The organism is Sanguibacter sp. Z41_6, from assembly GCF_059621145.1.
Genome location: NZ_JCAQIF010000001.1, coordinates 789,811 through 900,980 on the forward strand (window position 1 = coordinate 789,811; position 111,170 = coordinate 900,980).

A 111,170-nucleotide genomic window follows, 5' to 3' on the forward strand; every position below is an offset into this window, starting at 1 on the left:
TTCGTGGCTGAGCTCGTCGAGTCCGGGCGGATGCGTCCCCGCGGGCTCGCGGAGGTCGACCGGGCGAAGGCCGACGGGCGCTGGGACCGGGCGTACCCCGGGCCGGCATCGGCCGAGGCGCCGGAGGACCTCCAGCGGGCGCTCGACACGTCTGCTGTTGCGGTCGCGCGGTTTGCCAGCCTCTCCCGGTCAGACAGGTACGCGATCATCCACCGGGTCCTCACCGCTCCGAGTGCCACCGCACGCGCCGAGCGTGTGCGGGCGGCCCTCGCCCGGATGGAGGCTGACGGGGGTCCGGAACCGGCGATGCCGGGCGAACCCGGGGAGCCGTAGGGTCACGAGAACCAGAGCGCGACCGCACAGGACGGAGCGAGACATGACCGCAGAGCAAGACGCGTTGGCCGAGCGCGTGCGAGCGGTCCTGCCAGCCGCCCGCACGCTGCGTGAGGTGAAGATGTTCGGCGGGTTGTCGTTCATGGTCGACGACGCGATGGTCGTCGCGGCCGGTCCGTCCGGCGACCTGCTCGTGCGGTGCGACCCGTCCCGGTACGACGAGCTCGTCGTCGTCCCCGGTGCCAGGGCGGCCGTCATGGGGGCCGAGCGACCGATGGGCCGGGGGTGGATCACCGTCTCCCCGGAGGGGGTCGCCGCCGACGACCAGCTGGGCTTCTGGGTGGCGGTCGGCGCGGAGGGCGCTCGACGGCACACCCGCTGACCGTCCCGGAGCCCACGCGGTAGTTCGAGTCGAAAATTGGTCCCTCATCCTTGCCGCAGGTCTGGCTGTAGTGGGAACGTTCGTTGTCCGGGATGCCCGCTGGAGCGTCTTTTCCCCGATTGGCACCGGCGATGCTCCTCGCCGACGTGTAGCTGCATGAAGGGTTCGCCATGTCTTTGACCACGTGTGCTGAACGAGGACGCCGACCGGCGGCCCTCGCCGCGATCGCGCTGAGTTCGACGAGTGGCGCCCGGGCGTATGCGGGCGATGGAACACTGGACGAGCGGTTTGCGCCGGTGCATATGGGTGGTCTCGGTCTTTCCGTGCTGGCGTTGGCTGTGGTCGCGATGGTGCCCCGGGTCTCGGTGCTGGTGATGTCGTGGCTCTTCGGGGTCGCTGGTCTGAGCATCATCGCGGCGATGGGAAGCGGCGTGGGTGACGCGGGACCTCGGGTGCTCGGCTGGATGTCCGCTGTCATCGCCATGGCGATGGTCGCCGTGGCAGCCACTGCGGCTGCTGACGCGGCCCAGAACCGGCCGGTTTCCCGGCTGTGAGCACAAGAGCGGATGCTCTGGACAACGTCCTTAGCCTCTGGGCAGTGCAACGCCTCGCCGCGGTCGCGATGCAGGCGCAGGGCCTGCGACGGCCGAGCGTCGCGCGTCTCGACCGTGCCTGATCCCGAGCGCCCGTGCCACCTCGCTGCACCTCACTGCACTGCGCTCACCCGACGATCGGCGCGCTCTCCGGCAACCGGATGAGCCGCTGCTTGTCCCGCAGGGCGAGGGAGGTGCCGAGTGCCACGGGACCGAGCCGTCCGATGAACATCAGTGCGCAGAGCACCAGCTGCTGCCAGCCGTCCAGGCTGGCGGTGATCCCGGTCGACAGCCCGACGGTGGCGAACGCCGAGACGACCTCGTAGAGCACCTCGTCCGAGGTGAACGGCGACGTCATCGTGAGGAGGATCGTCGGGAGCGCTACGGCCGCCACCCCCAGGAGCGCCACGGCGAGGGCTTGCCGCTGGGCGGTGGGCGCGATGCGGCGGTCGAAGACCACGGCGTCCGGGTCGCCCCGCAGCTCCGCCCAGATGACGACGAGCAGCACCGTGAAGGTCGTGATCTTGATGCCTCCGGCCGTGCCACCGCTCCCCCCGCCGACGAACATGAGGATGTCCGACCCCAGCCACGTGCCGTTGTTCATGGCGGCGATGTCCACGCTGTTGAAGCCCGCCGTGCGCGGCATCGCCCCCTGGAAGAACCCGGCGAGCAGCTTCCCGGGCACGCTCATCGGGCCCAGCGTCCCGGGGTTCGCCCATTCCGCGACGGTGACGAACGCGCCGCCCCCGACGAGGAACACCGCCGTCATCGTCAGGGTGATCTTCGTGTGCAGGCTCCACCGGCGGGGCCGCCGGGGTGTGCGCCAGACCTCGAGCAGGACGGGGAACCCGATTCCGCCGATGACGACGGCGGCGATGATCGGCAGGCTGATCCACGCATCGGTCGCGAAGCCCACGAGGTTGTCCGGGTAGAGGGCGAACCCGGCGTTGTTGAACGCGGAGACGGAGTGGAAGACGCCGAGCCAGACGGCCCTGCCGAGCGGTTCCCCGTACTCGCCGGCGAACCGACCGGTGAGCACGAGGGCCGTCCCCGCCTCGACGACGACGGTCACTGCGCCGATGCCCAGGAGCGCGAACCGGACGTCGCCGAGGCCGACGGTGCGCGTCGCGGAGGCGCTGACGAGCCGGGTGCTGATCCCGAGCCGCCGGGAGATCAGGAGCCCGAGCAGGGACGCGAGCGTCATGATGCCGAACCCGCCCACCTGGATGAGCACGAGGACGACGACCTGCCCGAACGCGCTCCAGTGCGTCGCCGTGTCGACGACGATCAGCCCGGTGACGCACACGGCCGACGTCGCGGTGAACAGGGCCTCGAGCACGGTCGCGCCCCGCTCCGCGCTCGCGACCGGCAGGAGCAGGAAGGCCGTGCCGACGCCGATGGCGGCGAGGAACCCGGCCGCGACGAGCTGCCCGGGCCGACGGCGGCGGCCCGGGTGCGAGCTGCGCGGCGAGGCGACGCGGGCGCTGCCTCTCGGGATCGGCCGGGTGGGCCGCCGCAGCAGCGTGAGTGGTGGCACGAGACCGTGCATGGTGAGCAGGCTCCAGAGGACGTGCCCGCTCCGGCGGAGAGGCGCGAGTCACGCTAGCGCTCGGACGGGGCGCAGGACGGGGATCCGTGGCTCCCCACGCAAACTTTGACGCAACCTTGACGGCGAACCGGCGGCAGCCCCACAGCTCCTCTCCTGGGCGGGCCAGTGCCGCGGCGTCAGAGGTGCGTCAAGGCTGCGGTGCCGGCGTCAAGGTCGCGTCAAGAGAGGTCGGCAGGGGCGTGGAGCGGGCATAGAACAGGTCTGCGCCCCGCCCGTGGTGCGCCGGCGTCCAGTGACGTCCGACCGACGTTCGAAGGCATCACTCCTATGGCCGACGCGGCCTTCATCGTGTGTACCGTGGCGAGCTTCGCCGCCCTCGCAGCCAGCATGCGGGTCCTCGCCCGCACCGACCGCCGACAGGACCGGTCGTGAGCGGCGAGGACTGGGTGGGCCTCGTCCTCGCCGCCGTCCTGCTCGGCTACCTCGTCCGGGCGCTGCTGCGCCCCGACCGCGGGGGTGACCGATGAGCCCGGTCGCTGCGGCGGTCGCGCAGATCGCCCTGCTCCTCGTCCTGCTCGCCCTCGTCCACCGGCCCCTGGGCGCCTACCTGGCCCACGTCTACACGTCCGGAACGCACCTGCGCGTGGAACGTCTCGGCTACCGCCTCATGCGGGTGGACCCCGACGCCGAGCAGCGGTCCACCTCCTACGCGTTCTCGCTGCTGGGTTTCTCGCTCGCGTCCCTGCTCGTCCTCTACGGGCTGGGCCGGCTGCAGCACCTGCTGCCCCTCGACCTCGGGATGGCGCCGTTCGACCCCGCCGGGGCCTGGAACACGGCCGTCTCGTTCGTGACGAACACCAACTGGCAGTGGTACTCCGGTGAGAGCGCCGCAGGGCACCTGCTGCAGATGGCCGGCCTCGCCGTGCAGAACTTCGTGTCCGCCGCCGTCGGCATCGCGGTGGCGATCGCGCTCGTGCGCGGCTTCCAGCGTGCTGGCACGGACGCCCGGATCGGGAACTTCTGGTCGGACCTCACACGGACCTGCGTCCGGGTGCTCCTGCCGCTGGCCTTCCTCGCCGCGCTCGCGCTCGTCGCGACCGGCGTCATCCAGAACCTCGACGGCCACACCGCCGCACAGACCCTCACCGGGGGCACCCAGAGCGTCCTCGGCGGACCGGTCGCCTCCCAGGAGGCCATCAAGGAGCTCGGCACCAACGGCGGCGGGTTCTTCAACGCCAACTCCGCGCACCCCCTGGAGAACCCGAGCCCGCTGAGCAACCTCCTGGAGATCTTCCTCATCCTCCTCATCCCCTCCGCGCTGCCGAGGGCCTTCGGCCTCATGGTCCGCGACACCCGCCAGGGCTGGGCCGTCCTCGCCGTGATGTCGACGCTGTGGATCGGCTCCCTCGCGCTCCTCACGTGGGCCGAGATGAGCGGACCGGGGCTCGCCGCACAGGCGGCGGGCGCCGCGATGGAGGGCAAGGAGGTCCGCTTCGGCACCGCGGGCTCCGCGCTGTTCGGTGCGGCCACGACCGGGACGTCCACGGGTGCGGTCAACGCGATGCACGACTCCTTCACCGCACCCGGTGGCGGGCTCGTCCTGTTCAACATGCTCCTCGGGGAGGTCGCCCCCGGCGGCGTGGGCAGCGGTCTCTACGGGATGCTCGTCCTCGCCATCGTCGCGGTGTTCGTCGCCGGGCTCATGGTCGGACGGACGCCCGAGTACCTCGGCAAGAAGATCGGGCGCCAGGAGATGACGCTCGTCGCGCTGTACATCCTCACGATGCCGGCGCTCGTCCTCGCCGGGACGGCCCTCGCCGTCGCGCTCCCCGCGGGCCAGGCGGGCATCCAGGAGGCCGGGCCCCACGGGCTGTCCGAGGTGCTCTACGCGCTGGCGTCCGCGAGCAACAACAACGGGTCGGCGTTCGCCGGGCTGACCACGGCCACCCCGTTCTACAACACCCTGCTCGGGGTCGCGATGCTCGCGGGACGCTTCATCCCCATCGTCCTCGTCCTCGCTCTCGCCGGACGCCTGGCCTCCCAGACGAGCGTGCCGCCGACCGCCGGCACGCTCGCGACCCACCAGCCCGTGTTCGTCGGGCTCCTCGCGAGCGTCACGCTCGTCGTCGTGGGTCTCACCTTCATCCCCGTCCTGTCCCTCGGCCCGATCGTGGAGTCCCTGTCATGACCGCATCGACGCTCAACCCTCCCGACGCACCACCGCTGCCGCTGCCGCGGCAGTCCACGAGCACCCTCACGTGGACGAGCCTGCGGGCCGCGCTGCCCGGCGCCGTCCGCAAGCTCGACCCACGGGCGCTCGCTGCCTCCCCCGTCATGCTCGTCGTCGAGGTGGGGGCGGTGCTCACCACGGTGCTCGCCGTCCTCGACCCGTCCGTGTTCGCCGTGTCGATCGTCGTGTGGCTGTGGGCGACCCTGCTGTTCGCGACGCTCGCCGAGTCCGTCGCCGAGAGCAGGGGCCGGGCCCAGGCGTCGAGCCTGCGCGCCACCCAGCAGCAGACCACCGCTCGTCGCGTCTCCGCCGACCAGGCGCACGGGGCGCGGGGTCAGCGGCTCGCTGACCTGCCCTCGGAGGCCGTGCCGTCGTCCGAGCTGCGGGTCGGTGACCTCGTCGTCGTCCGAGCCGGGGAGACCATCCCCGGCGACGGGGACGTCGTCGAGGGAGCGGCCTCCGTGGACGAGTCGGCCATCACGGGCGAGTCCGCGCCGGTCATCCGGGAGTCCGGCGGTGACCGGTGCGCGGTGACCGGTGGCACCACGGTGCTGTCCGACACGATCGTCGTCCGGATCACGGCGCCCGCCGGGTCGACGTTCGTCGACACGATGATCGCGCTCGTCGAGGGGTCCTCCCGCCAGCGCACGCCCAACGAGATCGCGCTGAACATCCTGCTCACGTCCCTGACGGTCGTGTTCCTCCTCGCCGTCGTCACGCTCCAGCCGTTCGCCGTGTACTCCGGCTCGCGCCAGTCGCTCATCGTCCTCACGGCGCTCCTCGTGTGCCTCATCCCGACGACCATCGGGGCCCTGCTCTCCGCCATCGGGATCGCCGGCATGGACCGGCTCGTGCAGCGCAACGTGCTGGCGATGTCCGGTCGTGCGGTCGAGGCGGCGGGCGACGTGGACGTGCTGCTGCTCGACAAGACGGGGACCATCACCTACGGCAACCGGCAGGCCACCGACCTCGCCGCCGCGCCCGGAGCCACCACGGACGAGCTCGCCGGGGCGGCCCGTCTGGCGTCGCTCGCCGACGACACCCCCGAGGGACGCAGCATCGTCCTGCTCGTCGACTCCCGTTCGCCCGGGTCGCTCGCCGACGACGGGGCCGTCCCCCGTGGTGAGCTCGTCGCCTTCAGCGCCTCCACCCGGATGAGCGGCATCGACCTCGCGGCCGACGCGGCGGAGCCGAGGACGGTCCGCATCCGCAAGGGCGCCGCGTCCGCGGTGCGCGCCTGGGTCTCCTCCACCGGGGGCACCACGCCGGACGAGGTGCAGGCGCTCGTCGACGCCGTGAGCGCGAGCGGTGGCACCCCGCTCGTCGTCGCCCGCCAGGTCGGCGACGACCCGGCACGCGTCCTCGGGGTGGTCCACCTCAAGGACGTCGTCAAGGAGGGGCTGCGGGAGAGGTTCGACGAGCTGCGTGCCATGGGCATCCGCACGGTCATGGTCACCGGCGACAACGCGATCACGGCCCGCGCGATCGCCGCGGAGGCCGGGATCGACGACGTCCTCGCGGAGGCCACCCCGGAGGACAAGCTCGCGTACATCCGGCGTGAGCAGTCCGGTGGCCGTCTCGTCGCGATGGCCGGGGACGGCACCAACGACGCCCCCGCGCTGGCCCAGGCGGACGTCGGCGTCGCGATGAACACGGGGACCTCGGCCGCCAAGGAGGCCGGGAACATGGTCGACCTCGACTCGGACCCCACGAAGCTCATCGACATCGTCCGGGTGGGCAAGCAGCTGCTCATCACCCGTGGCTCGCTCACGACGTTCTCGATCGCCAACGACGTCGCCAAGTACTTCGCCATCCTCCCGGCGATGTTCATGGTGGTCTTCCCCCAGCTCGGGGTGCTCAACGTCATGGGGCTGGAGAGCCCGGAGTCGGCGATCCTCTCCGCGGTCATCTTCAACGCCCTCATCATCGTCGTGCTCATCCCGCTCGCCCTGCGGGGGGTCGCGTACCGGCCTGTCGCGGCGTCCGTGATGCTCCGACGCAACCTGCTCGTCTACGGGCTCGGGGGCCTCGTCGCCCCGTTCCTCGGCATCAAGATCATCGACCTGTTCGTCTCACTCATCCCCGGGATCGGCTGACATGACCACCACCTCGACCCGCCCCGACGTCCGCGGGCGCCTCACGGGACTCTCGCTCGTCCGGCAGACCCTCGCCGGCCTGCGCGTGCTGGGCGTCCTCACGGTGCTGCTCGGCCTGGCCTACCCGCTGACGGTCACGGCCGTCGCCCAGCTCGCCCTGCCCTGGCAGGCGAACGGCTCGCTCCTGCGGGCCGACGGTTCGCGGGCCACCTCGCCCGACGAGACCGGCGGCGCCGTGATCGGCTCCGCGCTCGTCGGCCAGTCCTTCACGGGCGACGAGTGGTTCCACCCCCGGCCCTCGATGGCCGGCGACGGGTACGACACCCTCGCCTCGGCAGGCTCGAACCTCGGCCCGCTCTCCCCGGACCTCGTCGCCATGATCGACGAGCGCCGCGAGGCCGTCGTCGACACCGGCGTCCCGGCGCAGGACGTGCCCCCGGACGCGCTCACCGCCTCCGCCTCCGGTCTCGACCCGCACATCTCGCCCGCGAACGCCGCGACCCAGGTGGCGCGGGTGGCCCGGGCCCGCGACCTGCCGGAGGCCGACGTCCGCGAGCTCGTCGCGGCCCACACGAGCGGCCGCGACCTCGGGATCCTCGGGGAGCCGCGTGTCAACGTGCTCGAGCTCAACGTCGCTGTGGGCATGATGGCGCCGTGACGCTGATGCTGCCGTGAGCCGGGACGCTGCTGTGACCATGGGTCCGCTGCGGGGGGTGAACCATGCCTGAGGGGCGCCGGGGACGGTTGACCGTGTACCTGGGCGCCGCACCCGGCGTCGGCAAGACGTTCGCGATGCTCGACGAGGCGCACCGGCGCCGGGCGCGCGGGACGGACGTCGTCGTCGCCCTCGTCGAGACCCACGGGCGTCCGGCGACCGCCGCGCAGCTGCGGGACCTCGAGGTGGTGCCCCGGGCGAGCGTGGCGTACCGGGGCACCGTCCTGGAGGAGATGGACCTCGCCGCCGTCCTCGCGCGGGCGCCCGAGGTCGCGCTCGTCGACGAGCTGGCGCACACCAACGCGCCGGGTGGCGCGCACCCCAAGCGGTGGCAGGACGTCCAGGAGCTGCTCGCGGCCGGCATCGACGTCGTCACCACGGTGAACATCCAGCACCTGGAGTCGCTCAGCGCCGACGTCGAGACCATCACGGGGGTGCGCCAGCGGGAGACCGTCCCGGACCACGTCGTGCGGTCGGCCGCGCAGGTCCAGCTCGTGGACCTCTCCCCGGACGCCCTGCGCCGCCGCCTGGCCCACGGGAACGTCTACCGCGCCGAGCAGATCGACGCGTCGCTGTCCTCGTACTTCCGGGTCGGCAACCTCACCGCGCTGCGGGAGCTCGCCCTGCTGTGGGTCGCGGACAGCGTCGACGACGCCCTCACCCGGTACCGCACGGACCACGAGATCGGCGCGACGTGGCCCGCCCGGGAACGGATCGTCGTCGCAGTGACCGGCGGTCCGGAGGGCCAGACCCTCCTGCGGCGCGGTGCCCGCATCGCCCGTCGCGCGGCGGGCTCGGAGCTGCTCGCCGTGCACGTGCTCGCGACGGACGGGCTCCCCAGCGCCGCACCGGCGGCCATCGCGGCGGACCGGGAGCTCGTCGAGGCCCTCGGTGGGACGCTGCACACCGTCGTGGGGGAGGACGTGCCGTCAGCGGTCGTCGACTTCGCGCACGGGGTCAACGCGACCATGATCGTCGTCGGCGTCTCGCGGCACTCCCGGCTCCGGGAGGCCGTCCTCGGGTCCACGGGCGCGCAGATCGCCCAGCTCGCCGGCTCGATCGACGTCCACCTCGTCACCCACGAGCGGGCCCGCGCCGGGGTCCGGCTCCGCGGGCGGTGGTCGCCGCTGTCCCGCACGCGCCACGTCGGTGGATGGCTCCTCGCGCTCCTCGTCCCCCTGGCGCTGACCGCCGCGCTCCGCGTCGCGGACGAGGTCTCGTTCGCGACAGGGCTCATGCTCTTCCTCGTCGGCGCGGTGTCCGTCGCGCTCGTCGGCGGCCTGTGGCCCGCGATGCTCGCCGCGCTCGCGTCCTTCCTCTGCCTCAACTGGTTCTTCACGGCCCCGACCGGGCGGCTCACCGTCGCCGACCCGGAGAACGTCCTCGCGCTCGTCGTGTTCGTCCTCGTCGCCGGAGCGGTCGCGTCCGTCGTCGACCTCGCGGCCCGCCGCACCGCCCAGGCGTACCGCGCCCGGGCGGAGGCGACGACGCTCGCGGGGCTCTCCCGCTCGGTGCTCTCGGGCGAGGACACGGCCGAGGCCGTGGTCTCCCGGCTCGCCAAGACGTTCGCGATCCCCGAGGTGCGCCTGGAGGAGCGGGACGACCAGGACGCCAACGACGCCCCGTGGCGGCTCGTCGCGCGCAGCGCCCGGGACGTGCGGGCAGGTGCGGGGACTCCCACGACGACGGTGCTCGCCATCAGCGACACCCGCCGCGTCGTGCTGCTCGGCCGTGTGCTGCCGGCGAGCGACCGGCAGGTGCTCGAGGCGTTCGCCGCGCAGGCCGGGGTGGTGCTGGAGTACCGGCGGTTGCGTGACAAGGCCGCCCAGGCCGCGGTGCTCGAGCAGGCGGAAGCGACCCAGACCGCGCTGCTCGCGGCCGTCTCGCACGACCTGCGCACCCCGCTGGCCTCCATCCGTGCGTCGATCGACGGGCTCGGCTCCCCGCACGCGCGCCTGTCCGACGACGACCGGGCGGCGCTGCAGCAGACCATCGCCGAGTCGACGACCCGGCTCGAGCGCCTCATCGACAACCTCCTCGACCTCTCCCGGATCCAGACGGGCAGCGTGCGGCCGGTCCTCGCGCCGCGGTCGATCGACGAGATCGTGCCCCTCGCCGTCGAGCAGCTCGCCCCGGACGAGGTGGTCCTCGACGTCCCGGACAACCTCCCGCTCGTCCTCACCGACGCCGGCCTGCTGGAGCGGGTCCTCGCGAACCTCACGTCGAACGCGGTGCGCTTCTCGCCGGCCGGGTCGCCCGTGCGGATCACGGCCTCGCACCGCGCCGGGGAGGTCGAGCTGCGTGTCGTCGACCGCGGGCCGGGGCTCGCCGCGGGGGACCGCGACCGGGCGTTCGAGCCGTTCCAGCGGCTCGGGGACACCTCCGCGGGCGGTCTGGGGCTGGGTCTCGCCGTCGCCCACGGACTCGCCCGGGCCGTCGGGGCTACTGTGACAGCCGACGACACGCCGGGAGGAGGGCTCACCATGGTGGTCACCATCCCGACCGTCCCGACCGTCCCTGCCGTCCCGAGCGCCGCGCCGGTGCCCGGTGCCGAGGAGGCCCGATGACGAGCGGCCACGGACAGGGCGCCACGTCGCCGGGCAGCCTGGGCAACCGGGTGCTCGTCGTCGACGACGACGCGGGGCTCGTGCGGGCCCTGACGATCAACCTGCGCGCGCACGGCTGGGACGTGTCGACCGCGTCGGACGGGGTGGCCGCGCTCGACGCCGCTGCCCGGTTGCGCCCCGACGTCGTCGTCCTCGACCTCGGCCTGCCGGACCTCGGCGGACTCGAGGTGATCGCGGGAATCCGGGGGTGGAGCGCCGTGCCGATCGTCGTGCTCTCGGCGCGGCAGCTGGGCGACGACAAGGTGGACGCGCTCGACGCGGGCGCGGACGACTACGTGACGAAGCCGTTCGCGATGAACGAGCTCCTCGCCCGGTTGCGCGCTGCCGTGCGCCGCGCCGCGCCCGTCGACGGCACGACGCCCGCGGAGCCGGTGGTCGAGGCGGGTGACCTGCGCATCGACCTCGCGCGGCGCCGGGTGCAGCGCGAGGGCGGTGACGTGCGCCTGAGCCCCACGGAGTGGGGGCTGCTCGAGGTCCTCGTGCGCAACCGGGGCAGGATGGTCGGGCACGCCCAGCTCCTGCGGGAGGTGTGGGGGCCGGGGTACTCCTCGGAGACGAACTACCTGCGGGTGTACACCGCGCAGCTGCGCCGCAAGCTCGAGCGCGACCCGTCCGCGCCGCGGCACATCATCACGCACCCCGGGATGGGTTACCTCTTCGAGGCGTAGGAGCGGGGTGGCCGCCCCGGCATCAGGTGCGGCTCGTGCGGCGGACCGCGAGGAACCACACGAGGCCGGTCACCACGTGCATCGTCGCGAGCGTCACCCGTGTCGTCGTCCCGGCCTCCATGGCGAACGGCGCCGGGGCGGTGGCGAGGCCGACGACGAGGCCCACGACGGCGAGGGCCGACCACGTGCGCGGGCCGCGGGCGCGCACCGTGAGCAGGACGAGGGTGCCGACGAGCACGCCGACGAGCGTGGCGCCGACGACGGGCAGCACACCGACGGTGGCCGGGTCCGGTGGCCCGACGACCATGTCGGCCCCGGCGAACCTCCCGCCGAGCAGCACGAGGAGGTTGGCGACGGTCGCGGTCACGGCGGTGGCGGCGCCGAGGCTGAGGACCTCGGCGCGGGCGATGGGTGTGGGGGACGTGGTGCGGGTGGACGGTGACGCGGTCATCGTGGACCTCCTGGATGGTTGAGCACCTCAAGTTTCCCCAGCGTCCTCCTGATGCTTGATGTGGTCAAGCATCCCGGTAGGCTGGATGCATGACCTCCCGGCCTGCTGCCCCGACGCTCGCCGAGGCGCAGGCGCTGACCATGCGGCTCTACGACGTCGCCGACCTCGCTCGGGCGGACTTCCGCGCCGTCGTGGGGGAGCTCGGGCTCACGCACCTCCAGGCGCGCGTGCTCCTGCAGCTCGAGGTACCCCTGTCCATGAGCGGCCTCGCCGAGCGCCTCGCCTGCGACGCGTCCAACGTCACGGGCATCGCCGACCGGCTCGGGGCCGCAGGGCTCGTGGAGCGGGTGGAGGGCGAGGACCGACGGGTCAAGCTCCTGCGCCTCACCGACGAGGGCGTGCGCCTGCGGTCCCAGGTCGCCGGGCGCGTCGCGTCCGGCGCGACCGTGACGGCGAAGCTCGACGCGACGGAACGTGCACAGCTCACCGCGTTGCTGGACAAGCTCCTCGGGGCACGGCCAGACTCGGGCGCATGACCTCACGGCTCGTGGACCTCTGGCCAGCATCGGGCGTCCGGGTGCGCTCCGGTGACCTCGAGATGCGGTGGATCGACGACGACCTGCTCGTCGCGCTCGCGGACCTCGCCGGTCGCGGGGTGCACGCCGACGACGCGATGCCGTTCACCTTCCCGTGGACCCGGGGCTCGGCGCGGGAGGTCGCGCAGCGCGTCCTGGACTACCAGTGGGCAGCGCGACCGCGCATCGGCCCGCAGGACGTGGTGCTGGAGCTCGCGGTGCTGTCCGCTGGCGTCCCCGTCGGCATCCAGAGCGCGTCCGGCCGGCAGTGGCAGGTGCTGCGCGAGGTCGAGACGGGCTCCTGGCTCGGCCGGGAGCACCAGGGTCGGGGCATCGGGACCCGGATGCGGGCGCTCATGCTCCACCTGTGGTTCGAGGGTCTCGGGGCCGATCATGTGACGTCGGTGGCGTTCGACGACAACGCGGCGTCGAACGCCGTCTCACGCCGGGTGGGATACGAGCCCGACGGCCTCGCGCGGGTCGTGAGCGAGGGACGAGCGAGCACCCAGGTCCGGTACCGGATGACCCGCGACCGCTGGTCGCAGGTGCGTGAGGCGAACGCCCGGCTGCTCGGCGCCCCGGTCGAGATGCACGGTATCGATGCCCTCCGCGAGCAGCTCGACGCCCCGGAGTAGCAGTCGCCCGAGGGACGAGCGGCGGCGCGACGGGGACGTCGCGCCAGCCCTCGCCCGCACCGGCACGACAGCCGTAAAGTGGGACAAAAGACACCTCGTTCAGGAGATGCCATGTCCCTCGTCCGCGTGCACAACTTCTCTGTCTCCCTCGACGGCTACGGCACGGGCGAGGGGCAGCGGCTCGACGCCCCGTTCGGCCATGCGGGCTCCCGGCTGATGGAGTGGGCCCTGGAGACGCAGACGTTCCGCGAGATGGGATTCCACGGGGACTCACCGGGATCCACGGGCGTCGACGACGCGTTCGCCAGCAGGTGGTCGCCCGGCATCGGCGCGGAGATCATGGGGCGCAACAAGTTCGGTCCCCAGCGCGGCCCGTGGGAGGACGAGGAGTGGAAGGGGTGGTGGGGTGGCACCCCCGTGTTCCACACCCCCGTCGTCGTCCTCACCCACCACCCCCGGCCGACCCTCGAGATGGACGGCGGGACGACCTTCCACTTCGTCGATGCCGACCCCGACGCAGCGCTCGAGCGGGCCCGGGAGCTCGCCGACGGCCTCGACGTGCGGATCGGTGGCGGCGTGAGCACGGTCCGGCAGTTCCTCGAGGCCGACCTCGTCGACGCGATGCACGTCGTCGTCGTGCCCGTCCTCCTCGGCGGGGGCGAGCGCCTCTGGGACGGGCTCGAAGGACTCGAGCAGCGCTTCGACATCGAGGCGACGCCGTCCCCGTCCGGCGTCGTCCATCTGGTCTTCACCCGGCGCGGGGCCACCTAGCCGGACACGGGCACCAGGCGCCGGTGTCAGCCCAGGCCCTCGGTGCGGTGGAAGACGGTCCCGTCCTTCTCCCACCATCGCGCGTGGTGGGCGAGCGCTGCGACGAACCGCTCCCAGTCCGGCGCGGACCCCCAGGCGACCTCGGCCACCGCGGGCAACCGTGGCAGGAGCATCGTCGTGAGCTCGTCCTCGGTGCGCAGGGTCTCGGTCCACAGGCACGCCTCGACGCCGACGATCGACGTCTCGGGGATGCCCGGCAGCTCGGCCACGGGGTCCCAGCCGTAGGCGTCGCGCAGCCCGATCGTCGCGGCCCACGTGAGGCCGAGCGGGAAGTCCTCGTCGTACTTCTGGTCGAGGTAGGCGCGTGTCGCGGGGGAGGCGATGAAGTTCACGTCGTGGTCGCGCGCCACGCCCGTGAGGTGCTCGGTGTCGATGTGCGAGGTCCAGTACTGCAGCTGGGTGCCGGCCGGGAGATCGGCGCCGGCCGCCTCCTGCCAGAGCACGAGCGACTTGCCGAGCCGCTCGACGAGCGCACCGACGCGCTCGACGAACGCGACGTACTCCGGCCGCGCGAGGGTGAGTGCCTCGTCGCCGCCGAGGTGCACGTGCTCGCCGCGCGTGTGCCGGGCGAGCTGGGTGAGCATGTCCTCGACGAACTCCCACGCGGCGTCCGACTCGAGGTGCACGGAGCTGAAGCCCACGTCGATGCCCCGGTAGTGCTCCCGCTCCTGGCCGTCGGGGCTGATCTGCGGGTAGGCGACCTGGGCGGCGTGCGTGTGGCCGGGCAGGTCGATCTCGGGGACGACGACCACGTGCCGCTGCGCTGCGTACTCCTGCAGGTGCGCGTAGTCGGCAAGGGTGAGGAACCCGCCGGGACCGCCGTCGACGTCGTTCGCGGCGCCGACGTCCGTGAGGCGCGGCCACCCCTCGATCTCCAGCCGCCACCCCTGGTCGTCGGACAGGTGCAGGTGGAACCGGTTGAACCGGTACGCGGACGCGAGGTCGATGAGCCGCTCGAGGGCCGCGACGTCGAAGAAGTGCCGGGCGACGTCGACCATGACGCCGCGTACCGGGAAGCGGGGGCTGTCCGTGCACGTGAGCTCTGGCACGACGCCGTCGCGCACGGCCTGACCGAGCGTCTGGACGGCCCAGTACGCGCCGGCCTCGTCACCCGCGTGCAGCGTCCATCGGTCACCGAGGGTGAGCGTGTAGCCCTCCGCGGGGAGGGTGGGTTCGAGCCCGGCACTCACGGGCACGAGGGTGGCTGCGTCGCTCTCGTGGGTCTCGCGTGCCCCGGGTCCCGTCCCTGCTGCGGCCCGCACGGCCAGGCGCTCGGCGAGGTCTGCCGCACGCGGCGCCCACCCACGCAGGGCGTCGGCGAGCGCGTCGAGCTGCCCGGGGACGAGCGCGGCACCCGGCCTCCCGGACGTGTGGACCTCGCGCGGCGCGGGCAGCAGCGGGGCGTGCGGGAGCGGCCCGGGCAGGTCGGTCGGAGCGGCTGGCCGTGGAGTCGTCATCGGTCTCCTCGAGGTGGGTGCCCGCAGTCTATTGACCCCAACTTAGTACGTAAGGTGTACTTACTTTATGCCCACCCGGACAACGCCGTCGGACCCACGCCGGGCGACCTCGCGCAACCGCTCCGCAGCGACGACCATGCGCCCGGCCGACGCCCGCGTGCACCACCGCGCGCTCGTGCTGCAGCACCTGTTCGACGACGGCGCCGTGAGTCGCGCCGACCTCGCCCGCGCGACCGGCCTGGCCCGGGTGACCGTCTCCGACGTCGTCACCGACCTCATCGCCGACGACCTCGTGCACGAGCTCGGCGTCCGGCCCGGCACCCACATGGGCAAGCCCGCCACCCTCGTCGGCGTCAACGCCGCAGGCGCGAACGTCGTGTGCCTCGACCTCTCCGACGACACCCTCCTGCGCGGCGCGCTCGTCGACCTCGCGGGCACCACCGTGAAGACCTCCCAGGTCGCGCTCGACGGCGCGACGGGGGAGGACGCCGTCGCCAAGGTCGTCACGCTCGCCCGGCGCCTGGTGAAGACCTCCACGAGCCGCGTCCTCGGCGTCGGCGTCGGCACACCCGGGGTGGTGAGCCCCGACGGCGTCGTGCGCCGTGCCCCCAACCTCGGCTGGACCGACCTCGACCTGCAGACCCGCCTCGAGGAGGACCTCGGTTACCCCGTCTACGTCGCCAACGACGCCGACACCGCCGCGCTTGCCGAGGACACCTTCGGTCACGGCAGCGGGTCGGGCCTGCTCCTCGTCGAGGTCGGGCACGGCGTCGGTGCCGGCATCCTCCTCGACGGCGCTCTCCTGCGGGGCCCTTCGGGCGCAGCGGGGGAGATCGGGCACGTCGCGGTCGAGCCGGACGGGTTCGAGTGCTCGTGCGGCCGGACCGGCTGCCTCGAGACGATCCTCGCCGTCCCGCGACTGCGCGCACGCGTCGACGGGCTCGGCGCGGCCGAGGCGGCCGACGCGCTCGCCGCCGTCGGGCAGCGCCTCGGGCAGATCCTCGCGCCGATCACCCAGGCGCTGGGCCTGCGCGACGTCGTGCTCTCCGGGCCGGAGGAGCTCCTCGACGGCCCCCTGCGTCAGGCCGCCGAGGCGGCCGTCCTGTCTCTCACCCGACCGTTCGGGGACGAGCGTGTGCAGCTGCGCATGTCCGCCCTCGGTCACGACGGCGTCCTCGTCGGCGCCGCCGCTCACGTGCTCGACGGCGAGCTCGGCCTGTCATGACCTCCCGGCCCCAGGGCCACCTCGGAAGGACAGATCAATGGCGACCCACACCCGGTACGCGGCGCTCACCCTCGCGGCAGCGCTCGCCCTCACCGCCTGCAGCAACGGCGGCTCCACCACCACCGACGACACCAGCACCGACGACTCCGCCCCGGGGACCGAGATCACCCTGTGGCTCGCGGGCGAGGACACCCCCGTCGAGGCCACGGACTGGCTCACCACCGCCTTCGAGGACGCCACCGACGCGACGCTCACGGTCGAGCGGATCGACTGGGGCGAGCTCCTGCCCCGCCTGCAGACGTCGCTCGGCAACCCCGACGAGACGCCGGACGTCGTCGAGATCGGCAACACGCAGTCCCCGACCTTCACGACCGTCGGCGCGTTCACCGACCTCACCGAGCACCTCGACGAGCTCGGCGGGGACGCCCTCGGACCCGAGGGGTTCATCGAGGCCGGCAGCGTCGGCGACCAGGTGTTCGCCGTGCCCTACTACTGGGGCTCCCGGTACGTCTTCTACCGCACAGACCTCCTCGAGGAGGCCGGCATCGCCGTCCCCACGACGCTCGCGGAGTTCAACGACGCCGCCGCTGCCCTGACGACCGGCACGACGTCGGGGTTCTGGCTCCCCGGTCAGGACTGGCGCAACGGCATCAGCTGGGTGTTCGCCAACGGCGGGGACATCGCCGTCAAGGAGGGCGACGAGTGGGTGGGGCAGCTGTCGAGCCCCGAGAGCATCGAGGGCCTCACCCAGGTCCAGGAGCTCTACACCGCCGCGTCGAAGGCCCCGAAGGACGGCGAGGACGCCGAGCCGTGGACGGCCTTCAACAACGGCGACGCCGCGATGTTCATGGCACCTGGCTGGGCCCGCGGGTCGATCACGGACGAGCTCGCCGAGAACGTCGGCGCCCTCGCGCTGCCCGGCGTCGACGGCGGTGCGGCCCCCGTGTTCGCGGGCGGCTCCAACCTCGCGATCTCACAGGCGTCGCCCGACCAGGACCTCGCCCTCGAGCTCATGACCCTCATCTACTCCGACGAGTACCAGACGATGCTCGCCGAGGCGGGCCTCGGCCCCGCGAACTCGACGTTCAACGACCTCATGGGCGACGACGAGTTCGCCGTCGCAGCGCTCGCGGCGGCCGAGAACGCGAAGCTCACGCCCGCGGCGGAGCAGTGGGCAGCGGTCGAGACGGACCGGATCATGGAGGAGTTCTTCGCCCAGATCGCCCAGGGCGAGGACGTCGCGACGGCGGCCGAGGCCGCCGACGCCCGGCTCGAGGAGGCGCTCAACTGAGCGTGACCACGGGTACCCGCACGACGGTGGCGCGCAGCCCGGTGCCGTCGGCGGGAGCCCGGCGACGGCACCGGTTCGGGCGGCGCGCCACGCCCTACCTCCTGCTGGCGCCCGTCGCCGTCGTGCTGCTGCTCGCCCTCGGGTACCCGCTCGTCCGCCAGGTCGGGATGTCCTTCCAGGAGTTCGGCCTCGCGCAGCAGCTCGGCACCGCCGAACCCCGGTGGGTGGGCCTCGCCAACTACCGCGAGCTCCTCACGGACGCCACCCTCTGGGGCGTCGTCGGCCGGTCGATCGCCTTCTGCGCCGTCAACGCGGCACTGACCATGGCGATCGGGACGGCGGTCGCGACCCTCATGACCCGCCTCGCCGGACCCGTTCGGCTCGCCCTGCAGACGAGCCTCCTGCTCGCCTGGGCGATGCCCGTCATCGCCGCCATGACCGTGTGGCAGTGGCTGTTCGACACCCAGTACGGGGTCATCAACTGGGTGCTGGTCCAGGTCGGGTTCGAGGGGTTCGCCGGGCACTCCTGGCTCCTCGAGCCCTTGTCCTTCTACCTCGTCGCGACGGTCATCGTCGTGTGGATGAGCGTGCCGTTCGTCGCCTTCTCGGTCTACGCCGCCCTCACCCAGGTCCCGGACGAGGTCATCGAGGCGGCCCAGCTCGACGGTGCCGGTGCGTGGCAGCGGTTCCGGAGCATCGTCGTCCCCACGATCGCCCCGGTCCTGTGGGTCGTGGGACTGCTGCAGATCATCTGGGACCTTCGCGTCTTCACGCAGATCTACTACCTCCAGGGCGCGGGCGGCCTCAAGAGCGAGACGGACCTCCTCGGCACCTACATCTACGGACTGGGCATCGGGCAGTCCAGCTACGGCATGGCCTCGGCCGTCGCGATGTTCATGCTCCTGCTCACGCTCGTCCTCACGGCCGGGTACGTGCGCAGGCTCGCCGCGGAGGAGGACTGATGGCCACCGCGCGACGCCCCACCCGCAGGCGCTCGGCGCCACTGCTCAACACCCTCGGGGTGCTGCTCGCCCTCGTGTGGGTGTTCCCCGTCTACTGGATGTTCACGTCGGCGTTCGGCACGCCCGAGCAGGTGCGGGCGGCCACCCCGACGTTCGTGCCGTTCGGCGGTGACCTCTCCGCGTTCGGCCGCGTGCTCGACGCGAGCTTCTTCGCGTCCATGCGGCTGAGCATCGTCGTGACGCTCCTCGTCGTGGCCGTCGCCCTCGTCGTCGCGTTCCTCGCCGCGCTCGCGGTGAGCCGGTTCCGGTTCGGCGGCCGCAAGGGCTTCGTCCTCACCGTGCTCGTCGTCCAGATGATCCCGGCGGAGGCCATGTTCATCAGCCAGTTCCGGATGCTCGAGGGCTGGTCCCTGCTCAACTCGGTCGCCGGCCTCTCGTTGCTCTACGTCGCGGCGGTCCTGCCGTTCACGGTGTGGATGCTCCGCGGGTTCGTCCAGGGCATCCCCGTGGAGCTCGAGCAGGCCGCGATGATCGACGGGTGCAGCCGCACGCGTGCGTTCTTCGCGGTGACCTTCCCCCTGCTCGCTCCCGGCCTCGTCGCCTCGGGCGTGTACGCGTTCCTCCAGGCGTGGAACGAGTTCACGCTCGCCACGGTCGTCATGAGCCCGTCCAACCGGACGGTGCCCCTGTGGCTGCGGGGCCTGACGACGCAGTCGAACGCCGCGATCGACTGGCCGGGCGTCATGGCCGGGGCCGTGCTCGTCGCCGCGCCGGTCATCATCTTCTTCGTCCTCGTCCAGAACCGGATGACCTCCGGGCTCGTGGCGGGTGCCGTCAAAGGATGATGGAGGTGCACGCTCTGCGCACCGCACCACCGAGGAGGTCCCACCCATGGAGGTCGTCATCCGGCCGGTCGACGAGCTGGCCGTGCTCGCCGCCGACATCGTCGAGCGCGCGCTCTCCGTGCTCGCCCGGCCCGTCCTGGGGCTCGCGACCGGCTCCTCGCCGCTGCCGGTCTACGCGGAGCTCGTGCGTCGGCACGAGGAGGAGGGGCTGACGTTCCGGCACGCCCGGGCGTTCCTGCTCGACGAGTACGTCGGCCTGCCCGCCGGCCATCCCCAGTCCTACCGGGAGGTCATCCAGCGTGACCTGACCGGCCGGATCGACCTCCCCGTCGTGCTCGGGCCGGACGGCTCCGGCCCCGACGTCGCGACGGCCGGCGTCCGCTACGAGGCCGAGATCCGCGCGGCCGGTGGCGTCGACGTCCAGCTCCTCGGGATCGGTGCCGACGGGCATGTCGCGTTCAACGAGCCCGGGTCGTCGCTCGCGTCGCGGACCCGGGTGAAGAGCCTCACCGACCGCACCCGCGAGGACAACGCCCGGTTCTTCCCGTCCGTCGACGACGTCCCGCAGCACGCCCTCACCCAGGGCCTGGCGACCATCGGCGAGGCCCGGCACCTCGTGCTCGTCGCGACGGGCAGCGCGAAGACCACAGCCGTGACAGGGATGGTCGAGGGCCCGGTGAGCGCGTCCTGCCCCGCCTCCGTGCTCCAGCTCCACCCGCACGTCACCGTGCTGCTCGACGAGGAGGCCGCCGCCGGGCTGCGCCACAGCGCGTACTACCGGCGCGCCTACGCGCACAAGCCAGCCTGGCAGGAGCTGTGAGCGCTGGTCTGTCGTCCAGCGCCGGCGGGTCGTCGAGCGTTGGCGGGTCGTCGGGCGCCGGCCTGTCGGCGGCGAGGATCGTCCCCTCGTCGGGTCCGCTCGTCCTGGCGCTCGACGTCGGCGGGACGAACACGCGGGGCGAGGTGCTCGACGAGCACCTCGGGGCGCCCCTCGCACGGCACCACGCACCCACACCCGAGCACGACGGACCTGCGACCCTGCGCGTCATCGAGCAGACGTGCCGTGCGCTCCTCGCCGAGCTGCCGGCCGCCGACCGGGCACGGGTGACGGCCGTGGGTCTCGGCGTGCCGGGGATCGTCGACCCGGCCCGCGGGGTGGTGCGGCTCGCGGGGAACCTCGGGTGGGCGGACGAGCCCGTCGGCGAGCTGCTCGGCGCCCGCCTGGGACTGCCCGTGCTCGTGCACCACGACGCCTCTGTCGCGGGCCTCGCCGAGCACGCGCTCGGGGCGGGGCGGGGAGTTGACGACCTTCTCGCGGTCTTCATCGGCACGGGCATCGCTGCGACGATCGTCGTCGGCGGTCGTCCGGTCCGCGGTGGCATGCACCAGGCGGGGGAGATCGGTCACGTGCCGCTCGACCCCGCGGGGCCGCTGTGCGCGTGCGGACAGCGGGGCTGCCTCGAGGTGTACGCGTCGGCGCGGGCGATCGGCCGCGCCTACGCCGCAGCGACCGGACGCCCGGGCGCGACGTCTCTCGACGTGGTCGCGGCCCTCGGGACGGACCCCCGCGCGGACGCGGTGTGGTCGGACGCGCTCGACGCCCTCGCGCACGGACTGCTCGGGGCCGTCACGCTGCTCTCGCCGTCGCGCATCGTGCTCGGCGGGGGTCTCGCGGCCGCGGGTGCGGTCCTCGTCGACCCGGTGCGCGCGCGGCTCCTCGAGACCGCCCGCGTCGCGACCGTCCCGCCCATCGTCACGGCTGGCCTCGGCGCGCGTGCCGGGGTGCTCGGGGCCGCGCTCGCGACCTTCCAGGACGAGCGGGGCGCACGCGCTCTCAGCCGGTGGCGCTCCAGCAACCGGACCGCCTGAACGTCGCCCAGATGTGCTTGTGCGTGCCGTCCGAGAACCAGCCGACCGCCGTCGCGAGACGCTGGGCGAGGACAAGACCGAACCCACCCTCGCCGAGGCCGCGTCCGCAGGCGACGACGGGATCGGCCTCGAGGCAGGAGTCCGTCACCTCGAGGAGGTACTCGGTCTCGGTGGCGCGCAGGGTCACGCGCGCTGGCGGGATCGCGTGACGCAGCGCGTTCGTGGCCAGCTCGCTGGCGACGAGGATGATGTGCTGGACGGCCTCAGTGTCCGAGGCAGGGCCGTCGCGCTCGGTGATGAGGCGGGTGATCTCGCGCCGCACGGGGGAGAGGTCAGCGGCGCTGTGGAGGGGCCAGGACCCGAGGTCGTCGCCCTGGAAAGGGGGACGAGCGACGGAGATCGAACCCACGATCCTCTCCTCCTGTGTGCGGCTGGACCCCCATCGTGACATGGCACTCGCGGCCCCGCCCGACGGCGTCACCTGATGGCCTCGCCGCGCCCCCGGCTCGGGTGTTCTCACGGACGTACGACCGCGCAGCAGGCATGCATGGCGCGAGAGCGTGCTCCACTACTGTGACGCCATGGATTCCGAGTGGTTCGCCCCGACAGCGACGAGCAGCGACATGGGTGCTTCCGTCCTGGCGTTCCCCTGGGAGACGACCCCGCTCGGGCCCCTCTCCGAGTGGGACGAGTCGTTGCGGCAGGCCGTCCGCCTGTGCCTGAGCACCCGGTTCCCCATGCTCGTCACCTGGGGTCCGGACCTGACGATGATCTACAACGACGCCTACCGCGAGATGCTCGGCACCACCAAGCGGGACAGGGCCCTCGGCATGCCCGTCCGGGACGTGTGGTCGGAGGTGTGGGACATCGTCGGACCGCTCTTCGAGCAGGTGATGACCACCGGGACGGCGACATGGACCGTCGACGAGATGCTCGTCCTCAACCGCTCTGGCTACGACGAGGAGACGTACTTCACCTTCTCCTACAGCCCGCTCGCGGACAGCACGGGACGCATCGCCGGGGTCCTCGACATCGCGACCGAGACGACCGACCAGGTGGTCGCCCGGCGTCGCCTCGAGACGGTCGACGCCCTGCACGCCGTGATGAACGGCCACCACGACGTGGAGGAGCTGCTCACGGCGGTCGCGGACTTCCTCGCCGGGTCCCCGGACATCACCGGGTGCGCCGCATACCTGTTCGACGGCGACGTCTGCGCGCCGGTCGCCTCGAACCCGCCGGGCCTGGCCTCCCGCCTCGACGTGCGGCTCGTCGAGCAGGCGTGCCGGGAGGGGAGGGTGAGCATCAGCGGCCAGGTCTGCCTCGCGCCGCTGGCGAGCGCCGACGACGACGTCCCGGCGGGGAGCCTCGTCGTGGAGGCCGCGCCGGGACGCCCGCTCGACGAGTCCAGCCGGACGTTCGTGCTGCTCATCTCCTCAGCCGTCAGCGGAGCTGTCCGGTCGCTCGTAGCCCGACGCGCGGAGCTCGACTACCACCGCGCGCAGGCCGAGATCAACGGGCTCGGGGCCCAGCGGGCGCGTGAGGCGTCCCTCACGCTGCAGCAGGCCGTCATGACCCCACCGCCCGAGGCCGACCACCTGCAGGTCGTCGTGCGGTACCGCCCCGCCGGCAAGGACCTCCAGATCGGTGGCGACTGGTACGACGCCTTTCTCACCAAGGACGGCGCGACGACCATCGTCGTCGGGGACGTCACCGGCCACGATCACCGCGCGGCCGCCATGATGGGGCAGCTCCGCGGACTCGTGCGTGCCGGCGCGTACATCACCGGCGGCACGCCCGCGCAGGTCCTCACCGAGGTCGACGACGCGATCACCGGGCTCGCCCTCGGGGACGGCGCGACAGCGACCGTCATCCTCGCCCGCGTCGAGCAGGTTCCGGCCCAGGAGGCGAGCGGCGCACGGACCCTGCGGTGGTCCAACGCCGGGCACCCCTACCCCGTGCTCATCCGGGCGTCCGGCGACATCGAGATGCTCGACCCGGTCAACGACCTGCTCCTCGGTGTCGTGCGCGACGCGGTCCGCCACGACCACGTCGTGGAGCTCGAGGGCAACGACACCCTGTTCCTCTACACCGACGGGCTGCTCGAGCGACGCGGGATCCCCATGTCGGAGAGCATCGCCAACCTCGTCGAGGCGCTGCGCGGCGGGCACGAGCGCACCCTCGACGAGCTGAGCGACCACGTCCTGCTGACGATGTCCCCGACGGCCGGGGCGGACGACGTCGCGCTCCTGCTCCTGCGGGCCTTCCCCGAGGACGAGCCACGGCCCCCCGAGGCGGGCCCGACCTCGGGCGTGCCGTCGCACCTCGCGTAGCTCGGCGACGACCCCGTGCCCGGACGGCGCGTGGGAACTGACCGGGCGGGGCGCGCGTTGAGACACTGATCGACCACACGACCTGAGAGAGATGATGGACGCAGACAGTACGAACCCCCGAGTGCCGTTCACCGACACGAGGGGGTGGAAACGTCCATGTGGATCCTGACACTGCTCCTCGGAGTCATCGTCATCGTCCTCATCACTGCGCTCACCGGGTACTTCGTCGCCCAGGAGTTCGCCTACATGGCGGTCGACCGGTCACGGCTGGGGGCGCGCGCCGCATCGGGTGACCCGGCGGCGCAGCGTGCGCTCGCTGTGACGAAGCGGACGTCGTTCATGCTGTCCGGCGCCCAGCTCGGCATCACCGTCACCGGGCTGCTCGTCGGGTACGTCGCGGAGCCCCTTGTCGGCGAGTCGCTCGGCGAGGGACTCGGCGGGGTCGGCGTACCGACCGGCGTCGGGATCGCCGTGGGGACCGTCCTGGCGCTCGTCCTGTCGACGTTCGTCCAGATGCTCTTCGGCGAGCTGTTCCCCAAGAACCTCGCCATCGCCCGCCCGGAGCCGGTGGCAGTGTGGCTCGCCCGCTCCACGACGATCTACCTCGCCGTGTTCGGGTGGCTCATCCGCGTGTTCGACCAGGCGTCGAACCTCCTGCTGCGCGTCCTGAAGATCGAGCCGGTGCATGACGTCGAGCACTCCGCGACGGCCCGCGACCTCGAGCACATCGTCGCCGAGTCCCGCGTCAGCGGGGACCTCCCGGAGGAGCTGTCCGTCCTCCTCGACCGGATCCTCGACTTCCCCGAGCAGGACGCCGAGCACGCGATGATCCCGCGCGCACGGGTCGACGTGCTGCACGCGGAGACGACGCTCGCGAACGTCCGCGAGCGGATGGTCACCGGCCACTCCCGCTACCCGGTGCTCAGCGCCGACGACCAGGTGCTCGGCGTCGTGCACCTCGACGACGTGCTCCGCGGGGACTGGGACGACGACGCCGCGGCGGTGACGTTCATGCGTCCCGCCCTCATCCTCCCGACGTCGATGACGCTGCCCGTCGCGCTGCGCGAGCTCACCTCGACGCGCAACCAGCTCGCGTGCGTCATCGACGAGTACGGCGGGTTCGCCGGCGTGCTCACGGCGGAGGACCTCGCTGAGGAGCTCGTCGGGGAGATCACGGACGAGCACGACCCCGAGGAGCCGGCGATCGTCCCGCGGGACGACGACGGCACCTGGGTCATGGCGGGGGACGTGCACATCGACGAGGTGGAGCGCGCCGTCGACCACGACCTGCCGCGGGGGGACTACGAGACGATCGCCGGGCTCGCGATCGCCATCCACGGGTCCTTGCCGCCCGCCGGCACGACCGTGCGCGTCGAGCTGCCGCTGGACCTCGCGGAGCTCGCACGGTCCGGTGAGCCGGAGGTCGTCTGGATGGCGGTCGACGTGCTCGAGCTCGACAGGCACGTGCCGTCGCTCGTGCGCGTGCGTGTCCCCGCGGAGCCGCCCGGCCCGGACGGTCCGCCGGAGGTCGACAGCACGTCAGGCACGGCGCCGGTCGCAGCACGCCGGACGACGGAGGTCGACCGATGAGCAACCCCTGGGTCATCGTCCTCATCACGACTGCCCTCATCGCGCTGAGCGCCTTCTTCGTCGCGATCGAGTTCGCTCTCCTCGCCGCCAAGCGGCACCGCCTCGAGGATGCCGCGGCGACGAGCCGCTCCGCACGCGCCGCGCTGCGCAGCTCCACCGAGCTCACCGTGCTGCTCGCCGGGTCCCAGCTCGGCATCACCGCCTGCACCCTCGCGCTCGGGGCGATCACCAAGCCGGCCGTGCACCACTGGCTGACCCCGGTCTTCGAGAGCTGGGGAGCGCCGTTGTGGATCGCGGACGTCGCGGGGTTCGTCCTCGCGCTCGTCATCGTCACCTTCCTCCACCTCGTCGTCGGGGAGATGGCGCCGAAGTCGTGGGCGATCGCTCACCCGGAGACGTCCGCGACGCTCCTGGCGATCCCCATGCGGGGGTTCATGTTCCTCACCCGGCCGCTGCTCGTCGCCCTCAACGAGATGGCGAACTGGTGCCTGACGAAGGTGGGCGTCGAGCCGGCCGAGCAGGTGGCCACGGGTCAGACGCCCGACGACCTGCGCCACCTCGTCGAGCACTCGGCCAACGTCGGGGCCCTCGAGGCGAGCTACTCGGCGCAGCTCGCCGGGGCGCTCGAGCTCCAGCGGCTCACGGTTGTGGACCTTGTCACGGACGGTGGCAGCGCCACCACCGTGGGGCCCCGCGCGTCGGTGGCCGACCTCCAGGAGGCCGCCCGCAGCTCGGGGCACCTGCGGATCCTCGTCGGGACGCCCGAGACCATCGAGGGCGTCGTGCACGTGCGGGACACCCTCGGCCAGGGCGACGACCGCTCGGCGGCCGAGTTCATGCGGCCGGTGATCTCGTTCGCGCCCCAGACGCCCGTGTACACGGCGTTGGCGTCGATGCGCGAGACGCGCAACCACCTCGCGATCGTGTCGACCGGATCGGCGTTCGTCGGGGTCATCACGCTCTCCGACGTGCTCTCGCGCCTGTTCCCCCGGTACGAGGACGAGGCGCCGGCCGTTGTGTGACGCGCGTTCGATCGACTGCGTCTGACGTCTGGGTCGCCCTCAGCGGACGAGGGTGACCCAGACGACCGCCCCGGCCACGAGCACGGGGACGGTGCCGTAGAGGAGCAGCCGCCCGGGGCGGGAGGAGGACCCGTGCGCCAGGGGGCCACGACCGGGCGTCACCGGGTTGGTGTTGTGACCAGGTGTCATCCCCAGGGGCAGACCCTCGGGCCCCTTCGGGTTGGCCGCGTCGTCGGGGCGCCTGTCGTTGTGGGTCGACTGATCCATGAGGACGCCCTTTCGATCGTAACGATGCAGGTCATCTCTCACCGTAGCGCCGTGCGCACACCTGCGCTCTGGTGATCCACCGCGTGGTCCGATTCCCGCCAGACGCCCCCTCGGACGTCGCGCATGATGAGGGTGTGCCCATCGCTGACCTTCTCGACGCCGACGCCTGCTACCGCGCTGCCGCGGGCCGGGACGAGCGCTGGGACGGACGGATGTACCTCGGGGTCGTCACGACGGGGATCTACTGCCGCCCGTCGTGCCCGGCGCGCACGCCGTTGCGGCGCAACTGCGTGTTCTTCCCGACGGCCGCGGCCGCCGTCGCCAGCGGGTTCCGGGCGTGCAAGCGGTGCCGGCCGGACACGCTGCCGGGGTCGCGCGACTGGGACGCCCGCGTCGACCTCACCGCGCGGGCGGTGCTGCTCATCCGCGACGGGGTGGTCGACCAGGTCGGGGTGGCGGGCCTCGCGAGGCGCCTCGCGGTGAGCGAGCGGCACCTGCACCGGGTGCTCGTCGCGGAGGTCGGCGCGACTCCCCAGCAGCTCAACCGGACCCGCCGCGCCCAGACCGCCCGGCTGCTCGTCGAGCAGACACCCCTGCCGCTCGCTGACGTCGCGTTCGCCGCAGGATTCGGCAGCGTCCGGCAGTTCAACGACGTCATGCTCGCCGAGTACGGGACCCCGCCGTCCGCGTTCCGGCGGTCTGCTGGGGAGGCCGGGCCCGCCGTCGTGCTCCAGCTGCGCTACCGGCCGCCGTTGGCTGCCGCCCCTCTGCGACGCTACCTCGCGGCGCACGCGGTCGACGGTGTGGACCGGATCGACGGGGCCACCGGGACGCACACGCGCGTCGTCCCCGGCGAGCACGGACCAGCGGTCGTCACCATCGAGTGGGGGGACGGGCACCACGTCGTCGCGCGGCTGAGGCTCGCGGACCTCGCGGACCTCATGGGCGTCGTCGCCCGCGTACGGCGCTGGCTCGACCTCGACGCCGACCCGCGCCTCGTCGACGAGGCGCTGGCTGCGGACCCGCTCCTCGCGCCCCTCGTCGCGGCGCGGCCGGGGCTGCGCCTGCCGGGTGCGATCAGCGGCACCGAGACGGCGCTGTGCGCGGTGCTCGGCCAGCAGGTGTCCCTCCGGGCGGCGCGGACGTTCGCCGGGCGGCTCGTGGCGCACCTCGGGCTGCCCGCGCCGGACGGGCTCACGCAGTTCCCGACCGCGGACGCCGTGGCCGACGCCCACCCCGAGGAGCTGCGGTCCGCGGTGGGCATCACGGCCGCACGTGGGCGGGCGTTGCAGGCACTCGCCCGCGCGATCGTCGACGGTCTCACCCTCGAACCGGGGTCCGATCGCGCCGCCGTCCGACGTGACCTGCTCGACCTGCCGGGCATCGGCCCGTGGACCGCGGACTACGTCGCGCTGCGGTGCCTGGGCGACCCCGACGCGTTCCTCCCCGGGGACCTCGTCCTCAAGCGTGCCCTCGGGGTCACGTCGAGCAACGGTGCACTCGAGCGATCGAAAGGCTGGGAGCCATGGCGGGGATACGCACTCATGCACCTGTGGACGCAGGAGGTGTTCGCATGACCGGTGACTCGGTGGCCGGGCGAGGGGCTGCGCTGCCAGAGACGACGACGAAGCCCCTCGAGACGTTCGACGCGCACCTGCCCGGGGGCGTCGTGCACGTCGTCCTGACGCCTGAGGACCAGACGGTGCGCGCCGCGGGGTACGGGGACCTCGAATCCCTGTTCGCGCGGCTCGCGCCAGGGTTGCGCGAGCGCGGTCTGGCCCCTGTCGCGCCCCGGGGTCCCGTGGCCGACGCCCTCGCCGCGTACGCCGACGGCGACGCCGACGCGCTGCTGACGATCCCCGTCGGGCAGCCCGGCGGGCCCTTCCGCACCGACGCGTGGGACGCGCTCCGGCACATCCCCGCAGGGACGACCGTGACGTACACCGAGCTCGCCGCCCTTGCCGGGCGACCGGCCGCCGTCCGGGCCGCGGCGTCGGCGTGCGCGATGAACCTCGTCGCGCCGATCGTGCCCTGCCACCGGGTCGTCCGACGCGACGGGACGCTCGGCGGCTACCTCTACGGGCTGCCGGTGAAGGAGCAGCTCCTCGCGCACGAGCAGCGGGCGGCCACAGCGTGATAGACATGGCCACTTTGGCGTGCTGATCGAGGAGCCTCATGAGCGACACGGAGTGGTACGGAGTCCGCTGGCAGTACGACTTCACACCGGAGGGAGTCGAGCGCGCGGCAGTGCTGGACGCCACCACCACCGAAGAAGGTGGCCGGTGGGCGCGCGAGATCGAGGCGCGGCTGTCGCGTGCGGGGCACGTGGTGAAGCTCGACCAGGACGAGGGTGAGGACAGCGAGGGTGACGTGGTGCTGCACGACCGGCTGACCATCGCGGTCGGCCTGGGCCACATGTCCCTGTCCTTCTTCACCGACCAGGTGTTCTGGTCGGTGGAGGTCTTCCGCGACCACGCGGACCGGGAGACGGTCGCCCGGGTCACGCGAGACGTTCTCGCGACCGTCGAGGACGTGACCGGCTACGTCCTCGAGCCTGGTGCCCTGCCACACCTCGAGGCGGAGGTCCTCGGTCGGGCGTAGCGAACGGCGACGAACCGGCTCCGGCCGTGGACGAAGGGTCAGGCGTCGGGACGCGGTCCTCCGGAGGTCAGGCGTGGGGCGATGCAGCCCGCAGATCCCGCCAGAGCGCGTGCCCGACGACGCCGGTGACGAGCGACGACGACGAGCGTCGCGCCGAGCGCGACGAGGAAGACGAGCATCAGCGCGAGCTCCAGGGGCCCGGGAGTCCCGCTCGTCTGCTCACGGTCTGCCGCGAACCCGTGCTCGATGAGCACCCCTGCGAGCAGGAGGCCCGAAGCCAGCGTCACCGCGACCATCGTCCGAGCGGGATTCATGGCGTCGACCTTCCGGAGGGTGCGGGCTCGCAGTGGCAGCGGCCGGTCCGAGGGTACTGCCTGGCGAACCGGATCAAAGACATATACATCATGACCAAGTGCGCAGGCGACCAGGAGGTTGTCAGAGGTGCCCCGCGAGGCCGTCGAGCCGCTCGTGCTCATGACCGCTCCGATCGCACCGCACATCGCCGAGGCTGGTGAACATCGTCCCCGCGTGAGCGGGAGGTCACGGCGCGTTCTACGACGCGTCAGCGGGTGGCTGGAGCGGACTGGCGGTCGCGCAGGGGCCATGGCTCCCAGCCGTCGCGGACCGGCGCGAGGCGCCGACGCAGCGCCTTCCGGTCGCGGCGGGGCATCCCGCGGAGGAAGTGCTCCCCGCTCTCCCCGCTCCCGTCGGGCTGCTCGAACGAGGAGCGGACGGCCGAGAGGAGCCCAGGCAACGTCGAGCCCCGGAACCGTTCGGTGAACCGACCCTCGACGGCGGCGAGCACGAACGACTCCATGTCTCCGACAACGTCTTCGAGCGAGTCGTCGCACGCATCGCACCCGCACCCCGGGAAGCCGGACATCCGCGTGAGGCCAGCCCGGATGTGCACGGCGGGGTGGGTGTTGACGACGAACTCCAGCGGTGCTGCCCGGGGACTCGAGGGCGTGAGCCGGGTCCGGCGCACCACGTCGAGGCCAGCCGTGGTGCTGACCGGCACGTCGTCGGGAGGCCCGTCGATCATGACGACGACGTCGTACTCCTCGACGAGGTACGCGACGAGCGCGTCCGCGACCGTGACGACGGGCGCCCATCGGTCGGGATGTTCCGCGGCGGTGTACGTGTCCTCGGGCGGGGACCCGGCCCAGCGGTGGCCGTAGTCGATCACCGCGCCGGTCGCGTCGCGGAACACGAGCGACGGAAGGGCGGGGCGGACGTAGGCGGACATGGGCCACCTCACCACGCCGAACGGCGAGCCTGGAAGACCATCAGGGGTGCGTCGTCCGAGAACGGCGTCCGGTCCCAGTCGGACCAGATGCCGTCGAGCGCGAACCCGGAAGCGTTGAGCTGCTGCTCGATGAGGTCGCGGTCGCGGAACGCGAGGGTGAGCTCCTCGACGACCTCGTCGCCGGTGTCCTCGAAGCGGTTGTAGAAGATGAGGTCGACGAGCCCGGGCTCGGACTCGGTGGCTTCCGTCCACTCGCGCAGCGGACCGCGAGCCGTCGGTCTGGTCGTCGGCTCTGCCGCGGCCCACGACTCCCACGCCCGCACCCGGGGGTTGCGGCTCTCGAACGCGAAGACTCCTCCGTCCCGGAGTGCGGCGCGGACGTCGCGCAGCGTGCGCTCCCAGGCGTCGTCGGAGGAGATGTGCTGGGCGACGTTGCCCGTCATGACGGCGTAGTCGAACGGCCCCGGGGGTGCATCGCGGCTGTCCCCGAGGATCCACTGCACGTCCGAGCCGCCCGGGCGGCCGGTGGCACGAGCGAGCATGCTGGGCGACGGATCGATGCCCACGACCGTGCGGCCGGGGCGAGCGAAGGTCACCGTGAGGATGCCGGTCCCGCAGCCGATGTCGAGGATCGAGCGCGCATCGATCTCGTCCGCGAGAGCACGGAAGTAGTCGTGATCGGGTCCGTCCGGGTTGTCCTCGTCGTAGAGCTCGACGAGGCGCGCGTCGTAGTCAGTCATCACCTGCAGCGTAGGACCCGCCCGCCTCTGTCGAACGGGCCTGACAGCTACGCGAGGACCGTGAAGGTCCACCCGTCGGCGCGCAGGCGGGGGATGAGCTGCGCGACGGCCGCGACGGTCTGGCTGCGGTCACCTCCGCCGTCGTGCAGGAGGATGACGCCGCCGGGCTCGACCGTGAGCAGGCGGCGGAGCAGCTCGTCGACGCCCGGTGGCTCCCAGTCCTCCACAGCGAGCTGCCACCCCACCGACCGCATGCCCATCTCGGCGGCCACGCCGATGGTGCGGCCCCAGTGGCCGAACGGTGCGCGGAAGAACGGGACCTGCGCGTCGGGGACGGCCGCGCGGATCGCGGCGTGCGTCCGCGCGAGGTCGGCGCGCACCGCGTCCGGTTCCCAGTCCTCGAGGTCGTCGTGCTGCCATGAGTGGTTCCCCAGGGTGTGCCCGTCGGCCACGATGCGCCGCACGATCTCGGGGTGCGCCTCGGCCTGCTGGCCGACGAGGAAGAAGACGGCGGGCACCTTCTCGCGAGCAAGGAGGTCGAGGAGCTCGACGGTGTGCGGGGGGTTGGGGCCGTCGTCGAACGTGAGGACCACGGAGCGGGCGGCGCCGTTGCCGGGGAGGGTCTCGATGACGTCGTGGGGGGAGACGGTGCTGGTCACGAGGTGGATCCTGCCCCACCGGCGAGCCGGGGTCCACCGCGGGACCACAGCACGACCGGGATGAGCAGGAGCGAGAGGACCCCACCGGCGAGGGACAGGGCCGCGTAGCTCGTGCCGGCCATGACGACACCGGACATGACACCGCCGCCTGCTCCGGCCAGGGCGACGAGGACGTCGAGGTTTCCCTGGGTGCGGGCGCGGGTGCTCAGCGGGGTGGCGTCGACGACGAGCGCCGTGCCGCTGATGAGCCCGACGTTCCATCCGAGCCCGAGCAGCGCCAGGGCGATCATGAGCTGGACCATCGAGTGCTCGGGGGCGGTCGCCGCGACGATCCCGGCGGCCAGCAGCGTGACACCCGAGGCCACCGACATGACCGTCCGGCCGAGCCGGTCCACGAGCATGCCGGTCACGAGCGAGGGGAGGAACATCGCGCCCACGTGCACGGAGATCACGACGCCGACCTCGCTCAGCCCGTGGCCGTGCGCCCGCATGTGGACCGGGGTCATGGTCATGATCGCCACCATCGCGATCTGGGTGAGGACCATGACCGTCGCGCCGACGACGACGCCCCGGTCGACGCCGACGGGCCGGTCGTCCACGGGAGCCGATGGCTCCGAGGACGAGTCGTGCTCCGACGTGGGCGCCGGCGACGAGTCCTGCGCGGCGATCGCCCGCGCCAGCAGGAAGGGGTCCGGGCGCAGCAGGACGAGCAGGACGGCCCCGGCCGCCAGGTAGGCGACGGCGGCGAGGAGGAACGGCCCCGCGAGGGCGGGGATGCCGATCGCCGCGGCGGCGTCGCCCATCGGGGTGACGAGGTTGGGCCCCGCGACGGCGCCGAGCGTCGTGGACACCATCGCCAGGCTCACGGACGTCGCGCGTCGCTCCGGTGTCGCGAGGTCGGTCCCCGCGTAGCGGGCCTGGAGGTTCGTCGCCGTCCCGGCGCCGTAGACGAGCAGGGACGCGAACAGCAGCACGAGGTTCCCGGTCACCGCAGCCGCGACGACGCCGAGCGCCCCCACACCACCGGCGACAAACCCACCGGTGAGCCCCGCCCGGCGACCGCGGCGCTGCGACGTGCGGCCCACGAGGAATGCGGTCGCGGCCGATCCGAGCGTGAACAGGGCGGTGGGCAGCCCGGCGAGCCCGTCGCTGTCGAGCATGTCCTGGGCGAGCAGCGCCCCGACCGTCACCCCGGCGGCGAGGCCGGCCCCGCCGAAGACCTGCGAGAGGATGACGACGCGCAGCGTGCGCCGGTAGAGGGCCAGCTGGCGCTCGGCTGAGGCGGCGTAGGTCGCGACGACGTCGGGCCGGATCTGCTGGGGTTCGGGCCAGCGCATGCGACCTCCGGGCGTCATGGGAGGGGGATGACCCGGTTGTCCCCGGTGATGAAGGCGTCCCCGGCGAGGTACCCGTCGCCCTCGTCGCTCCACACCTCGAGGAACGTTGTGGTGTCACCGTCCACGACGACGGAGACGGAACGGGAATGTCCCACGGCATCCGGGACGCGGCCGGTGACCGCGGTCCGATCACCGGCAGCGCTCACGCGCCAGTAGTTGAAGTCGTGGTCGGGGACGTCGATCACGACCCCGGTGATCGTGTCGAACATCGCGATGTCCCCCGTGTTCTCGATGAGCACGTGACGAGAGCCGGCCACGCTCGCCTCCGACTCGGCGTACCCGAAGTACGAGAAGTCGTCGGGGAGGGGGACGTCACGCATCTCGCCGGTGGAGGCGTCCAGGTGGACGACGCGGTCGTCCGCGAAGACCCGGATGACGCCGAACGCGTACTCAGGAGCCGAGAAGCTGACCGGGCCCCGGACGGTGGTCTGCCAGACGTCTCCGTCCGTGATCGGGTACCCGAGGAACGTCCCTCGGCTACCGTGCGGTACGACGACGTGCGTGTCCGCGACGATCGAGCTGACGCCGAGGCGGTCTGACGTGCGCGCCACCCCCGTCGTGATGTCGAGGATGCCGTCGATCTCCCAGCACTGATCCTTGGGCGCCTGGAGCACGGCCCCAGGGGTCCGGATCCACCGGTCGCGCTTGTCCCGTTCGGCCTCCGGGTAGGCGCACACCGGCGGACCGGTCCAGAGCAGCTCACCCGTCCGGATGTCCCATGCTTCGACCTGCTCGAGGCTGAGGAACGCCACCGCATCGCCGGCCACGACGAGCTGGTCGTTCCTCCCGCCCTTCGTCTCGACGAGTGTCTGACCCGTGGCGACGTCGAGGACCGACGCGCGCGCTCCGGGGTCGTCCCCGGCCCCGCGGATGTAGATGGCGTCTCCGACGACCAGCGTCGGGCCGCCGGGGTTCGGCACGGTCCAGAGGACGGCGCCGGTATCGACGTCGCGCCCGACCAGGGCGCCGTCCTCCCTGACGACGAGGACAGTCCCGAACCCGCCAGCGACCCTGCTGTCCTCGGGCGGCTCCCAGCCGCCCGTCGACCGCAACGGTCCCTCGTGGACGCTCGCGATGCCGGTGATGAGCACGGCCCCTGACACGGCGAGGAAGGTGAGCTGCTGCCGACGCGACCTCAGCCCGACCGCGGTGGCCACCGATGCGCCGACGAGCAGCAGCGCGATGAGCCAGAGCGACCACCCACGGTCCGTACGGATCGCTGTGACGCCGAGCGTGATGCCCAGCGTGAGGAGGACGACCGTGGAGCGCACACGATGCCGGATCGGCACGGGGGCGCGCAGGTCCGGATCCACCGACGGGCGTGGCGGCAGTGCTGGGAAACCCAGGAGGTATCTCGGTGTCGAGGCTGGCATCACCGGTGACAGTACCGCCACTCACGGGCGTTTTGCCCGGGCCGAACCGCAGACCATGCCTCCCGGAGCAGCAGGGCCCTCAGGCAGCGGCCCGCTGCTCTCTCGGGCCGGTCACACCGTGCGGCGCTTCTGCGACATGTGCATCGCCAGCGTCCCCACCTCGGCGCGCAACGCCCAGTTGAGGTCCTTCTCGCGGATGACGTCCCGCGCGGCGAGGTCGCGTAGCGCGCCGTGGAGGTCTCGCTGCACCGCGTCGCGGTCGGCCGGGGTGAGCCGGGCGACCTCGTCCCGCACCCGCGCGAGAGGGGCGTTGCGCGCCCGCCCGTCCTGGCCCGGCGCGCGCTTCCGGGGCCTCATGACCAGGCGCCACAGGACCCCTCCGGCGATCGAGGCGGCGACCATCACCCCGATCCAGACCGACCAGCCCGGAGGCGTCACGTCCACCCCCCGGCGCAGGGCGGCCACAGCGCTCATGCCGCCGAGCACGAAGGCCACGATGCCGACGGTCTCGGCCACGGTGTCCCGGGGCCGCCCTCGGCGGTGCCAGCTCACCATGTGCCCGACGACGACCAGGAGCGTGACCGCGAAGCACACCCCGGCGACGGGGATCGTCACGGCGGGGTCGGGGTCGGCCCGTCCGTACCGGTCCCCGATGAGTGTGGTGAACCCCCAGACCGGTGCACCGTAGACGACGGCGGCGACGAGCAGGACCGGGATCATCCACACGAGGCTGCGCCGCCGGTGGGCCCGGGCATGCGGACCCTTGGGGTCGAGGTGCACGAGCACCGACGGGTGCGGCTCGAGCGCCGCCACCTCGAGCGCCCGCCACATCTTCGGCTGTGCCTCGTGGATGCTGCTCGCCAGTCGTTGCGCGCTCACCTCCGGACCCCTAGACGCCGCTTCGCGGCGCGAGCCACGCGAGCTGTGCGAGGACCTGCTGCGCCTCGCCTCCCTCGTGGTGGTTGTACTTGTAGACGTTGATCTCCCGGTCCGGCGTGCCGCCCGTGGCGCTCGCGTAGTGGTTGTACGCCGCGAAGACGGTCGACGGCGGGCAGATGGTGTCCTGCAGACCGGTGGAGAACAGGGCGGCAGCCTGCGCACGCTTCGCGAGGTTGACGCCGTCGACGTAGGACAGGGTGCGGAAGACCTGCTCCTCCGCGTCGCGGTGGACGGCGAGGTAGCGCAGCACCTCGTTGTACGGGTCCTGGCCCGTGAGCCCCACGGCCCGTTCGAGGTGGCACATGAACGGGACGTTCGGCATGACGGCGAGCAGGTCGGGGACGAGTCCGGCGACGGCGAGCGCCAGCCCCCCGCCCTGGCTGTTGCCGGTCACGGTGACCCGCGCCGGGTCGACCCCGGGGAGTGCCCGGACGGCGTCGACCGCGCGCACGGCATCGGTGATGAGGCGCGTGAAGTAGTACGTCTCGGGGTCGGCGATGCCGCGCGTGACCATGCCGGGGGTGGCCGGGCCGGACCCGACGGGGTCGGCCGTGGCGCCGGGGGATCCGGCGCTGCCCTGGCCGCGGGAGTCCATGAGCAGGTGCGCGTACCCGGCGTTCGCCCAGGTGAGGCGCTCGCCCGGGAGGCCACGGCCGCGGCCGTAGCCCAGGTACTCGACGACGGCGGGCAGGGGGGTGTCACCGGCTCCGGCCGGGCGGGTGTACCACCCGCGGACCGGTTCTCCGTCGTGCCCGGGGAACGTCACGTCCCAGATCTCGACGAGACGCAGGTCGCTGGCGACGCGTTCGGCGCTCACGCTCTGCTCCACGGCGCGCGCCCGCCCGAGGATCTTCTCCCAGAAAGCGTCGAGGTCAGCGGGTTCCGCGACGTCCGGGCGGTAGTGCTCGAGCTCGGAGAGGGGAAGGTCGAAGAAGGCCATGCGGGCACCGTCCTTGGGGCGTGGGCAGGAGCGTCGTCGGACCGTGCGCGGCAACGTCGCCGGGCGCGGGTCCCATGAGTGCGCGGGGTCCCGCGAGTATATTTTGACCAACGGCCGTACGTAAACCTATCCTCTTCGTACCGATTGCACTGATGAGGGTGTCGAACGTACCGTCGTCCGTTCCGCGAACTTCCAGCCGGCCCGACGCCGGCGAGCACGCACCTCTCCCAACGATGCGAGGTCCGACCGTTATGACGCAGACGTCAGCTGCTGACCAGCTCTGGCTCGGGCCCACGGCCTGGGCCGCAGTCGGTTCACGACGCATCCAGATCCTCGCCCCGGACACCGCGATCGCCCGAGCGGTCCGCCAGGACGTGGACGACGCGACGCGCACGCACGGGGGGGCCGTGGTCGGCGAGGGTGCCGACGTGGACCTCGTCCTCGCCACCCTCGGCGAGGTCGGCGCCTGGCACAGCGCGCTGCCGGACGACGACCCCGACGCGACGACCGCGTCGATGCTGTGCGCGCAGCAGGACGCGGCAGAGCGCGCACCCGTGCCGGACGGCTTCCTCGTGCTGCGCCATCGTGGCGTGACGGTCGTGCTCGCCGGCGACGGCGCGGGCCTCCTCTACGGTCTGCACCACATCGTCCGCCAGGGCGAGGCGGCGTTCACGACCACGGACAGCCACGTCGAGCTCCATGAGCCGGCCCAGGAGCTGCGCATGCTCGACCACTGGGACAACATCGCGGCCGACACCCCCATGGGGCCCGTCGAGCGTGGGTACGCGGGGGCGTCGATCTTCTATGCCGACGGTCGCGTCCGCGAGGACCTCAGCCGGGTGGAGCAGTACGCGAGGGCGCTCGCGAGCATCGGCATCAACGCCGTCGGGCTCAACAACGTCAACGTCCACCCCCGCGAGGCGGAGCTCCTCACGCGTCACCTGCCCGACGTCGCCCGCATCGCGGAGATCTTCCGCGCCCGGGGGATCCGGGTGTACCTCAGCGTCGACTTCGCTGCCCCCATCACCCTGTCCGGCATGGAGACGTCGGACCCGCTCGACGAGCGTGTCCGGGCATGGTGGGCCGACGCCGTGGCCCGCGTCTACGAGGTGATCCCCGACTTCGGGGGCTTCGTCGTCAAGGCGGACTCCGAAGGGCGGCCCGGGCCGTTCGCGTACGGCCGGGACCACGCCGACGGCGCGAACATGCTCGCGCGGGCGCTGGAGCCCCACGGCGGCACGGTGTTCTGGCGCGCGTTCGTCTACAACCACACGCAGGACTGGCGGGACCGGTCCACCGACCGCGCCCGGGCGGCGTACGACCACTTCGCGCCCCTCGACGGGACGTTCGACGACAACGTCGTGCTGCAGGTGAAGTACGGTCCTCTCGACTTCCAGGTGCGCGAGCCGGTCTCCCCGGTCCTTGCGGCCATGGGCAGCACCCGCCTCGCGGTCGAGCTGCAGGTCACGCAGGAGTACACGGGGCAGCAGAAGCACGTGTGCTACCTCGGTACCCAGTGGAGCGAGATCCTCGACTTCCGGCTGTGGGGGGACGAGCGGAGCGTCGCGGACGTCGTCGGCGGCCGGGGCCGCGTCGGTGGGGGACCCCGCGGCGGCATCACGGCTGTCTCCAACGTCGGTGACGACGAGTTCTGGACCGGGCACCCGCTCGCTCAGGCCAACCTCTTCGCGTTCGGCAGGCTCGCGTGGGACGCGACGTGCGACCCCCTCGTCATCCTCGACGAGTGGATCGGCATGACGTTCGGCGACGACCCCGAGGTCCGCGCGACGCTGCACGCGGTCATGGACGACTCGTGGCAGACGTACGAGCAGTACACCGCGCCCCTCGGCGTGTGCTTCATGGTGCAGCCCAACCACCACTACGGGCCGTCCGTCGACGGGTACGAGTACTCGCCGTGGGGTACGTACCACTTCGCCGACCGGGACGGGATCGGCGTGGACCGCACGCGCGCCACCGGGACGGGGTACACCGGGCAGTACCCGCCGCCGTGGCGCGACATCTACGAGCCGGTGGACACGTGCCCGGACGAGCTCCTGCTGTTCTTCCACCACGTCCCGTACACCCACGTGCTGCACTCCGGCGCCACGGTGGTCCAGCACATCTACGACACCCACTTCGCCGGGGTCGAGCGTGTGCAGGAGATGGCCGAGGCGGTCACGACGCTCAAGGGAGGTGTGCCGGACGCGACGTTCGAGCGGTTGCAGGAGCGGCTCGCGGAGCAGCTGCGCAGCGCCACGGAGTGGCGCGACCAGGTGAACACCTACTTCTTCCGCAAGTCCGGCATCCCCGACGCGCACGGCCGCACCATCTACTGACCCCTCAGGCCCCCGCGGAGGCCGACGGCGCCGCGAACGTCCCGGCGCGGACGGCCTCCATGGCGCGCGTCCACACGACGAGCTGGTCGAGCATCGGCGTGACGGACTGCGTCGTCGGCTCGGACGGCGTGAACTGCGTGTAGTTGGTGAAGTCCGAGAACAGGGGCATGAGGACGACGTTGCGCACGTGCGCGACCTGCTGCTCGGAGAGGATGCCTCGCAGGTGCTCGACGGCGCGTGCGCCGCCCGCCGACCCGTAGCTGACGAACCCGGCAGCCTTGTTGTTGAGCTCGACGTAGAGGTAGTCGAGGGCGTTCTTCAGGGCGCCCGAGACGGAGTGGTTGTACTCGCAGACGACGAAGACATACCCGTCGAAGCCTTCCATCGCCTCGGACCACGCGCGGGTGTGCGGCTTGACGCCCTTGCCGAACGACGGCGGTGTCTCCTCGTCCCAGAGGGGCAGGTCGAAGTCGGCGATGTCGACGACCTCGAACTCGGCGTCGTCGCGCTGGGCGGCGATGGATGCCACCCAGTCGGCGACGGTACGGCTCTGTCGGCCCGGACGGATGCTGCTCGTGACGATCGCGATCCTGGTCATGGGTCCTCCGTGTGTCTGCGGTGCGCCACCCGCCCCGCTGGATACTTGAAGCGTAAATCACTTCTGCCGAGGTGTCGCGCGGGGAACCGGCCACCCGACCGGGACTCCTGACCCAGCCGGCGACGGGCGTGCCGTGGGAGGGTGCTGGGGTGGGCACGCGCAGCCGCGCTGCCACAGCACGGACCAGTGTTCGTTCGGGGAGAGGTGACGACGTTGAGGATCGGGATACCGCGGGAGAGTCGCGACGGGGAGAACCTCGTGGCGGGGACACCCAGCACCGTGGCACGGCTCGTGAAGCTCGGGTACGACGTCGTCGTCGAGACCGGGGCGGGCGCCGCGGCGAGCTTCCCCGACGACGCGTACGTCGCGTCCGGCGCCACGATCGGCACGGCAGCCGACGCCTGGGGCGCGGACGTCGTCACCGCGGTCAACGCACCGTCGAACCATGAGGTCGCGATGCTCGCCCCGGGCGCCGTCGTCGCCGCGATGATGAGCCCGGCGACGCACCCGGCGCTCCTCGACACGCTGCGGGAGCGCGGCGTGACGGCACTGGCCCTCGACGCCGTGCCGCGGATCACCCGCGCCCAGTCGCTGGACGTCCTGAGCACCCTGTCCAACATCGCGGGGTACCGCGCCGTCATCGAGGCCGCCGAGGAGTACGGCGGCATGTTCCCCGGGCAGGTCACCGCAGCGGGCAAGACCGCGCCCGCCACCGTGTTCGTCATCGGTGCTGGTGTCGCCGGTCTCGCGGCGATCGGTGCGGCCGGCAGCCTGGGCGCGGCCGTCCGGGCGTTCGACGTGCGGCCCGAGGTCGGCGAGCAGATCGAGTCGATGGGCGGAGTCTTCGTCCGGGCCGACGCCGGGCAGCAGGAGGTCAGCGCCGACGGGTACGCGAGCGAGCTCACGGCCGAGCAGGAACGCCTCACGGCGCAGATGTACGCGACAGAGACCGCGCGTGCGGACATCGTCATCACCACGGCGCTCGTCCGCGGGCAGGCGCCCGTGACCATCACCGCCGACATGGTCGCCGCGATGCACCCCGGGAGCGTCGTCGTCGACCTCGCGGCGTCCGGCGGCGGCAACTGCGAGCTCACCGTCCCGGGCAAGAAGGTCGTCTCCGACAACGGGGTCGTCGTCCTGGGGTACACGGACCTCCCGGGCCGGATGCCCCGGCACACGGCCGGGCTGTTCGGGACGAACATCGTCAACCTCCTCACGCTGCTCACCCCGGGCAAGGACGGCGTCCTCGTGCTCGACCTCGACGACCCCGTCCAGCGGGGCATGACGGTCGTGCACGCGGGGGACGTGCTCTGGCCCCCGCCCCCGGTGCAGGTCTCGGCCGCGCCCGCGGCCGCGGCCGCCGCACCGGTGGTCGACGCCGCGACCCGCGCCCGCCAGGAGGCTGAGGCCGCGGAGGTGGCACGACGTCGCGGCCAGCGCCGGGGCGTCCTCTACGCCCTCGGTGCGGTGCTCGTCGCCCTGGCCATCACGTACTCCCCGCCGGTGTTCCTCGGGCACTTCACCGTGTTCACGCTCGCGGTCGTCGTGGGGTACTACGTCATCTCCAACGTCAGCCACTCCCTGCACACCCCGCTCATGGCCCAGACGAACGCGATCTCCGGGATCATCCTCGTCGGCGCCCTGCTGCAGATCGGTGACTCCAGCTGGGTCGTCACCACGCTGGCGGTCCTCGCGGCGAGCGTCGCGTCCATCAACATCTTCGGCGGGTTCGTCGTCGCGTACCGCATGCTCGGCATGTTCCGGAAGGCGTGATCGCTGTGCTCACCTCCCTGGTCCAGGCGGCCTACCTCATCGCCGCCCTGCTCTTCGTCCTCAGCCTCGCGGGGCTCTCCGCGCAGCGCACCGCCCGGCGCGGCAACCTCCTCGGCATGGCGGGCATGGGCCTCGCGCTCGTCGCCACCGTCGTCCTCGCCGTCGAGCGTGCGGAGCGGTCCGCGATCGTCACCCTGCTGCTCATCGCCCTCGCCCTCATCATCGGGCTCGTCGTCGGCACGTGGCAGGCGCGCCGCGTGGAGATGACGCAGATGCCGGAGATGATCGCGCTCCTGCACAGCTTCGTCGGGCTCGCGGCGATGGTCGTGGGCATCAACTCCTTCGTCACCGGCAGCGGGCCGGGCGAGCACACCGACACCGTCCACCTCGTCGAGGTGTTCCTCGGCGTGCTCATCGGTGCGGTGACGCTCACGGGCTCCGTCGTCGCGTTCGCGAAGCTCTCCGGACGGATGTCCTCCAACCCGCTCATGCTCCCGGCGCGCAACGCCCTCAACCTGGCCGCCGTCCTCGTGTCCGCAGGGCTCATGGCATGGTTCCTCGCCGAGCCGTCGCTCCCGCCCCTGCTGCTCATGACGGTCGTCGCGCTGCTGCTGGGCTGGCACCTCGTGGCGTCGATCGGCGGCGGGGACATGCCCGTCGTCGTCTCGATGCTCAACTCGTACTCCGGCTGGGCTGCGGCGGCGGCCGGGTTCATGCTCGACAACAACCTGCTCATCATCGTCGGCGCCCTCGTGGGGTCCTCCGGTGCGATCCTCTCCTACATCATGTGCCGGGCGATGAACCGCTCGTTCATCAGCGTCATCCTCGGGGGCTTCGGTGCGGAGGGCGGCACGGTCGTCGCCTCGGCCGCGGTCGAGGGCACGCACCACGAGGTCACCGCGCACGACGTCGCGGAGATGCTCAGCGAGGCGCGGTCGGTCGTCATCACGCCCGGCTACGGCATGGCCGTGGCCAAGGCGCAGTACCCCGTCGCCGACCTCGTGTCGCGGTTGCGCGACGCCGGCGTGCAGGTGCGCTTCGGTGTGCACCCGGTCGCCGGGCGGCTCCCGGGGCACATGAACGTGCTGCTGGCGGAGGCGAGGGTGCCGTACGACATCGTCCTGGAGATGGACGAGATCAACGAGGACCTCGCGTCGACCGACGTCGTCCTCGTCATCGGGGCCAACGACACGGTCAACCCGGCGGCCCTCGACGACCCGGGCTCGCCCATCGCCGGGATGCCTGTCCTCGAGGTGTGGAAGGCCAAGCAGGTCGTCGTCTTCAAGCGGTCCATGGCCACCGGGTACGCCGGGGTGCAGAACCCGCTGTTCTTCCGGGACAACACCGCGATGCTGTTCGGTGACGCGAAGACCCAGGTCGACGCCATCATCGGCGCGCTGGCGGGTTCCCTGCCGGGCGCGGTCGCGGGTTCCGGGCGAGGATGACGTCGGCCGCGCACGAGCTGGCCATCACCTGAGGAGAGGCGGCGTCGGTGGCTGGACGCCGCATCATCCCGTGGTGGGCGGTGGCGTCCGCGGTCGCCGCGCCGGTCGCGATGATCGGCGGGTGGACGCTCGCCGCCGCTCAGCAGCCGTCGTTCGACGCGACGACACAGACGATCAGCGCCCTGGCCACGTCGGGCGTGCGGGCTCCGTGGATCATGGGCGCGGGGCTCGCGCTCACCGGTGTGGCGCACGTCGTCACGGCGGCCGGCCTGCGGCCGCTCCCGAGGGCGGCCCGGGTGGTGCACGCCGTCGGTGGTGTCGCGACGCTCGCGGTCGCGGCGCTCCCGAGCGACGCCTACCCGCAGCCGCACTGGATCGCGGCAGCGGTCGGGTTCGGCGCGCTCGCGCTCTGGCCGGCCCTGTCGTGGCGCCGGGAGCCGGGGGAGCGGAGCGGTCCGGTCACGTCCCGTCCCGTCGTCGCGGTCGGTGCGACCGTGGTGCTCGCCGGCCTCCTGGGCGTGTTCGCCCTCGAGCTCGCGCACGTCACGCCCACCGACGGCCGGCTGACCGGGCTGTGGGAGCGGGGCGTCGCAGGCGCCGAGGCGCTGTGGCCGCTCGTCGTCGTCGTCGCGTGGCGCCGCTGGACGTCAGGCCAGGACGGCCCAGCCGTGGGCGGGCACCGTCCAGCGGTCCCCGTCGCGCCGCGCTGAACCAGCGAGCAGCTCCGAGGGTCGACGCCCGGAGCTGCTCGCATCGACCACGACGCCCTCGTCCCCGATCGACAGTGCGACGACGACGCGGTGCTCGCCGTCGCTCACCTCGATGACGTAGCTCGTGTTCGTGAGCGTCGTGCTGCGGCTCGTCGCGGTGTGCAGCCACGGGTGGCGGCGGCGCACCGCGATGAGCTCGCGGTGCAGGGCGAGCGTCGCGGCGGCGTCGGCCGAGAGGTGGAGGTCGTCGGGGCTCGCGGGGAAGGCGGGCCGCACGGCGTCGTCGCCGCCCGCCCGCTCCTCCTTGACGCCGAGCATGCCGAGCTCGTCGCCGTAGTAGACGGACGGCGTCCCGCCGAGGAGGAACAGCAGCACGACCGCGTGCGGACGGTGCCGCGGGTCGGGGATCTGGCTGGCGATGCGCGTGACGTCGTGGTTCCCGACGAACGTGTACGGCACGAACGTCTCGAGGAAGGTGTTGTGCCGGGTCAGCGTCCAGTCGAGCTCGAAGAAGTTGGCGGAGGAGATCGAGCTCCAGATCGACTTCCACAGCTCGTACTGGGTCACGGAGTCGAGCGTCCCTTGGGTGACGAACGCGGCGTAGTCGCCGTGCAGCACCTCGCCGAGGACGTAGACGTCGGGGAACTGCTCTCGCACCCGCGCGAGGACAGGTGCCCAGAACCCGACGGGGACGGAGTAGGCGGCGTCGAGCCGCCACCCGTCGACCCCGCGCTCGAGCCAGTACGTCATGACGGCCACGACGAGCTCGGCGACGGCCGGGTTGGCGTGGTCGAGCGCGACGAGCGCGTCGTGCCCCTCGAACACCTCGAGGGCGCCGGACGCGTCGTGCCGGAAGAGGGCGTTCTCCGGTGCGGCCGGGTCGGCGAGCGCGGCCTGCAGGGGCGCGAAGGCGCGGCCGACGTGGTTGAACACACCGTCGAGGAGCACGCGGATGCCCCGCTCGTGCGCCGCGTCGACGAGGTGGACGAGGTCGGCCTCGTCGCCGAGCCGCGGGTCGACGCGGAGGTAGTCGATCGTGTCGTACCCGTGCGTGCTGGAGTCGAAGACGGGGCCGAGCGCGATGCCGTTGGCGCCGAGCGCGACGACGTGGTCGAGCCACGCCTCGAGGTGCCCGAGCCGGTGGGCGGGGGAGCGGTCCGCGCCCGTCGTGTCCGCCCCGACGAACCCGAGGGGGTAGACGTGCCACCAGATCACATGCTCGGTCCATGACTGCATGCTCCGACCCTAGCCCGGGGGCTCCGACGGGCGCCGCGGTTCGGGCGGACGCCCGGCAGCCGTCATGCGCGCGCCGAGGCGGGCGACGGCGTCGCGCAGCTCCTGCGGTTCGTGGACCTCGAAGTCGTAGCCGACGGTCCCCAGGTGGAGTGCCACGAGGTCGAGATCGTCGCCGCCCACCACGAGCACGCACGTCCCGTCCGCGCCGGGTTCGACGACACCGACGCTCGCCGGGACGCGCTCCTGGACGGCGGACGCACTCGCGTGGAAGAGGACGCGCGCGACGAAGCGGTAGGGAGTGGTCGTGATCGCGCGCTGGACGAAAGCGACGGGGTCGGGGTGCTCCCGGAGCCGGAAGCGCCACGTCGTGGGCTCGACGGCGCCCATCCTGTCGAGGCGGAACGTTCGCCAGTCCTCGCGGTCGAGGTCCCACGCCATGAGGTACCAGCGGCGTCCGGTGGCCACCAGCCGGTACGGCTCCACGCTGCGCTCGGAGCGCGATCCGTCACCGGCCGTGTAGCCGAACCACACCCGCAGGAGGTCGCGCCGGGCGCGCGCGAGACGCAGCAGGACGTCCCCGTCGACGTCCGCCCCGCTGCCCGGGACCATCGAGGTGGCACCGAGGATGGCGGCGACCTCGGACCGCAGGCGGGGCGGCATGACCTGGTCGAGCTTCGCGAGGGTCCGCAACGCGGCCTCGCTCGCGCTCGTCACAGGGCTGGCGGACGCCAGTCGCAGGGAGATGGCGACGGCGACGGCCTCGTCGTCGTCGAGCAGCAGGGGCGGGAGAGCCTTGCCGGCGCCCAGCCGGTAGCCGCCGTCCGTGCCCTGCATCGCTTCGACGGGGTACCCGAGGTCCCGCAGGCGCGTGACGTCGCGCCGGATGCTGCGCGTGGTGACGTCGAGCTCGGCCGCGAGCTGGGGTCCGGTCCACACCGTGCGGGACTGGAGCAGGCTGAGGAGACGCAGGAGCCGGTGCGCGGTCACGGACATGGAGCGATGCTCGCACACCTAGCGGACGGGAACTGTCCTGTTTCCCGGCGACGCTCGTCCTATGACCACGACACACGAGATCCGATGGAACGACCAGCTCGTCGAGCAGATCGACTGGCACTGGCGCACCCAGCTGCGCCCCCGCCTCGAGGGCCTCACCGACGAGGAGTACCTGTGGGAGCCCGTCCCCGGCTGGAGCATCCGCCCGCGCGGCACCGGCTCCGCGCCCGTCCAGGGCGGCGCAGGTGACATGACGATCGACTTCGCGATGCCCGAGCCCGAGCCCGCCCCCTTCACGACCATCGCGTGGCGGCTCGCGCACGTCATCGTCGGTGTCCTCGCCCTCCGCAACGCGGCCCACCACGGCCGGACACCCACGGACTACCTGGAGTTCGACTACGCCGCGACGGCCGACGGCGCGCTCGCCCAGCTCGACGAGGAGTACGCGCACTGGATCGCGGGCGTCCGTGCGTGGGGCGACGACGGGGTCCTGCTCCCGTGCGGACCCGCCGAGGGCGGGTTCGCCGAGGAACCCCGGGCGGCCCTCGTCCTGCACATCACCCGCGAGCTCATCCACCACGGCGCCGAGGTCGCCCTCCTGCGCGACCTCTACCTCCACCAGGACTGACCCACCGACCGAGAGGGCCCACCATGCCCGGACACGCTCCGCCCGTGCACGACGAACGCTCCGCGCTCGCGGCCTTCCTCCACCAGCAGCAGGACGCGTTCCGCATCGTCGTGCACGGCCTCACCAACGAGCAGGCCGGTCTGCGGCCCACCCCCAGCGCCCTGTCGTTGGGTGCCCTGGTCACCCACGTGACCCGGGTGCAGGAGGACTGGCTCGGTGACGCCCTCGCCGCACCGGGCCGCCGGGTCGTGGACGCCGCGGAGGGGCAGGCCGCGTACGAGGCGGCCTTCACGTGGCCCGACGATGCGAACCTCGCCGCTGCCCTCGAGGCGTTCGACGACGTCTGCGCCCGCGTGCAGGCAGCGGTCGCGACCTGCGACCTCGACACGCCCGTCCCCGTCCCGCCCGCGCCCTGGAACCCGACCGACGTCGACGCGTGGTCGGTGCGCTGGGTGTGGTTCCACCTCGTCGAGGAGCTCGCACGGCACGCCGGGCACGCGGACATCCTCCGGGAGGCCGTCGACGGCGGGACCCTCTGGCAGCTCATGGCCCAGCACGAGGGACGGCCGCAGGAGTGGTGATCCCGGCGACCTGAGCCGGGACGACGACGCCCGCACCACCCCGTGGGGCGGTGCGGGCGTCGTCGTCCCGTGGCTGGTGCGTCAGGCGGTGGTTGCGCCCTCGAGCGCAGCCTCGCGGGCGACCGTCACGTCGACGACGCGGCGGTCGGCCGTCGTGACGTCGTGCACCGCGCCCTCGAGCTGGACGGACTGCGTGAGCGACAGGTCCTCGCAGGAGGCGCCCACGGAGACGAGGATCTCGCCGGGCTCGACGACGCGCACCATCCGGCGGTCGCTGAACGCCAGACGCGTCGTGGGGACGTCGAACGTCACCTCGACGCTCTCACCCGCGGCGAGCTCCACCCGGGCGTACCCGAGCAGCTGCACGACGGGCCGCGTGATCGACGCGACCGGGTCCTGGCCGTAGAGCTGCACGACGTCGGCGCCGTCACGGTCACCGGTGTTGCGGACGGTCACCGTCGCGGTGATCGCACCGTCGGTGGGCACGGTCGTCGAGGCGAACCGCAGGTCGCTGTACTCGAACGTCGTGTACGAGAGGCCGTGGCCGAACGGCAGGACGGGCGCGGTGTCGAGGTTGCTCACCGAGCTCGCACCGCCGAGCTTCGGGCGCAGGTAGCTGTACGGCTGCGCGCCGACGGAGCGCGGCATCGTCATGGGCAGGTGGCCCGACGGGTTGATGCGGCCGCTGAGCACGGCGGCGACCGCCTGCGAGCCTTCCTGGCCCGGGAAGAACGACTGCACGACGGCCGCGCAGCGCTCGACCGCCCAGTCGACCGCGTACGGGCGGCCGGTGAGGAGCACGAGCACGACCGGCTTGCCGGTCTCCAGCAGCGCCTCGACGAGCTGGCGCTGCGCGCCCGGCAGCTCGAGGGAGTCCGCGTCGCAGCCCTCGCCCGAGGTCCCGCGGCCGAAGAGGCCGGAGAAGTCACCGACGACGGCGACGACGACGTCGGAGTCCGCGGCCGCGTCGACGGCAGCGGCGATCCCGCTCGTGTCGTCGCTGAGGATCTCGCAGCCCTGGGCGTACGCGAGCTCGGCGCCGCCCAGCTCGCGCGTGAGCGCGGTGCGCACCGACTCGACGTCGAGGCCGAGGTCGAACGACGGGTGCTGCGGCAGGACGTGCTGGGCGAAGCTGTAGCAGCCGAACAGGGCGGCGGTCGCGTCGGCGTTCGGCCCGACGAGGGCCACCTTCGGCGTCCCGGTGCCGGCCGACGCGCCAGCCAGCGGCAGCGTCCCGTCGTTCGTCAGGAGGATGACGGACTCCTCCGCGATGCGCGCGGCGAGGTCGCGGTGGGCCTGCGGGTCGAGATCGATCTCTCCGATGGCGTCCGGGTCGAACGTCGCGTCGAGCAGCCCCAGGCGCTCCTTCTGGGCGAGCACCCGGAACAGCGACCGGTCGACGAGGGCCTCGTCGAACGCACCGGCCCGGATGAGCTCCGCGAGCGGCTCGAGGTACGCGGTGCCGGTGGGCAGCTCGACGTCGATCCCGGCGGCGAGGGCCTGCGCCGCCGCCTCGCCGAGGTCGCCGGCGGTGCCGTGCAGGGTGTGCAGGAACGCCACCGAGAAGTAGTCGGCGACGACGGTCCCGGTGAAGCCCCAGCGCTCACGCAGCAGCGTCGTGAGGAGCTCACGGTCCGCGGCGACGGGGATGCCGTCGATCTCCGCGTAGGAGTTCATCACCGAGTCGACACCACCGTCGAGCACGGCCATCTCGAACGGCGGGAGGAAGACGTCCGCGATCTCGCGGGCACCGGCGTGCACGGGCGCGAGGTTGCGACCCGCGCGGGAGTTGGAGTACCCGACGAAGTGCTTGAGGGTCGCCGCGACCCCAGCGCTCTGGACACCCTGGATGTACGCGGTCGCGACGGTCCCCACGAGGTACGGGTCCTCGGAGATGCACTCCTCGACCCGGCCCCAGCGGGCGTCGCGGATGATGTCGAGCACGGGCGCGAGGCCCTGGTGGACGCCGAGGACGCGCATGGAGTCGCCGATCGCCCGGCCCATCTCCTCGACGAGCTCGGGGTGGAAGCTCGCGCCCCACGACGGCGGCGCCGGGAACGTCGTGGCCTTCCACGCGGCGAGGCCGGTGAGGCACTCCTCGTGCACCAGTGCGGGGATGCCGAGGCGGGTGTTGTTCTGCAGCCACAGCTGCTTGCGGGCGAGCGCCTTCGCCTGGTCGACCGGCTCGACGGGAACGGTGCCGAACACGCGGGTCAGCTGGCCGAGGCCGTGCGTCGCGTAGCCCTCGAGCTCGTCGATCTCGGCCTGCATGGCGTCCTGCATCGGCGCGACGTCACCGCCCTCGCCGCTGCCCCCGCGCCCCTCCCAGAGGCCGACGAGCTGCGCGAGCTTCTCCTCGAGCGTCATCTCACCCATGAGGGCGCGGACTCGTGCCTCGCCCTCGGGGGACAGCGTGGTGTTGAGCGGTGTGTGGTCAGCGATCGTCATGTGCAACCTCGTCGTTACGTGTATCGGGTGGGGTGTGGGGGCGCCCGCGACCCGCTGGGGTTCTGCGGTGCTCCGGGTCGAGTCTTTCACGGAGCCACGAAACGCTCCTGGACGTCGGAGAGGACGGGCTGCTCGTTGCGGACGAGCAGGAAGGTGAGGACGGAGGCCAGGAGGACGGCGACGGCGTCGAACGTCACCGCGACGATGCCCACGGTGAGGACGAGGAGCGACACCAGTCCCAGCGTGACGAGCGGTCGGGCGGTCAACGAGTGCAGGCCCAACCGCGCCGCGTCGCGCCAGCGGAAGGTGAACGCGGCACGCAGGCTCACGGTCCGCACGGCCCACAGGACCACCCCGGCGCCGAGGATCACCTGGAGGAGCGCGACGGCGGGCGGCAGCCCGACGGCGTCCTGGTGGGCGAGATTGGTCCCCAGCACCGTGAGCGCGACGAGCGCCGGGACCCACACCTGCAGCGCCTCGCGCCAGCCGAGCCGGTAGCCGCGCCAGAACTGGGCGACCGGTGACGGGTCGAGCTCGCGGAGGAACACCCGCCACGCGAACACGGCGGCGGCGAGGGCGGGCCCGAGCGGCACGGCCGCGAGGGCGTACAGCGGGATGTTGCTCGCGTGCTGCTCGAGGAGCACCGCGACGACGAGCCCGGGCAGCGTCGACAGCACGAACATGACCTCGATCGCGAAGAACCAGTACATGACGTTGGCCGCGCGACCCAGGGGGCCCCCGGCCTCGGGGGAACGACGGTTCACGGCTGCGGGCTCCCGGCCCCGCGGGCGTACCCGGGGATGCGGGCGTCGTCGAGCCACGCGGGCGTCTCGTCCCGCACACCCTCGATCTCGACGAGGGTCACCTCGTGCCGGGCGAGGTGCAGGTCGAGGGACACGCGTCCGTCGACCACGGGGACGCTCGTGTGCTCGACCCCGGGCCGGGAGGCCTCGTCGAGCAGGTCGAGCTGCCGGGACCGCGGGCTGCGGGGACGCCCGAGCTCCTGCCACGCCGTCCACGCGTTGCCCTGCGACTCGTTGACGCGCTGCCGCGCGACGAACGCCTGCGCGCCGCCCGCGAGCGGGACGGAGAGCTGCACGCGGCGGGAGTCCTCGCTGGTGACGTAGGAGCCGTCGACCGGCTGCCAGGCGAGCACGGTGACCCGGCCGTCGTCGTGCCGGGTGACGAGGTGGTCCTCGCCACGGGCGAGCACGTGCCGGCCCATGCGGGCCATGAACGAGTACAGGTGGTACGTGGGCTTGCGGATCCCGCGGTGGGTGAGGAGCCCGAAGCCGCCATGGAAGAGGGCGGCCGGGATGTTCTCCTCCTCGAACACGTCGCTGAACGTCCAGTAGGAGAAGGAGTCGACGAGATCTCCGCCCGCGGCGAGGACCGGCGCGAGGTACGCGGCGTTGTACGCGGTGTCGTGCACCGGGTTGTCGGGGCGGTAGGAGGTGTTGAACTCGGTGATGTGCACGGGGAGCGTCTCGAGGCCCGTCCCGGCCAGGTGTGCGCGGGGCGCCGCGAACTGGTCGAGGAGGTCCTGCGGGGGACGCATGTCCTGGTAGGTGCCGAAGGGCACGTGCTGGGCGGGCCCGGTGGTGTAGGCGTGGCGGCTGACGAAGTCGCAGGGCACGTCACGGCCCGTGACGAACTCGGCGAACGGCGCCCACCACTCGTCGGAGCCGGGGGAGATCGCGGGGCCACCCACCTGGAGGGATGCGTCGACGTCCTTGACCGCGCGCGCGGTCACCTCGTACAGCCGCAGGTACTCGGCCTGGTCGGCGCCCTGCCAGAAGGTCGGGAGGTTGGGCTCGTTCCACACCTCGACGGGCCACTGCCGCACCTCGTCCAGGCCGTAGCGGTCGATGAGGTTGCGCAGGGTCGCCTGGACGAGCTCGGCCCACTCGGGGTACGAGGCGGGCGGCGTGACGTTGCCCTTCCACCAGAAGACCGTCTGGTCGCCGGACGCGAGACCGCTGGGCATGAAACCGAGCTCGACGAACGGGCGGATGCCGTGCTGGAGGTAGGTGTCGACCACCTGGTCGGCGTACGTGAAGCTGTGGTGGACGTGGCGTCGCCCGTCGAGCTCGTAGGGCCGGTGGATCCCCATGTCGTCGCTGAGCAGGCCGTGCCCACGGACGTACCGGAAGCCGATCTCCCGTTGCGTCAGGGCGAGCGACTCGACGTAGTCGCGGCGCAGGGCGAGGTTCATCCGTCCCGTGCCGACGCACTCGCGCCAGGCGTCGGACAGGACGCCGATCGGTTGGGTGGGGACGACGACGGACACGGGACTCCTCGGGGACGGGCGTGGTGGCGTGGGACGAGCACGGCCGGTAGCGCCACGGTACGTGGCACTACCGGCCGTCGGGGCTGGCTCGGTCAGCCGTTCTCTTCCTCGTAGCGCTGCTGCGCGGTGTTGACGATGTCCATGAAGGCCGTGAGGTTCTGGCCCTCGAGCTCGGCCACGTAGGCGTCCCACTCGGAGATGTCACGCTGGCCGATGATGAATGCGAGCGTGTTCTGCGTGACGTAGTCGCGCAGCGCCGTCTCGTAGAGGCTGGCCTGCTCGCGCTCCACCTCGTCCATCGGGTACGACGGGGGCAGCGGTGCCTGCTCCTTGTCCGCCATGAGCTCCTGCCACTCGCGCTCCTCGTCGGAGAGCATCGACAGGACGAGGTCCTGCGTGGAGCCGTGCGCGTGCATGAACACGCCGTTGTGGTAGCCCATGTCGACCTGGAGGTTGGTCGGCGCACCGGGGTTGAGCGACTGGATGGTGAGGTCGGGGTTGAGGACGCGGGTCTCGCCGTCGCGGGTGAAGGTCTCACCCTCGATGCCCCACTTGGCGAACTCCATGCCCTCGTCCGAGTAGTACATCCAGTCGATGAACTGGAGCATCGCGACGAAGTTCTCCTCCTCGGCGGCATCGGCGGAGATCATGAGGCCGCTCTCGAGGCGCGTGCCACCGATGACGTCACCGGCAGGGCCGGCGGGGACGCGGATCTTGTCGAGCTGGTAGGTGCCCGCGCCGAGGGTCTCGTCGAGCGTGTCACGGGCACGCAGGAGCTCCTGCGCGTTCGTGGTGATCGAGAACGAGTCCCCGGAGACGAGCTTCGCGTTCGCGGTGTCGTCGTCCTGCGTGACGCTCTCGGGGTCCATGAGGCCGTCCTCGACAAGGCCGCGGAAGTACTCGACCAACGCCTTGTACTCGTCGGTGGCACCGGCGTACACGAACTCGCCGGCCTCCTCGTCCCAGATCGCGCCGGAGCCGTAGCCCCAACCGGCGACGGTCCCGTACGACGCGGAGGCCACGTTGAGCATCGCGCCGAGGGGGGTGGGGACGCTGAAGCGGTCGGACAACGGGTAGGCGTCCGGGTTGGCCTCCTTGACCGCCGCGAAGGAGTCCGCGAGGTCGTCCCAGGTCTCGGGAGCGGTGTCTGCTCCTGCTGCCTCGAACACGTCGGTCCGCACGGCCAGCGTGTAGTCGGGGCGGACCTGCTCGAGGATGCCCGGCAGCATGTAGTACTTGCCGTCCTCCTGGCGCAGGGTGTCGAGCTCCGGCTCGAGCTTCCACTTCTCCACCTTGTCGGCGAAGTGCGGCATGTGGTCGATGTAGTCGCTCACGGGGAGCAGCGCGCCCGACGCCACGAACTGGGACTCCTGGCCCGGGTACGTGACCGGGATGATGTGCGGAGCGTCGCCGGCGCCCACGAGCAGGTTGCGTCGCTGCTCGTAGTCGCTCAGCGGGGCGCTCGTCATCGCGAACGAGACCTTGTTGGTCTCCTTGAGGTGCGTGAGGAACTCCCAGTCCTCCTGCAGGGGGTAGTTGGGGTGGTCGCGGTAGAGCATGGAGAACTCGACCGGCTCGGTCGCCACGAAGGTGTCGCCGACGGCGAAGTCCTCCATGGCGCCGACCATGTTGTCCTCGAGCTCGGACGGGTCGACGGTGCCGCCACCGCCGCCACCGCCGTCGTCGCTGCCGCATGCAGCGAGCGTGAGTGCCAGCGTGCTGGCCGTGAGACCGGCGAGCAGCCGCCTGGTGTTGGTCCTCATCGTTCCTTGCCTTTCGTGGTGAACATCGTCGTTCAGGTCGCGAACGCTCGGTGAGTGGGAAACGCCTCGGGTGGGACGGTCAGCCCTTCACGGCGCCGAGCATGATGCCCGACACGAAGTACTTCTGGATGAAGGGGTAGAGGCAGATGATCGGCAGGACGGTCAGGACCATCGTCACCGACTGGATGTTGGCCGCGACCTGCGTGAGGCCGTCGCTGCCGCTCCCTGCGACGGACGCCGCGTTGGTGGCCCCGGCGATGAGGTTCCGCAGGTACACGGTCACCGGGTACATCTTGGCGTCGTCGAGGTAGAGGAAGGCCGTGAACCAGGAGTTCCAGAAGGACACGGCGTAGAAGAGGACCATGGTCGCGATGACCGCCTTGCTCAGCGGCAGGACGATGCGCAGGAGGGTCCCGTACGTGCTCAGACCGTCGATGGCCGCGGCCTCCTCGAGCTCCTCGGGCATGTTCTCGAAGAACGACTTCATGACGAGGAGGTTGAACACGCTGAGCGCGTTCGGGAGGACGATCGCCCAGATGGTGTTCGTCATGCCCAGGTTGTTGATGAGCACGTAGTTGGGGATGAGCCCGCCGTTGAAGAACATCGTGAACACGGCGATGCCGATGAAGAGGTTCCGGCCGCGGAGGGTCTTCTTCGAGATCGCGTACGCGAAGGTCGTCGTGATGACCATGGCGATCACGGTGGCGACGACGGTGTAGACGACGGTGTTCTTGTAGTTGGTCCAGAACAGGCTGTCGCCCGTGACCGTCTTGTACGTCTCGATGTTGAACCCACGGGGAATGAGGTTCACCTGGCCCGCGGTGATGAAGCTCTCGCTCGAGAACGACTGCGCCACGATGTTCGCGAACGGGTAGAGGGTCACGGCCATGACCACGACGAGGAAGATCGTGTTGGCCACGGTGAAGATGCGGTACCCGCGGGTGTCCTTCACCGTCCGGGCGGCCGGGCTCGGCGCAGCCAGCTTGTCGGCGATCGTGGTCGGTTCGGTGGCTACCACAGGCTCGTCCCCACGGTTCGGCGCGAGATCGCGTTGGCGGACAGGATGAGAGTGAGGCCGATGATTGCCTCGAAGAGACCGATGGCGGTCGCGTAGCTGAAGTTCCCGGACTCGATCCCGATGCGGTACAGGTACGTCGAGATGACGTCCGCTGTGGGGTAGGTGAGCGGGTTGTACAGGAGCAGGACCTTCTCGAACCCGACGGCCATGAACGAGCCGATGTTGAGGATGAGGAGGGTGATCATCGTGGGACGGATCCCCGGGAGGGTGATGTGCCACGTCTGCTGCAGACGGTTCGCGCCGTCGATCCGGGCGGCCTCGTAGAGGTTCGCGTCGATCGTGGTGAGGGCGGCGAGGTAGAGGATCGTGCCCCACCCGACGGTCTGCCAGGCCTCGGACGAGATGTAGATGTCCCGGAACCACTCCGGTCGCTGCATGAAGGTGATCGGGTCGCCGCCCACGACCTCGATGATCTGGTTGACCGTGCCCTGCACGGAGAAGATCTGCAGGACCATGCCGGCGACGATGACGATCGACATGAAGTGGGGCAGGTACGAGATCGTCTGGGCGAGCCGCTTGAACCACGACTTGCGGACCTCGTTGAGGAGCAGCGCCAGGATGATCGGCATCGGGAAGACGATGGCGAGGCTCAGTGCGCCGAGGATGACGGTGTTCTGGAAGACGTCCCAGAACTTCGCGTCGTTGATGAAGAGGTTGACGTAGCGCAGCCCGACCCACTCGTCACCGAAGATGCTCCCGCCCGGCCGGAACCGGCGGAACGCGATGACGTTCCCGAGCATCGGGATGTACCGGAAGATCAGCAGGAAGACGATGGGGAGCACGACGAGCGTGTAGAGCTGCCAGTTGCGCCGGAGCTCCTGGCGCAGTGTGCGGTCGTGCTTGCGGCCCTTCTTCCTCGTGCCGCTCGTCGTGGAGACGGCGACCGCGAGCGCTCCGTGGTCGAGCGGACCGGTCGCCCGGCTGCCTCCGGACGGTGCGGACGCCTCGATGTTCTGCGGTGTGGTCACGCGGACACCCCCGCCGGTGCTCCGGTGGCGCTCCACGACTGTGCGTGTCGTTCCATCTGTCGTCCTCCACCACTGCGTCGTGGTCGCAAGATATCGACCTCGGTGTCGATATGTGACCGAGAGTAGACAACGTTTTCATGTCCGGTCAAGTGCGTTCTGTCCGCGCGGATTCCTTGGTTTCGTGCGGATCTCGGTGCGTCGGCACGCCCACTCGTCTCGATAGTTGCTATATCGTTACCAGAGGGGAAGGGCGTTCAACGATGAACGATCCGCGGGCGCGCAGCGCCTGGTACTGACGGAAAGCAGGACCACGATGACGACGGACACGCCACGCGCGACGATCGCGGAGATCGCTCGGGAGGTGGGCGTCTCGGTGCCGACGGTCTCGAAGGTTCTCAACGGCCGCCGCGACGTCTCGTCCGACACCCGGGCCAAGGTCGAGGAGTCGATCGCCCGCCACGGTTACCGGCCACGACGCAGCTGGTCCGCGACCCGCCCGCGTCTCATCGATCTCGTCTTCCACGACCACAACGCCGCCTGGGCCGCGGAGATCATCCGCGGTGTCGAGGCCGTCGCCGGCCCCGCCCGCGTCGGGGTCGTCCTCTCCGAGCTCGGCGGCGCCCACCGGCCGCGCCAGGAGTGGCTCGACGACGTGCTCGCCCGCCGGCCTCTCGGCATCATCCTCGTCATGGCGGAGCTCGACCCGGACCAGAGCCGTCAGCTCGAGTCCCGGTCCATCCCGTGCGTCGTCGTGGACACCGCCGGTGAGCCGCCGGTCGGCGTCCCGGCCGTCGGGTCCGCCAACTGGAGCGGTGGCCTCGCGGCGACACGGCACCTCATCGAGCTCGGGCACCGCCGGGTGGCCGTGATCTCCGGTCCGCCCGACGTCCTGTGCAGCCGTGCCCGGATCGACGGGTACCGCAGTGCGCTCGACCACGCAGGGATCCCGGTGGACCCGACGTTCGTCCGCTACGGGGACTTCAACGTCGGAGGGGGCTACGAGCACGGCATGGAGCTGCTGTCCCGCACGGACCGACCGACCGGCATCTTCGCCGGGAGCGACTACCAGGCGCTCGGGGTGCTGCGTGCGGCGCGCGAGCTCGGCCTGCGGATCCCCGAGGACCTCTCGGTCGTCGGGTACGACGACCTCCCGATCGTCTCGTGGATCGCCCCGGCGCTCACCACGGTGCGCCAGCCGCTGGAGCAGATGGCGTCCACCGCCGCGCGGATGGTGTTCGACCTCGCCGAGGGCACGACGCCCGCGAACTCGCGCATCGACCTGGCGATCGAGCTCGTCGTGCGTGACACGACGGCGCCCCCCGCCGCCTAGGCGTCGGTCGGCGGCTGGCGCGTGAGGTACCGGGCGCCGTCGTTGACGTACGCGTAGTACAGGCCGATGAGGACTCCGCCGCCGATGAGGTTGCCGAGCAGGGCGATGCCCACGTTCGCGGCTGCGAGCCCGACGTCGACGCCGTCGCTCAGGCCGACGATGATGAACAGCACGGTGTTCGCGACGGAGTGCTCGAGGCCGAGGAACGCGAAGATGAACACGGCGACGATCATGACGAGGCTCTTCGTGAGGTCGTCCTTGATGAGGCCGTTGTACACGAGCAGCATCGCCATGTTGATCATGAAGTTGCACAGGATCGCGCGGACGAGCAGGTCGCTCCAGCCGGTCGCGCCGGCGGTGACGAACTCGAGCTTGTGGTCGACCGACGCCTGCATCTCCACCATGGCGGGCCCGTCGACGAGCGTGCTGAACTTGATGAACACGGCGATGAGTGCCCCGCCGAGGGTGTTGCCGACGAAGCACAGACCCAGCAGTCGCAGCGCCTTCACCCAGGTGGTCCGCCGGTAGTACGCGCCGATCGACACGATCATCATGTTCGACGTGAGCAGCTCGGACTTCGAGTAGTAGATGAACACGAGGGCCCACCCGAACACGATGGCTCCGGCGATCCGTCCGAGCGGGCGCAGCGTGCTGTCGCCGACGTCCACGGCGTCGAACGCCGCGATGACCGCGTAGTTCGTCGCGTAGAGGATGCCGATGAGGATCCCCGCCATCGCGGCGCGCTGGAGGTAGCGACGGGCGAGCTCCCCGGAGAGCGTCGTCTTCGTCTCGAGGGCCTCGAGGATGGTGCTGATGAACTGTGTCCCGGGGAACAGGTGGTGCGGGTGTGGCGCCATAGGTTCATGCTGTCACGACGCCGGGCGACGGCGCGGCCCGGAGGTCCCGGGCCGCGCGATCAGTTCGTCGCGAGGATCCCGTCGATCTGGTCGAGCGCCGACGCCATGCCCTCGACCATGCCCATCTGGGCGAGCTGCTCCAGCTGTTCGAGGGTCTCGAAGTGCGAGGTGATGGTCATCCGGGTCCCGTCCGGGGTCTCGTCGAGGCGCACGTCGGCCCAGATCACGGGCATCGCGGTGCTCGGATCTCCCTCGTCGTCGGCGAACCCGTCCTTGAAGCGGAAGGTGCGCGGCTCGTCGACCCCGAGCACCGACCACCAGCCGTGCGACTGCTCGCCCCCGGGACCGGTCATGTGATATTTCATCGTCCCGCCGTCGACGAGCGCGTGCTCGGTGAAGGTCGCGGGCCAGGTGGGCGGGCCCCACCACTGCTCGAGCTGGCGCGGGTCGGACCACAGCTCCCAGACCCGCGACGGCGGCGCGGGGAGCTCCGAGACGAACGTGAGGGTGAGCGCTTCCGGGTCCTTGCTGGTGCTGGTGACAGGCATGACGAGCTCCTCAGGTGGTGGTGCTGCTCGATGGACTGCTCGGTGGACTGCTGACCGGACTGCTGACCGGTGGCGCTCCGTCCGGGGTGGTCCTTCCGGACGCCGTGCCGGTCGACGACCGGAGGACGTCCTCCATGCGCTCGACCCGGCCCCGCCAGAGCTCCTCGTACTCGTCGAGCAACCGTCCGGCTGCCCGGACCTGGGTGAGGTCCCCGCGGACGATCTGCTGGCGGCCGCGGCGCACCTTGGTGACGAGGTGGGCCCGGTGGAGGACGGCCACGTGCTTCTGCACGGCGGCGAACGACATGTCGTAGTGCTGGGCCAGCTCGGAGACGGACGCCTCGTGGGTGAGCACGCGGCTGACGATGTCGCGCCGGGTGGCGTCGGCGAGGGCGCCGAAGACGGCGTCCACGACGGCCGTGTCCGTGGTCATCGTCCCTCCTCGCCGCCGGTTATGTGCAACCGTATGGTTGTACGTTACGCGCGTACCTGGACCCCGGCAAGAGGTCACCAAGGTCAGTGCAGCACCTTGAGGCCGATGACGCAGCCGACGATCCCCAGCAGGAGCAGCACCTTGACGAGCGACACCGTCTCGGCGCCCGTCGCCATCGCGTACGCGACCGTGAGGACGGCGCCGATGCCCACCCACACCGCGTACGCCGTCCCGACGGGAAGGTCGCGCATCGCGTAGGCGAGGCCCGCCATGCTCATGACGAGCGCGACACCGAACAGGACCGACGGTGCGAGCCGGCTGAGTCCCTCCGACCTGCTCAAGGCCGTCGCCCAGACCGCCTCGAGCACACCGGACACCACCAGAACCGCCCAGGCCATACGAATCTCCTCCGCCTGGCCGTCTTGTCGCTGTCCGGGTACGGCTCCCTCGTCCGGGTGCCCCTCGAGGGGCTCCCACCACCGTCGCACGGGCGCGACGGAACTGGCAACGAGCGCAGGACCGACCCGCGACGGGGACGTACTGTGAAAGGACAGGCGGCCGGTGCCGAGGACCCCACAGGGCAGGACCGGCGGCAGACCAGGGGACCCAGGGGACAGTCGGGAAGGTCCGACCATGACGAACCGGCACTACCTCGACCAGTTCGCCACCCGCGCCTCGATGGTGCTCACGGCGGAGGTCGAAGCGAGCGTGACGCTCCGCAGGCGCGGGGTGACCGTGCAGGCCGCCAGCAGCGACGGGCGCTCCCGGCGCTGTGGCCAGGTGGAGGCGCGCGAGAGCATCGGGCCGTGCATCGACGCCACGGAGAGCCTGTGCGCGCAGCTGGTCCCCGACCTCGCCGAGGAGATCCGGTGGACGGCATGGTCCCAGCAGGCGCTCCGCGAGGGCTTCCGGTCCGTGGTCGTCGTGCCCGCGAGCGCCGGCGCCGGGACCGCGCTGGCGCTCAACCTCTACTCCCGTGCGCGGGACCCGTGGGGCCCGGCGCTCCTGCTGGCTGCGGACGGCTACGCCCAGCTCGCAGCACTGGCGGCCGCGCTGCAGCTGCACCTCGAGCTGCCCGCGGACGAGGGCGCCGGGCTCTCACGCCTTCGCGAGGACCTCTTCGTCGAGCACGTCGTCGGGGTGATCATGGCGTCCAACGGCTGCTCGGAGCCCGAGGCGCGCGTGATCTTCGAGTCTGCGTCCTCGAGCCGGAACGTCTCGCGCAGAGAGGTCGCCGAGTCGTTGCTCGGCGCACTCACCGAGCGAGGGACCCCGGGGTGAGGTCGGCAAGGATCTCGCGGGCGAGCTCCCGCGGCGCGAGCTCGGGGAGCCAGTGGCCCTCCTCGACGAGCTCGACGAACGAGTAGGGCGCGCGCACGAAGTCGCGGGTGAGCTCGGCCGCCCGGCGGCCGAGCGCGACGTCCCTGCGTCCCCACACGTACGCCGTGGGGACCCGCACGCGCGCGTCCACCGGGTCCATCCTCGCGCCCCCGGGCAGGAACGCGCCGCGGTACCAGTTGAGGGCCGCGGTGAGGGCGCCCGGCCTGCTCATGGTCGCGGCGTAGTCCTCGGCCACGTCCTGCGGGAGCCCGCTGGAGTCGAGCCACTCCACCATGTGCGCGTCCAGCCACCGCTCCGGCAGGACGGGCAGCTGGAAGAACGCCATGTAGGTGGACCGCAGGGGCTGGTCGGAGGACAGCATGGCTGCGCGGAAGGCCCCGGGGTGCGGCGTGGAGGCGACGGTCAGTCGGTCGAGCCGTTGCGGGGCGACGAGCGCGAGCTGCCATGCGACGAACCCTCCCCAGTCGTGACCCACGACGTGCACCTTCTCGGATCCGGAGGCGTCGATGAGGGCGAGGGTGTCGCGCACGAGCTCCGCGATCCGGTAGGCGCCGCGCGCGTGCGGCATGGCGCCGGGGGAGTAGCCGCGCTGGTCCGGAGCGAGGGTGCGGTAGCCGGCGTCGTTGAGCAGGGCAGCGACCCCGGACCACGACCCGCGGTTCGCGGGGAAGCCATGAAGGAGGACGATCACCGGGCCGTCGAGCGGTCCGGAGTCGGTGACGTCGAACGTGAGTCCGTCGCGGCTGTACGTCTCGAGCCGGTCCATGATCCTCCTCGGTGAGCGCCTGTCCGTGCGAGCCACGCTACCGACAAGCCGACGGACGCGTCGGTCGGCGGTGGGTGCGGTGTGCCGGCCGGAACAACGTGCCGCGGCGGGTGGTTGATGCCGGAGGCGCCGGTCGCTCACCAGCATCCGCGTCGCTCTGCACCTACGACGAACGGACTGCCACCATGACCGACCTCTTCGAGCCCACCACCCTCGGCTCGCTCCAGCTCGCCAACCGGGTCGTCATGGCTCCGCTCACCCGCACCCGCTCGGGCAGCGACGGCGTCCCCGGGGACATCGTCGTCGAGCACTACGCGCAGCGCGCCTCCGTGGGGCTCATCATCAGCGAGGGCACGTACCCGTCGTCCGCCGGGCAGGGCTTCGTCGGGCAGCCGGGGCTCGTCACCCCCGAGCAGCTTGCCGGGTGGCGCCGCGTGACGGATGCCGTGCACGCCGCGGGTGGCCGCATCGTCGCGCAGGTCATGCACGCCGGGCGCGTGTCGCACCCGAGCATCAACGGTGGCCGGCCCGTCGTCGCACCGAGCGCCCTCGCGATCGACGGCGAGACGCACACGCCGCTCGGCAAGGAGCGGCTGCCGGTCCCGCACGCGCTCACCACCGAGGAGCTCGCCGGTGTCACGCAGGAGTTCGTCAGCGGCTCCCGCCACGCGATCGAGGCCGGGTTCGACGGCGTCGAGCTCCACGGTGCCAACGGCTACCTGCTGCACGAGTTCCTCGCCCCCACCTCGAACGTGCGCGACGACTCCTACGGCGGGTCCCCGGAGAACCGCGCGCGGTTCGTCATCGAGACGGTCCGCGCCGTGGCCGCAGAGATCGGCGCGGACCGCGTCGGCCTGCGCATCTCCCCGGAGCACAACATCCAGGGCGCGCTCGAGACCGACCCTGCCGACGTCGCCGCCACCTACGGGTACCTCCTCGAGGAGCTCGCGCCTCTCGGCCTGGCCTATCTCAGCGTGCTGCACCGCGAGCCGACGGGCCCGCTCGTCCAGGACCTCCGCGCACGCTTCGGTGGGCCCTTCGTCGCCAACTCCGGGTTCGGTGTCGTCACGACACGCGACGAGGCGATCGCCCTTGTGGCCGAGGGGCACGCGGACGCGGTCGCCGTCGGGCGGCCCGTCATCGCCAACCCGGACCTCGTCCGCCGCTGGCGTGAGGGTCGCGAGCTCAACGAGCTCGTCCAGGCGACGGTCTACGGACCGGGCGCCGAGGGCTACACGGACTACCCGCTGCTCGACGCGTCCTGACCTGGTCGCACGGTCGCCCGGGCGCCTAAGCGGTGTCCCCGGACCGGCCGTGCGCGACGCCGGTCGCGAACCCGAGCGGGATGCCGGCGCCCGGGGCGCCGATGGTCACGAGCGCGGGCTCGGCCGGACCGCCGCAGCACGAGGCTGCGCCGTTCTCGGCGCTGTCGTCGGCCGCGCTGTCGTCGGCAACGACGTCCGTCGAGCAGACTCCCGTCGTCGGCAGGTCGAGCTCGACGGCGTCGGCGGACGCGCGGTCGCCGGCCAGGGCCGCGGCGATGGAGCGCACCTGCTCGTAGCCGGTGGCGAGGAGGAACGTCGGGGCGCGGCCGTAGCTCTTCATGCCGACGATGTAGAAGCCGGCGTCCGGGTGGGCGAGGAGTGCCTCACCGTGCGGGGGGACCGTGCCGCACGAGTGCGCCTCCGGGTCGATGAGGTCGGCGAGCCCGCGCGGGCACTCCAGCGCCGGGTCGAGGTCGACCCGGACCTCGCGCAGGACGTCGAGGTCCGGACGGAACCCGGTCGCGTTGACGATCCGGTGGACCGTGAGGTCGAGGACGTCGTCCCGGGTCCGGCCGAGCACCCGGATGTCGTCGCCCTCGGGCGCGAGCCGCTCGAGCGACACGCGCGTGACGAGGGTGACGAGGCCGGACTCCACCGCCTCCTTGAGGCGGGTCCCGAGGAGCCCGCGGGCGGGGAGCTCGTCGGCCGCGCCGCCGCCGAAGAGCCGGCGGGCGGACCCGCCCCGGATCGCCCAGGTGATCCGGGTGGTCGGTGCGCTGGCGGTCAGCTCGAGGAGTGCGAGCACCGTGTTGGCGGCGGAGTGCCCCATGCCGACGACGAGGGTGTGGTGTCCGGCGAAGTCGTCACGGTCGGCACCGAGGACGTCGGGCAGCGGGCCGGCGAGGCTGCTTCCGAGCGTGTCCTCGCCGAGCGCGGGCAGCCCGCCGCCGCCCAGCGGGTTCGGTGTCCCCCAGGTGCCGGAGGCGTCGATCACGGCGCGGGCGAGGATGTCCGTGACCTGTCCGTCCTCGACGATCCGCACGCGGTAGGGCGCCCGGTCCCGGCCGAGGCTGCGTGTCTTGTCCGCGCCGTCGCGGGTGATGCCGACGACGCGCGCGCCGGTGCGCAGCCTGGCGGCGATCTGCGGCGTTGCGGCGAGCGGCGCGAGGTAGCGCTCCACGAGCTCCGCCCCTGTCGGCAGCGCGTCGGGGTCCGGCGCACCCCAGCCCGTGGGCTCGAGCAGGCGGCGCGCGGCGGCGTCGACGTCGTACCGCCAGGGTGAGAAGAGGCGGACGTGACCCCAGGCGGAGACGGCTGCAGCGGCGTCCTGGGCCTGCTCGACGACGAGGGGTTCGAGCCCACGCTCAAGGAGGTGGGCAGCGGCGGCGAGGCCGACCGGACCTGCTCCGACGACGAGGACCGGCAGCGTGCCAGCGGGCTGGTTCATGGTGCTCCTGCGACTCGAGAACTGCTGGATCGAAAATTTCCGATCTATGCGAGGATCATGGCATGACGATCCCGCTCGTGACCACCCGGTGCTGCGCTCCCGCGATCAGCGACTCCCTCGACGCCAGCGAGGCGGAGCGGATCGCCGCCGGGTACCGGGCCCTGGGGGACGCGACACGTCTGCGCCTCCTCGCGCTGGTGTCCGCCGCCGACGGCGGCACCGCGTGCGTCTGCGACCTCACCGCTCCGGTGGGTCTGAGCCAGGCCACGGTGAGCCACCACCTCAAGATCCTCGTCGACGCCGGCCTGCTCACCCGGGAGCGCCGCGGGACGTGGTCCTACTACTCCGTCGTCCCGCAGCGGCTCGACGAGCTCGGGCGTCAGCTGCTCGGCCCAGCGCCGGAGTCACTGTGAGCACCCACCCCGGCCCAGCCACGCCCGCGGCTGCGGCGCGCCTGTCGACCCTCGACCGGTGGCTGCCCGTCTGGATCGGGGCTGCGATGGTCGTCGGGCTCGTGCTCGGACGCTTCGTCCCCGCACTTGCCGACCTCCTCGGCCACCTCGAGATCGGCGGCATCTCCGTCCCCATCGGGATCGGGCTGCTCGTCATGATGTACCCCGTCCTGGCCAAGGTCCGCTACGACAAGGTGGCCGCGGTCGCCGGGGACAGGCGCCTGCTCGTCAGCTCGCTCGTGCTCAACTGGGTCGTCGGTCCGGCGTTGATGTTCGCCCTCGCGTGGATCTTCCTCGCCGACCTGCCCGAGTACCGCACGGGGCTCATCGTCGTCGGGCTGGCCCGGTGCATCGCGATGGTCGTCATCTGGAACGACCTCGCCTGCGGGGACCGTGAGGCCGCTGCGGTCCTCGTCGCGATCAACTCCGTCTTCCAGGTCGTCGCGTTCTCGCTGCTCGGCTACTTCTACCTCACCGTCCTGCCCGGCTGGCTCGGGCTCGACACCCAAGGGCTTGACGTCTCCGTCGGGCAGATCGCCCTCAACGTCCTCGTCTTCCTCGGCGTCCCGCTGCTCGCCGGGTTCGCGTCGCGGTACGTGGGGGAGCGCGCCAAGGGGCGCGCCTGGTACGAGGAGCGGTTCGTGCCGCGGATCGGGCCGTGGGCGCTCTACGGTCTGCTCTTCACGATCGTCCTGCTGTTCGCCCTGCAGGGCGAGGCCGTCACGTCCAACCCGCTCGACGTCGTGCGCATCGCCCTCCCGCTCCTCGTGTACTTCGCAGTCATGTGGGGCGTCGGGATCGTCACCGGCAAGACGCTCGGCCTCGGGTACGCCCGTTCGACGACGCTCGCCTTCACGGCAGCGGGCAACAACTTCGAGCTCGCGATCGCCGTCGCCATCGGCACGTTCGGGGCGACCTCCGGTCAGGCCCTCGCTGGCGTCGTCGGGCCGCTCATCGAGGTCCCCGTCCTCGTCGGGCTCGTCTACGTCTCGCTCTGGCTCGGTCGGTGCTGGTTCGGCGTCGACCCGCTCGCCGAACCAGCACCCGACCTGCCGACCGCCACCGCGATACCCGCACTCACCCAGGAGCCGTCATGACCTCGATCCCCACCACCGAGCTGCAGACGCCGAGCGCGCTGTTCGTCTGCGTCCACAACGCCGGCCGCTCCCAGATGGCCGCGGGGTTCCTCCGCGTGCTGTCCGGCGGCGCCGTCGAGGTGCGCTCGGCCGGCTCCATGCCGGCCGACGAGATCAACCCGACCGCGGTCGAGGCGATGCTCGAGGTCGGCATCGACATCCGCACCGAGGTGCCGAAGGTCCTCACGAGCGAGGCCGTCCGGGCGTCCGACGTCGTCATCACCATGGGCTGCGGCGACGTCTGCCCGATCTTCCCCGGCAAGCGCTACGAGGACTGGGCGCTCGAGGACCCGGCCGGCCAGGGCCTCGAGGCGGTCCGCCCGATCCGCGACGAGATCCGGTCGCGCATCGTCACGCTCCTCGGCGAGCTCGGCGTCGAGCCTGTCGAGTAGGGCACGTGGTGCTGGGGGAGCCGTTGCCGCTCCGTCCGCGATGACCTGCTTCCTGCGGGTCTGGTAGTTTTCGCCGGGGCGCGTCAGCGCGTCGCCTGCCTCCCGGTGGTTGCACCTGGGGCGCTCGCGGTCGATGACAAAGGTGGCTCGGATGGTGGTCCTCGGCGAGTACGCCCGCGCGGTCCGTCGTTCCGGGGCCAAGACGACGGCATGGGATGAGCTACCGCCGGACGTAGAGCTGTGAGACGGCGGGGCGTGAAGACGGTCCGTGGGGTGCGAGGGGCCGCGCTCCTGACGGCGTTGCTCGCCGTGGGTGGGTGCGGGATCTTCCCGGCACGGGAGGAGCCGGTCTCTCTCGACGAGGCGCTCGCCTCGCGTGACGCCGTCCGGAGGCAGACCCAGGACGTCATCGAGGTCGTGGCCGGAGAAGGCCTCATGTTCGAAGATGCATCCGGCCGATGGGATACGTGTGACATGAACGCGACGCTGTGGCAGTACTCGGCCGATGCCGCGCTGTACGCCGAATCGGCGTCCATCGAGGTTCTCGACGAGGTCCAGGACAGCGTTGAGGCAGAGACGCGCTGGCGGTTGTCTACGACGAACCAGAAGGACCGGGCCTCGGCGCAGGGAGACCTGGACGGCATGTCGATGAAGCTGCTCACGTACGCGGACAAGGAGCTCTTCGGGGTTCTCCTGTTCGGTCCGTGCCTGCCCATCGCTGAGGAGGACCGAGACTCGCTCGACCAGGGCGACATCGGTTCGCAGGACCTCGAGATCCCTGGCTTCGACGAATCGTGACCGGAGGAGCCGTACTGTGCCGAGCGACAGGTTGATGAACACGGAGCCGGCGAGCCGGCAGCCGTCTCACGGTGCAGCGCGACGGCGGCGCTGGGGCGTGAAGGCAGTCCGTGGGGTCCGGGGGGCCGTGCTCCTGACGGCGTTGCTCGTCGTGGGTGGGTGCGGGCTGCTGCCAGCGCGGCCGGAGCCGGTGTCTCTCGAGGAGGCGCTCGCCTCGCGCGAGGCTGTCCGGGGGCACGTCCAGGACGTCGTCGTGGCCGTCGCCGGAGAGGGGCTGGCGTTCCAGCATGCGAACGGGCGCTGGGCCACCTGCACTGACAACGGAACCGAGTGGAGGTATTCGGCCGATGCCGTGCTGCATGCCGAATCCTTCTCCATCGAGGTTCTCGACGAGGTCGTGGACAGGGTTGAGGAGGAGACGGCGTGGCGGTTGTCGACGACGAACCAGAAGGACCGGGCTTCGGCACGCGGGGATGTGGACGGAATCTCGATGAGGCTGCTCACCTACGCGGACAAGGACCTGTTCGGTGTTCGTCTGTTCGGTCCCTGCCTGCCCATCGCCGAGGACGACGAGGATTCCCTCGACCAGGGCGACATCGGTTCGCAGGACCTCGAGATCCCTGGCCTCGACGAACCGTGACCGCTGGACCCGTGCTGTGCCAGGCAACAGACCCGAGGGACGGAAGGATGATCATGTCGCGCTCGCGATGGACGACCACGATGCTCGGCCTGCTCTTCGTCGCCACCCTCTCGGCATGCGGCGACGACGCCGGACACGATGAGCCGACCGCGAAGGTGGGTACGGGCGAGGCGACGCAACCCTCCGACGCGCCCGATCCGGACCCCACGATCGAGCCGACGGCCGCTGCCGGCTGTTCGTTGCCAGGCATCGACGCGCTCGTCGAGAGGAGCTTCGGTGGCGCGACGGACCTCGGGCTGACGTTCGTCGATGACACGGAGCTGGCGAGTGCGCCCAGCTTCGCCCAGTACGTGAACGCACAGACCGTCGCCCGGGCCGCGGGCGGGGACTTCTGCCTGTGGACCGGCGGACGAGGGCTCGTCACGGTGCTCGGGCAGGAGCTCGCGCCGGCCGAGAGCAAGGCGGTCAACACCACCTTGGTCGGCCTCGTGGAGGACGGGTCCGTTGAGCGGCTCGACGGGTTGGGCGACCTCGCAGTGTGGTGGGTGGACGCCCCGAACGTCTTCGGAGCGGACCAGTTCAAGCATCTTGAGGTGACGGACGGTCTTGGATACACCGTCGTGGGTGTGGGATGGGACGTCGAGGAGGTCGGGACAGACCCGTTCCCGGTCGACGTGCTGGTGCCGATGGCTGAGCAGGTGCTCGGCAGCGTCCGGTGACGCAGGGGAGTCAGGCAGCGAAGGCGAGCTGTTGGCCGATGGCGGCCAGCAGGTCCTCGACGGTGACCGACCGCTGCGACGCGCAGGCGCAGATCGCGATGCCGGAGGCCCGGAGGAAGTACCCGAGGGCGCCGAGCGCCTGAGACGGTTCCTTGTCGATCTCCTCGACGAGGGAACCGGAGATGAAGGCGAGCCCGCGCAGGCACAGGGCGTCGTCGAGCAGGTTCGCCATGCGCACCGCTGACGGCAGGACCGCCGCGTAGTCCCGGTCGGTCTGCTCACGGATCACCCGGAGCGCGACCTCGGTGGACCCGTCGTAGGCGCCGAGGGTTGCGGCGTCCTTCGCGAAGCTGTGCCACATCGTGCGTGTCGCCGCGAGGAGCGAGATGCGCTCGCCGATGGGGAGCTCGGCGAACTCCCGGAAGAGGGTCTCGGTGGACTCGGGCATGACGATGAAGCCTGTGAGCATGCCGAAGGCACGACGGGCGTGCTCACCGTCGACGGTCACGTGCAGGGCGTCGCTCATCATCACCTTTCCACCATCGGCATCCATCATGCGTCCGAAAGGGCTTCACGGCCAGAATTCCGGGCAGCGCTGTCCACGTGTCGGACGCCAGACCCGTCTGCTCGCAGTCGTGGGAACACATGCCCTGGCGGACTGCCGCCGACCGGGGCTGGGACCTAGGACGTGCGACGTCGCGCCAGCGCCCGGACCGCCGAGCACGCGAACCACCCGCCGATGACCCACGGGGCGGCGACGAGCACCGGGTCGATCGGCTGGTGCACGAGGTCCGTGCGCTTCTGACCCACCCGGGACCGCCATCCGTGGTGGCTGATCTCGCTGCGGATGCCCGTCTCGACGACGGGGTTGTCCGGGTGGACCGTGGTGAACGACCGCAGCGTCTCTTCGAGGACGTCGACGCGGTCCGCGGCGATGAGCAGCAGCCAGTGTGCGGCGCGGGCCTCGCTGTACCGCGCGTACGCGTACCGGCGGATCACCCCGGAGAACCCCTTGAGCGGCTGGGCGGTGCCGAACACGGGCGTGAGCATCTCGTGCTCGATGGACCGCTCGCGCGGCGATCGCTCCTCCTGGAGATCCGGGAAGTCCCAGTGGGCTCCCGTGGCACCGGGGTCGAACCGCTCCTTCGGGTACGAGGGGCGGTCGGCGGGGTCGAGGTCAGCGCCCCACCCCGGGATGCGGGCGCGCAGCTCGTCGATGGACTCGGGCAGCGGCGGCTTGTCCGGCGTGTACGGCATGGTGTGTCCCGCCCCTCTCAGCTGGCCACGATGATCGGCTTGATGCACTCGTCGAGCTTCGACGAGAAGATGTGATATCCCTCGGCGATGTGCTCGAGGGGGATGCGGTGCGTGATGATCTCGCTCGGTTTGAGGTACCCGTTCTGGATGTGCTCGAACAGGCGCGGCCACTGCCGCTTCACCGGGCACTGGTTCATCCGGAGCGTGAGGCCCTTGTTCACGGCGTCGCCGAACTTCACGGCGCTGAAGATCGGTCCGTAGGCGCCGACGACGCTGATGTTCCCGCCCTTGCGGACGGCGTCGATGGCCCAGTTGAGCGCGACGGGCGAGCCGCCCTGGAGCTTGAGCTTGGCGGCGGTGACGTGCTGCAGGAGGTTCCCGTCGGCCTCGGCGCCGACGGCGTCGATCGCGACGTCCGCCCCGAGCCCGCCGGTGATGTGCTTGAGGAGCACGACGACGTCGTCGTGCTCGACGAAGTTGTACGTCTCGGCGTGCGCGAACTCGCGGGCCTTCGTGAGCCGGTACTCGAGGTGGTCGATGACGATGACCCGGCCGGCCCCCATGAGCCACGCTGACTTCGCAGCGAACAGCCCCACGGGCCCCGCGCCGAACACGACCACCGTGTCGCCCCGGGCGATGTCACCGAGCTGAGCCCCGAAGTACCCGGTGGGGAGTGCGTCGGTGAGCATCACCGCGTCCTCCTCGTCCATCCACTCGGGGATGATCGTCGGCCCGACGTCGGCGAACGGCACACGCACGTACTCGGCCTGCCCGCCGTCGTACCCGCCCGTGGTGTGGGAGTACCCGTAGATGCCACCGACGGCGGTGGCGTTGGGATTGACGTTGTGGCAGTTGGAGTAGAGGCCCCGCGCGCAGAAGAAGCACGACCCGCAGAAGACGTTGAAGGGCACCATGACGCGGTCGCCGACGGCAAGGTTCTGGACGGAGGACCCGACCTTCTCGACGACGCCGATGAACTCGTGACCGAAGGTGTGGCCGACGCGGGTGTCCGGCATGAGGCCGTGGTACAGGTGCAGGTCCGACCCGCAGATCGCGCCCTTCGTCACCCGCACGATGGCGTCGTTCGGGTGCTCGATCCGAGGCATGTCCTTCTCCTCGACCCGGATCCGGTAGGGCCCTCGGTACACCATCGCTCGCATCAGCGCCGCCTTGTCAGAGCAGTGTCGGGTGGGACCGGCTCAGCATCACACGGACGGCGTGACCTCGCCGCTCGAGCCAGGAGCTCGCGCGCAGCACGGCGAGACGCACGGCTGGCCCCCCTTACGCGACGACGTCGAGCACCAGTCCGCTGTGGTCGACGGTCGCGGGCACCGGGTCGGACGCGAGGTACCGGGCGCGGGAGAAGGACAGGTCGAGCATCGACGAGGTCCGCGCGAGGAACTGGGACGAGACGAGCAGCAGGAGGTTGCGACCGGGGCACGAGGCGGGACCGCCGCTGAACGGGACGAGCGCCCACTCGTGGTCCGCCCGCCCGTCGAGCCAGGCCTCGGGGGTGACGTCGTCCGCCCAGTCCAACCGGTCGTCGTCCCGGTGGAAGAACGCACTGGTGATGACGAACCCGGTCCCCGCGTCCAGCGTGCGGTCCCCCCACCGCGTGGCGTCGGTGCTGTCCCGCAGGATGACCATCGTCGTCGGCCACAGACGTACGGACTCCAGGACGAAGCCGCGCGCGAGGGGCAGCGCCGGGACGTCGTCGGCGAGCTCGTGGTGCACGCGCTCGCGGTCCGCGGGCCGGGAGACGAGGACCGCGAGGGCGCGGAAGGCCGCGATGGCGCCGGCGTCGAAGGCGAAGAGCCAGTGGGGGATCTGCCCGACCGGGTCGACGCCCGAGGCATCGTCACGAGCCCGCGCGGCGAGCGTCCCGGGTTCGGCGCGGGCGACGTAGTCCCGGATCGATGCCTCGAAGTCGCGGCGCAACCAGGACCGGCGCGGGTGGAAGAACGACCAGTTCGCGTCCCGCCGCAGGGTGTTGAGCACCTCGGTGAGCCGGGTGTCCTCCCGGGCGGCCTCACCCAGCACGAGCGTGCGGACGGGTCGCCAGTACGCGGCGGAGAAGGTCGGCCAGTCGAGGTGACCCTGCTGCCGGGCGTCGTCGGCCACGGCGGCGGTCTCCCGCTCGATGACCCGGGTGAACCACTCCCCGTCACGGTGGACAGGCTCGCGCATGTCCAGGACGGACTCGTTGAAGGGCCGACGCGCTACGCGGTCCGGGGTGGGAGAGATGAGGACGCCGTCGGGCCCGAAGTGGCGCAGCGCGCCCCACTTCTCCGTCGACGCCGGGGTGAACGGCGTCGGTGAGCCCTCCAGGACGCGATGGACGTCCGCCGGCCGGGTGAGCAGCACCATGCGCCGTGGGCCGAGCCGCAGGACGAGGGGCGCCCCGCCGTGCCGCTTCCGCAGCTTCCGGAGCAGGGCCGACGCCCGACGGTCGGTCTGGTGGCGCTCCGCCCACGCCGTCATGCGCGGGCGCCGCACGATGGCGCCCTGCGCCACCATGGGCAGCAGCACGTCCTTGAGCACCAGGGCGCTCTCACGTGCACTCAGGTCGACCGGCGTCGAGCTCATGCGGCTCCTCCTCGGGGCGGTCGGCGGCGCGGACGCACTTCATCGTGACCCCGGGGGGTGCCGGTCGCATCTGGGTGGCGAACGGATACCGTGGAGTGAGCACATCACCACGGGGAGGGGACAGCCATGATCGTCGTCACCGGAGCCACAGGTCACCTCGGACGCCTCGTCGTCGAGGATCTTCTGGAGCGGGGTGTGGCCCCGGAGTCCGTCACCGCCACCGGGCGGTCCACCGCGAAGCTCGCCGACCTCGCGGAGCGCGGCGTGCGCACCGCACGCGCCGACTTCGAGGACCGCTCGAGCCTGGAGACGGCGTTCGACGATGCCGACACCGTGCTCATCGTGTCGACGGGCGCGATCGGCCGGCAGGTGCGGCTCCACACGCACGCGATCGAAGCGGCCGATGCGGCCGGAGCAGGACGCATCGTCTACACCTCCGCGCTGCGGGCCGGCTCCACGCCGCTCATCCTCGCGCCCGAGCACCTCGAGACGGAGCAGGTCATCCGGGACTCCGGGGTGCCCTTCACCATCCTGCGCAACGGTTGGTACACCGAGAACTACCTGCCGGACCTCGCTCGCGCGAAGGAGACGGGCGTCCTCGTCGGGAGTGTCGGCAACGGGCGCGTCGCCCCGGCCTCGCGCGCCGACTACGCGGCGGCCGCCGCGCAGGTGCTCATCGGTACCGGCCACCAGGGACGCACCTACGAGCTCGCCGGAGACGTCGCCCTCGGCTACGACGAGCTCGCGATCGCCTTCTCCGAGGTCGCTGGACGGACGGTCACCTACGAGGACGTCGACCCGGCCGAGCACGCCCGCATCCTCCGGGAGGCGGGACTCGACGAGCAGACCGTGGGATTCCTCGTCGCCCTCGACGGGAACATCCGCGACGGCGCCCTCGAACCGGTGGGGACGGACCTCTCCCAGCTGCTCGGGCGCCCGACGACGCCGGTCGTCGAAGGGTTGCGCGCGGCGGTCTGATCGCCGGTGGGGAACCCGCCGGAGGTCGTGGTGCACCGGACCGACCGCCTCGACCGCGGTGAGAGCTGCCCGCCCACGCGTCCGGGGAGTCGTCCCCATGGCACGTCGGTCGTTCACCGAGCAGCGGGCGCCGCTGCGGGTGAGACTGATGGACCCAACGGACGGAGGAGGCCCAGATGAACGACACGACGCACGCCCCGAAGGTCGTCCTCAGCGGTGCGGCCGGCCGGATCGGCACCTACCTGCGCCAGCAGGACGGCGGCCTGTCGGCTCTCGGATGGCGCCTGCACCTCGTCGACGCCGACGAGCCGGACGGACTCGGCCCTGACGAGCCCTTCGACCGGGTGGACCTCAGCGACGAGGAGTCCGCCGACGACCTGGTCCGGTCGATGGAAGGCGCCGACGCTGTCGTCCACATGGCGGGGATCCCCACCGAGGACAGCTGGACGCGGATCAGGCGGGCCAACATCGACGGCACGTACCGGCTGCTCGAGGCGGCGCGCCGCGCCGGTGTGCGACGCGTCGTGCTCGCCAGCTCGAACCACGCCGTCGGGTACTACCCGTCCGGTGCGGTCGCCCGCACCGACCAGCAGGTGCGTCCCGACTCCTACTACGGCGTCTCCAAGGCGGCGCTCGAGGCCCTCGGCAGCCTGTACGCCGACAAGTACGGGCTCGAGGTGGTGTCCTTGCGGATCGGTCTGTGCGCGGACCGGCCGGCGACGACGTTCGACCTCGGCATCTGGCTGAGCCCCTCGGACAGCGTGCGGCTCGTCGACGCAGCGCTGCGCGGGCCCGTGCACGGCCCGGTCGTGGCCTACGGCATCTCGGCGAACACCCGCGCCTGGTGGGACATGTCGACCGCCCACGCCCTCGGGTACGTACCGCAGGACGATGCGAGCAGCTATGCCCACCAGGTCGTCGAGTACGAGGGACCGTTGGGTGTGCTCGGGCACGACATGACGGCGGCCGACCCGCACCGCTGAGCGCTCTCCGAACGGGCCCGGCGGGGAGCTCGAGCAGATCCGGGAACACGGAGAGGCAGGGACGCCGCATCGGCGACGTCCCTGCCTCTCGTGCCGTGACCGCCGCGGTGGCTGCGGCGGTCGTCCGGCTCAGCCCTTCGCGGGCGGTACCGGGCCGTAGACGGGCGGCACCTCAGCCATCTCGAGGTCGGCCGTGGCCTGGATGAGGGCCAGCAGCTCGGTGTCGAGCCCGGGGGAGAACTCCTCGAACCGCTCCTCGGCGATCGTGGACGGGACGCCGGCGGGCGCCTGCTCGTCCGCGAGCAGCTCGGTGCCGTCCTTCGAGGGTGACATGCCCTGGAAGATCTTGCCGGCCTCGGACGCGTTCGTCAGGTCGAACGTGTACTGCTTGCTCTGCAGCCCCAGGTCGACGAGCTTCTTGACCTCCGGGAACTTCTCGGCGTTGGTCTTGGGGATCGGCAGGAGCTTGCCCCAGTCGACACCGAGGGTCTCGAGGGCCTTCGCGTACGCGTTCTCGTGCGCCTGGTCCCGGACGATGAGGTAGGACAGCGTCGAGCGAGCCGTCTTGTTGTCCGTCATCTCGTAGATGCGGCACTTCTGCAGCCGGCCCGTGGACTCGAGCATGAGGTTGTAGAGCAGGTCGAGGACGAGGTTCCCCGAGTTGTAGACGTAGCTGCCGCTCCACGGGTTCCCGGCGGAGTCGACGGGCAGGGCTCCCTGCGCGGCCACGAGGTAGTGGTGGATGTTGCTCTCGTCGAGCGCCATGCCCAGGGGGGTCGCGCCCTTCGCTCCCGGGGTGTCGAGCGGGTCGGTCTTCTTGCCGTTGTACCGGGGCGAGCCGTCGAGGAGCCGGGCGATCGTCGTCCCGATGAGCTCGACGTGGCTGATCTCCTCCGTCCCGATGCCCTGGAGGAGGTCCCGGTAGGGCTTTCCGGAGGGTCCGCGGAAGTTGATGCTCTGGAAGAGGTACTGCATCATCGTCCGCATCTCGCCGAACTGACCACCCAGTCCCTCCTGGAGGGCGTTCGCCGCTGCGGGGTCTGGCTCGTCCGGGACGATCTCGTTGATGAGCCGTTGCACGTGAAGGTACATCGTCGTGCCTCTCTGCTGGGGACCGGGAGTCCCCACTATCCGCCCGGCGGACCGATGGTGCATCTGGGCGGGACTGAGACGCGTTCGGAACGGTTTGCCCGCCCCGTCCGATTCCCTGTTGCAGGCGCCCGTGCCCAGTCACACGATGGTCGGGCAGCCCTCGTCAACACCACGGGGGCGTGCGCCTGCAGCGAGGGAGAACGCCATGACTGACCAGTACACGTTCACGAACCCGATCACGCAGTACGCCATGCCTCAGCCGCCGGAGCAGAGCCAGGACGGTCCCGGCCTCGACTCCGAGCTCACGCCCCTCGCCGACCACGGCGAGTCGACGTACCGCGGATCCGGTCGCCTCGAGGGCCGCAAGGCGCTCATCACCGGCGGTGACTCCGGCATCGGCCGCGCGGTCGCGATCGCCTATGCCCGCGAGGGCGCGGACGTCGTGCTCAACTACCTCCCGGCCGAGACGAGCGATGCCGACGAGGTCGCCGCGACGATCCGGGAGGCTGGCCGCACGTGCGTCCTGGCCCCCGGGGACATCGCGGACGAGGCCTTCGCGCGCAGCCTGGTCCACACGGCCGTCGAGGAGCTCGGTGGCCTCGACATCGTCGCGAACATCGCCGGACGTCAGCAGTTCGTCGAGGACCTCGCGGACCTCACGAGCGAGTCGTTCGACGAGACGTTCCGGACCAACGTCTACGCCCTGTTCTGGATCGTCCAGGAGGCCCTGCCGCACCTGCCCGCGGGCGCGAGCATCATCAACACGAGCTCGATCCAGGCGTACCAGCCGTCCCCGATCCTCGTGGACTACGCGACGACGAAGGCGGCGATCAACACGATCTCCAAGGCCCTCGCGCAGCAGCTCGCGCCCAAGGGCATCCGCGTGAACGTCGTGGCACCCGGCCCCATCTGGACACCGCTCCAGGCGGCCGGCGGTCAGCCGCCCGAGGCGCTCCCGGAGTTCGGGGAGGCGACGCCGTTCGAGCGCGCGGGGCAGCCTGCCGAGCTCGCGCCCGCCTACGTGTTCCTCGCCTCGCAGGAGTCGAGCTACGTGAGCGGCGAGACCCTCAACGTCAACGGGGGGATGCCCACACCGTGACGGAGCAACCGGAGCTGGAGAACCTCGACGGCGACCGCGACCACGCCGTCGAGGGCTCCGGCCACCGGCTGGCCGACGAGCTGCGCGCCCCGATGGCGCGCACCGACGGGTACGTGCCGCTGCGGTCCTACGCGGCGATCGGCGACGGGCGGACCGTCGCGCTCGTCGCCGACGACGGCCGCATCGACTGGCTGCCCGTCCCCGACCTCGACACGCCGCCCGCGTTCGGCGCGCTCCTCGACGCCGACCTCGGCGGGGCGGTCGAGCTCGCACCGTCGCAGCCGTTCCGGCTACGACGTCAGTACCTCGTCGGCACGAACGTCCTGCAGACCACCTACGAGACGGCGACGGGCACGGTCCGGGTGACGGACTCGCTCAACACGGGCGTGGCCGGTCGGCTCCCGTGGAGCGAGCTGGCGCGGCGCGTGGAGGGCGTCGAGGGCACCGTCCCGATGGCGTGGCGGGTCGCGCCCGGGACAGCGCTCGGCACCGCGTCGCCGTGGATCCAGCAGACCGTCCACGGGTCCGTCCTGCGCGTGGGCACCGCAACCCTCGCGGTGCGCGTGCTCGGCGAGACGACGACGGTCGTCACCCCGCAGGAGATCGGTGGGGCCTTCACCGCGACTCCGGGCACGCGCCACGTCGTCGGCGTCGTCGGCACCGACGCCGAGCCGGTGCACCTGCCCGACCCCGAGCACCTCGACACCCGCATCGACCGCACCGTCGACGCGTGGCGCGCGTGGACGCAGGCGTTCCACTACGACGGCCCGTGGGGCAAGGCCGTCCAGCGCAGCGTGCTCGCCCTCAAGCTCCTCCTCTACTCGCCGACGGGTGCGGTCGCCGCTGCGGCGACGACGTCGTTGCCCGAGAGCCTCGCGGGCGGCAAGAACTGGGACTACCGGTACGCGTGGGTGCGGGACACCGCCTACACGGTGGACGCCCTCATCGCGTTCGGCCTCGAGGAGGAGACGCACGCCGCCATCAGCTGGACGCTCACCACGTACCGGGAGCACCACGCCCGGGTGTTCTACGGGCTCGACGGATCCCTGCCCGGGGAGCACCGCATGGCCGACATCCCCGGGTGGCGCGGCATCGGCCCCGTCGTCGACGGCAACCGCGCCGCGGACCAGCTGCAGCTCGGTGTCTACGGCGACCTCCTCGCCGTCGTGCAGGGGTACGTCGACGCCGGGCACCTGCTCGACGCCGCGACCGGACGGATGCTCGCCGAGCTCGCTGACGAGGCGTGCGACATGTGGCGGCGCCCCGACGCCGGGATGTGGGAGCTCCTCGAGGAGGAGCACTACACGACGTCGAAGCTCGGGTGCTGGCAGGCCCTGCAGTCGGCCGTGCACCTCGCCGAGCTCGGTCAGATCCCCGGCGAGGCGGACCGGTGGCGCACCGAGGCGGACCGGATCCGGGACTGGGTCATGGAGAACTGCTGGTCCGAGGAGCGCGGCGCGTACGTCATGCACCCCGGCAGCAACCGGCTCGACGCGTCGATCCTCCTCCATGCCCTCAGCGGCTTCGACCGCTCCGAGCGCATGAGCTCGACGATCGACGCACTGCGCGCCGAGCTCGGCGACGGGCCGCTGCTCTACCGGTACAGCGGCATGGCCGAGGAGGAGGCGACGTTCGTCGCGTGCGCCTTCTGGGGAGTCGCGGCCATGGCCCTCGTCGGGCGCACCGACGAGGCGCGGGAGTGGATGGACGAGCTCCTCGAGCTCGCCAACGACGTCGGCATCTGGTCCGAGATGATCGACGCGTCGACCGGGGACTTCCTCGGCAACCTGCCTCAGGCGCTCACCCACCTCGCACTCGTCCGCGCGGCGCTCGCGCTCGCGCCGGCGGTCGACGGGAACGACGGCTGACGGCCCGCGGCACGGCCGTCGGGACCGGGATGTGACGGGAATCTCGCGCTCGGCAGCGGGCCCCGCACGGTAGGCTCGACGGTCTGTCCGACCTCGTGGTCGGAGAGGTCGACCGACCACGATCGCCAGTGTGGTGCGTCTCGATCCGGGCTGGAAACCCCTAGATCCTGTGCACACACGAAAGTCGGTCATGCCCACAACCACGCCCGCACCCGCGCCCGCTGGGGCCCCAGCGCAGACGCCGACCGCGGAGCGCTCGTCGCGCCGCTGGTGGATCCTCGTCATCCTCGCCCTCACGCAGCTCGTTGTCGTCCTCGACGGCACCATCGTCAACATCGCGCTCCCGCAGGCGCAGGCCGACCTCGGACTCAGCGACTCCCAGCGTCAGTGGGTCGTCACGGCCTACGCCCTCGCGTTCGGCGCACTCCTCCTCCTCGGCGGCAGGGTCGCCGACTACTGGGGCCGCAAGCGCACCTACCTCGTCGGCATGCTCGGGTTCGGGGTGGCCTCGCTGCTCGCCGGGTTCGCCCGCGACGGCGTCGAGCTCATTGCGATGCGCGGCCTCCAGGGGGTCTTCGCGGCACTTCTCGCGCCCGCCGCGCTCGCGCTGCTCACCGTGTCCTTCCCCGGTGGCCGCGAGCGCAACACCGCGTTCGCGGTGTTCGGGTCCGTCGCCGGCGCCGGTGCCGCCGTCGGCCTCGTCCTCGGTGGCGTGCTCACCGAGCTGGCGGACTGGCGCTGGTGCCTGTGGGTCAACGTCCCCGTCGTCGTGGTCGGCCTCGTCGCCGGGCAGTGGCTCATCAAGGAGAGCAAGGCGGAGGGCGACAACCGGTACGACGTCGTCGGCACGGTCCTGGTCACGCTCGGCCTCGGGCTGCTCGTCTACGGCTTCACGCTCGCCGAGCACAGCTGGGTCGCCCTCGACACGGTCGGCTGCCTCGTCGGTGGGGTCGCGCTCATCGCGGCGTTCGTGTGGGTCCAGTCCCGCGTCGCCCAGCCGCTCCTGCCCCTGCGCATCGTCCTGAACAAGGTCCGCGCGGGTGCGTTCCTGCTCCAGGCGCTCTTCGGCGCCCTCATGATCGGCGCCCTCCTCTACCTCACGTTCCACCTGCAGATCGTGCTCGGCCTCTCCCCGCTCCGAGCCGGCCTCGGGTCGCTGCCCATGACGGTCGTGACGCTCTGCACCGCCCCCGTCATCGCCAAGCTCCTTCCGAAGGTCGGACCGCGGCCGCTCATGATCGCCGGCCCGCTGCTCGCCGCCGTCGGCGTGCTGTACCTGTCGGGGATCAGCGTCGGTGGCAGCTACCTCGTCGAGGTCCTGCCCGCGCTGCTCGTCCTCGGCCTCGGTATGGCCCTCGCGTTCGTCCCCATGCAGAACGTCGCCCTCGCCGGGGTCGCCCCGCACGACGCCGGGGCGGCGAGCGCGACGGTCAACGCCGCCATGCAGATCGGTGGCTCCATCGGTCTGTCGGTCTTCACGACCATCTACGCCGGCACGGTCTCCGGGCACGAGATCAGGGGCGAGGCCTCGCAGCTGGCCGCGTTCGTCGACGGCTACTCGGCGACGTTCGTCGCCGCCGCGGTGCTCATGCTGCTCGGCTCCGTCCTCGCGGCCGTGCTCATCCGTGGTCGCAAGGAGGACCTCCTCCCGTCCGGGGAACACGTCGCCGTGCACATGGGCTGACCGGCGGGACGAGCAAGGCCCGACGACCCACGGTCGCATCTGGGTCACACTGGTCGCTCGTCGGCGACTGCTGACGAGCGACCAGCACGGACCAGGAGGAGCAGCGATGGTGGAGGACCAGGCGGTCGAACGGATCGGTCCTCATGACCCGCGGCTCACGGAAGCGAGGGCAGCGGCAGGGCGAAACCTCGTCATCGGCCGGAGCGTGACGGTCCGGCCGGCGGGCGCGGTCACCCTGACGTTGTCCACCGACCTGGCCCGCACACCCGAGGACGTCCTCGCCTTCTGCCTCACCGGTGAGGGGTTCACCTCGATCATGCCCGACCCCTTGACGCTCCTCGAGACGTCCTCGGAGACGGGCGAGCTCGGCGGGACGTACGCGTTCCGGTGGTGGTGCAAGCGAGTGCTGCCGGTACGGTGGGTCGCCTTCATCGACAGCCTCGTGCCGGGCCAGGAGTTCTCCGACTACCAGCTGCGGGGGATCTTCCGCTACTTCCACCACACGCACTCGTGCGTCCCGACGGCGACCGGGACCCGTTACACGGACACCGTGGTGTTCGCCGGCCCGGTCGGTCGTCGGATCGACGAACGGATCCTCCTGCCGCAGCTGCGCCGCACGTTCCGCCAGCGGCACGCGCGGATGCGCGCAGCGCTGGAACCACGCCGAGACTGAGCCTCGCGGCCTTCGGCTCCGGCCGCGCTGGCGCTCGCGCCGGCCGTCGGATGAGCTCCAGCCTCGGGTCCGCAGCGGGTGCGGTCACGGTGGAGCGCGGGTACACAGGGGAGATGAACCTCGACGACGACTCCGGGCCGCTCATCCTGCGCGACCCGCGACGGTTCACCGCGATCGTCGTGACCGTGCTGCTCGGTACCTGTGCGCTCGCGGGGATCTTCTTCGGTTCCGGACCGGACTCGTCGGGCGGCGGTGACGGACCGGACCACGGCCCCGGGCACGCGTTCGTCGAGCCTGGCGACGAGGCCGACGCCGCCCGCGCGACGGTCTGACACCGCCCGGACCGTCTGGGACCGCAGGCCGGCTCAGACCGGCTCGAGCGCCTCCGGGGTGCCCACTGGCAGCTCGACGCGGACCGCGTCCCCGGGGCGCACCGTGCCACCCGCGCGGACGACGGCCATGACACCGGACTTCCGCACGACGTTGCCGTCCGCGTCGCGGCCCAGCACGGCCTTCATGAGGCCGGGGGCGAGCCCGTTGATCTGCTTGCACGGGTTGCGCAGGCCCGTGAGCTCGACGACCGCCTCGTCACCGAGGTGCAGCCGGGTGCCGCGGGGGAGGTCGAGCAGGGGGACGCCGCGTGTCGTGACGTTCTCCCCGAGCTCGCCCGGGGCGACGGTGAAGCCCTCGTCCGCGAGCTCGTCGAACAGCTCCGCGTGGATGAGGTGCACCTGACGGAGGTTGGGGATCTCCGGGTCGCGGCGCTTGCGTGACAGGTGCTGGACCATCGCGCCGGCATGCGCGTCGCCCTCGACACCGAAACCCTCGATCAGCACGACGTGGTCACGCGTGGGCTTGGTGAACCGGTGCGCGTCGTCGCGAGCCACCGCCACCACAGACGCCGCCGTCGATGGTCCCGGCGCGGCCTGGTCCTTCGCTGTCATGCCGTCTCCCTCATGAGCGCTCGGTCGGTGCACCTCTGCCAGATCGTGTCATAGGTGGCGGAGGAACCGCTCCGGGGCGTCGAGGAACGTCCTCCACCCGGTGACGAGGCCGAGGTCCGCCCACGCGCAGCTCCGCAGGCCCCACTCGCCGACCTCGTAGACGGTCGCACCGGGCATCGCGGCGAGGAGCGGGGAGTGCGTGGACAGGATCACCTGCGAGCCGCCGTCGGCCACGAGACCCTTGAGGATGCTCAGCAGCGACAGGCAGCCGGAGAAGGACAGCGCGGACTCCGGCTCGTCGAGCACCCAGAGCCCGGGGCCCCGGAACCTGTCGATCGCGAGCTCGAGGAACGACTCCCCGTGCGACATCTCGTGGAACGGCGTGTTCCGCACGCCCGGGTTCTCCTCGAGGTACGTGAAGAAGCTGTGCATCGTCTCGGCCCGCAGGAAGTACCCGCGCCGGGCGCCGCCCGGGCTGCGCACCAGGGTGAGGTGGTCACCGAGGTCCGACTCGCTGGGGCGCGTGGAGTGCCGGGCGCCCGTCGACCCACCCTCCGGAGACAACCCGAACGCGTCCGCGACGGCCTCGACGAGCGTCGACTTCCCGGCGCCGTTCTCGCCGACGAGCACGGTCACGGCGCCGAGGTCGAGCCCGTGGTCGAGCAGGTGCGCGACCGCGGGCAGCGTCGCGGGCCAGGCGCCCCGGGGCATCGGGTCGGTGGTCGACTCCTCCACCCGGCGCACGGGCACCCGGTCCGTGCGCATCAGCGCTCTCCGAGCACCTTGCGGATGCGCTTCTCGCTGATGGGGCCGTCGGTCCCGAGCTGCTGGGCGAACAGCGACACCCGGAACTCCTCCAGCATCCACCGCACCTCGGCCAGCTCCGCGGCGCGCGCCGGGTCCGGCGGGCCGGCGGCGTAGGCGGCGCGCGCCCGGGCGTAGGCGTCCTCGACGTCGCGCACCCGCCAGGCGAGCTCCGCGTCGCGGTTGGGGTTGGCCGCGGCCTTCTCGAGCCGGTACGACGCGGCGCGCACGTACCGGGTGAGGTGCGGGAGCCGGTCGGCGGGAGTGCGCGCGACGAAGCCGTCATAGACGAGACCAGCGACGTGGTCGCGCAGGTCGGTGAGCGTGGTGAGCAGGGCGAGGCTCGTCGAGCGCCGGATCTCGCCGTCGAGCGTGCGCGCCGCGGAGAGCACCGCCACGACGTGCCCGACGACGGTGTGCACCTCGTCCTCGAGGCGTCCCCTGAGCAAGGTCCGGGCCGCGTCGTACGCCACCTGGTCGCCGATCGAGGCGGCGTCGGGCACGAGCGCGTGCACCGCCGCGAGCTGGAGGTCCGCGACGAGCGCACCGGTGTTCGGGTACGGGCTCGCGGCGAGCGTGAGCGACTGCGTCCCGGACCACCGTGACGTGATGCGCGAGGGCTGCAAGGCGCTCTGGGTGAGCAGCAGGCGCCACACGCCGCGCTCGTGCTCACCGCGCTGACGGGCGGCGTCGGCCAGCACCCGGAGCGCGACAGAGGACCCTTCCTCGACGAGCGCGGGGTAGCCGCGCACGACCATCCCGCCCGGGCCCGGCGTGTCCACCTGCGCGGGGAGCACGCCGTCGGGCAGGTCTGCGGGCCAGGTGGTGAGCCGGGGGACCTCGGCGAGCGGAGCGCGGGCAGGTGCGACACCCGGGGAGGCGACGACGCCCGCGGCAGAACCGGCCGGAGCGTGCGGTGCGTCCTCGTGCGCCGCGGCTGCGGCAGAGGCAGCACCCGCGCCCCTGCTCTGGGCAGGACGCCCGGCGGCGGCCTGCGCCTCGCGCAGCGCGGTGCCGACCGCGCTCTTGACCGCTGAGCGCACCGCGGCCTGCGTCTGGGCGGCCAGCCGCCTCTGGAGGGCGACGAGGTCCTTGCTCTCGTCGAGCACGACGGCGCCCCGCGGGTCCCCGGCGGGGCCACGCTCGTCGATGACCCGGAACGTCATGCGCAGGTGCGCGGGCAGCCGCTCGTCGTCCCACGCGTCGGCCGGGATCTCGACGTCACGCAGCTCCCGCACCGCCCGCGTGAACGCGCCGCGGAACGACTCCGCCATGTCGCCGGCGCGGGTGATGTCCGTCCACTGGGGCGTGTTCTCGCGGAGCCACGCGACGACGTCGCGGGCGACGTCCGGTGCGGGCACGAGCTGGACCCGGACCGGCTTCGGCAACGCCCGGATCGTCGCGGTCGTGAGCTCCGCCAGGAGGCCGGGGACCATCCAGTCGAAGCCGTCGGGCACCACGCGGTTGAGCACGGAGACAGGGATGTGGACCGTCACGCCGTCGGCGTCGGTGCCGGGCTGGAACTGGTAGGTGAGCGGGAGCGTGAGGTCCCCTTGGACCCACCGTTCGGGGAAGTCCTCGGTGGACACGGCGTCGTCGCCGCCCGGGAGGAGCAGCTCGCGCGTGAAGGACAGCAGGTCCGGGTCCCGGCGTCGCGCACCCTTCCACCACTGGTCGAAGTGCCGGGCGGAGACGACGTCGTCCGGGATGCGGTCGTCGTAGAACGCGTAGAGCGCGTCGTCGTCGACGACGAGCCCGCGGCGACGAGAGCGCGCCTCGAGGTCCGCGGCCTCCTCGAGCAGGCGCCGGTTCTCGTGGAAGAACTCGTGGTGCGTCGTCCACTCGCCCTGCACGAGGGCGTGCCGGATGAACAGCTCGCGCGCACCCTCCGGGTCGACCTTCGCGTACAGCACCGTGCGGTCGGCGACGATCGGCACGCCGTAGAGCAGCACCTTCTCGCGGGCCTGCGCCGCGCCCTGCTTGGACGACCAGTGGGGCTCGGAGTACGTCCGCTTGACGAGGTGCGGGGCGAGCTCCTCCGCCCACTCCGGCTGGATGCGCGCGCAGTCGCGGCCCCACAGACGGGAGGTCTCGACGAGCTCGCCCGCCATGACCCACACCGGCGGCTTCTTCGCCAGGGCCGACCCGGGGAAGATCGCGAAGCGCGCACCGCGGGCGCCGAGGTAATCGTTGCGGGCGAACCGCTTCGCCCGCTTGTCTGCCGCGGCACCCGCACGGCCCTTGACGGCCGAGGCCTTGACCTCCGTCGCCTCCTGCATCCCGATCTGGGAGAGCAGCCCCGCGAGCAACGACTGGTGGATGGTGTCCGCGTCCCAGGTGAGCCGCAGGTCCGCCTCCTCACCGGACGACGCCCGGTGACCCGGGGTGTTCATGACGATCCCCAGCTGCTTCGACATCTCCTTGAGCTGCGTGACGACGTCCTGCCACTCGCGGATGCGCAGATAGTTGAGGTACTCCGCGCGGCACATGCGCCGGAACGCCGAGGACGACAGCTCGCGCTGCTGGGCGCGCACGTACTCCCAGAGGTTGAGGTAGGACAAGAAGTCGGACGTGTGGTCCGCGAAGCGGGCGTGCGCCTGGTCGGCCTGCGGGCGCTGCTCGGCGGGCCTCTCACGCGGGTCCTGGATCGACATGGCGGCGGCGACGATCATCACCTCGCGGGCCGCGCCGCGGCGGCCACCCTCGACGATCATGCGTGCCAACCGCGGATCCATCGGCAGCTGTGCCAGCGCCCGGCCGACGTCGGTCAGGCGGGTCCCGCCGCCCGCGCCGAGCGCCTCACGCGCGGGGGCGGCGCCTCGCGCCGGCTTCTGCGGGGCACGGGTCTCGAGGGCGCCGAGCTCCGTGAGGAGCTGCACGCCGTCGCGGATCGCGCGGGTGTCCGGGGGCTCGACGAACGGGAACCGCGCCACGTCGTCGGGAGTGCGCACCACGCCGACGCTGATCATCTGCAGGAGCACCGACGCGAGGGACGTGCGCAGGATCTCCGGCTCGGTGAACGGTGCGCGCGCCTCGAAGTCGTCCTGCGAGTACAGGCGGATCGCGATGCCGTCCGCGACGCGGCCGCAACGCCCCGACCGCTGGTTCGCGGACGCCTGGGACACCGGCTCGATCGGCAGGCGCTGGACCTTCGTGGCCTTCGAGTACCGCGAGATCCGGGCCGTCCCGGGGTCGACGACGTACCGGATCCCCGGCACCGTGAGCGAGGTCTCCGCGACGTTCGTCGACAGGACGACCCGGCGCCCGGGGTGCGACTGGAACACCCGGTGCTGCTCAGCCGCTGAGAGGCGCGCGTACAACGGCAGGATCTCGATGTGGTCCGGCGCGCGCGGGTCGCTCACGCGCGTGCCGAAGCGTCCCGTGAGGGCGTCCGCGGCGTCAAGGATCTCGCGCTCACCGGAGAGGAACACGAGGATGTCCCCCGGACCCTCGGCGCACAGCTCGTCGACGGCGTCGCAGATCCCCGTCATGAGGTCCCGCTCGGTCCCCTTCTTCGCGTCCGCGTCCTGCGGCGTCAGGGGTCGGTAGCGGACCTCGACCGGGAACGTCCGGCCGGAGACCTCGATGACCGGCGCCGTCGGAGTGTCTGCCGGTGCGTCCGCCACAGGTGCTGCCGACGGTGCGGTCGGGGTGGTGCCGGTCGTCTCGGGGCGGGTCGCGTCGCCGGACCCGGGATCGTCGCGCGAGGGCGCCGGGTCCGGCGACGCGACGAGGTTCTGCGGCCCGCCCGGCGCGAAGTGCCGCGCGAACCGCTCGGAGTCGATCGTCGCCGAGGTGATGATCACCTTGAGGTCCGGGCGCTGCGGCAGCAGCTGCGTGAGGTACCCGAGGATGAAGTCGATGTTGAGGGAACGCTCGTGGGCCTCGTCGATGATGAGCGTGTCGTAGGCGAGGAGCTGTGGGTCCCGTTGGATCTGGGCGAGGAGGATCCCGTCGGTCATCACCTTGACGAGGGTGTTCTCCGAGGAGGTGTCCGTGAACCGCACCTGGTAGCCGACGATCTGCCCCAGGGGAGAGCCGATCTCCTCCGCGATCCGCTCGGCGACCGTGCGTGCCGCGATCCGCCGCGGTTGGGTGTGGCCGATCTGCCCGGCCCGGCCACGACCGAGCTCGAGGACGATCTTGGGCAGCTGGGTGGTCTTCCCGGACCCGGTCTCTCCGGCGAGGATGACGACCTGGTTGTCGCGGATGGCAGCGGCGATGTCGTCCCGCCGCGCCGAGACGGGCAGCTGCTCCGGGAACGTGATCGGCGGCACGACGACGGCCGCTCGTGCCGCAGCGAGCCGGTCGAGCCGGGCGCGGTCCACCTTCGGGGCACGCGGTGCGGTGCTCGTGGTGCCCGGTCCTCGGCCACGTCCGCGCCGGCCGCGGCCGCGTCTGTTCTGCTCGGCAGTGCTCACAAGGTCCTGTGTGCGCCGGACGTCAGTCCGCGGCGCGCTCGATCGGGATGAGGAACGCGAGGGTCGACATGAGGAGCCCGCCGACGAAGACGACGCCCTCGTACCCGTCCGCCGTCTCGGCGATGCTCATGACGAAGATCCCGGCGATGAACAGGGCGATCATGAAGAACGCGAAGACGTGACGCATGAGTGATCCTCCGAGGTGTGGTCTGCCACAACGGTATCAGCGCCGCACCCGTGCGACCCGCCTGTCAGGACGTGGCCCCCGCCACCTTCTCCTCGAGCTCGACGAGCTGAGCCTCGAGCGTCTCGATGGCGCTCGCCACCTCGGGGTTGTCACTCACAGAGCCCTCGAGCTCTTCGAGCTTCGTCGTCGCGTCCTCGAGGGCGGTGCGCGCGTCGGCGAGCTCCTGCGTGGAGCTCGCACCTGCCTCGCGTGCCGACTCCAGGGCGCTGGCCGCGAGGGCAGCGGCGTCGTCCGCAGCGGCTGTGGCCTCCGTCGCGGAGTCCCGGACCGTGTCGGGGAGATCGCCGAGCTTCTCGCGGAGCGAGCTCGCGTCCGCGGTGACAGCGCTGGCGGCCTCGCGGGCCTCGGTCGCGAGCTGGGAGAGCTGGTCGGTCGAGATCGTGATCTCGGGGAGGTCCGGCAGGTCCGAGCACGCGGCGAGGCCGACGGTCGCCCCGACGACGACGGCCAGCACACGCCCGTGGCGCCGGGACGTGCGCGAGCCGAGCTGTGACCGGTGGCTACGGAGAGGTGACATGGGCTCAGTGTGGCCCCTCATCACGCGCGCGTCACCCCTCCGGTGTGGGCGGCGAGGGCCGCGACGTCGTACTCGAGCGCACGCAGCGCGAGGGTGACGCCCGCATCGATGCCCTCGATGCGGTGGAGCACGAACCGCAGCTCGGCACCCGCGGCGCTCAGGGCGGTGCGGGCGTCCTCGAGTGCGAGGCCCGCCCGCCACCGGCGGTCCTCGTCGTCCTCCGACAGTGCCCGCACGGCCTCGGCCGCGTTCGACGCTGCAGCGCGAGCGGACCCGATGGCGGAGTCGACCTCGGTGCGCAGGGCGGTCGGCAGGACGAGGACGTGGGCGTTGACCAGTGAGATGTCCCGGGCTATGGCAGCGCTCCCACTCGCAAGACTGGACATCGATGTCCCCCCGCCGACCCGCCCGGTATCGAGATCGGCGGCAGCGGCTGCTGCCCCGTGAGCGAGGGGCATGGTGAGGGCAAGGAGGCCCGCGGCCGCTCGGTGAGTCCTCTTCGACGTCATGTAACGATTGTGCAACGCGCGTCTGAGAAGTCGCTGAGATCCACCGGACCTTCACCCTGTATTTCGCCCGCTGTGCCCCGTTCGGTCGGTGAGGCTGTGCATACGTGCGGGTTTGCGGACCAGCCGGGCTGCCCCTATGGAAAAGTGGGCGCCGTGCAACTATCGTCGTCGTGAAGTTCTGCGCACGACGCGGCCGCGCTGAAGACGATCGGTGGAGGGGGCTGCCGTGACCAGGACGAAGACAGGTAGACATCACATGAGTTCCACTCGTCACGATCGCAAAGATGCGAACGGGATCACCTGCGTCGCGTTGCCCGACGGCACTGCTCGCGTGACCCTCTGGGGAGAGGTGGACGCCGCGCTGCGCGACCAGGCGAGCGAGGCGATGGTGTCCCTCATGGAGCACGACCGCCCCGTCGTGCTCGATGTCGGCGCCGTGACCTTCATCGACTCGTCGGGCCTCGCGTTCCTCGTCCAGGTCCATCGGGTGTGCACCGAGAGCGGCTTCGACCTCACGCTGCTCGACCCGACGGAGGGACTGCTCGAGCTGCTCGACATGCTCGGCATCGCCGGCCAGTTCGTCGTGCGGCGCAGCGAGCCCTCCGGGGTTGCGGCACCCGGCTCCCCGGTGACCTCCGGCTCCTGACGGTCGCCGGGGCGCGTCCCGGAGCTCGGGTGTCGGTCCCTGCCGATACGGTCACGCCATGCGGATCTTGCACACCTCGGACTGGCACCTGGGCCGGACCCTGCACGGCGTGGACCTCCTCGACCACCAGGCGGCGTACGTCGACCACCTCGTCGATGTCGTGCGAGCCGAGGCCGTGGACGCGGTCGTCGTGTCGGGTGACGTCTACGACCGTGCGATCCCGCCCGTCGAGGCCGTGAACCTCCTCTCGCAGGCCCTCGCGCGAATCTCCGAGCGCGCCCGGGTCGTCGTCACGCCAGGCAACCACGACTCGGCGATCCGGTTGGGGTTCGGCGAGGACCTCCTGCGTCCGGGCATCCACCTGCGCACCCGGATCGCGGACGTCGGGGTGCCGGTCGAGCTGCCCGACCCGTCCGGCGGGTCCGTCATGGTCTACGCCCTGCCGTACCTCGACCCGGACGTCGCGCGGACGGCCCTGCAGGACGAGGGGGCGGAGCGTCCCGCCCGCTCGCACGAGGCGGTCATGGCCGCCGCGATGCGGCGCGTGCGTGCGGACCTCGCCGCACGGTCGGCAGCAGCCGCGGAGCGGGTGCGGTCCGTCGTCATGGCCCACGCCTTCGTCGTCGGCGGGGCCGCGTCGGAGTCGGAGCGGGACATCCGGGTCGGCGGGGTCGACTCCGTCCCCGGCGGGGTGTTCGAAGGGGTGGACTACGTCGCTCTGGGGCACCTGCACGGACCGCAGCGGGTGACCTTCCCCGGGAGCACCGTCGGGCGGTACTCGGGCTCACCGCTCGCCTACTCGTTCTCGGAGATGCACCACGCCAAGTCGAGCGTCCTGCTCGAGATCGGGGCGGACGGGGTGAGCGTCGGCCCGCAGGTGGTCGCTGCCCCCGTGCCGCGCCGGCTCAGCGAGGTGACCGGCACGCTCGACGACCTGCTCGGTGCGGCGGGGGAGCGCCACACCGAGGACTGGGTACGGGTCATCGTCACGGATCCCACCCGCCCCCGGGAGATGGTCGCGCGCCTCAAGGAGCGCTTCCCCCACGCGCTCGTCATGCAGCACCGGCCCCCGGCGACGGCGGCGCGCGAGTCCCTCACCGTGTCCGTCACCACCGCGAGCGACCCGGTCGCCGTCGCGGAGGACTTCGTCGAGCACGTCACCGGGCTGGCGCCCGCCGACGCGGAGCTCGCCGTCCTGCGCACCGCTTTCGAGCGGGCGAACGCCGCCGAGCGGAGCGCCTGACCATGCACCGACCGACCGGGAGCGTCCCATGCACCTGCACGCACTGACCCTCCAGGCCATCGGGCCCTTCGCCGGACGGCACGTCGTCGACTTCGGAGCGCTCGCGGCATCGGGCATCTTCCTGCTCGAAGGGCCCACGGGCGCCGGGAAGTCGACCCTCATCGACGCGGTCGTCTTCGCGTTGTACGGCAAGGTCGCATCAGCGACCGCGAGCGACGACCGCCTGCGCTCCGCCCACGCACCCGACGACGTCGACTCGTTCGTCGACCTCACGTTCGAGACGAGCAGCGGGGCCTACCGCGTCCTGCGCACCCCCGAGCGGCTGCGCCCGAAGAAGCGGGGCGCCGGCACCACCAAGCAGCAGGCAACCGTGAAGGTGTGGCGCCTGCCGGGCGGGTTCCTCGGACCGGGCGTCGACCTGGGCGACCCCGGCGTGGTCGGTGACCTCCTGGCGAACCGCCTCGATGAGGCGGGTCTGCAGCTGCAGCGCATCGTCGGCCTCGACCGCGCGCAGTTCGTCCAGACGATCGTCCTGCCCCAGGGTGAGTTCGCCGGGTTCCTGCGGGCCAAGCCCGAGGACCGCCGGGGCCTGCTGCAGAAGGTGTTCGGCACGGAGATCTACGAGAAGGCGCAGACGGAGCTCGCGGCGATGCGCAGCGAGGTCCAGGGCGAGGTGACGACGGCGCGGGCACGCGTCACGAGTGCCCTCGAGTCGTTCCTCGCGGCGGCCGGCCTCCCGGACGACGACGCCGTGGTCCTGCGAGAGGCGCGCCTCGAGGACACCGCGAAGCTGGCCGCCGAGCAGGCTGCAGCGTTGAGCGCCGCGTCCGCCGCCGCGTCGCGGGCCGCCGAGGATGGCGCGTCCGCGCACGAGCGCGCGCGGACCGCCCTCGACGAGGCTCGCGCGCTGCACGAGTCGGTGGAGTGTCGTGCCCGGCTCCGCCTCGAGGCCGCGGACCTCGCCGGGCGTGAGCCCGTCGTCGAGCGCCAGGCCCGCGCACTCGACGCCGCGCGACGAGCAGCCGTCGTCCGGCCGCTGCTCGCCGGCGAGGAGGCGGCCGAGCGCGCAGCAGAGCAGGCGTTCCGGACGTTCGAGCGTGCGCTCGTCGCTGCGGGCCTCCCGGCGGACACCCTGTCCGCGTCGCCCGAGGGTGACGAGGCGGCGAGCGACCTGCTGGCCGAGCGCGACGACGCCTTCCGGCGCGCCGCGTCGCTCGACAGGCTCGTCCGCCTCGAGCAGGGGCTGCCCGGACGGCAGGACGCCCTCGCGGTCCGCGAGGCAACCCTGGCCGCGCTCCGGGACGAGCACACGGCGCTCACCCGGGAGCTCGAGGGCCGACCTGCGCTGCGCGCCGAGCACGAACGTGCACACGAGTCCGTACGCGCGACCGCCGAGCTGCTCCCCGCTCGCACCGAGGCCGTCACCCGCGCCCGCGAGGCGCTCGACGCGCTGGACGCACTCGCCGTGTGCACCGAGGAGGTCGCCGCCGCACAGGCCGACCGTCGTGCGGCCGCCGAGGCGGCGCGGGACGCGGTGGACCGGGAGCGAGAGCTGCGCACCGCGCGGATCACCGACATCGCCGGCGAGCTCGCGGCCCGGCTCGCGCCGGGCGATCCCTGCCCCGTGTGCGGGGGGTGCGAGCACCCGGCGCCCGCGGCCCTCACCGACGACCACGTGACACCGGAGATGCTCGCGGACGCGGAGGCCGCCCGGAGCGAGGCAGAGGGCGTGCTCGACACGGCGAACCGTCGCGTCGCCGGGCTCGAGGAACGACTGACGGCGCAGCGGCGGCTCACCGCGGGCACGGACCCGGAAGGGGCCGCTGCGTCCCTCGACGCGGCGCTCGCCGACGTCGCGGAGTCCGAGCGGGCCGTCCGGGAGCTCGCGGCCGCGAGCGACCTGTTGCGCGCGTTCGACGCCAGGACCGAGGCACTGCGGACCCAGCACCACGAGCTGTCCGAGACCGTCGCGCGCACCACGGCCCGCGTCGAGCACGACGGCGCCAGCCTCGCTGCCGACGTCGCCGAGGTCCAGGACGCCCTCGAGACCGACCGGGGCACCCACGGCGGGCGCCCGGACCCCGAGCGGGCCGACGGCCACGGCGCACGCGCCGACGGGCGTGACGGGCCGTCCGCGAGGACGTTGACCGACGTGGTGGACACACTCACCGCACAGGTCCAGGTCATCGACGACGTCCTGGGTGCACGGGCCCGCGCCGGGACGGCGGCCCTCGGCCTCGAGCAGCGCCGTTCTGAGCGAGAGTCGGTCATGCGCGAGCAGGGATTCGACTCGATCGACGACGTCCGGGCGGCCGCGCTCGACGACGCGACGATGGCGTCCCACGAGGCGGAGGTCAGGGACTTCCACGCGTGCACCGAGCGGGTCCGCTCGGGGCTCCTCGAGGACCGCATCGTCGCGCTGCCCGAGCACGTCGAGGTCGACCTCGACGGCGCCCGCGAGCGAGCGCGGACCGCGGAGGACGTTGCCCGCGAGCGAGCCCGCGAAGCCACCCGGGCGGAGGACCGCGCGGCCGCCGCAGAGCGGTGCGCCACGGCCATCGCCGACGCCGTAGCAGCCCTCGACAGCACTGCCGGCCGTGCCGACCCCGTGCTGCGGATGGCGTCGCTCGCCAACGCCACCTCGCCGGACAACCCCAACCGGCTCACGCTGCAGACCTACGTCCTCATGCAGCGCTTCGAGGACGTCGTCGCTGCCGCGAACGAGCGCATCGCGATCATGTCCGACGGTCGGTACGAGCTCGAGCGCAGCGACGAGAAGGAGTCAGGCGGCGGACGCAAGATCGGTCTCGCGCTGCGCGTCGTCGACCACCACACGGGCTCCACGCGCCTCACCCAGTCGCTCTCCGGGGGTGAGACCTTCTACGTGTCCCTGTGCCTCGCGCTCGGCATGGCCGACGTCGTCACCGCGGAGGCCGGTGGCGTCGACCTCGGCACCCTGTTCATCGACGAGGGGTTCGGATCTCTCGACCCCGAGACCCTCGACTCCGTCCTGCGGGTGCTCGGCGCCCTGCGCGACGGTGGACGGGTCGTCGGGGTCGTCTCGCACGTCGAAGGGCTCAAGCAGAGCATCGCCGACGGAATCTCCGTGCGCCGGCTCCCGGACGGATCCAGCACACTGACGGTACGTGCGGCCTGACCGACAGCCGCCTCACCGAGCCAGCCGCCCGACCGAGACAGCCGCCTCACCGAGACAGCCGCCTCACCGAACCAGACACATGACCGCCGGGCGCCTCCTCGAAAGGCGCCCGGCGGTGTCCTACGGTGCGGAGCAGCTCAGGCCTGGCGGAACTGCCAGATGCTGTTGAGGCCGTCCTGGTAGTAGAAGAGGTGCCCCAGGATGACGATCGCCAGCAGGGTGCCGATGGCCGGGGACGTCGCCCCCGGAAGCCCTGCGAGCCGCTGCGCCTGCGCCACACGCTCCCCCGTGCGGTACACCGAGACGATGAAGCCGAAGGGCACGAAGATGCACAGGAGGATCATGTTCACGGGGTTGACCTGGATCGACGGGTGGAAGGCGCGCAGCTCCTCGTTGACCTTGTAGTGCCACACGTAGGCGTAGATGCCGAAGGTGACGATCGCCAGGAGGAACACCGCGATGGGAGAACGCGTCTTCCCCGAGGGTCCGTTCTGTCCGTGGACGACCTGCCCGCCGACGGCCGACGGCGCAGCGGGATACCCGCCGGGAGCGTCCGCATATCCGGCGGGTGCAGACGGGTAGCCTGAGGAGGACGAGGCTCCCTCCGACGGGGCCTTCGAGAACCCGTAGGGGGACGACTGCTGGGCGCTCTGCGGCGCCGACCCGTAGGGGTCCGAGGTTGTCATGCCCCACAGGGTAGCGACTGCGCAGACCGACCGGGCCGGGCGCCACGCGAGCAGCGGCGCTAGGTTCATCACGATGTCAGCGCCCGAGGGGCGAGGCGAACACGAACCGGAGCACGCAGATGACAAGGTCCACGAGACAGCCCAGGGCGGGCCGCGAGCAGTGGTCAGGGCAGACGGGATTCATCCTCGCGGCGATCGGGTCGGCCGTCGGGCTCGGCAACATCTGGCGGTTCCCGGGCGTCGCCTACGAGAACGGCGGGGGAGCGTTCCTCATCCCCTACCTCGTCGCACTCCTCGGCGTCGGGATCCCCATCCTGCTGCTCGACTACGCGCTGGGTCACCGCTTCCGTGGCTCGGCACCGACGGTCTTCCGCCGGCTCGTGCGCAAGGCGGAGTCGATCGGGTGGTTCCAGGTCGCCATCGCGTTCGTCATCGTCCTCTACTACGCCGCCATCATCGCGTGGTCCGTCAGCTACATGTACTTCTCGTTGCGGACCTCCTGGGGCGACGACCCCGCCGGGTTCTTCACCGGGGAGTACCTCCGGGTCGCCGCGGAACCCGGCGTGAGCCTGGACTTCGTGCCTGCGGTCCTGGGGCCGCTCGTGGGCGTGTGGGTCGTGGTGCTCGTGGTCCTCGCGCTCGGGGTGCAGAAGGGCCTGGAGCGGGCGAACGTCATCTTCCTGCCGCTCCTCGTCCTGCTCTTCACCGCGCTCGTCGTGCGGGCACTGTTCCTCGACGGGGCGTCCGAGGGTCTCAACGCGTTGTTCACCCCCGACTGGTCAGCGCTGACGCACCCGGGTGTGTGGGTGGCGGCGTTCGCGCAGATCTTCTTCTCGTTGTCGATCGCCTTCGGCATCATGATCACGTACTCGTCCTACCTGCGCCGGCGCGCGAACCTCACCTCGTCGGGCCTCGTCGTGGGCTTCGCCAACTCCTCCTTCGAGATCCTCGCCGGCATCGGCGTGTTCGCGACCATCGGGTTCATGGCGCACCAGCAGAACATCCAGGTCTCCGAGCTCGAGGGGCTCACCGGGCCGTCGCTGTCCTTCATCACGTTCCCGCAGATCATCTCGATGATGCCCGGCGGACCACTGTTCGGGTTCCTCTTCTTCGCCTCGCTCGCCCTCGCGGGCTTCACGTCGTTGCTGTCGGTGCTCCAGGTGGTCTCTGCCGGGTTCCAGGAGAAGTTCGTGTGGTCTCCTCGCGCGGCGGCGCTCCGGGTGGGCGGGGTGGCGGCGCTGCTGTCCGTGCTGCTCTTCTCGACGACGACGGCCCTGCCGATGCTCGACACGGTCGACAAGTGGGCCAACGAGGTCGGCGTCATCGGGTCGGCGGTGCTGTCCACCGTCCTCGTCGGCCTCGTCCTGCGGCGCCTGCCCGAGCTCCAGTGGCACCTCAACTCCGTGTCCTCGACGCGGATCGGCGCGTGGTGGCGGTGGGCCGTGGGTGTGGTGGCTCCCGTCGTCATCGGCTACATGCTCGTCTCGAGCATCTACACCGTGATCGTCGACGGGTACGAGGGGTACCCGCGGTGGTTCATCACGACGTTCGGGTGGGGCACCATCGCGTTCCTCGTCGTGTTCGCACTCGCCATGACGGCGATCCCGTGGCGTCGGAACCCCGACGACTTCACGCCGTCGCCCGCACTGCCACCGGGCGGGGTGCCCCGGCCGGCGCGCCGCCCGCTCCGTACCCAGAAGGACGTCCGATCATGACCCCGACCGCCATCACCTTCCTCATCATCGCCATCGTCGTCGTGTGGGGCGGACTCGTCCTGAGCATCATCAACCTGCGCAAGGCCGGCCCGGAGGGGGCTCCCGACGACGTCGACGACGCCGAGGACGACGGTCCCACCCGGTCGACATGGACGGGACCGCCCCCGCGCGACCTCTAGATCGCCCGGGCTCGCGTCGGGTGAGCCCTTCGGACGGGCGCGCCCGGTGAGCCCTTCGGACGGGCGCGCCCGGTGAGCCCTCCGCCCGCGCGCACCAGGTGAGCCGTCCGCCTGGCGCGCGGTGCCACCTCGGCGGGTGGAGACTAGTTGAATGAGCAACCAAGATGGCGTCTACTCCATCCCCGGCCGTGAGTTCTCCCGGGACACGCGGTACATCCCGACGCGCATCACCGCGGACGGGCGGGACGGTTTCGCGGTCGAGCCGGGGCGCTACCGGCTCGTCGCCGCACGTGCGTGCCCCTGGGCCAACCGCACCATCATCGTCCGGCGCCTCCTCGGGCTCGAGGACGTCCTGTCGCTCGGCCTCACCGGACCGACGCACGACCCCGACAGCTGGACCTTCGACCTCGACCCCGGCGGGGTGGACCCGGTGCTCGGCATCCCGCGCCTCAAGGACGCGTACCTCGCGTTCGACCCCGCCTACGACAAGGGCATCACCGTCCCGGCGATCGTCGACACGACCACCGGCAAGGTCGTCACCAACGACTACGCGCAGATGACGCTCGACTTCTCGACGCAGTGGCGCGAGCACCACCGTCCCGGCGCTCCGGACCTCTACCCCGAGCACCTGCGCGAGGAGATGGACGCCGTCATGCGGCGCATCTACACGGAGGTCAACAACGGCGTGTACCGCTGCGGGTTCGCGGGCACGCAGGAGGCGTACGACGACGCGTACGCGCGGCTGTTCACCGCACTCGACTGGCTCGAGGAGCGGCTCGCGACCCAGCGCTTCCTCATGGGAGAGTCCATCACCGAGGCGGACGTGCGCCTGTTCACGACCCTCGTGCGGTTCGACGCCGTCTACCACGGGCACTTCAAGTGCAACCGCTCGAAGCTCACGGAGATGCCGGTGCTCTGGGCGTACGCCCGCGACCTCTTCCAGACCCCCGGGTTCGGCGACACGGTCGACTTCGACCAGATCAAGGCGCACTACTACGTCGTCCACCGGGACATCAACCCGAGCGGCATCGTCCCGCAGGGACCGGACCTGTCCGGGTGGTCGACGGCGCACGGCCGTGGGTCCTTGGGTGGGCGCCCGTTCGGGGACGGCACCCCGCCGGCCTGATCCGGCCCCGCTGCGTCCGGCGAGACACGCCGGGTGAGACCCGGGGGAGAGACCCGGGCGAGACCCGGCCGGGGAGCGGGCAAAGGAGTTGCACGCCTCGGCGGGCCCGCGGGAGGGTGGCGCCATGACCCACCCACCCGCAGACGCCCCGGCACCATCCCGCCCGTTGCACGACCGTGTGGTCCTCGTGACCGGTGCGAGCCGGCGCATCGCCATCGGCGCGGCGATCGCCCGTCGTGCTGTCGCGGACGGCGCCTCGGTGCTGCTGCACTCGTGGCAGCCGCACGACGAGGAGCAGCCGTGGGGAGCCGACCCCGGCGGGCCGCAGGCGCTCCTCGAGGAGCTGCGGGCGGCGGGCGGGCGCGTCGAGCACGTGTCCCTCGACCTCAGCGAGCCGGAGGCGCCCGCGGCCCTCGTCGCGGCGGCGCGGGACGCGTTCGGGCACGTCGATGCCGTCGTGGCCAACCATGCGCGCAGCAGCAGCCAGTCCCTCGAGCAGCTCACGGCCGCCGAGCTGGACCTCAGCCACGCCGTGAACACCCGCGCGACGTTGCTGCTCACCCAGGCGTTCGCGGCACAGCACGACGACGCGCGCCCGGGTGGCCGGGTCCTGCTGTTCACCTCGGGCCAGTACCGGGGAGCCATGCCCGGGGAGCTGCCGTACATCGCGACGAAGGCCGCTCTCCACGAGCTCACGGCGAGCCTCGCGGTGCACCTCGCGCCGAGGCGCATCACCGTCAACTGCATCAACCCGGGCCCCAACGACACGGGCTACGCCGACGAGGAGACGCTCGCGGCCGTCGCCACCTTCAGTCCTGGCGGCCGGTGGAGCCGGCCCACGGACACGGCGCGGCTGGCCGCGTGGTTGCTCAGCGACGAGTCGGAGTGGGTCACCGGTCAGACGATCGCGTCCGACGGGGGGTTCTCGTCCCGCTGACGCCTCGGAGCGCGGCAGAGGCTGCGTGGCGGACGCTCGCCGTGATGCGGTCGAGCCGCTCCGAGTCGAGCGTCCACGTCTGCCAGTGCAGCGCGAGGTCGTACCCGTCCTCCTCGAGCGCGACGAGGGACCCGTCCTCGAGCGCGCTCCCGAGCTGCAGCTCGGGGATGAGTCCCCAGCCGAGACCGGCGCGGATGCCCGCGAGGAACCCTTCCGCGGAGGGGATCCGGTGCGTCGGCGGGGAGTCCGTCACCCCGCGGGCGCGCAGCACCTCGACCTGGAGCTCGTCCTTGGCGCTGAACTCGATCGTCGGCATGCGCGCCCAGTCGACCGTCCCGTCCTGGGTGAAGCGGTCCCGGAGGGCGGGGGCGGCGACGAGGAGGTAGCGCATGTGGCCGAGGAGCTCGGCCCTGCACCCGTTGACGGGGACGGGGTCGGACGTCACGGCGCCGATGACGTCCCCCTGGCGCAGGAGGCGGCTGCTGTGTCCCTGGTCCTCGACGTGCAGGTCGAGCGTCGTGTCCGACCATCCGGCCGCGTCGGCGAGCACGGGCACGAACCACGTGGCGAGGGAGTCGGCGTTGACGGCGACGGGGGTGACGGTGCGGGAGGAGATCCCGTCCCCGAGCGCGTGCCACGTCTCGGCCTCGAGGACCTGGAGCTGCCTGGCCATCCGCAGGAGGACGGTGCCCGCGTCCGTCGGTTCGCAGGGCGTCCCGCGCCGCACGACGACCTGCCCGACGGCGGACTCCAGGGCCTTGATGCGCTGGCTCACCGCCGAGGGGCTGATGCGCAGGGCGTCGGCTGCCGCCTCGAAGGTGCCTTCGTCGACGATGGCGACGAGGGCGTGGAGGTGACTGAGGTTCATGAAGCAATGCTAATGGTTCTGTAGATTCATGCGTTTGTCTGTAGATGCACATGTGCCTACCGTCGACCCAATGTGGAGTGTGTGGGGAACCGGTCTTGCTACCGGGCTGGTGCTGATCGTCGCTATCGGAGCGCAGAACGCGTTCGTCCTGCGTCAGGGGGTGCGTCGCGAGCACATCGGCGTCGTCGTCGCGCTCGCGATGGCGGGCGACGCGCTCCTCATCCTCGGCGGGACCGCCGGGATGGGCACCCTCGTCGCGCAGTTCCCGTGGCTCATGGACGTCCTGCGATGGGGCGGCGCCGCCTACCTCGCGTGGTGGGGCATCCGGTCGTTCCGCTCGGCCGCGACTCCCGCGACGCTGTCCGACGACGCCCCCCGCTCCCGCGGGTCCGTCGCCACCACGACGCTCGCCCTGACGTTCCTCAACCCGCACGCCTACCTCGACACGGTCGTCCTCGGCAGCCTCGCGAACGAGCAGGGCGACGCCCGCTGGACGTTCGCTGCGGGCGCGCTCGCCGGCAGCGTCGTGTGGTTCACGACGCTGGGCGTCGGCGCCAGGTCGCTCTCCGGCATCCTCAGCAAGCCGAAGGCGTGGCGGATCCTCGACGTCGGCATCGGGATCGTCATGCTCGGCCTCGCCGCAGGCCTCGTGCTGCGGGCCTGACGCCCGCCTCAGCGGCCCCGGGCGCCGCGGAGGCGCGTCCGCTCGATCCGGCGCAGGATGGCTCCGTGAAACCCTTCCTCCTTCTGTCCACCCGCGCCGACGACGCCGCGGCCGACGGCGAGTACGCCGCGTTCCTGCGATGCGGCGGGCTCGACGCGCAGGACCTCCACCGGGTGCGCATGGAAGCCGGCCCGCTGCCGCCGATCGACCTTGATGACTACTCCGGCGTCATCGTCGGCGGGAGCCCCTTCACGGCGAGCGACCCGCAGGAGAGCAAGTCCGACGTCCAGCTGCGCGTCGAGCGCGAGATCGGCGCGCTGCTCGACGAGGTCGTCGAGCGGGACGTCCCCTACCTCGGAGCCTGCTACGGCGTGGGGACGCTCGGCGTCCACGAGGGAGCCGTCGTCGACACGACCTACGGCGAGGGCATCGGCGCGGTCCCGGTCACGCTCACCGAGGAGGGCCGCGCGGACCCGCTGCTCGCCGGGCTCCCGACGACGTTCGAGGCGTTCGTCGGCCACAAGGAGGCGTGCACGCAGCTGCCCGAGCATGCCGTCCTGCTCGCGTCGTCCCCCGGGTGCCCCGTCCAGATGTTCCGCGTCCGCTCGAACCTCTACGCGACGCAGTTCCACCCCGAGCTCGACCTCGACACCCTCGTGGACCGCATCGTCATCTACGAGGACTCCGGGTACTACCCGCCCGGGGACTCGGGCACGGTGATCGAGCAGGTGCGGCGCTCGACCGTCACCCACCCGGCCCGCATCATGCGCAACTTCGTCGAGCGGTACGCCCGGGAGTGACCCCGGGGAGCGGTCACCCGGGGGTGCGGTCACCCCTTGTGCGGGGCGACCCCCACGACGCTCGCGTCCCCGGCCACGGGGAACCGCTCGTGGTTGCGCGCGAGCTTCGCCTCGCCCGCCGCTCCGAGGTCGACCCCCAGCACGTCGGCGAGCCGGACGAGGTAGATGAGGACGTCCGCGAGCTCGTCGCCGATCCGCTCACGTCGCGCCGGATCCGCGAACCGCTCGACGACCTCGTCGGCCCGCACCCACTGGAGGAGCTCGGCGACCTCGCCGACCTCGCCCGTGAGGGCGAGGGCCAGGGACTTGGGGTCCTGGAACTGCTCCCAGTCCCGCTCGGCCGAGAACGCGCGCACGGCGCGGGTGAACGCCGCGAGGTCGGTCACGGGGCCGCGCCCCCCGCGACGCTGAGCACCGCGACGAGGAAGTCGGAGTCGTCCACGAACGGCCGCAGGTCCCACGTCGAGAAGAGCACGTCCGCCTGGAACCCTGCCGCTCGCGCGTCGTCGAGGAAGGTCTCGAACGCGTACCCGCGCCCCGCCCCGAACCCGATGACCGCCCGGCCGCCGGGCGCGAGGTGCGCGGCCATCCGCCGCAGCACCTCCTGGTGCGTCCCCGGGGCGACGAACGTCATGACGTTCCCGGCGCAGACGATGACGTCGAACGGCTCCGGCACCCCGCGGGCGGGCAGATCGAGCTCGGCGAGGTCGCCGACGAGCCACTCCTCGTCCGGGTGGTCCTCGCGCGCGGCGTCGATGAGCACGGGGTCGACGTCGACCCCCACGACGGTGTGGCCGCGCTCCGCGAGGGCCGCGCCCACCCGGCCCGGCCCGCACCCGGCGTCGAGCACGCGGGAGCCGCGCGCCAGTATCGCGTCGACGGTGCGTGCCTCACCCGCGAGGTCCGCGCCCTGCTTCGCCATCCCGCGCATCCGCTCGATGTACCAGCGGGAGTGCTCCGGGTTGGACTCGACGATCGACTCCCAGACGGTGGGTGTACGCATGTGGTGTCCTCTCATGGACGGTGAAGGCTCATCGCTCAGCCTACGTACTCGTAGTGCCAGTACTCCGGGTTGGACCCGTCCTCATGGGCCCACCGGGGTGAGACCCAGCCGTACGACGGGCCGTTCGCGACGAGCCAGTCGCGACGCTCGGAGCCGAACCGGTAGCAGGACCACTCCGGCACGTCGATCGCCCGGCCCGTGCCGTGCACGGAGGTGCCCGGCTGCGCCGCGATCGACCCGAGCGCGGCGCGCATCCGTACCTGCTCGTCGTACGAGCGGTACGTGAGGTCGAGGTGCAGGCTCTCTCCGAAGCGCGCCTGGTAGGCGGCGTTGAGCCCGTCGAGGGCCTGAGCGGCCGAGGTCGTGAGGTACTGCGGCGTCCCGACGGTGTCGTGGCCCCAGGACAGCCGCGTCATCTGCGACGCCGGGATGTTGCCGTTGGACCCGTCGCCCTCGGCCGACGGCGCGGAGGTGTGGAAGGACTGACCCGAGGACGGGGCGTCGTTGACGCACTGGGCCGGAGGCTGTGGAGCAGCGGGGACGGGCGGCGCCGGCTGCTCCTGCGCGACGGTGCGCTCCGCCTCTCGCCGGGCCTCCTCAGCGGCCTGAGCGGCCGCTGCCTCGGCGGCCTCCTGAGCTTCGGCGATCGCTGCTGCCTCAGCCGCGGCTGCCTCTTCTGCTGCGGCCGCCTCAGCGGCGGCTGCCTCGGCTGCGGCCTGTGCGGCAGCCTCCTCCTCGGCGAGCAGACGCTCGGCCTCGGCGGCGGCGTGCTCGCGGTCGGCGCGGAGCTCCTGCGCGCGCTGCACCAGGCGTTCCTCGGTCAGCCGCCGACGCTCCACCTCCGCGGCGGCGGCCTGCGCTCTGCGCGCGTGGTCGGCATCGACCCAGGCCGCGGTGAGCGCACAGAGACCCAGGAACAGGGTGCTGAGAACGACGAGCAGGGCGAGGCGGTGTCGGGCGGTCAGGGGCTGAACGGGGAGAACGAGTGGCAGGCGCATGTCAGAGCGACCCTATCCGGGCGCCCGTCCCGCGCCACATCGGCGCATCGGCGCCCCGGTGACCGGGAGCCCCACCTCGTCCGTCGCGGGCGCCCGAACTTCACGTCCCGCCGTTCTTGCCAGACTGGTCCGTGTGACGAACGACCCGAACACCCCACCCGCGACGCCCTCCGCCGCCGTCGCGCCCGCTGCGCGCTCGCGGCGCGACATCCGCAGGTGGCGGCGCAACCTCGCCGACGAGCGCGCCGAGGCCGCGGTGTACCGCGAGCTCGCCGGGCGCCGCTCGGGCGAGGAGCGCGAGATCCTCATCGCTCTCGCCGATGCCGAAGGGCGCCACGAGGCGCACTGGGAGGCGCTGCTCGGCGCCGACGTCGGCCGGCCCCTGCGCGCGCACTGGCGCACCCGGATCCTCGTGGTCCTCGCCCGGCGGCTCGGGGGGGTGTTCGTCCTCGCCCTCGCCCAGCAGGCAGAGGCCCGGTCCTCCTACGACGTCGACGTCGACGCCACCGCGACCATGGCCGCCGACGAGCGCATCCACGGCGAGGTCATCCGGGCGCTGGCGACACGGGGCCGGATGCAGATGTCCGGGACCTTCCGTGCCGCCGTCTTCGGCGCCAACGACGGCCTCGTGTCGAACCTCGCGCTCATCCTCGGCGTCGGTGCGTCCGGGGTGTCGCACGCCACGGTCCTGCTCTCCGGCCTGGCCGGGCTGCTGGCGGGAGCCCTGTCCATGGCTGCGGGGGAGTACGTGTCGGTGCGCTCGCAGCGCGAGCTCATCCAGGCGTCCGATCCCAGCCCGGAGGCGTCGGCCGCGCTGCGCCACCTCGACGTCGATGCGAACGAGCTCGCCCTCGTCTACCGGGCGCGCGGCCACTCGGCCACCGAGGCGCAGGAGCTCGCCGACACGGTCCTGGCGACGTACACCTCTGCGACGGTCATCGCGCCCCCCGGGGAGGGGCACGAGGCGGTCGGGACGGCGCTCGGCGCCGCCGCGTCGAGCTTCTGCTTCTTCGCCTCCGGCGCGCTCATCCCGGTCCTGCCGTTCATGCTGGGTCTGCCGGGGACGACGGCGATGGTCCTCGGGACGGTGCTCGTGGGCGTGGCGCTGTCCATCACCGGGGCCACGGTGGGTGTGCTGTCCGGGACGTCGCCGGCGCTGCGTGCGCTGCGACAGCTGGCGATCGGGCTCGGTGCGGCGGGCGTGACCTACGTGCTCGGTCTCGTGTTCGGTACGACCGTCACCTGACCGGGCGGGCGCTCGTGCGGTGCGCGACGAGCGCTACTGGGCGACGATCGTGATCGTGCCGGGCGTCGCCTCGACCACCCGCAGCACCGGGACGCCGCCGGTCGGGCCCTGGACCTCGACGCGCAGGGATCCACGGGCGCGAGACTGGGCCGCAGCGCGCTGCAGCTCGAAGATCAGGGCGTCGACGTCCATGCCACGGACCCTTTCCGGCGCGGCTGCGGCTGGGGCGGGCGCTGGGGCTGGTGCCCACGTCGGCCCGGCCGTCCCCTGCCCGTGCACGCGGGACAGCACCCCCACCGCGGAGCTGAGGTTGGTGGGCATGGGCCGGTCTCCCACCGCCCTGGGACGGGGCACCTCGACCTGCGGCGACCAGGACTGCGTCGAGGCTCCGGCCGCGGTCCCTGCCCCGCCTGCGGCGTCCGGGCCGCCGGTGCGGACGCCGGCTGCAGGAACCGTCGTCGCCCGGACGAGGGTGAGGGTCGGCGGTGGGTGCGCGACACGGGACTCGAGGACGGCGAGCGTGTCGTGGACGGAGTCGAGGAAGTCCTGCACGTCGAGGAAGCCGTAGCTGGGCCCGGTGGCGACGGACGTGAACGCCATCCGGAGGGTGTCCTCCGCAGTGACGGCCCCGGCGTTCGGAGCGCCCGTCCGCTCGTAGCTCCCGAGCGTGTCCAGGACACGGTCGACGAACGCGTCGACCTCGTGCGCCGCGAACCCGCCGGAGGGCGAGGGCGCGAAACGACGACGCTGGATGACCTGGGCCGTGGTGAGCATGCGAAATACAGTAACGAGGAAATCGCGGCCCAGCGATAGCGCGCCGCGGAGGGCGCTGTCACCAGCCCGCGGGGGTGAGATCTTGCCCCGGACCGGGTGAATTGTCTGTTCGCGGGCGCGCGGCGCGGGGCTGGCGAGGCAGGGCGCACCGGGGGCGGGTGATCCCGGCGCCGTGCCTATAGTCGAGCACCACCCGTCCGACGTCGGCGCGCCCGACCGTCGCCCCCGAGAGGACCTCATGACCAGCACGTACGACGTTCCCGGAGTGCCGTTGACCTTCACGCCGTCGCCAGGTTCGTCCTGGACGGTGAGCGACGGCAGCGTCTCGGCGACGTCCGGCCCGCGGACCGACATCTTCATCGACCCCGCTGGCGGCGCGCCGGTCCTCAACGCCGACACCCTGCTGGCCGACGCCCCGGAGGGGGACTTCCGGCTCAGCGCCCGGGTCACCGTCGACTTCGCGGCGACGTTCGACGCCGGTGTGCTGCTCGTGTGGTTCGACGACCGGCACTGGGTCAAGCTCTGCTTCGAGCTCGACCCGGCCGGCAGCGCGAGGATCGTGTCCGTCGTCAACCGCGACGTGTCCGACGACACGAACTCCGACGTCGTCGCCGGCTCGACCACGTGGTTGCGCATCGCCCGGGTCGGGGGCGTCTTCGCCCTGCACACCTCCGAGGACGGCACGGTGTGGCGGCTCGTCCGGGTGTTCCGTCTCGACGCCCCCGCCGGGACGACGCCGCGCATCGGTTTCGAGGCGCAGTCGCCGACCGGTGACGGGTGCCACGTCCGGTTCGACGAGTGCCGGTTCTCCACCGAGACGCTCACCCACCTGCGCGACGGCTCCTAGAGCCCCAGCGCCTCGAGCGCCGCCGCGAGCACGGCGTCGGGGTCCCCGGTGACGGGGACGACGACGCCGTCCTCGTCGGGCTCGAGGGGCTCGAGCGTGGCGAGCTGCGACTGCACGAGCGTCGCGGGCATGAAGTGCCCCGGCCGGTTGCTCACCCGCTCGGTGATCTGCGCGCTGTCGACCTCGAGGTGCACGAACCGCACGCGACCACGCGCCCCGGCGAGGATGTCGCGGTAGCGCCGGCGCAGGGCGGAGCACGCCATGACGCTCGAGGTTCCCGCGTCGGCAAGGACACTCATCGAGTCGCGCACGACCTCGAGCCACGGCGTGCGGTCGTCGTCCGTGAGAGGGGTCCCGGCGGTCATCTTCGAGACGTTCTCGGCCGGGTGGAGGTCGTCGGCGTCGACGAACGCCCACCCCAGGTGGTCCGCGAGCTGGCCGCCCGTCGTGGACTTGCCGGAGCCCGTGACCCCCATGACGACGAGGTGGACGGGCTCCGACGGGGCTGGGGTGGGGACGTCGCTGGTCACGACAGACAGGTTACGCACCCGCCCCGGTGCTCGGGCCACTGGCAGCTTTCGCGGTGCTCGCTCCCGCGAGGTTCGTGATGAGCTGGTTGATGTCCACGCCCGTGAGCTGCTTGATGACGCCCTGGCCCTCGCTGAGCACGGACGCGACGCTCTTGGTCACGGCCGACGCGCCGTCGGTGGAGACGATGGTCATGCCCTGGATGTTGCCGATCGGCTCGGCCGCGGCCCGCACGATCTCGGGGAGACGTTCGATGAGCTCCTGGACGAGGGCGGCCTCGCCGTACTTCTTCAGCGCCTCCGCCTTCGCGTCGAGCGCGGCCGCCTCGGCGCGACCCTCGGCCTCCGTGGCCGCAGCGCGGGCCTCACCCGCGGCGCGCACACCGACGGACAGGGCGACCTGACGGTCGCGCTCGGCCTCACCGGCGCGGCGTACCGCCTCCGCTGCCGCCTCGGCGTCCTGGAGGGCAGCGGTCTTGTTGGCGCCGGCGATGGTCGTGCGCTTGAAGGCGTCCGCCTCGGTGGCGGCGTTCGCGGCGTCGCGCGCCGCGGTGGCGCGCTGGACGGACGCGTAGGCGTCGGCCTCGGCGGGCTTGCGCACGGAGATGTCGAGCTCCTCCTCCGTCACCTTCGCCTGCTCGGCGAGAGCCTCGCGCTGCTGCGTGGCCACGAGCCGGTCCTGCTCGGCCCGGGCGAGCTGACCGGCGGCCTCGGCCTCGGCGTTCGCACGGTCCGTCTGTGCCTTGATGGTGGCCTGCTTGAGGTCGAGGGCCTTGCGGCGCTCCGCGACCTGCTCCTGCGCCTCGATGACGGCGAACTCGGACGCACGCTGCGCCTCGGCCTCGGAGACCTCGGCGACCTGGCGTGCCCGGGCGTTCTCGGCGCGGCCGAGGTTCGCGAGGTAGTCCGACCCGGGGGTGGAGATGTCGGAGATGTTGAGGAGGTCGACCTGCAGGCCCTGCTCCGAGAGGTCGGTCTTGGTGGAGTCGACGACGCGGTCCGACAGTCCCTTGCGGTCGGAGATGATCTGCTCGATCGTCATGTCCCCGACGATGGACCGCAGCGAGCCCTCGAGGGACTCCTTGATGATCTCGGTGAGGGTGCCCTGCTGGGACAGGAACCGCTGGGCGGCGCGACGCACGCCCTCCTCGTCACCGCGGACCTTGAAGTTGATCGACGCCTTGATGGCGATCTTGATGCGGTTCTTGTCGACCCCCTCGACGGTGATGCCGATCTGCCGCTGCTCCAGGGAGATGGAGAAGCCCTGCTGCAGCACGGGCCACACGAAGACGCGTCCGCCGACGACGACCCGCTGGCCCCCCTCGGTCGCCGCGGCTTTGCCTGCGCCGCGCCCGACGATGACGAGCGCCTCGTTCGGGGGCACCCGCCGGATCCGGTTGCCCACGAACGCGATGACCGCGAAGAGCGCGATGACCAGTGCGACGACCGCCGCGATGGTGATGGTGTTGTTCGTCATGAGTGTCCACCCCGCGGAGCGTGGGGCGGGCTCCTTTCGTGAGAGGGAACCGTCCTCGGCACCGGGGACGGGTCAGGCGGGGCCGGCCTGGGCGCCGGGGAAGATCAGCTGTTCGGCGTCGGCGTCGCGCGCGCGACGCGGACCCGGCTGCCGGACTGCTCGCGCACGACGACGCGGGTGCCGGCCGGGATGGCCTCGTCGGCCCAGGCGAGCCGGCGCTCGAGCTCGTGTGCGGCGTCGAGCGACACCTCGCCGCCCGAGGTGCTGAGGTCGCGTGTCGCGACCCCCTGCACCCCGACGAGCGAGACGGGCAGGCCGTCCTCGGTGTCCCGCAGGCGCTTGATGAACATCTGCACGACGAGGACGACGAGGACGGCGACGACGGCGGACCCGGCGTAGGCGAGCCACATGGGCAGGTCGTTGGCGAGGACGATCATGCCCACGGCCCCGAACACGAGGCCTCCGACGCCGAGGGACGTCCCGGAGACCGCCCCGTCACCGAGCTCGACGAACTCTCCGAGGAGCATGGAGCCGAGGACGAGGCAGAGCCCGACGATCCCGATGATGATGAAGGTCAGCATGGGCGCGTCCTCTGCACTGGGGAAAGTTTGCGCAGACTGTACCAATGTTCGTCCAACTCATGGGGTTACCCACCGGGTGAACGGTTGCGGGACGCAGCACCGCCGCCAGACTGGGGTGATGAGCCCTGACACGACGCGCCACCGGCGGACCCGTTCCCGCACCCGGCGGGAGGTCGAGCGCCCCGTCGTGGAGCGGTCGGTGCCGCGCACGGTCGGGCGCCTCGCCCTCGGCGGGTTCCTGCTCTTCGCGGGGATCACCCACCTCACCGTGGCCCGGGAAGAGTTCCTCGCCCAGGTGCCCGGGTGGGTGCCGATGGATCCGGACACCGTCGTCCTCGTCTCGGGCGTCGTCGAGATCAGCCTCGGTGGGGCGCTCGTCGTGCTGCCCGGCAAGAAGGTGCAGATCGGCTGGATCGTCGCTGCCTTCTTCGTCGCGATCTTCCCCGGCAACATCTCCCAGTACGTCACGCACACCGACGCGTTCGGTCTCGACTCGGACCGGGCGCGTGCGGTGCGGCTGCTCTTCCAACCCCTCCTCGTGCTGTGGGCGCTGTGGTCGACGGGCGCCTGGCGGGCGGCCCGGAGGCGCTGAGGGGTTCCATCTCGTCATGGCCGCGGCACGTTCCGGAGGTTCGACCGTGCCATGGACACGACCTCGCCGAGGCCACCACCGAGGACCTCCTTGCTCATCGCGACGGCGAAGCCCCGGACCTGACCGGCGGTGATCGTCGGAGGGAGCGAGAGTGCGCGCGGGTCGGTGACGACGTCGACGAGCCCCGGTCCCGGCCGGTCGAGGGCTGTCCGGAGCGCGTCCCGCAGGCCCCTGGGGTCCTCGATCCGCACGGACGGGATGCCGATGGCGTTCGCCACGGCCGCGTAGTCGATGCTCGGCGAGTCGGTCCCGTACGAGGGCAGGCCGTCGACGAGCATCTCGAGGCGGACCATGCCGAGGGTGGCGTTGTCGAACAGCACGATCTTCACGGGGAGGTCGTAGTGCTTGATGGTGATGAGCTCCCCGAGGAGCATCGACAGGCCGCCGTCCCCCGCGAGGGCGACGACCTGACGCCCGGGCTGGGACATCGCTGCACCGATGGCGTGCGGCACGGCGTTCGCCATGGACCCATGGAGGAACGAGCCGATGATCCGGCGCCGACCGTTGGGCGTGATGTACCGCGCGGCCCACACGTTGCACATGCCCGTGTCCACGGTGAACACGGCGTCGTCGGCGGCCTCCTGGTCGAGGAGGTCGGCGACGTACTCCGGGTGGATGGGAACGAGGGACTCCGCGGACCGTCCCTTGTACGCACCGACGACACTGGTCATCTGCTTCACGTGCTTCTTGCGCATCGTCGTGAGGAACTTGCGCGAGCGGGCAGGTCTGACGAGGGGGAGGAGGGCACGGACGGTCTCGCCGACGTCACCCACGACAGCGAGGTCCAGCCGGGTGCGCCGCCCGAGGTGGGTGGGGTCGATGTCCACCTGCGCGGTCCGCACGGACTCGGGCAGGAACTGGTCGTACGGGAAGTCGGTGCCGAGCAGGACGAGCAGGTCCGCCTCCTGCGTCGCCTCGTGGCAGGACCCGTACCCGAGCAGGCCTGACATCCCGACGTCGAACGGGTTGTCGTACTGGATCCACTCCTTGCCGCGCAACGAGTGGCCGACGGGCGCGGCGATCTTGTCCGCGAGCGCGAGGACGTCGTCGTGCGCGCCCCGGACGCCGGCGCCCGCGAAGATCGTCACCTTCGTGGCGGCGTTGATCGCGTCGGCGAGCAGCTGGAGCGCTGCGGCGTCGGGCACGACGCGCGGCCGGGCCGGCCGGGAGGTGACGTTCGGGACGGCGGCGGGTGCGTCCATGTCGGCGACGTCGCCGGGCAGCGTGAGCACGGCGACCCCCGGCGCACCGTAGGCGTGGTGGATCGCCGTGGCGAAGACGCGGGGCGCCTGCTCGGGGGACGAGACCATCTCCGAGTACACCGAGCACTCGGTGAAGAGGCGGTCCGGGTGGGTCTCCTGGAAGAACTGGGTCCCGATCTGCTTCGTCGGGATGTGGCTGGCGATCGCGAGCACCGGCACCTTCGAGCGGTTGGCGTCGTAGAGGCCGTTGATGAGGTGGAGGTTGCCCGGTCCGCAGGAGCCCGCGCACACGGCGAGGTTGCCGGTGACCTCGGCCTCCGCCGCGGCCGCGAAGGCGGCTGCCTCCTCGTGCCGGACCTGCACCCACGCGATGTCCGCGCCGTCGTTCGCGGCCCGGCGGACGGCGTCGACCACCGGGTTGAGGCTGTCCCCGACGATCCCGTAGATGTGCCTGGCACCGGCCTCGATGATCTGGGCGACGAGCTGGTCGGCGACGGTCTGGTTGCGGGTGCTGTGCTTGACCACGGGATCTCCTCCACAGGCGGACGGGTTCTTCCATCCTCCGGCGGTTGAGCGTCCGGGGCGCGGCGACGGTCCGGCGTCAGTCGACGACGACGGTCACGACGACGAGGGCCACCACGAGGAACCCGATCGTCAGGTACCCGGCGGTCCGCAGGACCCGGCGCGCACGGGCGCGGCGCGCGGCGACGGGCCAGTCCTGCGACCCGGGCGGCGCGCGGAAGGCGAGCACGGCCACGAGCACGGTGAGCACGACGGCGCCGGCGACCGACAGGACACCGAGGAGCACGCCGTCGGCGACCGACTCGACGCGGTCGGCCGCCGCCCCGAACGTCTCGGCGTAGTACCCCGGGCTCGAGACGGCCGGGCGGGGGAACGCGGCGACGGTCCCGAGCCACGCGACGGCCACGAGCGCGAGCGCCCGCGCCCACCACCGCGGCGCGCCGTCCGCCCGCACGGTCACGAGCAGCGCCAGCAGCACGACGACGGGTACGACGACCCATCCGGCTCCGAGGAGCTCGAGCGGCACCGGCCCACCGCTGGCCGGAAGGACGGCGTCCGCGACGCTCTCCCGCTTGGCGAGGATCGTGGCGAGGACCGAGCCGAGCAGCACGACGACGAGAGCGGTCGCCCAGGCGACCGTCGCACGTGGGGCCCGGTTCGGTCCGGCGTCGGATCCTGGCACGGCGTAGCCATCGCCAGCGGGCGAGGGTGCGGTCGCGCCGCGTCGTGGGGGTGTCGCTGGTCGCTCGGGCATCCCCTGATCGTGGCATGCCAGCACACGGAGCACCGCCCGACGCGTCGCGCGCAGGCGGGCACCAGTCCCCATTGTGGCCGCACGCGACCTGCGGAAGGTTGGGGCGGAGACGAAGGGAGTGTCAGGTGTCGGAGTTCTATGTGCGGCCGGAGTCGGTCGCGACGTTCGCGGGTACCGTCGGCGACCTCGGAGAGGGCGTGCCGACGGCCAAGGAGTACCTGTCGACCTGGGGCAGCGTGAGCGGTGGTGAGGACGGGTGGATCTTCTTCACCTTCGCCTCCGCGGCCCAGGGCCTGCTCGACGGCGCCCGCGGGGCGCTCGAGCACCTGTCGACCGTCGTGACGCAGTCCGCGTCCGAGCTGTCCGACACCGCGCAGCACTACGCCACGGTGGACACGTCCGAGGCAGCGGCGCTCGACAAGACCTACCCGGGGGTGCCCCGATGACCGCCGCGACCGACGTGCTCGTGCCGCCCTCGGACGCGCCCGTCGTCCCCGACCTCGTCAACAACATGCTCGGGTTCTCCCAGTACATCAGCCCGTCCTACTGGGTGGACTGGTGCATCAAGCAGGCGTTCGGCTACAGCCCGTTGGAGGTCGTCACCAAGACCGTCGCGGGGGACTGGAACGCGGTCTCGCAGGCCGGCCGGTGCCTGGAGATCCTCGGGGACTACTGCGACGAGGTGTCCGCGCAGCTCCACAGCGCCAGCACGACAGCAGGAGCCGACTGGGACGGGGAGGCGGCCGAGGCGGCCCACGCGTACTTCGTGACGCTGTCCGCGGCCATCGAGCAGCAGGCGAGCGCGCTGCGCTCCGCGGGCGGCGAGTACCTCTCGGTCTCGGCCGGGATGGAGCAGACCGCAGTCCTCATCAACTCCCTGCTGCGCCAGGCGATGGACTGGCTCATCATCGCTGCGGTCTCCGCGGCCGCGACGGCGGCGTCCTCGTGGACGGGCGTCGGGCTGCTCGTCGGAGGAGGCGCGACGGCGGCGTCGATCGCGAAGGCTGCCAGCCTGGCCAAGCAGATCCTCGACGCCCACGACCTCGCGGTGAACATGTGCAACGGCTCGGTGGGGCTGATCGCCGGCTTCCTCGGCGCGATCCAGGACTTCGAGACCATGGCGCTGCCCGCGTCCTACGACAACAAGGTGGTGCCCTGATGACGAGCCCGCACGATGCCTGGCCTGGTGCCGCGACGGGCGACGAGGAGATGCCGCGTGCGCTCCCGTCGATCCCGGTCGGGAGCCCGGGCGACCGTCTGCTCCGCGAGTCCCTGACGATCCTGCGGGACCGCGCCGAGGACCGCGAGACGCGGGACCAGCTCACGGAGATCATCGAGGGACGCCGGCCCGCGCTCGACCTGCTCGAGATGCCGGGCTTCCAGGCCATCGCGGACCGTGGCGTCGCGGACTTCGACCGCACCTGGTCGGCGATGACCGAGGACGAGAAGGCGCGTGCTGCCGACGAGGGTGGTGCCCTGCTCGACGAGGACCCGC

111 protein-coding genes and 1 riboswitch (2 of these 112 only partly in view) are annotated in these 111,170 nt (G+C 71.9%); of the genes, 61 read left to right on the plus strand and 50 right to left on the minus strand.

The window, feature by feature from the left end:
* The 3 genes from AC54T1_RS03715 to AC54T1_RS03725 all read left to right on the plus strand — a co-directional run.
* Window positions 1-333, plus strand: the 3' portion of a protein-coding gene (locus AC54T1_RS03715) for a YdeI/OmpD-associated family protein (RefSeq protein WP_496911078.1). 279 nt of this gene lie to the left of the window's left edge; only the last 333 of its 612 coding nucleotides appear in the window; the start codon falls outside the window, past its left edge; the stop codon is at window positions 331-333.
* Window positions 334-376: 43 nt separating this feature from the next.
* The gene (locus tag AC54T1_RS03720) at window positions 377-715 is read left to right on the plus strand and encodes a TfoX/Sxy family protein (RefSeq protein ID WP_496911079.1); all 339 of its coding nucleotides are present in this window, start codon (window positions 377-379) and stop codon (window positions 713-715) included.
* A gap of 170 nt (window positions 716-885) precedes the next feature.
* Complete coding sequence (locus tag AC54T1_RS03725; protein ID WP_496911080.1) at window positions 886-1,269, plus strand: hypothetical protein; 384 nt, start codon at window positions 886-888, stop codon at window positions 1,267-1,269.
* Between the two features lie 166 nt (window positions 1,270-1,435).
* On the opposite strand, the gene AC54T1_RS03730 is transcribed toward AC54T1_RS03725, so the two are convergent.
* Complete coding sequence (locus AC54T1_RS03730) at window positions 1,436-2,857, minus strand: TrkH family potassium uptake protein (RefSeq protein ID WP_496911081.1); 1,422 nt, start codon at window positions 2,855-2,857, stop codon at window positions 1,436-1,438.
* A gap of 428 nt (window positions 2,858-3,285) precedes the next feature.
* Here AC54T1_RS03730 and kdpF point away from each other — a divergent pair, with 428 nt between their 5' ends.
* From kdpF to AC54T1_RS03760, 6 genes are all read left to right on the plus strand, one after another.
* Entirely contained in the window at window positions 3,286-3,384 is a 99-nt protein-coding gene (kdpF, locus tag AC54T1_RS03735; RefSeq protein ID WP_496911082.1) for a K(+)-transporting ATPase subunit F, read from the plus strand.
* Entirely contained in the window at window positions 3,381-5,045 is a 1,665-nt protein-coding gene (kdpA, locus tag AC54T1_RS03740) for a potassium-transporting ATPase subunit KdpA (RefSeq protein WP_496911083.1), read from the plus strand. Before kdpF ends, kdpA begins: the two co-directional genes overlap by 4 nt.
* Window positions 5,042-7,183: a potassium-transporting ATPase subunit KdpB gene (gene kdpB, locus AC54T1_RS03745; RefSeq protein WP_496911084.1), complete on the plus strand. Its 2,142-nt coding sequence runs from the start codon at window positions 5,042-5,044 to the stop codon at window positions 7,181-7,183. The genes kdpA and kdpB overlap by 4 nt, the downstream gene beginning before the upstream one ends.
* 1 nt (window position 7,184) lies before the next feature.
* Window positions 7,185-7,841, plus strand: a complete 657-nt coding sequence (gene kdpC / locus AC54T1_RS03750; protein WP_496911085.1) for a potassium-transporting ATPase subunit KdpC — start codon at window positions 7,185-7,187, stop codon at window positions 7,839-7,841.
* Between the two features lie 62 nt (window positions 7,842-7,903).
* Complete coding sequence (locus tag AC54T1_RS03755; RefSeq protein ID WP_496911086.1) at window positions 7,904-10,465, plus strand: DUF4118 domain-containing protein; 2,562 nt, start codon at window positions 7,904-7,906, stop codon at window positions 10,463-10,465.
* A complete protein-coding gene (locus AC54T1_RS03760) occupies window positions 10,462-11,193 on the plus strand; it encodes a response regulator (RefSeq protein WP_496911087.1) in 732 nt (243 codons plus the stop codon). Before AC54T1_RS03755 ends, AC54T1_RS03760 begins: the two co-directional genes overlap by 4 nt.
* 22 nt (window positions 11,194-11,215) lie before the next feature.
* On the opposite strand, the gene AC54T1_RS03765 is transcribed toward AC54T1_RS03760, so the two are convergent.
* Window positions 11,216-11,644: a DUF6069 family protein gene (locus AC54T1_RS03765; protein WP_496911088.1), complete on the minus strand. Its 429-nt coding sequence runs from the start codon at window positions 11,642-11,644 to the stop codon at window positions 11,216-11,218.
* Window positions 11,645-11,733: 89 nt separating this feature from the next.
* Here AC54T1_RS03765 and AC54T1_RS03770 point away from each other — a divergent pair, with 89 nt between their 5' ends.
* From AC54T1_RS03770 to AC54T1_RS03780, 3 genes are all read left to right on the plus strand, one after another.
* On the plus strand, window positions 11,734-12,180 hold the full coding sequence (locus AC54T1_RS03770) for a MarR family winged helix-turn-helix transcriptional regulator (RefSeq protein WP_496911089.1): 447 nt from the start codon (window positions 11,734-11,736) through the stop codon (window positions 12,178-12,180).
* On the plus strand, window positions 12,177-12,854 hold the full coding sequence (locus AC54T1_RS03775) for a GNAT family N-acetyltransferase (RefSeq protein ID WP_496911090.1): 678 nt from the start codon (window positions 12,177-12,179) through the stop codon (window positions 12,852-12,854). Before AC54T1_RS03770 ends, AC54T1_RS03775 begins: the two co-directional genes overlap by 4 nt.
* A 111-nt stretch (window positions 12,855-12,965) precedes the next feature.
* Window positions 12,966-13,625 carry a dihydrofolate reductase family protein gene (locus AC54T1_RS03780; RefSeq protein ID WP_484343995.1) on the plus strand — a complete coding sequence of 220 codons (660 nt, stop codon included), beginning with the start codon at window positions 12,966-12,968 and terminating at the stop codon, window positions 13,623-13,625.
* A 26-nt stretch (window positions 13,626-13,651) separates the two neighbouring features.
* On the opposite strand, the gene AC54T1_RS03785 is transcribed toward AC54T1_RS03780, so the two are convergent.
* Entirely contained in the window at window positions 13,652-15,142 is a 1,491-nt protein-coding gene (locus AC54T1_RS03785; protein WP_496911091.1) for a beta-N-acetylhexosaminidase, read from the minus strand.
* A 67-nt stretch (window positions 15,143-15,209) separates the two neighbouring features.
* Between AC54T1_RS03785 and AC54T1_RS03790 the strand changes: the two genes are divergently transcribed.
* The 6 genes from AC54T1_RS03790 to AC54T1_RS03815 are packed head-to-tail and all read left to right on the plus strand — an operon-like array spanning window position 15,210 to window position 21,334.
* A complete protein-coding gene (locus AC54T1_RS03790; RefSeq protein WP_496911092.1) occupies window positions 15,210-16,367 on the plus strand; it encodes an ROK family protein in 1,158 nt (385 codons plus the stop codon).
* Between the two features lie 37 nt (window positions 16,368-16,404).
* Entirely contained in the window at window positions 16,405-17,658 is a 1,254-nt protein-coding gene (locus AC54T1_RS03795; protein WP_496911093.1) for an extracellular solute-binding protein, read from the plus strand.
* Between the two features lie 2 nt (window positions 17,659-17,660).
* Window positions 17,661-18,620, plus strand: a complete 960-nt coding sequence (locus AC54T1_RS03800; protein WP_496911094.1) for a carbohydrate ABC transporter permease — start codon at window positions 17,661-17,663, stop codon at window positions 18,618-18,620.
* Entirely contained in the window at window positions 18,620-19,465 is an 846-nt protein-coding gene (locus AC54T1_RS03805) for a carbohydrate ABC transporter permease (RefSeq protein ID WP_484344000.1), read from the plus strand. The genes AC54T1_RS03800 and AC54T1_RS03805 overlap by 1 nt, the downstream gene beginning before the upstream one ends.
* A gap of 46 nt (window positions 19,466-19,511) precedes the next feature.
* Window positions 19,512-20,285 (plus strand): glucosamine-6-phosphate deaminase, encoded by a 774-nt coding sequence (locus AC54T1_RS03810; protein WP_496911095.1) that lies wholly within the window; start codon window positions 19,512-19,514, stop codon window positions 20,283-20,285.
* Window positions 20,282-21,334: an ROK family protein gene (locus AC54T1_RS03815; RefSeq protein ID WP_496911096.1), complete on the plus strand. Its 1,053-nt coding sequence runs from the start codon at window positions 20,282-20,284 to the stop codon at window positions 21,332-21,334. The genes AC54T1_RS03810 and AC54T1_RS03815 overlap by 4 nt, the downstream gene beginning before the upstream one ends.
* Here the strand turns inward: AC54T1_RS03815 and AC54T1_RS03820 are convergent.
* Entirely contained in the window at window positions 21,300-21,743 is a 444-nt protein-coding gene (locus AC54T1_RS03820) for an ATP-binding protein (RefSeq protein ID WP_496911097.1), read from the minus strand. The genes AC54T1_RS03815 and AC54T1_RS03820 overlap by 35 nt on opposite strands.
* 172 nt (window positions 21,744-21,915) lie before the next feature.
* Here AC54T1_RS03820 and AC54T1_RS03825 point away from each other — a divergent pair, with 172 nt between their 5' ends.
* The 3 genes from AC54T1_RS03825 to AC54T1_RS03835 all read left to right on the plus strand — a co-directional run bounded on the left by AC54T1_RS03825 (window position 21,916) and on the right by AC54T1_RS03835 (window position 26,276).
* Window positions 21,916-23,664: a SpoIIE family protein phosphatase gene (locus AC54T1_RS03825; protein ID WP_496911098.1), complete on the plus strand. Its 1,749-nt coding sequence runs from the start codon at window positions 21,916-21,918 to the stop codon at window positions 23,662-23,664.
* A 156-nt stretch (window positions 23,665-23,820) separates the two neighbouring features.
* Complete coding sequence (locus AC54T1_RS03830) at window positions 23,821-25,254, plus strand: hemolysin family protein (protein ID WP_496911099.1); 1,434 nt, start codon at window positions 23,821-23,823, stop codon at window positions 25,252-25,254.
* Window positions 25,251-26,276 (plus strand): hemolysin family protein, encoded by a 1,026-nt coding sequence (locus tag AC54T1_RS03835; RefSeq protein ID WP_496911100.1) that lies wholly within the window; start codon window positions 25,251-25,253, stop codon window positions 26,274-26,276. The genes AC54T1_RS03830 and AC54T1_RS03835 overlap by 4 nt, the downstream gene beginning before the upstream one ends.
* A gap of 39 nt (window positions 26,277-26,315) precedes the next feature.
* Here AC54T1_RS03835 and AC54T1_RS03840 read toward each other — a convergent pair whose 3' ends face one another.
* Window positions 26,316-26,543, minus strand: coding sequence for a hypothetical protein (locus AC54T1_RS03840; protein WP_496911101.1), 228 nt, complete (start codon window positions 26,541-26,543; stop codon window positions 26,316-26,318).
* Between the two features lie 134 nt (window positions 26,544-26,677).
* Between AC54T1_RS03840 and AC54T1_RS03845 the strand changes: the two genes are divergently transcribed.
* From AC54T1_RS03845 to AC54T1_RS03855, 3 genes are read left to right on the plus strand one after another with little or no spacing between them, the layout of a single operon-like run.
* The gene (locus AC54T1_RS03845; protein ID WP_496911102.1) at window positions 26,678-28,120 is read left to right on the plus strand and encodes an AlkA N-terminal domain-containing protein; all 1,443 of its coding nucleotides are present in this window, start codon (window positions 26,678-26,680) and stop codon (window positions 28,118-28,120) included.
* Window positions 28,117-28,680, plus strand: a complete 564-nt coding sequence (locus AC54T1_RS03850) for a methylated-DNA--[protein]-cysteine S-methyltransferase (RefSeq protein WP_496911103.1) — start codon at window positions 28,117-28,119, stop codon at window positions 28,678-28,680. The genes AC54T1_RS03845 and AC54T1_RS03850 overlap by 4 nt, the downstream gene beginning before the upstream one ends.
* 38 nt (window positions 28,681-28,718) lie before the next feature.
* Window positions 28,719-29,144 (plus strand): hypothetical protein, encoded by a 426-nt coding sequence (locus AC54T1_RS03855; protein WP_496911104.1) that lies wholly within the window; start codon window positions 28,719-28,721, stop codon window positions 29,142-29,144.
* 38 nt (window positions 29,145-29,182) lie between these two features.
* Here the strand turns inward: AC54T1_RS03855 and AC54T1_RS03860 are convergent, their stop codons facing one another.
* From AC54T1_RS03860 to AC54T1_RS03895, 8 genes are all read right to left on the minus strand, one after another.
* Window positions 29,183-29,458, minus strand: coding sequence for a hypothetical protein (locus AC54T1_RS03860; protein ID WP_496911105.1), 276 nt, complete (start codon window positions 29,456-29,458; stop codon window positions 29,183-29,185).
* Window positions 29,459-29,706: 248 nt separating this feature from the next.
* A complete protein-coding gene (locus AC54T1_RS03865; protein WP_496911106.1) occupies window positions 29,707-30,390 on the minus strand; it encodes a DUF6226 family protein in 684 nt (227 codons plus the stop codon).
* Window positions 30,391-30,398: 8 nt separating this feature from the next.
* On the minus strand, window positions 30,399-31,130 hold the full coding sequence (locus tag AC54T1_RS03870) for a class I SAM-dependent methyltransferase (RefSeq protein WP_496911107.1): 732 nt from the start codon (window positions 31,128-31,130) through the stop codon (window positions 30,399-30,401).
* A 47-nt stretch (window positions 31,131-31,177) separates the two neighbouring features.
* Entirely contained in the window at window positions 31,178-31,789 is a 612-nt protein-coding gene (locus tag AC54T1_RS03875; RefSeq protein WP_496911108.1) for a polysaccharide deacetylase family protein, read from the minus strand.
* Window positions 31,786-33,126 (minus strand): MFS transporter, encoded by a 1,341-nt coding sequence (locus AC54T1_RS03880; protein WP_496911109.1) that lies wholly within the window; start codon window positions 33,124-33,126, stop codon window positions 31,786-31,788. The genes AC54T1_RS03875 and AC54T1_RS03880 overlap by 4 nt, the downstream gene beginning before the upstream one ends.
* Window positions 33,127-33,140: 14 nt before the next feature.
* Window positions 33,141-34,559, minus strand: coding sequence for an outer membrane protein assembly factor BamB family protein (locus AC54T1_RS03885; protein WP_496911110.1), 1,419 nt, complete (start codon window positions 34,557-34,559; stop codon window positions 33,141-33,143).
* Window positions 34,560-34,670: 111 nt separating this feature from the next.
* Complete coding sequence (locus tag AC54T1_RS03890; RefSeq protein ID WP_496911111.1) at window positions 34,671-35,438, minus strand: hypothetical protein; 768 nt, start codon at window positions 35,436-35,438, stop codon at window positions 34,671-34,673.
* Window positions 35,439-35,448: 10 nt separating this feature from the next.
* Window positions 35,449-36,438: an acetylxylan esterase gene (locus AC54T1_RS03895; RefSeq protein ID WP_484344022.1), complete on the minus strand. Its 990-nt coding sequence runs from the start codon at window positions 36,436-36,438 to the stop codon at window positions 35,449-35,451.
* 251 nt (window positions 36,439-36,689) lie between these two features.
* On the opposite strand from AC54T1_RS03895, the gene AC54T1_RS03900 reads away from it, so the two are divergent.
* The gene (locus tag AC54T1_RS03900) at window positions 36,690-38,774 is read left to right on the plus strand and encodes an alpha-glucuronidase (protein WP_496911112.1); all 2,085 of its coding nucleotides are present in this window, start codon (window positions 36,690-36,692) and stop codon (window positions 38,772-38,774) included.
* Window positions 38,775-38,778: 4 nt separating this feature from the next.
* On the opposite strand, the gene AC54T1_RS03905 is transcribed toward AC54T1_RS03900, so the two are convergent.
* A complete protein-coding gene (locus AC54T1_RS03905; protein WP_496911113.1) occupies window positions 38,779-39,372 on the minus strand; it encodes an NADPH-dependent FMN reductase in 594 nt (197 codons plus the stop codon).
* 213 nt (window positions 39,373-39,585) lie between these two features.
* Here AC54T1_RS03905 and AC54T1_RS03910 point away from each other — a divergent pair, with 213 nt between their 5' ends.
* From AC54T1_RS03910 to AC54T1_RS03920, 3 genes are read left to right on the plus strand one after another with little or no spacing between them, the layout of a single operon-like run.
* The gene (locus AC54T1_RS03910) at window positions 39,586-41,145 is read left to right on the plus strand and encodes a Re/Si-specific NAD(P)(+) transhydrogenase subunit alpha (RefSeq protein WP_496911261.1); all 1,560 of its coding nucleotides are present in this window, start codon (window positions 39,586-39,588) and stop codon (window positions 41,143-41,145) included.
* A gap of 5 nt (window positions 41,146-41,150) precedes the next feature.
* Entirely contained in the window at window positions 41,151-42,590 is a 1,440-nt protein-coding gene (gene pntB, locus AC54T1_RS03915) for a Re/Si-specific NAD(P)(+) transhydrogenase subunit beta (protein WP_484344025.1), read from the plus strand.
* Window positions 42,591-42,637: 47 nt separating this feature from the next.
* Entirely contained in the window at window positions 42,638-43,300 is a 663-nt protein-coding gene (locus AC54T1_RS03920) for a DUF998 domain-containing protein (RefSeq protein ID WP_496911114.1), read from the plus strand.
* Here the strand turns inward: AC54T1_RS03920 and AC54T1_RS03925 are convergent.
* Window positions 43,238-44,536: an alpha-amylase family glycosyl hydrolase gene (locus AC54T1_RS03925; RefSeq protein WP_496911115.1), complete on the minus strand. Its 1,299-nt coding sequence runs from the start codon at window positions 44,534-44,536 to the stop codon at window positions 43,238-43,240. The two genes, AC54T1_RS03920 and AC54T1_RS03925, sit on opposite strands and share 63 nt — an antisense overlap.
* Window positions 44,537-44,545: 9 nt before the next feature.
* Complete coding sequence (locus tag AC54T1_RS03930; protein WP_496911116.1) at window positions 44,546-45,529, minus strand: helix-turn-helix transcriptional regulator; 984 nt, start codon at window positions 45,527-45,529, stop codon at window positions 44,546-44,548.
* Between the two features lie 61 nt (window positions 45,530-45,590).
* Here AC54T1_RS03930 and AC54T1_RS03935 point away from each other — a divergent pair, with 61 nt between their 5' ends.
* Both AC54T1_RS03935 and AC54T1_RS03940 read left to right on the plus strand, forming a co-directional pair.
* Window positions 45,591-46,157 carry a DinB family protein gene (locus tag AC54T1_RS03935; RefSeq protein ID WP_496911117.1) on the plus strand — a complete coding sequence of 189 codons (567 nt, stop codon included), beginning with the start codon at window positions 45,591-45,593 and terminating at the stop codon, window positions 46,155-46,157.
* A 44-nt stretch (window positions 46,158-46,201) separates the two neighbouring features.
* Entirely contained in the window at window positions 46,202-46,738 is a 537-nt protein-coding gene (locus AC54T1_RS03940) for a DinB family protein (RefSeq protein ID WP_496911118.1), read from the plus strand.
* 81 nt (window positions 46,739-46,819) lie between these two features.
* Here AC54T1_RS03940 and AC54T1_RS03945 read toward each other — a convergent pair whose 3' ends face one another.
* The 6 genes from AC54T1_RS03945 to AC54T1_RS03970 all read right to left on the minus strand — a co-directional run bounded on the left by AC54T1_RS03945 (window position 46,820) and on the right by AC54T1_RS03970 (window position 55,144).
* On the minus strand, window positions 46,820-49,186 hold the full coding sequence (locus AC54T1_RS03945) for a beta-xylosidase/alpha-l-arabinosidase (protein WP_496911119.1): 2,367 nt from the start codon (window positions 49,184-49,186) through the stop codon (window positions 46,820-46,822).
* An 86-nt stretch (window positions 49,187-49,272) separates the two neighbouring features.
* Window positions 49,273-49,950, minus strand: a complete 678-nt coding sequence (locus AC54T1_RS03950; RefSeq protein ID WP_496911120.1) for a DUF624 domain-containing protein — start codon at window positions 49,948-49,950, stop codon at window positions 49,273-49,275.
* Window positions 49,947-51,476: a GH39 family glycosyl hydrolase gene (locus tag AC54T1_RS03955; RefSeq protein WP_496911121.1), complete on the minus strand. Its 1,530-nt coding sequence runs from the start codon at window positions 51,474-51,476 to the stop codon at window positions 49,947-49,949. Before AC54T1_RS03955 ends, AC54T1_RS03950 begins: the two co-directional genes overlap by 4 nt.
* Window positions 51,477-51,568: 92 nt before the next feature.
* Window positions 51,569-53,239, minus strand: a complete 1,671-nt coding sequence (locus AC54T1_RS03960) for an ABC transporter substrate-binding protein (RefSeq protein ID WP_496911122.1) — start codon at window positions 53,237-53,239, stop codon at window positions 51,569-51,571.
* Window positions 53,240-53,318: 79 nt separating this feature from the next.
* On the minus strand, window positions 53,319-54,257 hold the full coding sequence (locus AC54T1_RS03965) for a carbohydrate ABC transporter permease (protein WP_484344035.1): 939 nt from the start codon (window positions 54,255-54,257) through the stop codon (window positions 53,319-53,321).
* Window positions 54,251-55,144, minus strand: a complete 894-nt coding sequence (locus AC54T1_RS03970; RefSeq protein WP_484344248.1) for an ABC transporter permease — start codon at window positions 55,142-55,144, stop codon at window positions 54,251-54,253. The genes AC54T1_RS03965 and AC54T1_RS03970 overlap by 7 nt, the downstream gene beginning before the upstream one ends.
* Window positions 55,145-55,598: 454 nt before the next feature.
* On the opposite strand from AC54T1_RS03970, the gene AC54T1_RS03975 reads away from it, so the two are divergent.
* The gene (locus tag AC54T1_RS03975) at window positions 55,599-56,615 is read left to right on the plus strand and encodes a LacI family DNA-binding transcriptional regulator (protein ID WP_484344036.1); all 1,017 of its coding nucleotides are present in this window, start codon (window positions 55,599-55,601) and stop codon (window positions 56,613-56,615) included.
* On the opposite strand, the gene AC54T1_RS03980 is transcribed toward AC54T1_RS03975, so the two are convergent.
* The 4 genes from AC54T1_RS03980 to AC54T1_RS03995 form a co-directional block, all read right to left on the minus strand.
* Window positions 56,612-57,472 (minus strand): formate/nitrite transporter family protein, encoded by an 861-nt coding sequence (locus AC54T1_RS03980; protein WP_496911123.1) that lies wholly within the window; start codon window positions 57,470-57,472, stop codon window positions 56,612-56,614. The genes AC54T1_RS03975 and AC54T1_RS03980 overlap by 4 nt on opposite strands.
* Window positions 57,473-57,531: 59 nt before the next feature.
* Window positions 57,532-58,020 (minus strand): SRPBCC family protein, encoded by a 489-nt coding sequence (locus AC54T1_RS03985; protein WP_496911124.1) that lies wholly within the window; start codon window positions 58,018-58,020, stop codon window positions 57,532-57,534.
* 10 nt (window positions 58,021-58,030) lie between these two features.
* Complete coding sequence (locus tag AC54T1_RS03990) at window positions 58,031-58,453, minus strand: ArsR/SmtB family transcription factor (RefSeq protein ID WP_484344039.1); 423 nt, start codon at window positions 58,451-58,453, stop codon at window positions 58,031-58,033.
* Window positions 58,454-58,536: 83 nt separating this feature from the next.
* Window positions 58,537-58,851: a DMT family transporter gene (locus AC54T1_RS03995; protein WP_484344040.1), complete on the minus strand. Its 315-nt coding sequence runs from the start codon at window positions 58,849-58,851 to the stop codon at window positions 58,537-58,539.
* 14 nt (window positions 58,852-58,865) lie between these two features.
* Window positions 58,866-58,929, minus strand: a riboswitch (guanidine-III (ykkC-III) riboswitch).
* A 157-nt stretch (window positions 58,930-59,086) separates the two neighbouring features.
* Here AC54T1_RS03995 and AC54T1_RS04000 point away from each other — a divergent pair.
* Window positions 59,087-59,734, plus strand: coding sequence for an ANTAR domain-containing protein (locus AC54T1_RS04000; protein ID WP_484344041.1), 648 nt, complete (start codon window positions 59,087-59,089; stop codon window positions 59,732-59,734).
* Here AC54T1_RS04000 and AC54T1_RS04005 read toward each other — a convergent pair.
* Window positions 59,709-60,560, minus strand: coding sequence for an alpha/beta fold hydrolase (locus tag AC54T1_RS04005; RefSeq protein WP_496911125.1), 852 nt, complete (start codon window positions 60,558-60,560; stop codon window positions 59,709-59,711). The genes AC54T1_RS04000 and AC54T1_RS04005 overlap by 26 nt on opposite strands.
* A 185-nt stretch (window positions 60,561-60,745) precedes the next feature.
* On the opposite strand from AC54T1_RS04005, the gene AC54T1_RS04010 reads away from it, so the two are divergent.
* Window positions 60,746-61,825 (plus strand): alkene reductase, encoded by a 1,080-nt coding sequence (locus AC54T1_RS04010; RefSeq protein ID WP_496911126.1) that lies wholly within the window; start codon window positions 60,746-60,748, stop codon window positions 61,823-61,825.
* A 25-nt stretch (window positions 61,826-61,850) separates the two neighbouring features.
* Here AC54T1_RS04010 and AC54T1_RS04015 read toward each other — a convergent pair whose 3' ends face one another.
* Window positions 61,851-63,272, minus strand: coding sequence for an FAD-dependent oxidoreductase (locus tag AC54T1_RS04015; RefSeq protein ID WP_496911127.1), 1,422 nt, complete (start codon window positions 63,270-63,272; stop codon window positions 61,851-61,853).
* A gap of 62 nt (window positions 63,273-63,334) precedes the next feature.
* On the opposite strand from AC54T1_RS04015, the gene AC54T1_RS04020 reads away from it, so the two are divergent.
* The 6 genes from AC54T1_RS04020 to AC54T1_RS04045 all read left to right on the plus strand — a co-directional run bounded on the left by AC54T1_RS04020 (window position 63,335) and on the right by AC54T1_RS04045 (window position 67,409).
* Window positions 63,335-63,685 (plus strand): ArsR/SmtB family transcription factor, encoded by a 351-nt coding sequence (locus AC54T1_RS04020; protein ID WP_496911128.1) that lies wholly within the window; start codon window positions 63,335-63,337, stop codon window positions 63,683-63,685.
* Complete coding sequence (gene arsB, locus AC54T1_RS04025; protein ID WP_496911129.1) at window positions 63,682-64,821, plus strand: ACR3 family arsenite efflux transporter; 1,140 nt, start codon at window positions 63,682-63,684, stop codon at window positions 64,819-64,821. Before AC54T1_RS04020 ends, arsB begins: the two co-directional genes overlap by 4 nt.
* Window positions 64,818-65,252 carry an arsenate reductase ArsC gene (locus AC54T1_RS04030; protein ID WP_484344047.1) on the plus strand — a complete coding sequence of 145 codons (435 nt, stop codon included), beginning with the start codon at window positions 64,818-64,820 and terminating at the stop codon, window positions 65,250-65,252. The genes arsB and AC54T1_RS04030 overlap by 4 nt, the downstream gene beginning before the upstream one ends.
* A 255-nt stretch (window positions 65,253-65,507) precedes the next feature.
* Window positions 65,508-66,050 carry a hypothetical protein gene (locus tag AC54T1_RS04035; protein WP_496911130.1) on the plus strand — a complete coding sequence of 181 codons (543 nt, stop codon included), beginning with the start codon at window positions 65,508-65,510 and terminating at the stop codon, window positions 66,048-66,050.
* A 253-nt stretch (window positions 66,051-66,303) separates the two neighbouring features.
* Window positions 66,304-66,690, plus strand: a complete 387-nt coding sequence (locus AC54T1_RS04040) for a hypothetical protein (protein ID WP_496911131.1) — start codon at window positions 66,304-66,306, stop codon at window positions 66,688-66,690.
* 53 nt (window positions 66,691-66,743) lie between these two features.
* The gene (locus tag AC54T1_RS04045; RefSeq protein WP_496911132.1) at window positions 66,744-67,409 is read left to right on the plus strand and encodes a hypothetical protein; all 666 of its coding nucleotides are present in this window, start codon (window positions 66,744-66,746) and stop codon (window positions 67,407-67,409) included.
* A gap of 10 nt (window positions 67,410-67,419) precedes the next feature.
* Here the strand turns inward: AC54T1_RS04045 and AC54T1_RS04050 are convergent, their stop codons facing one another.
* The 4 genes from AC54T1_RS04050 to AC54T1_RS04065 form a co-directional block, all read right to left on the minus strand.
* A complete protein-coding gene (locus AC54T1_RS04050) occupies window positions 67,420-67,938 on the minus strand; it encodes a hypothetical protein (protein ID WP_496911133.1) in 519 nt (172 codons plus the stop codon).
* A 152-nt stretch (window positions 67,939-68,090) separates the two neighbouring features.
* On the minus strand, window positions 68,091-68,666 hold the full coding sequence (locus AC54T1_RS04055; protein WP_496911134.1) for a hypothetical protein: 576 nt from the start codon (window positions 68,664-68,666) through the stop codon (window positions 68,091-68,093).
* A 17-nt stretch (window positions 68,667-68,683) separates the two neighbouring features.
* Window positions 68,684-69,826: a zinc-dependent alcohol dehydrogenase gene (locus AC54T1_RS04060; RefSeq protein WP_496911135.1), complete on the minus strand. Its 1,143-nt coding sequence runs from the start codon at window positions 69,824-69,826 to the stop codon at window positions 68,684-68,686.
* 121 nt (window positions 69,827-69,947) lie between these two features.
* On the minus strand, window positions 69,948-71,252 hold the full coding sequence (locus tag AC54T1_RS04065) for a cytochrome P450 (RefSeq protein ID WP_496911136.1): 1,305 nt from the start codon (window positions 71,250-71,252) through the stop codon (window positions 69,948-69,950).
* Window positions 71,253-71,378: 126 nt separating this feature from the next.
* On the opposite strand from AC54T1_RS04065, the gene AC54T1_RS04070 reads away from it, so the two are divergent.
* Together AC54T1_RS04070 and AC54T1_RS04075 are read left to right on the plus strand one after the other, a co-directional pair.
* Window positions 71,379-72,230: an NAD(P)H-binding protein gene (locus AC54T1_RS04070; protein ID WP_484344055.1), complete on the plus strand. Its 852-nt coding sequence runs from the start codon at window positions 71,379-71,381 to the stop codon at window positions 72,228-72,230.
* A gap of 176 nt (window positions 72,231-72,406) precedes the next feature.
* Complete coding sequence (locus tag AC54T1_RS04075) at window positions 72,407-73,213, plus strand: NAD-dependent epimerase/dehydratase family protein (RefSeq protein ID WP_484344056.1); 807 nt, start codon at window positions 72,407-72,409, stop codon at window positions 73,211-73,213.
* Window positions 73,214-73,342: 129 nt separating this feature from the next.
* Here the strand turns inward: AC54T1_RS04075 and AC54T1_RS04080 are convergent, their stop codons facing one another.
* Window positions 73,343-74,305 carry a manganese catalase family protein gene (locus AC54T1_RS04080; protein WP_484344057.1) on the minus strand — a complete coding sequence of 321 codons (963 nt, stop codon included), beginning with the start codon at window positions 74,303-74,305 and terminating at the stop codon, window positions 73,343-73,345.
* A 205-nt stretch (window positions 74,306-74,510) separates the two neighbouring features.
* Here AC54T1_RS04080 and AC54T1_RS04085 point away from each other — a divergent pair, with 205 nt between their 5' ends.
* The 5 genes from AC54T1_RS04085 (at window position 74,511) to AC54T1_RS04105 (ending at window position 79,961) form a co-directional block, all read left to right on the plus strand.
* A complete protein-coding gene (locus AC54T1_RS04085) occupies window positions 74,511-75,404 on the plus strand; it encodes an SDR family oxidoreductase (protein WP_484344058.1) in 894 nt (297 codons plus the stop codon).
* Window positions 75,405-75,496: 92 nt separating this feature from the next.
* Entirely contained in the window at window positions 75,497-77,272 is a 1,776-nt protein-coding gene (locus tag AC54T1_RS04090) for a glycoside hydrolase family 15 protein (RefSeq protein WP_496911262.1), read from the plus strand.
* A gap of 190 nt (window positions 77,273-77,462) precedes the next feature.
* Window positions 77,463-78,956, plus strand: coding sequence for an MFS transporter (locus AC54T1_RS04095; protein ID WP_496911137.1), 1,494 nt, complete (start codon window positions 77,463-77,465; stop codon window positions 78,954-78,956).
* 106 nt (window positions 78,957-79,062) lie between these two features.
* Window positions 79,063-79,629: an SRPBCC family protein gene (locus tag AC54T1_RS04100; protein WP_496911138.1), complete on the plus strand. Its 567-nt coding sequence runs from the start codon at window positions 79,063-79,065 to the stop codon at window positions 79,627-79,629.
* A 113-nt stretch (window positions 79,630-79,742) separates the two neighbouring features.
* Window positions 79,743-79,961 carry a hypothetical protein gene (locus tag AC54T1_RS04105; RefSeq protein WP_496911139.1) on the plus strand — a complete coding sequence of 73 codons (219 nt, stop codon included), beginning with the start codon at window positions 79,743-79,745 and terminating at the stop codon, window positions 79,959-79,961.
* A 33-nt stretch (window positions 79,962-79,994) separates the two neighbouring features.
* Here AC54T1_RS04105 and AC54T1_RS04110 read toward each other — a convergent pair whose 3' ends face one another.
* The 6 genes from AC54T1_RS04110 to AC54T1_RS04135 all read right to left on the minus strand — a co-directional run bounded on the left by AC54T1_RS04110 (window position 79,995) and on the right by AC54T1_RS04135 (window position 87,071).
* Complete coding sequence (locus AC54T1_RS04110) at window positions 79,995-80,573, minus strand: MOSC domain-containing protein (protein ID WP_496911140.1); 579 nt, start codon at window positions 80,571-80,573, stop codon at window positions 79,995-79,997.
* A 48-nt stretch (window positions 80,574-80,621) separates the two neighbouring features.
* Window positions 80,622-81,338: an AAA family ATPase gene (locus AC54T1_RS04115; RefSeq protein WP_496911141.1), complete on the minus strand. Its 717-nt coding sequence runs from the start codon at window positions 81,336-81,338 to the stop codon at window positions 80,622-80,624.
* Window positions 81,338-85,798, minus strand: a complete 4,461-nt coding sequence (hrpA, locus tag AC54T1_RS04120) for an ATP-dependent RNA helicase HrpA (protein WP_496911142.1) — start codon at window positions 85,796-85,798, stop codon at window positions 81,338-81,340. Before hrpA ends, AC54T1_RS04115 begins: the two co-directional genes overlap by 1 nt.
* 22 nt (window positions 85,799-85,820) lie before the next feature.
* A complete protein-coding gene (locus tag AC54T1_RS04125; RefSeq protein WP_484344063.1) occupies window positions 85,821-85,985 on the minus strand; it encodes a hypothetical protein in 165 nt (54 codons plus the stop codon).
* 64 nt (window positions 85,986-86,049) lie between these two features.
* On the minus strand, window positions 86,050-86,562 hold the full coding sequence (locus tag AC54T1_RS04130) for a hypothetical protein (protein ID WP_496911143.1): 513 nt from the start codon (window positions 86,560-86,562) through the stop codon (window positions 86,050-86,052).
* 20 nt (window positions 86,563-86,582) lie between these two features.
* Complete coding sequence (locus tag AC54T1_RS04135; protein ID WP_484344065.1) at window positions 86,583-87,071, minus strand: hypothetical protein; 489 nt, start codon at window positions 87,069-87,071, stop codon at window positions 86,583-86,585.
* A 256-nt stretch (window positions 87,072-87,327) separates the two neighbouring features.
* Between AC54T1_RS04135 and AC54T1_RS04140 the strand changes: the two genes are divergently transcribed.
* Genes AC54T1_RS04140 through AC54T1_RS04150 form a run of 3 tightly spaced genes read left to right on the plus strand, consistent with a single transcriptional unit; the run spans window position 87,328 to window position 92,117 of the window.
* A complete protein-coding gene (locus tag AC54T1_RS04140) occupies window positions 87,328-87,717 on the plus strand; it encodes an STAS domain-containing protein (RefSeq protein ID WP_496911144.1) in 390 nt (129 codons plus the stop codon).
* Window positions 87,718-87,775: 58 nt separating this feature from the next.
* Window positions 87,776-88,960 (plus strand): exonuclease SbcCD subunit D, encoded by a 1,185-nt coding sequence (locus tag AC54T1_RS04145; protein WP_496911145.1) that lies wholly within the window; start codon window positions 87,776-87,778, stop codon window positions 88,958-88,960.
* Window positions 88,961-88,988: 28 nt separating this feature from the next.
* The gene (locus AC54T1_RS04150) at window positions 88,989-92,117 is read left to right on the plus strand and encodes an AAA family ATPase (protein WP_496911146.1); all 3,129 of its coding nucleotides are present in this window, start codon (window positions 88,989-88,991) and stop codon (window positions 92,115-92,117) included.
* 137 nt (window positions 92,118-92,254) lie between these two features.
* Here the strand turns inward: AC54T1_RS04150 and AC54T1_RS04155 are convergent, their stop codons facing one another.
* Window positions 92,255-92,803: a DUF4234 domain-containing protein gene (locus AC54T1_RS04155; RefSeq protein ID WP_496911147.1), complete on the minus strand. Its 549-nt coding sequence runs from the start codon at window positions 92,801-92,803 to the stop codon at window positions 92,255-92,257.
* Between the two features lie 119 nt (window positions 92,804-92,922).
* Here AC54T1_RS04155 and AC54T1_RS04160 point away from each other — a divergent pair, with 119 nt between their 5' ends.
* From AC54T1_RS04160 to AC54T1_RS04175, 4 genes are all read left to right on the plus strand, one after another.
* The gene (locus AC54T1_RS04160) at window positions 92,923-94,518 is read left to right on the plus strand and encodes a sodium-dependent transporter (RefSeq protein WP_484344070.1); all 1,596 of its coding nucleotides are present in this window, start codon (window positions 92,923-92,925) and stop codon (window positions 94,516-94,518) included.
* Complete coding sequence (locus AC54T1_RS04165) at window positions 94,515-94,697, plus strand: methionine/alanine import family NSS transporter small subunit (RefSeq protein ID WP_484344071.1); 183 nt, start codon at window positions 94,515-94,517, stop codon at window positions 94,695-94,697. Before AC54T1_RS04160 ends, AC54T1_RS04165 begins: the two co-directional genes overlap by 4 nt.
* A gap of 151 nt (window positions 94,698-94,848) precedes the next feature.
* Complete coding sequence (locus AC54T1_RS04170; RefSeq protein WP_496911148.1) at window positions 94,849-95,823, plus strand: glutathione S-transferase family protein; 975 nt, start codon at window positions 94,849-94,851, stop codon at window positions 95,821-95,823.
* Between the two features lie 124 nt (window positions 95,824-95,947).
* Window positions 95,948-96,760 carry an SDR family oxidoreductase gene (locus AC54T1_RS04175; RefSeq protein WP_496911149.1) on the plus strand — a complete coding sequence of 271 codons (813 nt, stop codon included), beginning with the start codon at window positions 95,948-95,950 and terminating at the stop codon, window positions 96,758-96,760.
* Here the strand turns inward: AC54T1_RS04175 and AC54T1_RS04180 are convergent.
* Window positions 96,714-97,628 (minus strand): LysR family transcriptional regulator ArgP, encoded by a 915-nt coding sequence (locus AC54T1_RS04180; RefSeq protein ID WP_496911150.1) that lies wholly within the window; start codon window positions 97,626-97,628, stop codon window positions 96,714-96,716. The genes AC54T1_RS04175 and AC54T1_RS04180 overlap by 47 nt on opposite strands.
* Before the next feature lie 70 nt (window positions 97,629-97,698).
* Here AC54T1_RS04180 and AC54T1_RS04185 point away from each other — a divergent pair, with 70 nt between their 5' ends.
* Both AC54T1_RS04185 and AC54T1_RS04190 read left to right on the plus strand, forming a co-directional pair.
* Window positions 97,699-98,292 carry a LysE/ArgO family amino acid transporter gene (locus tag AC54T1_RS04185; protein WP_484344075.1) on the plus strand — a complete coding sequence of 198 codons (594 nt, stop codon included), beginning with the start codon at window positions 97,699-97,701 and terminating at the stop codon, window positions 98,290-98,292.
* Window positions 98,293-98,357: 65 nt separating this feature from the next.
* Window positions 98,358-99,092 (plus strand): glutamine amidotransferase, encoded by a 735-nt coding sequence (locus tag AC54T1_RS04190; RefSeq protein WP_496911151.1) that lies wholly within the window; start codon window positions 98,358-98,360, stop codon window positions 99,090-99,092.
* A gap of 29 nt (window positions 99,093-99,121) precedes the next feature.
* On the opposite strand, the gene AC54T1_RS04195 is transcribed toward AC54T1_RS04190, so the two are convergent.
* From AC54T1_RS04195 to AC54T1_RS04205, 3 genes are read right to left on the minus strand one after another with little or no spacing between them, the layout of a single operon-like run.
* The gene (locus tag AC54T1_RS04195; RefSeq protein WP_484344077.1) at window positions 99,122-99,478 is read right to left on the minus strand and encodes a nucleotide pyrophosphohydrolase; all 357 of its coding nucleotides are present in this window, start codon (window positions 99,476-99,478) and stop codon (window positions 99,122-99,124) included.
* A complete protein-coding gene (locus tag AC54T1_RS04200; RefSeq protein ID WP_496911152.1) occupies window positions 99,475-100,095 on the minus strand; it encodes a class I SAM-dependent methyltransferase in 621 nt (206 codons plus the stop codon). Before AC54T1_RS04200 ends, AC54T1_RS04195 begins: the two co-directional genes overlap by 4 nt.
* A gap of 35 nt (window positions 100,096-100,130) precedes the next feature.
* Entirely contained in the window at window positions 100,131-101,093 is a 963-nt protein-coding gene (locus AC54T1_RS04205) for a M15 family metallopeptidase (RefSeq protein ID WP_496911153.1), read from the minus strand.
* 124 nt (window positions 101,094-101,217) lie between these two features.
* On the opposite strand from AC54T1_RS04205, the gene AC54T1_RS04210 reads away from it, so the two are divergent.
* Entirely contained in the window at window positions 101,218-102,339 is a 1,122-nt protein-coding gene (locus AC54T1_RS04210; protein ID WP_496911263.1) for a VIT1/CCC1 transporter family protein, read from the plus strand.
* Window positions 102,340-102,372: 33 nt separating this feature from the next.
* Here the strand turns inward: AC54T1_RS04210 and AC54T1_RS04215 are convergent, their stop codons facing one another.
* Window positions 102,373-103,113, minus strand: a complete 741-nt coding sequence (locus AC54T1_RS04215; protein WP_496911154.1) for a DivIVA domain-containing protein — start codon at window positions 103,111-103,113, stop codon at window positions 102,373-102,375.
* A 238-nt stretch (window positions 103,114-103,351) separates the two neighbouring features.
* Between AC54T1_RS04215 and AC54T1_RS04220 the strand changes: the two genes are divergently transcribed.
* Window positions 103,352-103,960, plus strand: coding sequence for a DUF1349 domain-containing protein (locus tag AC54T1_RS04220; RefSeq protein WP_484344081.1), 609 nt, complete (start codon window positions 103,352-103,354; stop codon window positions 103,958-103,960).
* On the opposite strand, the gene AC54T1_RS04225 is transcribed toward AC54T1_RS04220, so the two are convergent.
* The 3 genes from AC54T1_RS04225 to AC54T1_RS04235 all read right to left on the minus strand — a co-directional run bounded on the left by AC54T1_RS04225 (window position 103,957) and on the right by AC54T1_RS04235 (window position 106,545).
* Entirely contained in the window at window positions 103,957-104,490 is a 534-nt protein-coding gene (locus tag AC54T1_RS04225) for a gluconokinase (RefSeq protein ID WP_496911155.1), read from the minus strand. The genes AC54T1_RS04220 and AC54T1_RS04225 overlap by 4 nt on opposite strands.
* A gap of 10 nt (window positions 104,491-104,500) precedes the next feature.
* On the minus strand, window positions 104,501-105,964 hold the full coding sequence (locus AC54T1_RS04230; protein WP_484344083.1) for an SPFH domain-containing protein: 1,464 nt from the start codon (window positions 105,962-105,964) through the stop codon (window positions 104,501-104,503).
* A gap of 104 nt (window positions 105,965-106,068) precedes the next feature.
* Complete coding sequence (locus AC54T1_RS04235) at window positions 106,069-106,545, minus strand: NfeD C-terminal domain-containing protein (protein ID WP_496911156.1); 477 nt, start codon at window positions 106,543-106,545, stop codon at window positions 106,069-106,071.
* Window positions 106,546-106,663: 118 nt separating this feature from the next.
* Here AC54T1_RS04235 and AC54T1_RS04240 point away from each other — a divergent pair, with 118 nt between their 5' ends.
* The gene (locus AC54T1_RS04240; protein ID WP_496911157.1) at window positions 106,664-107,137 is read left to right on the plus strand and encodes a DoxX family protein; all 474 of its coding nucleotides are present in this window, start codon (window positions 106,664-106,666) and stop codon (window positions 107,135-107,137) included.
* 14 nt (window positions 107,138-107,151) lie between these two features.
* Here the strand turns inward: AC54T1_RS04240 and AC54T1_RS04245 are convergent, their stop codons facing one another.
* On the minus strand, window positions 107,152-108,924 hold the full coding sequence (locus AC54T1_RS04245; RefSeq protein ID WP_496911158.1) for a pyruvate dehydrogenase: 1,773 nt from the start codon (window positions 108,922-108,924) through the stop codon (window positions 107,152-107,154).
* A gap of 76 nt (window positions 108,925-109,000) precedes the next feature.
* A complete protein-coding gene (locus AC54T1_RS04250) occupies window positions 109,001-109,603 on the minus strand; it encodes a hypothetical protein (RefSeq protein WP_484344087.1) in 603 nt (200 codons plus the stop codon).
* Between the two features lie 197 nt (window positions 109,604-109,800).
* Here AC54T1_RS04250 and AC54T1_RS04255 point away from each other — a divergent pair, with 197 nt between their 5' ends.
* The 3 genes in view from AC54T1_RS04255 to AC54T1_RS04265 are tightly spaced (each overlapping or abutting the next) and all read left to right on the plus strand, a layout consistent with a single transcriptional unit that may run on beyond the window.
* Window positions 109,801-110,121: a type VII secretion target gene (locus tag AC54T1_RS04255; protein ID WP_484344088.1), complete on the plus strand. Its 321-nt coding sequence runs from the start codon at window positions 109,801-109,803 to the stop codon at window positions 110,119-110,121.
* Window positions 110,118-110,834 (plus strand): hypothetical protein, encoded by a 717-nt coding sequence (locus AC54T1_RS04260; RefSeq protein ID WP_484344089.1) that lies wholly within the window; start codon window positions 110,118-110,120, stop codon window positions 110,832-110,834. Before AC54T1_RS04255 ends, AC54T1_RS04260 begins: the two co-directional genes overlap by 4 nt.
* On the plus strand, window positions 110,834-111,170 hold the 5' portion of the coding sequence (locus AC54T1_RS04265; RefSeq protein WP_484344090.1) for a hypothetical protein. The gene runs 23 nt beyond the window's last position; the window shows 337 of its 360 coding nt (coding positions 1-337); its start codon is at window positions 110,834-110,836; its stop codon lies beyond the right edge, outside the window. Before AC54T1_RS04260 ends, AC54T1_RS04265 begins: the two co-directional genes overlap by 1 nt.

Coding starts and splice junctions, on each gene's coding strand:
- AC54T1_RS03720 (WP_496911079.1), top strand. CDS start 377: ATGACCGCAGAGCAAGACGCGTTGGCCGAGCGCGTGCGAGCGGTCCTG.
- AC54T1_RS03725 (WP_496911080.1), top strand. CDS start 886: ATGTCTTTGACCACGTGTGCTGAACGAGGACGCCGACCGGCGGCCCTC.
- AC54T1_RS03730 (WP_496911081.1), bottom strand. CDS start 2,857: ATGCACGGTCTCGTGCCACCACTCACGCTGCTGCGGCGGCCCACCCGG.
- kdpA (WP_496911083.1), top strand. CDS start 3,381: ATGAGCCCGGTCGCTGCGGCGGTCGCGCAGATCGCCCTGCTCCTCGTC.
- kdpB (WP_496911084.1), top strand. CDS start 5,042: ATGACCGCATCGACGCTCAACCCTCCCGACGCACCACCGCTGCCGCTG.
- kdpC (WP_496911085.1), top strand. CDS start 7,185: ATGACCACCACCTCGACCCGCCCCGACGTCCGCGGGCGCCTCACGGGA.
- AC54T1_RS03755 (WP_496911086.1), top strand. CDS start 7,904: ATGCCTGAGGGGCGCCGGGGACGGTTGACCGTGTACCTGGGCGCCGCA.
- AC54T1_RS03760 (WP_496911087.1), top strand. CDS start 10,462: ATGACGAGCGGCCACGGACAGGGCGCCACGTCGCCGGGCAGCCTGGGC.
- AC54T1_RS03765 (WP_496911088.1), bottom strand. CDS start 11,644: ATGACCGCGTCACCGTCCACCCGCACCACGTCCCCCACACCCATCGCC.
- AC54T1_RS03770 (WP_496911089.1), top strand. CDS start 11,734: ATGACCTCCCGGCCTGCTGCCCCGACGCTCGCCGAGGCGCAGGCGCTG.
- AC54T1_RS03775 (WP_496911090.1), top strand. CDS start 12,177: ATGACCTCACGGCTCGTGGACCTCTGGCCAGCATCGGGCGTCCGGGTG.
- AC54T1_RS03780 (WP_484343995.1), top strand. CDS start 12,966: ATGTCCCTCGTCCGCGTGCACAACTTCTCTGTCTCCCTCGACGGCTAC.
- AC54T1_RS03785 (WP_496911091.1), bottom strand. CDS start 15,142: ATGACGACTCCACGGCCAGCCGCTCCGACCGACCTGCCCGGGCCGCTC.
- AC54T1_RS03790 (WP_496911092.1), top strand. CDS start 15,210: ATGCCCACCCGGACAACGCCGTCGGACCCACGCCGGGCGACCTCGCGC.
- AC54T1_RS03795 (WP_496911093.1), top strand. CDS start 16,405: ATGGCGACCCACACCCGGTACGCGGCGCTCACCCTCGCGGCAGCGCTC.
- AC54T1_RS03805 (WP_484344000.1), top strand. CDS start 18,620: ATGGCCACCGCGCGACGCCCCACCCGCAGGCGCTCGGCGCCACTGCTC.
- AC54T1_RS03810 (WP_496911095.1), top strand. CDS start 19,512: ATGGAGGTCGTCATCCGGCCGGTCGACGAGCTGGCCGTGCTCGCCGCC.
- AC54T1_RS03825 (WP_496911098.1), top strand. CDS start 21,916: ATGGATTCCGAGTGGTTCGCCCCGACAGCGACGAGCAGCGACATGGGT.
- AC54T1_RS03830 (WP_496911099.1), top strand. CDS start 23,821: ATGTGGATCCTGACACTGCTCCTCGGAGTCATCGTCATCGTCCTCATC.
- AC54T1_RS03835 (WP_496911100.1), top strand. CDS start 25,251: ATGAGCAACCCCTGGGTCATCGTCCTCATCACGACTGCCCTCATCGCG.
- AC54T1_RS03840 (WP_496911101.1), bottom strand. CDS start 26,543: ATGGATCAGTCGACCCACAACGACAGGCGCCCCGACGACGCGGCCAAC.
- AC54T1_RS03850 (WP_496911103.1), top strand. CDS start 28,117: ATGACCGGTGACTCGGTGGCCGGGCGAGGGGCTGCGCTGCCAGAGACG.
- AC54T1_RS03855 (WP_496911104.1), top strand. CDS start 28,719: ATGAGCGACACGGAGTGGTACGGAGTCCGCTGGCAGTACGACTTCACA.
- AC54T1_RS03860 (WP_496911105.1), bottom strand. CDS start 29,458: ATGAATCCCGCTCGGACGATGGTCGCGGTGACGCTGGCTTCGGGCCTC.
- AC54T1_RS03865 (WP_496911106.1), bottom strand. CDS start 30,390: ATGTCCGCCTACGTCCGCCCCGCCCTTCCGTCGCTCGTGTTCCGCGAC.
- AC54T1_RS03870 (WP_496911107.1), bottom strand. CDS start 31,130: ATGACTGACTACGACGCGCGCCTCGTCGAGCTCTACGACGAGGACAAC.
- AC54T1_RS03880 (WP_496911109.1), bottom strand. CDS start 33,126: ATGCGCTGGCCCGAACCCCAGCAGATCCGGCCCGACGTCGTCGCGACC.
- AC54T1_RS03885 (WP_496911110.1), bottom strand. CDS start 34,559: ATGCCAGCCTCGACACCGAGATACCTCCTGGGTTTCCCAGCACTGCCG.
- AC54T1_RS03895 (WP_484344022.1), bottom strand. CDS start 36,438: ATGGCCTTCTTCGACCTTCCCCTCTCCGAGCTCGAGCACTACCGCCCG.
- AC54T1_RS03900 (WP_496911112.1), top strand. CDS start 36,690: ATGACGCAGACGTCAGCTGCTGACCAGCTCTGGCTCGGGCCCACGGCC.
- AC54T1_RS03905 (WP_496911113.1), bottom strand. CDS start 39,372: ATGACCAGGATCGCGATCGTCACGAGCAGCATCCGTCCGGGCCGACAG.
- AC54T1_RS03925 (WP_496911115.1), bottom strand. CDS start 44,536: ATGCAGTCATGGACCGAGCATGTGATCTGGTGGCACGTCTACCCCCTC.
- AC54T1_RS03930 (WP_496911116.1), bottom strand. CDS start 45,529: ATGTCCGTGACCGCGCACCGGCTCCTGCGTCTCCTCAGCCTGCTCCAG.
- AC54T1_RS03935 (WP_496911117.1), top strand. CDS start 45,591: ATGACCACGACACACGAGATCCGATGGAACGACCAGCTCGTCGAGCAG.
- AC54T1_RS03945 (WP_496911119.1), bottom strand. CDS start 49,186: ATGACGATCGCTGACCACACACCGCTCAACACCACGCTGTCCCCCGAG.
- AC54T1_RS03960 (WP_496911122.1), bottom strand. CDS start 53,239: ATGAGGACCAACACCAGGCGGCTGCTCGCCGGTCTCACGGCCAGCACG.
- AC54T1_RS03975 (WP_484344036.1), top strand. CDS start 55,599: ATGACGACGGACACGCCACGCGCGACGATCGCGGAGATCGCTCGGGAG.
- AC54T1_RS03980 (WP_496911123.1), bottom strand. CDS start 57,472: ATGGCGCCACACCCGCACCACCTGTTCCCCGGGACACAGTTCATCAGC.
- AC54T1_RS03985 (WP_496911124.1), bottom strand. CDS start 58,020: ATGCCTGTCACCAGCACCAGCAAGGACCCGGAAGCGCTCACCCTCACG.
- AC54T1_RS03990 (WP_484344039.1), bottom strand. CDS start 58,453: ATGACCACGGACACGGCCGTCGTGGACGCCGTCTTCGGCGCCCTCGCC.
- AC54T1_RS03995 (WP_484344040.1), bottom strand. CDS start 58,851: ATGGCCTGGGCGGTTCTGGTGGTGTCCGGTGTGCTCGAGGCGGTCTGG.
- AC54T1_RS04000 (WP_484344041.1), top strand. CDS start 59,087: ATGACGAACCGGCACTACCTCGACCAGTTCGCCACCCGCGCCTCGATG.
- AC54T1_RS04005 (WP_496911125.1), bottom strand. CDS start 60,560: ATGGACCGGCTCGAGACGTACAGCCGCGACGGACTCACGTTCGACGTC.
- AC54T1_RS04010 (WP_496911126.1), top strand. CDS start 60,746: ATGACCGACCTCTTCGAGCCCACCACCCTCGGCTCGCTCCAGCTCGCC.
- AC54T1_RS04015 (WP_496911127.1), bottom strand. CDS start 63,272: ATGAACCAGCCCGCTGGCACGCTGCCGGTCCTCGTCGTCGGAGCAGGT.
- AC54T1_RS04020 (WP_496911128.1), top strand. CDS start 63,335: ATGACGATCCCGCTCGTGACCACCCGGTGCTGCGCTCCCGCGATCAGC.
- AC54T1_RS04030 (WP_484344047.1), top strand. CDS start 64,818: ATGACCTCGATCCCCACCACCGAGCTGCAGACGCCGAGCGCGCTGTTC.
- AC54T1_RS04045 (WP_496911132.1), top strand. CDS start 66,744: ATGTCGCGCTCGCGATGGACGACCACGATGCTCGGCCTGCTCTTCGTC.
- AC54T1_RS04050 (WP_496911133.1), bottom strand. CDS start 67,938: ATGATGAGCGACGCCCTGCACGTGACCGTCGACGGTGAGCACGCCCGT.
- AC54T1_RS04055 (WP_496911134.1), bottom strand. CDS start 68,666: ATGCCGTACACGCCGGACAAGCCGCCGCTGCCCGAGTCCATCGACGAG.
- AC54T1_RS04060 (WP_496911135.1), bottom strand. CDS start 69,826: ATGCGAGCGATGGTGTACCGAGGGCCCTACCGGATCCGGGTCGAGGAG.
- AC54T1_RS04065 (WP_496911136.1), bottom strand. CDS start 71,252: ATGAGCTCGACGCCGGTCGACCTGAGTGCACGTGAGAGCGCCCTGGTG.
- AC54T1_RS04070 (WP_484344055.1), top strand. CDS start 71,379: ATGATCGTCGTCACCGGAGCCACAGGTCACCTCGGACGCCTCGTCGTC.
- AC54T1_RS04075 (WP_484344056.1), top strand. CDS start 72,407: ATGAACGACACGACGCACGCCCCGAAGGTCGTCCTCAGCGGTGCGGCC.
- AC54T1_RS04080 (WP_484344057.1), bottom strand. CDS start 74,305: ATGTACCTTCACGTGCAACGGCTCATCAACGAGATCGTCCCGGACGAG.
- AC54T1_RS04085 (WP_484344058.1), top strand. CDS start 74,511: ATGACTGACCAGTACACGTTCACGAACCCGATCACGCAGTACGCCATG.
- AC54T1_RS04090 (WP_496911262.1), top strand. CDS start 75,497: ATGGCGCGCACCGACGGGTACGTGCCGCTGCGGTCCTACGCGGCGATC.
- AC54T1_RS04095 (WP_496911137.1), top strand. CDS start 77,463: ATGCCCACAACCACGCCCGCACCCGCGCCCGCTGGGGCCCCAGCGCAG.
- AC54T1_RS04100 (WP_496911138.1), top strand. CDS start 79,063: ATGGTGGAGGACCAGGCGGTCGAACGGATCGGTCCTCATGACCCGCGG.
- AC54T1_RS04105 (WP_496911139.1), top strand. CDS start 79,743: ATGAACCTCGACGACGACTCCGGGCCGCTCATCCTGCGCGACCCGCGA.
- AC54T1_RS04110 (WP_496911140.1), bottom strand. CDS start 80,573: ATGACAGCGAAGGACCAGGCCGCGCCGGGACCATCGACGGCGGCGTCT.
- AC54T1_RS04115 (WP_496911141.1), bottom strand. CDS start 81,338: ATGCGCACGGACCGGGTGCCCGTGCGCCGGGTGGAGGAGTCGACCACC.
- AC54T1_RS04125 (WP_484344063.1), bottom strand. CDS start 85,985: ATGCGTCACGTCTTCGCGTTCTTCATGATCGCCCTGTTCATCGCCGGG.
- AC54T1_RS04130 (WP_496911143.1), bottom strand. CDS start 86,562: ATGTCACCTCTCCGTAGCCACCGGTCACAGCTCGGCTCGCGCACGTCC.
- AC54T1_RS04135 (WP_484344065.1), bottom strand. CDS start 87,071: ATGACGTCGAAGAGGACTCACCGAGCGGCCGCGGGCCTCCTTGCCCTC.
- AC54T1_RS04140 (WP_496911144.1), top strand. CDS start 87,328: ATGAGTTCCACTCGTCACGATCGCAAAGATGCGAACGGGATCACCTGC.
- AC54T1_RS04145 (WP_496911145.1), top strand. CDS start 87,776: ATGCGGATCTTGCACACCTCGGACTGGCACCTGGGCCGGACCCTGCAC.
- AC54T1_RS04150 (WP_496911146.1), top strand. CDS start 88,989: ATGCACCTGCACGCACTGACCCTCCAGGCCATCGGGCCCTTCGCCGGA.
- AC54T1_RS04155 (WP_496911147.1), bottom strand. CDS start 92,803: ATGACAACCTCGGACCCCTACGGGTCGGCGCCGCAGAGCGCCCAGCAG.
- AC54T1_RS04160 (WP_484344070.1), top strand. CDS start 92,923: ATGACAAGGTCCACGAGACAGCCCAGGGCGGGCCGCGAGCAGTGGTCA.
- AC54T1_RS04165 (WP_484344071.1), top strand. CDS start 94,515: ATGACCCCGACCGCCATCACCTTCCTCATCATCGCCATCGTCGTCGTG.
- AC54T1_RS04170 (WP_496911148.1), top strand. CDS start 94,849: ATGAGCAACCAAGATGGCGTCTACTCCATCCCCGGCCGTGAGTTCTCC.
- AC54T1_RS04175 (WP_496911149.1), top strand. CDS start 95,948: ATGACCCACCCACCCGCAGACGCCCCGGCACCATCCCGCCCGTTGCAC.
- AC54T1_RS04180 (WP_496911150.1), bottom strand. CDS start 97,628: ATGAACCTCAGTCACCTCCACGCCCTCGTCGCCATCGTCGACGAAGGC.
- AC54T1_RS04185 (WP_484344075.1), top strand. CDS start 97,699: ATGTGGAGTGTGTGGGGAACCGGTCTTGCTACCGGGCTGGTGCTGATC.
- AC54T1_RS04200 (WP_496911152.1), bottom strand. CDS start 100,095: ATGCGTACACCCACCGTCTGGGAGTCGATCGTCGAGTCCAACCCGGAG.
- AC54T1_RS04205 (WP_496911153.1), bottom strand. CDS start 101,093: ATGCGCCTGCCACTCGTTCTCCCCGTTCAGCCCCTGACCGCCCGACAC.
- AC54T1_RS04215 (WP_496911154.1), bottom strand. CDS start 103,113: ATGCTCACCACGGCCCAGGTCATCCAGCGTCGTCGTTTCGCGCCCTCG.
- AC54T1_RS04220 (WP_484344081.1), top strand. CDS start 103,352: ATGACCAGCACGTACGACGTTCCCGGAGTGCCGTTGACCTTCACGCCG.
- AC54T1_RS04230 (WP_484344083.1), bottom strand. CDS start 105,964: ATGACGAACAACACCATCACCATCGCGGCGGTCGTCGCACTGGTCATC.
- AC54T1_RS04235 (WP_496911156.1), bottom strand. CDS start 106,545: ATGCTGACCTTCATCATCATCGGGATCGTCGGGCTCTGCCTCGTCCTC.
- AC54T1_RS04240 (WP_496911157.1), top strand. CDS start 106,664: ATGAGCCCTGACACGACGCGCCACCGGCGGACCCGTTCCCGCACCCGG.
- AC54T1_RS04260 (WP_484344089.1), top strand. CDS start 110,118: ATGACCGCCGCGACCGACGTGCTCGTGCCGCCCTCGGACGCGCCCGTC.